This is a genomic window from Shewanella sp. Isolate8, from assembly GCF_022398495.1.
Lineage (GTDB): Bacteria > Pseudomonadota > Gammaproteobacteria > Enterobacterales > Shewanellaceae > Shewanella > Shewanella aquimarina.
Genome location: NZ_JAKEVI010000001.1, coordinates 1,555,232 through 1,670,574 on the forward strand (window position 1 = coordinate 1,555,232; position 115,343 = coordinate 1,670,574).

At 52.2% G+C, this 115,343-nt stretch carries 95 protein-coding genes and 1 tRNA gene (2 of these 96 running past the window's edge); 49 read left to right on the forward strand and 47 right to left on the reverse strand.

What is annotated here, in order from left to right; genetic code table 11:
• From L1D43_RS06885 to L1D43_RS06905, 5 genes are all read left to right on the forward strand, one after another.
• A protein-coding gene (locus L1D43_RS06885) for an EAL domain-containing protein (RefSeq protein WP_239850439.1) crosses the window boundary here: on the forward strand, positions 1 to 141 show its final stretch. Its footprint begins 2,232 nt before the window's first position; the window shows 141 of its 2,373 coding nt (coding positions 2,233-2,373); its start codon lies off the left edge, out of view; it ends in the stop codon at positions 139 to 141.
• 163 nt (positions 142 to 304) lie between these two features.
• On the forward strand, positions 305 to 1,390 hold the full coding sequence (locus L1D43_RS06890; protein ID WP_239850440.1) for an efflux RND transporter periplasmic adaptor subunit: 1,086 nt from the start codon (positions 305 to 307) through the stop codon (positions 1,388 to 1,390).
• Complete coding sequence (locus tag L1D43_RS06895; RefSeq protein WP_239850441.1) at positions 1,387 to 4,515, forward strand: efflux RND transporter permease subunit; 3,129 nt, start codon at positions 1,387 to 1,389, stop codon at positions 4,513 to 4,515. Before L1D43_RS06890 ends, L1D43_RS06895 begins: the two co-directional genes overlap by 4 nt.
• A 353-nt stretch (positions 4,516 to 4,868) precedes the next feature.
• Positions 4,869 to 5,186 (forward strand): hypothetical protein, encoded by a 318-nt coding sequence (locus L1D43_RS06900; RefSeq protein WP_239850442.1) that lies wholly within the window; start codon positions 4,869 to 4,871, stop codon positions 5,184 to 5,186.
• 445 nt (positions 5,187 to 5,631) lie between these two features.
• Complete coding sequence (locus L1D43_RS06905; protein ID WP_239850443.1) at positions 5,632 to 7,002, forward strand: hypothetical protein; 1,371 nt, start codon at positions 5,632 to 5,634, stop codon at positions 7,000 to 7,002.
• Positions 7,003 to 7,162: 160 nt separating this feature from the next.
• Here the strand turns inward: L1D43_RS06905 and L1D43_RS06910 are convergent, their stop codons facing one another.
• From L1D43_RS06910 to L1D43_RS06975, 14 genes are all read right to left on the reverse strand, one after another.
• The gene (locus L1D43_RS06910; protein WP_239850444.1) at positions 7,163 to 7,417 is read right to left on the reverse strand and encodes a DUF2897 family protein; all 255 of its coding nucleotides are present in this window, start codon (positions 7,415 to 7,417) and stop codon (positions 7,163 to 7,165) included.
• 62 nt (positions 7,418 to 7,479) lie between these two features.
• Positions 7,480 to 8,217: an 8-amino-3,8-dideoxy-manno-octulosonate cytidylyltransferase KdsB gene (gene kdsB / locus L1D43_RS06915; protein WP_239850445.1), complete on the reverse strand. Its 738-nt coding sequence runs from the start codon at positions 8,215 to 8,217 to the stop codon at positions 7,480 to 7,482.
• Positions 8,218 to 8,301: 84 nt separating this feature from the next.
• Positions 8,302 to 9,372, reverse strand: coding sequence for a 3-deoxy-alpha-D-manno-octulosonate 8-oxidase KdnB (kdnB, locus tag L1D43_RS06920; protein ID WP_239850446.1), 1,071 nt, complete (start codon positions 9,370 to 9,372; stop codon positions 8,302 to 8,304).
• Between the two features lie 88 nt (positions 9,373 to 9,460).
• The gene (kdnA, locus tag L1D43_RS06925; protein ID WP_239850447.1) at positions 9,461 to 10,648 is read right to left on the reverse strand and encodes an 8-amino-3,8-dideoxy-alpha-D-manno-octulosonate transaminase KdnA; all 1,188 of its coding nucleotides are present in this window, start codon (positions 10,646 to 10,648) and stop codon (positions 9,461 to 9,463) included.
• Between the two features lie 219 nt (positions 10,649 to 10,867).
• Positions 10,868 to 11,479: a carbonate dehydratase gene (gene can, locus L1D43_RS06930; protein ID WP_239850448.1), complete on the reverse strand. Its 612-nt coding sequence runs from the start codon at positions 11,477 to 11,479 to the stop codon at positions 10,868 to 10,870.
• Between the two features lie 105 nt (positions 11,480 to 11,584).
• Positions 11,585 to 12,418 carry an alpha/beta fold hydrolase gene (locus tag L1D43_RS06935; RefSeq protein WP_239850449.1) on the reverse strand — a complete coding sequence of 278 codons (834 nt, stop codon included), beginning with the start codon at positions 12,416 to 12,418 and terminating at the stop codon, positions 11,585 to 11,587.
• 6 nt (positions 12,419 to 12,424) lie between these two features.
• The gene (locus L1D43_RS06940) at positions 12,425 to 13,123 is read right to left on the reverse strand and encodes a M15 family metallopeptidase (protein WP_239850450.1); all 699 of its coding nucleotides are present in this window, start codon (positions 13,121 to 13,123) and stop codon (positions 12,425 to 12,427) included.
• Positions 13,117 to 14,247, reverse strand: a complete 1,131-nt coding sequence (dapE, locus tag L1D43_RS06945; RefSeq protein WP_239850451.1) for a succinyl-diaminopimelate desuccinylase — start codon at positions 14,245 to 14,247, stop codon at positions 13,117 to 13,119. Before dapE ends, L1D43_RS06940 begins: the two co-directional genes overlap by 7 nt.
• Complete coding sequence (locus L1D43_RS06950; RefSeq protein ID WP_239850452.1) at positions 14,244 to 14,603, reverse strand: ArsC family reductase; 360 nt, start codon at positions 14,601 to 14,603, stop codon at positions 14,244 to 14,246. The genes dapE and L1D43_RS06950 overlap by 4 nt, the downstream gene beginning before the upstream one ends.
• Before the next feature lie 262 nt (positions 14,604 to 14,865).
• Positions 14,866 to 15,375, reverse strand: a complete 510-nt coding sequence (crr, locus tag L1D43_RS06955; RefSeq protein ID WP_041511344.1) for a PTS glucose transporter subunit IIA — start codon at positions 15,373 to 15,375, stop codon at positions 14,866 to 14,868.
• Between the two features lie 66 nt (positions 15,376 to 15,441).
• Positions 15,442 to 17,148 (reverse strand): phosphoenolpyruvate--protein phosphotransferase, encoded by a 1,707-nt coding sequence (gene ptsP / locus L1D43_RS06960; protein WP_239850453.1) that lies wholly within the window; start codon positions 17,146 to 17,148, stop codon positions 15,442 to 15,444.
• A gap of 11 nt (positions 17,149 to 17,159) precedes the next feature.
• A complete protein-coding gene (locus tag L1D43_RS06965) occupies positions 17,160 to 17,417 on the reverse strand; it encodes an HPr family phosphocarrier protein (protein ID WP_011865664.1) in 258 nt (85 codons plus the stop codon).
• A 32-nt stretch (positions 17,418 to 17,449) separates the two neighbouring features.
• On the reverse strand, positions 17,450 to 17,842 hold the full coding sequence (locus L1D43_RS06970) for an ACT domain-containing protein (protein WP_011865665.1): 393 nt from the start codon (positions 17,840 to 17,842) through the stop codon (positions 17,450 to 17,452).
• Positions 17,843 to 18,043: 201 nt separating this feature from the next.
• Positions 18,044 to 19,681: a methyl-accepting chemotaxis protein gene (locus L1D43_RS06975; RefSeq protein WP_239850454.1), complete on the reverse strand. Its 1,638-nt coding sequence runs from the start codon at positions 19,679 to 19,681 to the stop codon at positions 18,044 to 18,046.
• Positions 19,682 to 20,060: 379 nt separating this feature from the next.
• Here L1D43_RS06975 and L1D43_RS06980 point away from each other — a divergent pair, with 379 nt between their 5' ends.
• Complete coding sequence (locus L1D43_RS06980) at positions 20,061 to 20,753, forward strand: DUF3334 family protein (RefSeq protein WP_041511341.1); 693 nt, start codon at positions 20,061 to 20,063, stop codon at positions 20,751 to 20,753.
• A 64-nt stretch (positions 20,754 to 20,817) separates the two neighbouring features.
• Positions 20,818 to 21,846 (forward strand): LacI family DNA-binding transcriptional regulator, encoded by a 1,029-nt coding sequence (locus tag L1D43_RS06985; RefSeq protein WP_239850455.1) that lies wholly within the window; start codon positions 20,818 to 20,820, stop codon positions 21,844 to 21,846.
• Here L1D43_RS06985 and L1D43_RS06990 read toward each other — a convergent pair.
• The 6 genes from L1D43_RS06990 to L1D43_RS07015 all read right to left on the reverse strand — a co-directional run bounded on the left by L1D43_RS06990 (position 21,843) and on the right by L1D43_RS07015 (position 34,044).
• On the reverse strand, positions 21,843 to 22,457 hold the full coding sequence (locus L1D43_RS06990) for a 3'-5' exonuclease (protein ID WP_239850456.1): 615 nt from the start codon (positions 22,455 to 22,457) through the stop codon (positions 21,843 to 21,845). The two genes, L1D43_RS06985 and L1D43_RS06990, sit on opposite strands and share 4 nt — an antisense overlap.
• Before the next feature lie 95 nt (positions 22,458 to 22,552).
• Positions 22,553 to 24,637, reverse strand: coding sequence for an elongation factor G (gene fusA, locus L1D43_RS06995; RefSeq protein WP_041511338.1), 2,085 nt, complete (start codon positions 24,635 to 24,637; stop codon positions 22,553 to 22,555).
• 588 nt (positions 24,638 to 25,225) lie between these two features.
• Positions 25,226 to 27,730: a glycoside hydrolase family 15 protein gene (locus L1D43_RS07000; protein WP_239850457.1), complete on the reverse strand. Its 2,505-nt coding sequence runs from the start codon at positions 27,728 to 27,730 to the stop codon at positions 25,226 to 25,228.
• A gap of 104 nt (positions 27,731 to 27,834) precedes the next feature.
• The gene (locus L1D43_RS07005; protein ID WP_239850458.1) at positions 27,835 to 29,379 is read right to left on the reverse strand and encodes an MFS transporter; all 1,545 of its coding nucleotides are present in this window, start codon (positions 29,377 to 29,379) and stop codon (positions 27,835 to 27,837) included.
• A gap of 890 nt (positions 29,380 to 30,269) precedes the next feature.
• Positions 30,270 to 31,733 (reverse strand): M28 family metallopeptidase, encoded by a 1,464-nt coding sequence (locus L1D43_RS07010; protein WP_239850459.1) that lies wholly within the window; start codon positions 31,731 to 31,733, stop codon positions 30,270 to 30,272.
• Positions 31,734 to 32,040: 307 nt separating this feature from the next.
• The gene (locus L1D43_RS07015; protein WP_239851073.1) at positions 32,041 to 34,044 is read right to left on the reverse strand and encodes a glycoside hydrolase family 97 protein; all 2,004 of its coding nucleotides are present in this window, start codon (positions 34,042 to 34,044) and stop codon (positions 32,041 to 32,043) included.
• A gap of 475 nt (positions 34,045 to 34,519) precedes the next feature.
• On the opposite strand from L1D43_RS07015, the gene L1D43_RS07020 reads away from it, so the two are divergent.
• The 5 genes from L1D43_RS07020 (at position 34,520) to L1D43_RS07040 (ending at position 37,475) form a co-directional block, all read left to right on the forward strand.
• Entirely contained in the window at positions 34,520 to 34,924 is a 405-nt protein-coding gene (locus L1D43_RS07020) for a GFA family protein (RefSeq protein ID WP_239850460.1), read from the forward strand.
• An 85-nt stretch (positions 34,925 to 35,009) separates the two neighbouring features.
• A complete protein-coding gene (locus tag L1D43_RS07025) occupies positions 35,010 to 36,107 on the forward strand; it encodes a nitronate monooxygenase (protein WP_239850461.1) in 1,098 nt (365 codons plus the stop codon).
• A 5-nt stretch (positions 36,108 to 36,112) separates the two neighbouring features.
• On the forward strand, positions 36,113 to 36,571 hold the full coding sequence (locus L1D43_RS07030) for a GNAT family N-acetyltransferase (RefSeq protein ID WP_239850462.1): 459 nt from the start codon (positions 36,113 to 36,115) through the stop codon (positions 36,569 to 36,571).
• Positions 36,572 to 36,621: 50 nt separating this feature from the next.
• A complete protein-coding gene (locus tag L1D43_RS07035) occupies positions 36,622 to 37,047 on the forward strand; it encodes a hypothetical protein (RefSeq protein ID WP_239850463.1) in 426 nt (141 codons plus the stop codon).
• Positions 37,044 to 37,475 carry a DUF3465 domain-containing protein gene (locus tag L1D43_RS07040; RefSeq protein WP_345773698.1) on the forward strand — a complete coding sequence of 144 codons (432 nt, stop codon included), beginning with the start codon at positions 37,044 to 37,046 and terminating at the stop codon, positions 37,473 to 37,475. The genes L1D43_RS07035 and L1D43_RS07040 overlap by 4 nt, the downstream gene beginning before the upstream one ends.
• A 1-nt stretch (position 37,476) precedes the next feature.
• Here the strand turns inward: L1D43_RS07040 and L1D43_RS07045 are convergent, their stop codons facing one another.
• Positions 37,477 to 38,763: an HD domain-containing phosphohydrolase gene (locus L1D43_RS07045; RefSeq protein ID WP_239850464.1), complete on the reverse strand. Its 1,287-nt coding sequence runs from the start codon at positions 38,761 to 38,763 to the stop codon at positions 37,477 to 37,479.
• A gap of 466 nt (positions 38,764 to 39,229) precedes the next feature.
• On the opposite strand from L1D43_RS07045, the gene L1D43_RS07050 reads away from it, so the two are divergent.
• From L1D43_RS07050 to L1D43_RS07065, 4 genes are all read left to right on the forward strand, one after another.
• Positions 39,230 to 40,696: a DEAD/DEAH box helicase gene (locus L1D43_RS07050; RefSeq protein WP_239850465.1), complete on the forward strand. Its 1,467-nt coding sequence runs from the start codon at positions 39,230 to 39,232 to the stop codon at positions 40,694 to 40,696.
• 903 nt (positions 40,697 to 41,599) lie between these two features.
• A complete protein-coding gene (locus tag L1D43_RS07055) occupies positions 41,600 to 42,346 on the forward strand; it encodes a hypothetical protein (protein WP_239850466.1) in 747 nt (248 codons plus the stop codon).
• Positions 42,347 to 42,446: 100 nt separating this feature from the next.
• Positions 42,447 to 43,337: a hypothetical protein gene (locus tag L1D43_RS07060; protein ID WP_239850467.1), complete on the forward strand. Its 891-nt coding sequence runs from the start codon at positions 42,447 to 42,449 to the stop codon at positions 43,335 to 43,337.
• A gap of 50 nt (positions 43,338 to 43,387) precedes the next feature.
• On the forward strand, positions 43,388 to 43,765 hold the full coding sequence (locus L1D43_RS07065; protein WP_239850468.1) for a hypothetical protein: 378 nt from the start codon (positions 43,388 to 43,390) through the stop codon (positions 43,763 to 43,765).
• A gap of 136 nt (positions 43,766 to 43,901) precedes the next feature.
• Here L1D43_RS07065 and L1D43_RS07070 read toward each other — a convergent pair whose 3' ends face one another.
• The 4 genes from L1D43_RS07070 to L1D43_RS07085 form a co-directional block, all read right to left on the reverse strand.
• Positions 43,902 to 45,764, reverse strand: coding sequence for an alpha-amylase family protein (locus L1D43_RS07070; RefSeq protein WP_239851077.1), 1,863 nt, complete (start codon positions 45,762 to 45,764; stop codon positions 43,902 to 43,904).
• A gap of 140 nt (positions 45,765 to 45,904) precedes the next feature.
• Entirely contained in the window at positions 45,905 to 47,869 is a 1,965-nt protein-coding gene (locus tag L1D43_RS07075; RefSeq protein WP_239850469.1) for a glycoside hydrolase family 13 protein, read from the reverse strand.
• Positions 47,870 to 47,883: 14 nt separating this feature from the next.
• Positions 47,884 to 49,386 (reverse strand): tryptophan halogenase family protein, encoded by a 1,503-nt coding sequence (locus L1D43_RS07080; RefSeq protein ID WP_239850470.1) that lies wholly within the window; start codon positions 49,384 to 49,386, stop codon positions 47,884 to 47,886.
• 139 nt (positions 49,387 to 49,525) lie between these two features.
• Positions 49,526 to 52,255, reverse strand: a complete 2,730-nt coding sequence (locus tag L1D43_RS07085) for a TonB-dependent receptor (protein WP_239850471.1) — start codon at positions 52,253 to 52,255, stop codon at positions 49,526 to 49,528.
• Between the two features lie 486 nt (positions 52,256 to 52,741).
• Here L1D43_RS07085 and L1D43_RS07090 point away from each other — a divergent pair, with 486 nt between their 5' ends.
• From L1D43_RS07090 to L1D43_RS07105, 4 genes are all read left to right on the forward strand, one after another.
• Positions 52,742 to 54,367, forward strand: a complete 1,626-nt coding sequence (locus L1D43_RS07090) for an alpha-amylase family glycosyl hydrolase (protein WP_239850472.1) — start codon at positions 52,742 to 52,744, stop codon at positions 54,365 to 54,367.
• Between the two features lie 123 nt (positions 54,368 to 54,490).
• On the forward strand, positions 54,491 to 55,756 hold the full coding sequence (locus tag L1D43_RS07095; RefSeq protein ID WP_239850473.1) for a sugar MFS transporter: 1,266 nt from the start codon (positions 54,491 to 54,493) through the stop codon (positions 55,754 to 55,756).
• Positions 55,757 to 55,915: 159 nt separating this feature from the next.
• A complete protein-coding gene (locus L1D43_RS07100) occupies positions 55,916 to 57,136 on the forward strand; it encodes an RsmB/NOP family class I SAM-dependent RNA methyltransferase (protein ID WP_239850474.1) in 1,221 nt (406 codons plus the stop codon).
• 162 nt (positions 57,137 to 57,298) lie between these two features.
• Positions 57,299 to 60,772: a DEAD/DEAH box helicase gene (locus L1D43_RS07105; protein ID WP_239850475.1), complete on the forward strand. Its 3,474-nt coding sequence runs from the start codon at positions 57,299 to 57,301 to the stop codon at positions 60,770 to 60,772.
• A gap of 35 nt (positions 60,773 to 60,807) precedes the next feature.
• Here the strand turns inward: L1D43_RS07105 and L1D43_RS07110 are convergent, their stop codons facing one another.
• Positions 60,808 to 61,227 (reverse strand): secondary thiamine-phosphate synthase enzyme YjbQ, encoded by a 420-nt coding sequence (locus tag L1D43_RS07110; RefSeq protein ID WP_041511324.1) that lies wholly within the window; start codon positions 61,225 to 61,227, stop codon positions 60,808 to 60,810.
• A gap of 302 nt (positions 61,228 to 61,529) precedes the next feature.
• Here L1D43_RS07110 and L1D43_RS07115 point away from each other — a divergent pair, with 302 nt between their 5' ends.
• The 7 genes from L1D43_RS07115 to L1D43_RS07145 all read left to right on the forward strand — a co-directional run bounded on the left by L1D43_RS07115 (position 61,530) and on the right by L1D43_RS07145 (position 68,769).
• The gene (locus L1D43_RS07115) at positions 61,530 to 63,431 is read left to right on the forward strand and encodes a VRR-NUC domain-containing protein (RefSeq protein WP_239850476.1); all 1,902 of its coding nucleotides are present in this window, start codon (positions 61,530 to 61,532) and stop codon (positions 63,429 to 63,431) included.
• Between the two features lie 210 nt (positions 63,432 to 63,641).
• Positions 63,642 to 64,211, forward strand: a complete 570-nt coding sequence (locus L1D43_RS07120) for a TlpA disulfide reductase family protein (protein ID WP_239850477.1) — start codon at positions 63,642 to 63,644, stop codon at positions 64,209 to 64,211.
• Positions 64,201 to 64,419 (forward strand): DUF4266 domain-containing protein, encoded by a 219-nt coding sequence (locus tag L1D43_RS07125; RefSeq protein ID WP_239850478.1) that lies wholly within the window; start codon positions 64,201 to 64,203, stop codon positions 64,417 to 64,419. The genes L1D43_RS07120 and L1D43_RS07125 overlap by 11 nt, the downstream gene beginning before the upstream one ends.
• 46 nt (positions 64,420 to 64,465) lie before the next feature.
• On the forward strand, positions 64,466 to 65,917 hold the full coding sequence (locus L1D43_RS07130) for a DUF3570 domain-containing protein (RefSeq protein WP_239851079.1): 1,452 nt from the start codon (positions 64,466 to 64,468) through the stop codon (positions 65,915 to 65,917).
• Positions 65,918 to 65,922: 5 nt separating this feature from the next.
• Positions 65,923 to 66,942 carry an FAD:protein FMN transferase gene (locus L1D43_RS07135; protein WP_239851084.1) on the forward strand — a complete coding sequence of 340 codons (1,020 nt, stop codon included), beginning with the start codon at positions 65,923 to 65,925 and terminating at the stop codon, positions 66,940 to 66,942.
• Positions 66,943 to 67,164: 222 nt separating this feature from the next.
• Positions 67,165 to 67,974 carry a hypothetical protein gene (locus tag L1D43_RS07140; RefSeq protein WP_239850479.1) on the forward strand — a complete coding sequence of 270 codons (810 nt, stop codon included), beginning with the start codon at positions 67,165 to 67,167 and terminating at the stop codon, positions 67,972 to 67,974.
• Positions 67,975 to 68,043: 69 nt separating this feature from the next.
• A complete protein-coding gene (locus L1D43_RS07145) occupies positions 68,044 to 68,769 on the forward strand; it encodes a DUF2971 domain-containing protein (RefSeq protein WP_239850480.1) in 726 nt (241 codons plus the stop codon).
• 130 nt (positions 68,770 to 68,899) lie between these two features.
• Here the strand turns inward: L1D43_RS07145 and asnS are convergent, their stop codons facing one another.
• Positions 68,900 to 70,300 (reverse strand): asparagine--tRNA ligase, encoded by a 1,401-nt coding sequence (asnS, locus tag L1D43_RS07150; RefSeq protein WP_239850481.1) that lies wholly within the window; start codon positions 70,298 to 70,300, stop codon positions 68,900 to 68,902.
• 246 nt (positions 70,301 to 70,546) lie between these two features.
• On the opposite strand from asnS, the gene L1D43_RS07155 reads away from it, so the two are divergent.
• A complete protein-coding gene (locus L1D43_RS07155; RefSeq protein ID WP_011865699.1) occupies positions 70,547 to 70,882 on the forward strand; it encodes a hypothetical protein in 336 nt (111 codons plus the stop codon).
• Positions 70,883 to 71,064: 182 nt separating this feature from the next.
• Here the strand turns inward: L1D43_RS07155 and L1D43_RS07160 are convergent, their stop codons facing one another.
• Complete coding sequence (locus L1D43_RS07160) at positions 71,065 to 71,646, reverse strand: CoA pyrophosphatase (RefSeq protein ID WP_239850482.1); 582 nt, start codon at positions 71,644 to 71,646, stop codon at positions 71,065 to 71,067.
• 34 nt (positions 71,647 to 71,680) lie between these two features.
• The gene (gene pabB, locus L1D43_RS07165) at positions 71,681 to 73,114 is read right to left on the reverse strand and encodes an aminodeoxychorismate synthase component I (RefSeq protein ID WP_239850483.1); all 1,434 of its coding nucleotides are present in this window, start codon (positions 73,112 to 73,114) and stop codon (positions 71,681 to 71,683) included.
• A gap of 127 nt (positions 73,115 to 73,241) precedes the next feature.
• Between pabB and L1D43_RS07170 the strand changes: the two genes are divergently transcribed.
• Entirely contained in the window at positions 73,242 to 74,765 is a 1,524-nt protein-coding gene (locus tag L1D43_RS07170; protein WP_239850484.1) for a fumarate hydratase, read from the forward strand.
• A 176-nt stretch (positions 74,766 to 74,941) separates the two neighbouring features.
• Positions 74,942 to 76,987 carry a S9 family peptidase gene (locus tag L1D43_RS07175; protein WP_239850485.1) on the forward strand — a complete coding sequence of 682 codons (2,046 nt, stop codon included), beginning with the start codon at positions 74,942 to 74,944 and terminating at the stop codon, positions 76,985 to 76,987.
• 189 nt (positions 76,988 to 77,176) lie between these two features.
• On the opposite strand, the gene L1D43_RS07180 is transcribed toward L1D43_RS07175, so the two are convergent.
• Positions 77,177 to 77,590 carry a GNAT family N-acetyltransferase gene (locus tag L1D43_RS07180; protein ID WP_239850486.1) on the reverse strand — a complete coding sequence of 138 codons (414 nt, stop codon included), beginning with the start codon at positions 77,588 to 77,590 and terminating at the stop codon, positions 77,177 to 77,179.
• A 280-nt stretch (positions 77,591 to 77,870) separates the two neighbouring features.
• On the opposite strand from L1D43_RS07180, the gene L1D43_RS07185 reads away from it, so the two are divergent.
• Positions 77,871 to 78,299, forward strand: a complete 429-nt coding sequence (locus tag L1D43_RS07185; protein WP_239850487.1) for a GFA family protein — start codon at positions 77,871 to 77,873, stop codon at positions 78,297 to 78,299.
• Between the two features lie 93 nt (positions 78,300 to 78,392).
• Here L1D43_RS07185 and L1D43_RS07190 read toward each other — a convergent pair whose 3' ends face one another.
• From L1D43_RS07190 to adhE, 3 genes are all read right to left on the reverse strand, one after another.
• Positions 78,393 to 79,019 carry a hypothetical protein gene (locus L1D43_RS07190; protein ID WP_239850488.1) on the reverse strand — a complete coding sequence of 209 codons (627 nt, stop codon included), beginning with the start codon at positions 79,017 to 79,019 and terminating at the stop codon, positions 78,393 to 78,395.
• A 501-nt stretch (positions 79,020 to 79,520) separates the two neighbouring features.
• Positions 79,521 to 80,171, reverse strand: a complete 651-nt coding sequence (locus L1D43_RS07195; RefSeq protein WP_239850489.1) for a 2OG-Fe(II) oxygenase — start codon at positions 80,169 to 80,171, stop codon at positions 79,521 to 79,523.
• Positions 80,172 to 80,378: 207 nt separating this feature from the next.
• On the reverse strand, positions 80,379 to 82,997 hold the full coding sequence (adhE, locus tag L1D43_RS07200) for a bifunctional acetaldehyde-CoA/alcohol dehydrogenase (RefSeq protein ID WP_239850490.1): 2,619 nt from the start codon (positions 82,995 to 82,997) through the stop codon (positions 80,379 to 80,381).
• A 320-nt stretch (positions 82,998 to 83,317) separates the two neighbouring features.
• Here adhE and L1D43_RS07205 point away from each other — a divergent pair, with 320 nt between their 5' ends.
• Entirely contained in the window at positions 83,318 to 83,953 is a 636-nt protein-coding gene (locus L1D43_RS07205) for a YchE family NAAT transporter (protein WP_041511309.1), read from the forward strand.
• A 79-nt stretch (positions 83,954 to 84,032) separates the two neighbouring features.
• On the opposite strand, the gene L1D43_RS07210 is transcribed toward L1D43_RS07205, so the two are convergent.
• The 9 genes from L1D43_RS07210 to L1D43_RS07250 form a co-directional block, all read right to left on the reverse strand.
• The gene (locus L1D43_RS07210) at positions 84,033 to 85,358 is read right to left on the reverse strand and encodes an anti-phage deoxyguanosine triphosphatase (RefSeq protein ID WP_239850491.1); all 1,326 of its coding nucleotides are present in this window, start codon (positions 85,356 to 85,358) and stop codon (positions 84,033 to 84,035) included.
• 28 nt (positions 85,359 to 85,386) lie between these two features.
• On the reverse strand, positions 85,387 to 85,974 hold the full coding sequence (gene yfbR, locus L1D43_RS07215) for a 5'-deoxynucleotidase (RefSeq protein WP_239850492.1): 588 nt from the start codon (positions 85,972 to 85,974) through the stop codon (positions 85,387 to 85,389).
• A 294-nt stretch (positions 85,975 to 86,268) separates the two neighbouring features.
• Entirely contained in the window at positions 86,269 to 87,483 is a 1,215-nt protein-coding gene (locus L1D43_RS07220; protein WP_239850493.1) for a pyridoxal phosphate-dependent aminotransferase, read from the reverse strand.
• Between the two features lie 278 nt (positions 87,484 to 87,761).
• Positions 87,762 to 88,322: an elongation factor P gene (gene efp / locus L1D43_RS07225; RefSeq protein WP_041511305.1), complete on the reverse strand. Its 561-nt coding sequence runs from the start codon at positions 88,320 to 88,322 to the stop codon at positions 87,762 to 87,764.
• A gap of 47 nt (positions 88,323 to 88,369) precedes the next feature.
• Positions 88,370 to 89,539 carry an elongation factor P maturation arginine rhamnosyltransferase EarP gene (gene earP, locus L1D43_RS07230; protein WP_239850494.1) on the reverse strand — a complete coding sequence of 390 codons (1,170 nt, stop codon included), beginning with the start codon at positions 89,537 to 89,539 and terminating at the stop codon, positions 88,370 to 88,372.
• A gap of 107 nt (positions 89,540 to 89,646) precedes the next feature.
• A complete protein-coding gene (gene fldA / locus L1D43_RS07235) occupies positions 89,647 to 90,174 on the reverse strand; it encodes a flavodoxin FldA (protein WP_011865715.1) in 528 nt (175 codons plus the stop codon).
• A gap of 50 nt (positions 90,175 to 90,224) precedes the next feature.
• Entirely contained in the window at positions 90,225 to 90,497 is a 273-nt protein-coding gene (ybfE, locus tag L1D43_RS07240) for a LexA regulated protein (RefSeq protein ID WP_041511303.1), read from the reverse strand.
• Between the two features lie 11 nt (positions 90,498 to 90,508).
• Entirely contained in the window at positions 90,509 to 90,730 is a 222-nt protein-coding gene (locus L1D43_RS07245) for a DUF2788 domain-containing protein (RefSeq protein ID WP_011865717.1), read from the reverse strand.
• Positions 90,731 to 90,811: 81 nt separating this feature from the next.
• Positions 90,812 to 91,570 (reverse strand): alpha/beta fold hydrolase, encoded by a 759-nt coding sequence (locus L1D43_RS07250; protein ID WP_239850495.1) that lies wholly within the window; start codon positions 91,568 to 91,570, stop codon positions 90,812 to 90,814.
• Between the two features lie 284 nt (positions 91,571 to 91,854).
• Here L1D43_RS07250 and seqA point away from each other — a divergent pair, with 284 nt between their 5' ends.
• Together seqA and pgm are read left to right on the forward strand one after the other, a co-directional pair.
• Complete coding sequence (gene seqA, locus L1D43_RS07255) at positions 91,855 to 92,385, forward strand: replication initiation negative regulator SeqA (protein ID WP_239850496.1); 531 nt, start codon at positions 91,855 to 91,857, stop codon at positions 92,383 to 92,385.
• A gap of 44 nt (positions 92,386 to 92,429) precedes the next feature.
• The gene (gene pgm / locus L1D43_RS07260; RefSeq protein WP_239850497.1) at positions 92,430 to 94,085 is read left to right on the forward strand and encodes a phosphoglucomutase (alpha-D-glucose-1,6-bisphosphate-dependent); all 1,656 of its coding nucleotides are present in this window, start codon (positions 92,430 to 92,432) and stop codon (positions 94,083 to 94,085) included.
• A 144-nt stretch (positions 94,086 to 94,229) separates the two neighbouring features.
• Here pgm and msrA read toward each other — a convergent pair whose 3' ends face one another.
• Positions 94,230 to 94,709 (reverse strand): peptide-methionine (S)-S-oxide reductase MsrA, encoded by a 480-nt coding sequence (gene msrA, locus L1D43_RS07265; RefSeq protein ID WP_239850498.1) that lies wholly within the window; start codon positions 94,707 to 94,709, stop codon positions 94,230 to 94,232.
• Positions 94,710 to 95,001: 292 nt separating this feature from the next.
• Between msrA and astE the strand changes: the two genes are divergently transcribed.
• From astE to L1D43_RS07310, 9 genes are all read left to right on the forward strand, one after another.
• Positions 95,002 to 96,045, forward strand: coding sequence for a succinylglutamate desuccinylase (astE, locus tag L1D43_RS07270; RefSeq protein WP_239851086.1), 1,044 nt, complete (start codon positions 95,002 to 95,004; stop codon positions 96,043 to 96,045).
• 183 nt (positions 96,046 to 96,228) lie between these two features.
• Positions 96,229 to 97,407 (forward strand): thiamine pyrophosphate-dependent dehydrogenase E1 component subunit alpha, encoded by a 1,179-nt coding sequence (locus L1D43_RS07275; protein ID WP_239850499.1) that lies wholly within the window; start codon positions 96,229 to 96,231, stop codon positions 97,405 to 97,407.
• 3 nt (positions 97,408 to 97,410) lie between these two features.
• The gene (locus L1D43_RS07280; protein WP_239850500.1) at positions 97,411 to 98,388 is read left to right on the forward strand and encodes a transketolase C-terminal domain-containing protein; all 978 of its coding nucleotides are present in this window, start codon (positions 97,411 to 97,413) and stop codon (positions 98,386 to 98,388) included.
• Positions 98,389 to 98,399: 11 nt separating this feature from the next.
• Positions 98,400 to 99,962 (forward strand): dihydrolipoyllysine-residue acetyltransferase, encoded by a 1,563-nt coding sequence (locus tag L1D43_RS07285; RefSeq protein ID WP_239850501.1) that lies wholly within the window; start codon positions 98,400 to 98,402, stop codon positions 99,960 to 99,962.
• 118 nt (positions 99,963 to 100,080) lie between these two features.
• Positions 100,081 to 101,148, forward strand: a complete 1,068-nt coding sequence (gene nadA, locus L1D43_RS07290) for a quinolinate synthase NadA (protein WP_239850502.1) — start codon at positions 100,081 to 100,083, stop codon at positions 101,146 to 101,148.
• 310 nt (positions 101,149 to 101,458) lie between these two features.
• A complete protein-coding gene (locus L1D43_RS07295; protein WP_239850503.1) occupies positions 101,459 to 103,447 on the forward strand; it encodes a methyl-accepting chemotaxis protein in 1,989 nt (662 codons plus the stop codon).
• Between the two features lie 135 nt (positions 103,448 to 103,582).
• Positions 103,583 to 103,670, forward strand: a tRNA-Ser gene (locus L1D43_RS07300).
• A gap of 259 nt (positions 103,671 to 103,929) precedes the next feature.
• Entirely contained in the window at positions 103,930 to 104,121 is a 192-nt protein-coding gene (locus L1D43_RS07305; RefSeq protein ID WP_033540539.1) for a ribbon-helix-helix domain-containing protein, read from the forward strand.
• A 162-nt stretch (positions 104,122 to 104,283) separates the two neighbouring features.
• Positions 104,284 to 104,628: a zinc ribbon domain-containing protein YjdM gene (locus L1D43_RS07310; RefSeq protein ID WP_011865729.1), complete on the forward strand. Its 345-nt coding sequence runs from the start codon at positions 104,284 to 104,286 to the stop codon at positions 104,626 to 104,628.
• A 288-nt stretch (positions 104,629 to 104,916) separates the two neighbouring features.
• On the opposite strand, the gene cls is transcribed toward L1D43_RS07310, so the two are convergent.
• Positions 104,917 to 106,386, reverse strand: a complete 1,470-nt coding sequence (gene cls / locus L1D43_RS07315) for a cardiolipin synthase (protein ID WP_239850504.1) — start codon at positions 106,384 to 106,386, stop codon at positions 104,917 to 104,919.
• 163 nt (positions 106,387 to 106,549) lie between these two features.
• Here cls and L1D43_RS07320 point away from each other — a divergent pair, with 163 nt between their 5' ends.
• Positions 106,550 to 107,428 carry an endonuclease/exonuclease/phosphatase family protein gene (locus L1D43_RS07320; RefSeq protein ID WP_239850505.1) on the forward strand — a complete coding sequence of 293 codons (879 nt, stop codon included), beginning with the start codon at positions 106,550 to 106,552 and terminating at the stop codon, positions 107,426 to 107,428.
• A gap of 223 nt (positions 107,429 to 107,651) precedes the next feature.
• Here L1D43_RS07320 and L1D43_RS07325 read toward each other — a convergent pair whose 3' ends face one another.
• Complete coding sequence (locus tag L1D43_RS07325) at positions 107,652 to 108,461, reverse strand: transporter substrate-binding domain-containing protein (RefSeq protein WP_239850506.1); 810 nt, start codon at positions 108,459 to 108,461, stop codon at positions 107,652 to 107,654.
• Between the two features lie 345 nt (positions 108,462 to 108,806).
• Here L1D43_RS07325 and L1D43_RS07330 point away from each other — a divergent pair, with 345 nt between their 5' ends.
• From L1D43_RS07330 to L1D43_RS07350, 5 genes are all read left to right on the forward strand, one after another.
• Entirely contained in the window at positions 108,807 to 110,585 is a 1,779-nt protein-coding gene (locus tag L1D43_RS07330) for a DUF885 domain-containing protein (RefSeq protein ID WP_239850507.1), read from the forward strand.
• Between the two features lie 163 nt (positions 110,586 to 110,748).
• Entirely contained in the window at positions 110,749 to 111,429 is a 681-nt protein-coding gene (locus L1D43_RS07335) for a response regulator transcription factor (protein ID WP_239850508.1), read from the forward strand.
• Positions 111,430 to 111,930: 501 nt separating this feature from the next.
• On the forward strand, positions 111,931 to 113,058 hold the full coding sequence (locus L1D43_RS07340) for a M14-type cytosolic carboxypeptidase (protein ID WP_239850509.1): 1,128 nt from the start codon (positions 111,931 to 111,933) through the stop codon (positions 113,056 to 113,058).
• 8 nt (positions 113,059 to 113,066) lie between these two features.
• Positions 113,067 to 113,384, forward strand: coding sequence for a hypothetical protein (locus tag L1D43_RS07345; protein WP_041511287.1), 318 nt, complete (start codon positions 113,067 to 113,069; stop codon positions 113,382 to 113,384).
• Positions 113,381 to 113,662 (forward strand): DUF1315 family protein, encoded by a 282-nt coding sequence (locus L1D43_RS07350; RefSeq protein WP_041511286.1) that lies wholly within the window; start codon positions 113,381 to 113,383, stop codon positions 113,660 to 113,662. Before L1D43_RS07345 ends, L1D43_RS07350 begins: the two co-directional genes overlap by 4 nt.
• An 85-nt stretch (positions 113,663 to 113,747) precedes the next feature.
• Here L1D43_RS07350 and ansA read toward each other — a convergent pair whose 3' ends face one another.
• Positions 113,748 to 114,761 carry an asparaginase gene (gene ansA / locus L1D43_RS07355; RefSeq protein ID WP_041511285.1) on the reverse strand — a complete coding sequence of 338 codons (1,014 nt, stop codon included), beginning with the start codon at positions 114,759 to 114,761 and terminating at the stop codon, positions 113,748 to 113,750.
• Between the two features lie 107 nt (positions 114,762 to 114,868).
• Positions 114,869 to 115,343, reverse strand: the 3' portion of a protein-coding gene (sppA, locus tag L1D43_RS07360; RefSeq protein WP_239850510.1) for a signal peptide peptidase SppA. 1,367 nt of this gene lie beyond the right edge of the window; the window shows 475 of its 1,842 coding nt (coding positions 1,368-1,842); the start codon falls outside the window, past its right edge; the stop codon is at positions 114,869 to 114,871.

Below are 115,343 nucleotides of genomic sequence, written 5' to 3' on the forward strand. Positions count from 1 at the left end.
GCTCAGGGGATAGAAACCCGCGAGCAATATCAGACGTTACTGTTGTTTGGTTGTGACTATGGTCAGGGGGAGTTTATGAATCCCTCCGTTAGCGAGGAAAAGCTGCTGCTTATGCTGACTCAGTCGCCCTTCTTTAGATGATCAAGCGTATCATTTAGCGATTGATACTATACTCTTTTGTGCCTCATGGCGGGCAAAAATGTAAATGGTGTATTAAGTTTGTAAGCAAAGGTAAAACGCCTTGAAGCACCTACATTCCAAGGTAAACTACCGATAACATAATGCGCATTCTTTCGGAAGATTGATGAAAAAAACGATAATAATCTCAATGCTTTTAGCGGCAGGCGCCGCCACCTACTATTTCACTCAGCAAACCGAAACGCCTAAGGGGCCGCGCGGGCGACCCACGCCGAATGTGGTGGTGGCAAAGGCCGAAATGCAGCCTATTCGCGACGAAGTTGAGGCCTTGGGTACAGGTAAGGCAAACGAATCTATCACTGTGACCCCCAAGGTTACCGACATGGTAACCGAGATTAATTTCAGCGACGGTCAGATGGTGGAGAAGGGCCGGCTTCTGGTACGTTTGCAAGACAGAGAACAGATCGCCCGTGTGACAGTGGCCCGGGTTAAGATGAAAGATCATCAGCGCGAACTGGCGCGGATCAGCTCCCTGGTGACCAGCCAGACGGTCGCTGCATTGGAGCGTGACAGGCTGCAGACCCTTATCGATACCGCCAAGGCCGAGTTAGAACAGGCCGAATCCTCCCTCAAAGACAGACGCATCTTGGCGCCGTTTTCGGGACGCCTGGGTCTGCGTCAGGTGAGTCAGGGGAGCCTGGTGACCCCAGGCACTGTTATCACCACCTTAGATGATATCTCCACCATCAAACTGGATTTCTCAGTGCCGGAGCGCTTCCTGCAGTCTTTGGCTATTGGTAAGTCGGTCGAGGCCAGTGCCGTGGCCTTCGAAGGCGAGTTGTTTACCGGTAAGGTGGTGTCTGTCGATAGCCGGGTCAATCCGACGACTCGCGCCGTGACGGTCAGGGCCGAGATCCCCAACAAGGGGCTGCGCCTGCTGCCCGGTATGTTGATGAAGGTGAAGCTGATCAAGCAGAGCCGCGAAGCGCTTATCATTCCAGAAGCGGCGATTATTCCTATTCAGAAAGATCACTTCGTTTATCTGGTGAACGAAGAAAACGTGGTCGAGCGTCGTCAGGTGCAACTAGGCCTACGTAAGCGCGGCTGGGTAGAGATAGTCGGCGGCGTCGAGGTGGGCGAGCAGGTGATGGTGCGTGGCATCCTCAAGGTGCGCCCAGGAGATACGGTTAAGGTGCAGTACAGTGAACACTTTAGTTTCAACCAACAAGCTAAGGTGGAGCCGCTAGCATGATCTTGACGGATTTGTCGGTAAAACGACCGGTTTTTGCGTCCGTCATCAGCATACTCCTGATCGCCTTCGGTCTGGTCTCCTTCGAAAAGCTGCCCTTGCGCGAGTATCCCAATATCGATCCGCCTATCGTCTCGGTGCAGACCAGCTACCGCGGCGCCAGTGCGGCTGTGGTGGAGAGTCGTATCACTCAGCTGGTGGAAGACAGGATCAGTGGCGTGGAGGGGATACGTAACATCAACTCCTCCAGCAGCGATGGTCGCTCATCTGTGACGCTAGAGTTTGACGTCGGCCGGGATATCGAGGCGGCGGCCAACGATGTGCGCGACCGCATCTCGGGTTTGCTCAATAACCTGCCGGAAGAGGCCGATCCCCCAGAGGTTCAGAAGGCCAATGGCGGTGATGAGGTAATCATGTGGCTCAACTTGGTCTCGGATCAGATGAATACCTTGCAGCTCACCGACTATGCCCGCCGCTATCTGGTGGATCGCTTCTCGGTGATCGACGGCGTGGCCAATATTCGTATCGGTGGGGGTAAGGTGTACGCCATGCGGGTGTGGATCGACCGTCAGGCCCTGGCGGCCCGAGATCTGACGGTGTCGGATATCGAGTCTGTGCTGCGCTCGGAGAACGTCGAGCTACCGGCAGGTTCGGTGGAATCCCAAGATAGACACTTTACCGTGCGCCTGGAGCGCACCTTCAAGACGGCGGAAGATTTCAATAATCTGGTGCTGGCCGAAGGGGAAGATGGTTATCTCATCAAACTCGGCGACGTGGCTAAGGTAGAGATAGGCTCGGAAGAGGAGCGCATCACCTTCCGCGGTAACCGTGAGGCCATGATTGGCCTTGGGATCTCCAAGCAGTCTACCTCTAACACCCTAGAGGTGGCTCGCGCCGCCAACGCCCTAGTGGACAAGATCAATCCGACACTGCCTGCGGGCATGGAGATCAAACGCTCCTACGATAGCTCTGTGTTTATCGAGGCCTCCATCAAGGAGGTGTACCAGACCCTGTTTATCGCCATGTTCCTGGTAATTGTGGTGATCTATCTCTTCCTTGGCAGCGTGCGCGCCATGCTGATCCCGGCGTTGACCGTGCCTGTGTCCTTGATGGCAACCTTTATCGTGCTCTACGCCCTGGGTTACACCATTAACCTGCTGACCCTGCTGGCGATGATCCTGGCCATCGGTATGGTGGTGGATGACGCCATCGTGGTGCTGGAAAACATCCACAGACGCATCGAGGAGGGCGACTCACCACTGAAGGCGGCTTTTCTCGGTTCACGCGAGGTAGCCTTTGCCGTGGTCGCCACCACCCTGGTCTTGGTGGCTGTGTTTATGCCGATCACCTTCCTTGAAGGGGATCTGGGTAAGCTGTTTAAGGAGTTTGCGGTGGCCATGAGTGCGGCGGTGATCTTCTCGAGCCTGGTGGCCCTGACCTTGAGCCCCATGATGTGCTCTAAGCTGCTTAAGCCTGCCGGGCAAGATCCTTGGCTGGTGCGCAAGATAGATGCGGGCATGAACTGGTTGTCTGCGGGTTACCGTACTACGCTCAAGCGCGCCATGACCCATCCCTTTATCGTCAGCTCCCTGGTGGTTATCGCCTTAGGGCTTAGCGGCTATCTGATGACCAAGGTACCTCAGGAGTTTGCGCCAAGAGAGGATAGGGGCTCTATGTTCCTGATCGTCAACGGTCCTCAGGGGGCGAGTTTCGAATATATCACCCCCTATATGGATGAGATCGAGGAGCGTCTGATGCCGCTGGTCGAAAGCGGTGACATCAAACGCTTGCTGATCCGTGCGCCTCGCGGCTTTGGACGCAACGCTAACTTCTCCAACGGCATGGCGATTATCGTGCTGGAAGACTGGGCGACCCGTCGTAGTGCCTTCGAGATCATAGGTGACATTCGTGCCCGTCTGTCGGATCTCGCCGGTGTGCGCGCTTTTCCCGTGATGCGTCAGGCCTTCGGTCGCGGCGTGGGTAAGCCGGTGCAGTTCGTGCTGGGCGGCCCAAGCTATGAAGAACTCGCCAAGTGGCGCGACATATTGCTGGAGAAGGCCAAGGAGAATCCGAATCTGGTGGGCCTTGATCATGACTACAAGGAAACCAAGCCGCAGCTGAGGGTGGTGATCGATAAGGACAGGGCGGCGGATCTCGGCGTCTCTATCTCCCATATCGGCCGCACTCTGGAGTCTATGTTGGGTTCGCGTCTGGTGACCACCTTTATGCGCGACGGTGAAGAATATGACGTGATCATCGAGGGTAACCGGGATAATCAGAATACCGCCAGCGATCTGAGTAACATCTATGTGCGCTCGGATAGAAGCCGCGAGCTTATCCCCCTAGCTAACTTAGTGTCGGTGGAGGAGTTTGCCGACGCCAGTCAGCTAAACCGCTACAACCGTATGCGCGCCATCACCATAGAGGCCAACCTAGCCGATGGTTATAGCCTGGGTGAGGCGCTCGATTACCTCAACGATCTGGCCTACACCTATCTGCCGGCCGAGGCGGTGATCAGCTACAAGGGGCAATCGCTGGATTATCAGGAATCGGGTAACTCCATGTATTTCGTCTTCCTGTTGGCGCTAGGCATCGTCTTCTTGGTGCTTGCGGCGCAGTTCGAGAGCTATATTCACCCTATGGTGATCATGCTGACCGTACCTCTGGCCACCCTGGGCGCCCTAATCGGCCTCTGGCTGACAGGCCAGAGCCTGAACATCTACAGCCAGATCGGTATCATCATGCTGGTGGGACTCGCGGCCAAGAACGGTATCTTGATCGTCGAGTTTGCCAATCAGCTGCGTGATAAAGGCATTGCGTTCGATACGGCGATCATCCAAGCGGCCAGCCAGCGTCTTCGCCCCATCTTGATGACGGGGATCACCACGGCGGCTGGAGCCATACCACTGGTGATGGCTCAAGGGGCGGGCGCCGAGACGCGTTTCGTCATAGGCGTGGTGGTATTGTCGGGTATTATTCTGGCGACCTTCTTTACCCTGCTGGTGATCCCGGTTGCCTATGGCTTGATCGCGCGAAATACAGGTTCGCCAGAAGAGATCAGCCAACGTCTCGAGGCTGAACTTGCACTAGATACACATCATGAGTCAGGCTTACGAAATGCCGATTAGCGCCCAGATTAGCGCTTGGTATTAGGACTGAGTAATAGTTCTTAGTATTAGTTCTTAGTATTAGGACTTAGTATTAGTGTTTAGTATTAGCAAATAGTACGAGTGATGAGTAAGTTCAAAGGCCAATCTTTTTTGATTGGCCTTTTTTATGCCTGCCAAGTCACAAATAGGCAGTGGTAAAGGGGAAGCCTGGGGGCTAGAGAAAATCACTGTCTGTGTCATCCTAGCTTGCCATACAGCTAGTGCCACAAAACCGATTGCACACTAACGTCTCATTAACAAGAAGGGGCGAATATAGTAGAGTGAAACCAACAATTAGATGCAACACTTAGATGCAACAGGGAGTAATGCAGATGACATTATCTATCGAGACTGCGCAGCGTCAGCCCAAATCGGCACCGGCCACGCTGCAGAAGAATGCCATTCGAGTCGATGGACGACTCACCATGAGCCGCGAAGCGCTGGATTTTAAATCTGTCAGCTCAGACTGCCTCTACGGCCCATACCACCTGCCTTTAAATGAGATAGTGAAGGTGGAGACCTGCTGGGGCAAGGGGGCAGGGATTCTGCCTATCACGCCCGATGGGATCCAGGTGAGCCTCAGCAATGGTGAACGTTATCAGTTTATCGTCGCCGATCCCGAGGACTGGGTGCAGCGCCTCTCATCTTAACTTTCATTTTAACTCTTAGCTTAACTCTCATTGTAAGAATGCCTGCTTAAGTTTATATCGAGAAAAGGCTAGCCCTCATCTGGGCTGGCTTTTTTATTTTCCACATGCGTCGTATTTGCCCTTATGGCTATGGGGCAAGCGAGCATTTATATTGCTGCCGTACAACTGATGCGGTTAAGCTGCTGAGAAAGAGACTTAGCTAAGACTGATACAGCCAATCCGATACAGCCCATCAATCACAGCCCATCAATTACAACTAACTAAACGCAGCTAATCCAACGAGACTTATTCCGACGAGACTTAATCCGACAAGGGCTTAATCAGGCTCGTTTAAACCATACACTCGGCGAGCTTTCCTTTTCAGTCTATTACCCTGGTTGACATTTCTTGACGCAAAAAGTTTGTCATAGGTAAGGCCTTTGTAATTAATCTGTTAAGGAAATTTATGTTGATTAAAAAATGCAATCTAAAGTTGGCACTTTTCGCGGGTTTGGCCCTGGTTATCACCGGTTGTGGCTCAGATGAGTCGAGTGAAAATAAGGCTGCCTATATCCAGTTTTATAATGCATCGCCAAATAGCGTGGCGAGCCATTTGGTACTCGATGAATATGCCTATACTGCAGTTTCTTATAGTGATGCCTTGCCTCGCTATGAATATCCAACAGGGGAAACCGACGCTAGCATTCGTGGCTATGACGCCAACGGTGACAGTGTCGAGCTTCATGAATTCACACTCGATCTTAAGGAAGGTGACAACCGCCTTTTGGTGCTTGTCGGCGATTACGAGAAGAGTGAATACCTGGACATTCGATATGAGCGAGATGAGATGGATGAGGCCAACGGCGATCTCGACAGTGACGAAAGCAAGATGCAGGTCTTGGCTATACACGCTGCCATGGGCGAGGGCGCCTATGATCTCTATCTGGCCAAGGCGAGTGAAAGTTTTAACGAGGCGCAGCTGCTGGGCAACTTAAGTTATATGCAACATACCCAGGCCCTGATGCTAGATACTGGAGAGTACTTGCTGTACCTGACTGAACCTGGTCAGGCGGAACCTGTATTTCGTACGGGTACGTTGATATTGACCAGTGAAACGGTCAACAAACTAGTCATTCATAACAGTTTCGGCCCTGGAGAGCCTAAGTTGATCGTCGATAATGTCGATTCGACAGGGACGCCGGTTGCCTATGTCAACCAAGATGCCGATGCCGAATTTAGGGTCTATAACGCGTTAAACCAAGACAGCGCCCTCGATCTGCAGCTGAGTAGCGATGCCGAGAGTGTTCTCTTACCTGGGCTCTCGCACCATGCGCTGAGTGATTTCAAGGCGATAGATTACAATGATTATGGGGTGAGTGTTTTCTCGAGTGACACCAATGAGCTGCTGGCTAACAACCTCTTGGTGACATTTAATCAGGATGAGAGTAAGACACTGGTGATCTTTGACAATGCCGTCGGGCAGACCCTGGGGATGACCATTGCCCACGATCACAGGCCAAATGCCTTCGAGCATACCCTGTCGGTAGCAAATCTTATCGACAGCTTTGACAGCCTAGATCTCTACTTCGTGCGCCCAGGTGAGACGATTGACACGGCTGTCTATAAGCTGACTTACTTGAGCTTTACCGAGCTGGCGCAAATCAACCTGCCGAGCGGGGACTATGATATCAGCTTGGTCCATAAGGAAGAGAATGGCACTCTGACCTTAGTATATCAATCGGGCGCTATGGCGATCGATCAAACCGGCAACTACACCTTGGTGTTGAGTCGTGATGACACCCAGCCCTTGGGACACAGGGCAAAACTGTTTCAGTGATTGAAGGCCCTTATAAGCAGAGGGGCCTTCACATAGAAAAGGCTTACCTAGGTAAGCCTTTGTCTTGTTGTAGCTTTTGATAGCAGTTTTTACTCGCAGCTCTTATCAGCAGCTCTTATCAGCGAATGACGGCGAAAGCTAAGTTGGCGCCAGAGAGCGCTTAATCCTTGTCTTTGGCTGCGTCGTCAGTCTTGCTCGCCTGCTTATCACCTATGGGCGTATCGAGTTTGCGAGTCTCATCATCTTTGCCTGCATCTTGATCTGCCTCACCGCGCGCAGTTTTCGCATCGGGTTTTTGATGCGGCTTACCAAATTGGGTCATCTTAAACTTGCTGCTGTACTTAAGCACCGCCAGGTTGCTGGCGATCACCCCAAGCACCAAGATAATGATGAGCCAGACTTCAAGACTCGACATCCGCTCTCTCCCTCGCTTTCAATTCTTATCCGCTAGATTTGGATTGGCTAGCTCAGTACCGGCTAGTCGACTGCCAGACGGGCTTCGCAGATACGAATATCTTCCGGCGTATCCACCTCGGGCGAGTCGAAGGCGCTGATGGCGACTTTGATCTTATGGCCATGCTCCAGTGCGCGCAGCTGCTCCAGCTTCTCGAGATCTTCTAAACGGCCCAGTGGCAGCTTATTGAAGGTGCGGACAAACTCGCGTGTGTAGGCATAGACGCCCAGGTGTTTGTAAACCGGGTAGTCGTTTGTGTCGCGGCCGAAGGGGATACGGGCGCGCGAGAAATACAGCGCATTATACTGGTTGTCGAACACCATCTTGACGTGCTTGGGATCGTCAAGCTCATGCTCTTCGGTGATCTCATAACCTAGGGTGGCCATACCGAATTCACCTGGGTGGCGCTCAAACAGGGTAATGATCTGTTCGATAGAGATAGGATCGATCAGCGGCTGATCGCCCTGTAGGTTGATCACCAGATCTTCGTCTGCAAGACCGAGTTGAGTGATAGCATCCTCGATTCTGTCGGTGCCGGAGGCCGCCTTCTCATCTGTCATCACCACCTTGCCACCAAAGGCTTCTACCGCCTCCTTGATGCGCAGATCGTCGGTGGCCACATAGATGGCGGTTAAACCTTTTGCCAGCGCCGCACGCTCGTAAACATGCTGGATCATCGGCTTACCGTTAATCGGCGCCAGTGGCTTGCCCGGAAAACGGCTCGAGCCATAGCGTGCTGGGATTAACAGAGTCACATTCATTTGGATATACCTATCAGTTACAGTGTGCCGCAGTGCATAAGAGAAGGGGCTCACTCGGAGCCCCTTACACCTTGAGCTTACAGGTTAGATTCGACGGAACAGTTTAGTCAACATTTCGTCGGTGACTTTCTCTTCCCAACCTTCGCCATAGACGTTGGCCCATAGTGGTCCCATGCTCTTGGTGACGGCGACCATCTTAGCGATGGTTTCATCTGGCAAGTCTTTACAGATGTTCTTCGGCAGGGTGATGTTGTGCTTGTCCATCATCTGACGGAACTCGTCCACACCCTCAGGGTAGAACTCTTCCAGTACGTCGAACGCCAGGCAGTTACCGATACCATGGTGGTAACCCAGCACGTAGCCAAGGCCGTATGAAACGGCGTGACAGGCACCTACCTGGCTATAGGCGATGCTCATGCCGCCCATGTAAGAGGCCATCATCAGCTTGTCGTCTTTCTCTGGGTGATCGTCTAAGAAGACTTCACGGCACAGGTCCATCGACTTCTCGGCGAACGCCTTGGCAAACTCGTTCAAGAAGGTGCCTTGTAGTGACTCGACACAGTGGATGTAGCAATCCATACCCGTGTAGAACCACTGATCTGTCGGCACGCCGTCGATGAGCTCTGAGTCCATGATGATCTGGTCAAATACTGTGTAGTCAGAGTTCAGACCTAGCTTACGTACCGGGCCGCAAAGTACGGCGGTGCGTGATGCTTCGGCGCCGGTACCTGACACAGTAGGGATACCGATATGGTGAACCGCAGGGTTTTTGATCAGATCCCAACCCTGATACATGGCGCTGCCACCTGGGTTGGTAAGCATGAGTGAAACGGCCTTGGCCAGATCCATCGTTGAACCACCGCCCAGACCGATAACGCTAACGGGCAGCTTGCTGTTAAAGGCTTGCACCTGCTCGGTGAGATCATCAACCTGCTTGGTGGTAGGCTCTTCGTCCACGTTAACGTAGATCACGAGATCCTGTGGCTTAGCGGGTACGCGCTGGGCGAGGGGCTTGTCCTGATGAACATCATCGATCAGGAAGACCACGAAATCTTCGCCTTGCTTACGCTCTTCCTCGAGTACGGTATCGAGCTGCGCGAATGAACCACGACCAAAGATCATTTTTGGTACGCATTTGAAATTTTTAAAACTCATTACAGCATTCTCCATTGAGACATCTAGTGTAAAAAGTAACGTCGCAGGCCAAACAAGGCGCTGCGACCGGGAATTTGAGAGACGAGAGTTAAGCGGCAAAGGCACGCTTGATGTTCTCGATGCGCTGGGCGATCTCTTCTTCAGTCCATGAGAGCTTGATCAGCATCGAAATGGTGCGGCTCATGATGGCGTCAGACTTAGGCACAGACACCTGAGTATAGTCAGGTTTGTCTTCAATTAATGTGATCGGCAGGGCGGCTGGTGATTTAAGCTCTTGAATGTGCTTCCAGTTTGACAGGTAGTGCCAGTTGTTTACATACCAGTAGAAGCAGCCATCGACGCCGTTTTCGGCCAGTTTCTTGTTGATCTCCAGAGTACGCTCCTCGGTAGGTAGCATGAAGCTTAGGAAACCGGCTGAGTCGCCTTCAGGATCTGGGATCTCACGGAAGCTCACCTCTGGCAGCTCTGCCATGGCGTCTTTCAGCAGCTTCTTGTTCTTGCGCTGAATGTCGATGATGGTATCTAGCTTGCGAAGCTGCGCCAGACCCAGCGCCGAGTTCATCTCAGAGATGCGGAAGTTCAGGCCCATGATAGGGTGGCTTTCTGCGCCGCGATCGTTTCCGACATGGTCATGGCCATGGTCAGAGAACATATGGGCGTGGTTATAGATGGTCTCATCATTAGTGATCACCGCGCCGCCTTCGCCACAGGTGATGGTCTTAACAGAGTCAAATGAGTAGCAGCCTACATGGCCGATAGTCCCCAGGGCTTGACCCTTGTAGCTACCGCCGATGGCCTGACAGGCATCTTCCAGTAGCACTAGGTTGTGCTTTTCACAGACTGCCTTGATCTCATCCATCTTAGCCATAGAGCCACACATGTGGACTAGGTTAACGGCCTTGGTGCGTGGCGTGATAGCCGCTTCAATGCCTTCCGGTGACAGACATAGTGTCTCGTCGATTTCGGCAAATACCGGTACGGCGCCAGCCATAAACACGGCTTCGACAGAGGCCACGAAGGTAAATGGAGGAACTATCACTTCGTCGCCTGCGCCAATGCCAGCGGCGGCTAGCGCGGTTTGCAGTGCAGCGGTACCGCTCGAGAGCAGGTGGGCGTGTTTGACATTCATCTTCTCACAGAGCAGTTGCTCCATCTCACGCGTCTTCCAGCGGTCATTACGCATGTGATCAAAGTTGTAACGGAAGGTAAAACCGTTTTCCATTACGTCAGCAACTTCCTGTTTCTCTTCAGGACCAAATAATTCAAAACCAGGCATGGAATAGTTCCTTAGCATTCGCTGCGCCCGCGGCGCGAAAAATAAATCAATGCGAATTATAAACGCGATGGGTGGAAAACTGCGATGTTTATTAAGGAATATTTACTGAAATAGGAGGCTTTTTTTTGCTTTTACACGAGGGGGCCTGGCGATAGCGCATGATTTGACCATCATGCGCGCTGTGGCCTGCCTTAAAGGAGGAGGTGATGTGTCTGGGAGCTATCTGCTGCGAAAGGTATCTATGTCTACGGTAACGTCGAGATCCGACAGCAGGCCGTTGTCGACGCTGTAGATCCAGCCGTGTACCGCCACCTTATGGCCGCGTTCCCAGGCATCTTGCACTATGGTGGTACTGGCAACATTGCCCACCTGCTCGATGACGTTGAGCTCACACAGGCGATCGAAGCGGGTCTTCTCATCAAGTTCGGCGAGTTCTTTGGCGTGCAGACGATGGATGTCGCGAATATGCCCCAGCCAGTTGTCGATCAGTCCCAGGCGCTCCTTACCCATGGAGGCCTTGATACCGCCGCAGCCGTAATGGCCCACCACCATGATATGTTTCACCTTGAGCACCTCGACGGCATATTGCAGCACTGAGAGGCAGTTGAGATCCGTATGGATCACCATGTTGGCGATGTTCCTGTGTACGAATACCTCGCCGGGCATGAGATCGATGATCTGGTTCGACGGTACCCGGCTGTCCGAGCAGCCAATCCACAAATACTCGGGATTTTGCTGTTGGGCCAGTTGCTCGAAGAACTTAGGGTTCTCTTCCAGGATGCGGTTGGCCCAGCGGCGGTTGTTGTCGAACAAAGGTTTAAGTAGTTTCATTTAGTTAACATCATGTCGATGAAGAAGATTTTGCTGGGCAGCATTCTAGCATCAAAGATTTGCCCTGCTGGTCTACTCAGTCTAGGCTAGCGTTTTTTTGCTGGCTTAGTTCAAATGTTTGGCGAAAAAATCACTCAGGTGCTGATTGATCCACTCACTCTGTTCCAGGGTTGAGATATGGCCCGCCTCCGGAATATGCAAAAACTCGCTGCCGTCGATAGCATCATGCATCAGATAGCCTTCCAGCACAGGTCTGGGCTTGTCCTGGGTGCCTGTCATGATCAGCGTCGGCAGGGTAAACTGCGCGGCATCTTCCATGATGTCCCGGCGCCCGAAGATGATGCGGCCGAGGCGAGAGATGCTCTCCAGCCGCTCTGGCGCCAGCTTCGCGAGCGAGGCCTTAAAGGCGGCGATGAGGTCAGGTTGTTTCTGTTCGACCTCATCGGCAAAAAATAGCGGCGCTATCTGGTCGATCAGTGGTGGCGGCAACTGCCCGGCAGCCATCATGGCATCGAGCATGGCGTAGTATTTGGCGCGGCTGACTTCGGGTTCGAAGCCGAGGAAACAGCCCATCATCACCAGCGTTTTCACGCGGCGCGGCGCAAGCAAGGTTAACTCTGCGCCCCACATGCCGCCAACAGATAACCCAAGTATTGAGAATTCATCCACTTCCAGGCTGTCCATCAGCGCCAGATAATGCTCGGCGAGATGCTTAAGTGAACGGCAATCGCTTGGTAGCAGATCTGACAGACCATGGCCCCAGAGATCCGGCACTATGCAGCGATAATGCTGGCTGAGGTGGTCGATTTGCGGCGCCCACATGGCGCTGTCCCAGAGATAGCTGTGGCCGAGCAGTAACACAGGGCCCTGGCCGACATCCAGATAGCTCATCTGGTGGCCGTTGAGATTGAAACTGTGACGAAAATTGTCGAGGTTCATGTGAGATCACTCATTGATAATTGGGTTAACCGGCCCGTTGGGCGAAGGAGCAACGAAGTAGACATAGCGTGATACCAGCTCCTCCAGTCGGGCGAGAATTGGGTCCTTAAGCGCGATATCCGCCTGCTCGAGCCGAGTCTCTAATGCATGGATATCGAAGCTGGCCAGATGGCTATCGGCCAGTGGGTAATAACTCAGGTGCCAAGGCTCTGGGCTGACGCCGCTGAGACCTGCCTGATAGGGAAAGTAGAAACCAAAGTCAGCCGCGTGTGCCACTAGCCACTGATGCAGCCCGTGACAGGGACCTCCTACCTGATACTCGCTGTCGATAAGCTCGAGGGATGCTCGGCTGATGGCGTTTGCGTCGAACAGATCCAGATCTGTGCCCCAATGATGGCGTGACATGCCGGGCAATGCCGACCAGCGCAGTATGGCATCTAGCAGCTCATTCTCACTTAACGTCTCGATGTCCATTGGCCGAGACGCTGCGTCCAATACCGGCCGCTTACCGCTCGCCTTGGCATTCCATATCCCGAGCTGGCGATTGAAATCACGATAACTGGAGCAGATGGCAATGTTAATTCCATCGCTGGCGGCGGCGCCTTGCATCTTGGTAAGCTGCGCGGCGCTCTCGGGGGCCAGCCTGTGGCCCTGGTGATCTACGAGTGTTGGCTCATCAAAACCATAGATTGCCGGTTCTAGCACAGGAGCTTTTCCAGGATACGTTCATACACCTTGGCGAGCTGCTCGATATCCTCGACCTTGACGCACTCATTGACCTTGTGAATGGTGGCGTTAACCGGGCCAAGCTCGATCACCTGGGCGCCAGTCGGGGCGATGAAACGGCCATCCGAGGTGCCGCCAGAGGTTTGCGGGTCTGTCTCTGTGCCGGTGATTTCATGGATCGCCTCGCGGGTGGCATCCAGCAGCGGGCCTGCATCGGTGAGAAACGGCAGGCCGTTGAAGATCCAGCTGATCTCATAGTCGAGCCCGTGGGCGTCAAGAATATTGAGTACCCGCTGAATTAAGATCTCGGCGGTAACTTCGGTGGAATAACGGAAGTTAAACATCACCTCCAGGCTGCCCGGGATCACGTTTGAGGCGCCCGTGCCGCCATTGATATTGGCGATTTGAAAACTGGTCGGCGGGAAGAATTCGTTGCCGTTATCCCACTTCATGCGTGCCAGCTCATCGAGCGCAGGCGCCGCCTTGTGGATGGGGTTATCGGCCAGATGCGGGTAGGCGACATGGCCCTGAATGCCCTTGACGGTGAGGTTACCCGTGAGGCTGCCCCGGCGACCGTTCTTGACGATATCCCCTAGCTTATGGGTAGAGGAGGGCTCGCCAACTAGTGACCAGGTGATCTTCTCGTTGCGGGCCTCAAGGGTGTCGATCACCCGGGTAGTGCCGTTGATGAAGGGGCCTTCTTCGTCGCTGGTGATCAGAAAGGCGATAGAGCCCTTATGATCTGGATGCTTGTCGACGAATCGCTCGGTGGCGACCACCATGGCTGCGAGTGACCCCTTCATGTCGGCGGCGCCACGGCCGTGAAGATAGCCGTCGATCACCACAGGCTCGAAGGGTGGTGTGTGCCAACGGTTAAGATCGCCAACCGGCACCACATCTGTATGGCCGGCAAAGCAGAATAGCGGACCTTCTGAGCCGCGCCGCGCCCACATGTTGGTGGTATCTTCAAATACCATAGATTCGATATTAAACCCCTTGGCCTTGAGGCGATCGGCCATCAGCGGCTGACAACCTTCGTCTAGCGGGGTGACCGAGGCTCTGGCAATCAGATCCTGTGCCAGTGTGAGGACTTCCTGGCTCATCGGCTGAAGATCTCCTCGTATTGAGCGGGCTTGAAGCCAACGCTTACCTGCCCTTGATGATCCAGCACGGGACGTTTGATCAGGGTGGGATAGGCGAGCATGAGGGCGATCGCCTTATCCTTGCCGATATCGGCCTTTTCGTCATCGCTCAGGTTGCGAAAACTGGTGCTGCGTTTATTAAACAGGCTTTCCCAGCCGACTTGCTCGACCCAGGCGTTAAGGTGTTCCTCGGTGAGGCCGTCGACGCGAAAGTCATGAAAGGTCACTGCTTGTTGGTTGGCGTCTAGCCACTTGAGCGCTTTCTTGACTGTGTCGCAATTCTTAATACCGTATAGGGTCAAAATTTGATTCTCCATGTGGGGCAAAGGCCGTTTAGCGAAACGTGAGTGCTTCTGTAAACTAGGGCTTTTGTAATACTTTAGCCGCTTCGCTGGCGACCACTTCTACTTGCCGCTCATTGTGGCACCGAGTCGAGTTCGCCTCAAGGGTTAAGCGCGGGGCAAGTGTCTGTTTGAAAAAAAATCATTCAGCTGATGGTGGTTCTTAGGCTAAGGGTTAACGAGTTGCTGAAGTGAGTTAAGGGAACCCGGCACTGAATGCACCGGGTGATAGTGCGCGTTAGAGCTGAACCGAGAAGATCACGTCTTTGCCGGCTTCGATACTGCCGTGGCGCTTGTCGAGCCCCTGAATATCTTCCATGTTGGCCAGCACCACGGGGGTGAGCAGGCTCTCTACATGCTCCTTGAGATAGTCGAGATCGAACTCGAGTATGGGGTCGCCGGCCTTGACCTGCTGGCCCTCTTCGGCCAGGCGGGTGAAGCCGTTGCCCCTGAGCTCGACCGTACCGACACCGAAATGCACGAACAGCTCGAGGCCTTGAGGCGACTCTATGCTAAAGGCGTGGTTGGTTTCGAAGATCTTGCCTATGGTGCCATCGACCGGCGCCACTATCTGCTTTCCTTTTGGGGCTATCGCGATGCCGTCGCCGACTATCTTCTCGGCAAAGACCACATCCGGCACTTTCTCGATTGCCACGATCTCGCCCGACACTGGCGCATAAACATCAATGCCGCCCGTGATGGGTGGCTGACCAGAAATTAAACGTCTTATGCGGCTCAAAAATCCCATTAATTTGCCCCTGTGTTAGCACGCTGATGTGTCGTGATGAATTATGCCTAGCATACTCAAAAATTATCAAGAGTGACAGTGTGTTAATAATTGATTTAACGCATCGATGCGTGAAACTTGCAAGGCTTTGCGCGCAAGTTCGACACAATCTGGGTAAGACCAACGACTGAGGGCCTGTTTCACCTCGAGGAGCGAGGCCAGGTTGACGCTAAATTCTTCCAGTCCGAGTCCAATCAACAAGGCGGCGGCATTGGGGGTGCTGGCCAGTTCGCCGCACATGGAGACCCGCACCTTGGCGGCCTTGGCCTTCTCTATGATCTGAGCAATCAGGCGGATGATCACCGGCGAGAGCACAGGGTATTGATCGATCAGCAGTGGATTGGCGCGATCCGCGGCCATGGTATATTGGGTCAGATCGTTAGTGCCTATGCTGACAAAGTCCAGCAGGGGCAGCATGGAGTCGAGGTTAAACACCGCCGCCGGGGTTTCAACCACTATGCCAAGCTCAAGTTCGCCAAAGCCTTTCTCGGCCTCGACCAGCTCCTGCTTGCAGCTTTCCAGCAACGCTAGCACGGCTTCGAGTTCCTCAACCTGATTGACCATGGGGAACATGAGGCGGATGGGACCATGGTTGGCGGCCCTGAGGATCGCCCTGAGCTGGGCACCAAACAGCTCTGGGTGGGCGAGTGTGTATCTCACCCCTCTGAGCCCAAGCGCCGGATTTTCCTCCACGTCCATGGCGAGGCTAGGCACTTCCTTGTCGGCGCCAAGATCCATGCTGCGAATGGTGAGAGGCTTGCCATCTAACAGCTGCAGGGCATCACAGTAGAGTTGATATTGACGGTTTTCGTCCGGCAGTTCATGGTTGTTCATGAACAAGAATTCGGTGCGAAACAGGCCAACCCCCTCGGCGCCCACGTCGGCCAGATGATTGATTTCGCTGATGCAGCCCACGTTGGCCAGCAGGGGAATGGTGCGGCCATCCTTTGTTTGGGTCACTTTGCCCTTCAAGGCCTGCAGTGCCGACTTGCGCTCGTCTGCCTGCTGTTTCTGGGCGTTGAGATCGCTTACTTGCGCCGCATCAGGCTCAACATAGAGCTCACCATTGATGGCATCCACGGCTAGCGTCATGCCATCTGATACCTCCAGGGTATGCCAGGGGCAGCTCATCAGGGTGGGAATGCCGGCGCTGCGGGCCAGAATCGCCGTATGGCTGGTTACGCCGCCGGTTTGCAGTACCAAGGCGCTGACGCGCTCCAGGGGCAGGGTGGCGAACTCAGCCGGGGTGATATCCTTGGCCAGTACGATGGCGTTTTCCGGTAGGCGGCTGAGGTTATCGCAGTGGCCGGTGAGCAGGGTACGGATCAGCCGCTGGCCCAGGCTTAATACATCTTCGGCGCGCCGGGCCAGGTAAGGCGAGTCGGCCTCTTGCATCGCCTGTGCCTGTTTGGCGAAGCTGTGCTCCACCGCCAGTGCCGCGGAAAATTGGCGCTTGCCTATGGTGTCGCTGAGTTCGGCCAGTAGCTCCTCATCTTCTAACAGCAGGAGATCGGCCTCGATCAGCTGATAGTTGTCGGAGTCGGGGTGGAGCTTGGCGGCGCAGGCCTGGCTTTGTTTGATGAGGGTCTTGAGGGCGCGATTGAGTCTTTGTTGCTCGCGGGCGAGTTGGGCTGGTGGCAGGAGATGATAGTCGAGTTTACTTTCGTAGGTGCGTAGTACTTTTGCCTGTCCGAAGGCGATGCCCGCCGCTACCGCTATGCCTCTAATCGTCATCCTGACTCCTGTTAACTTAAGGTGATAAGCAGCTCGGCGACGGTATCCACCGCCGGTTTTGCCTGCTCGCCATCGGCGCTGACCTTGACCTCGACGCCTTTATACAGGCCCAAGGTCTGCAGCTTGAACAGGCTCTTGGCACTGGCCTGTTTGCCCTGACATTCCACTATGATGTCACAATCATAGGCCTTGGCTGCCTTAACAAGCAGGGCCGCAGGCCGGGTATGAATGCCGTGTTCGGCCATGATGGTGACTGTCTTTTGGTACATAACACTCGCTCTTTGGAAATGACGCTCTGGCGCTAGGCCTGATAATGAATGATCTGATAGTTGGTCTTCTTCAGCGCCTGTATCGCTTGCTGCAGCTTATCCTTCTTCACCAGAATATAATCGGTATCGAAGGTTGAGATGGCGAAGATGCTTATCTTGGCTTCGGCGAGGGTGCCTGAGACGCTGGCGAGGATCCCCGTCATGGAGAAGCCCAGGGGACCGACGACCTCGAGGCAGCGCCAGTCGCTCTCCTCTTCGAGGCTGTCGAGTTGCAGTTCGGCGGGCACCACCACTGAGAGTTCATCTTTGGTCTTGCCGATAAAAAACATGGGCTGACGAAACACCTCGGGCACTAATTCACTGTCTGGGCTGAAGCTGTGAATACTGTATAGCTGAGGATGAACCGCTAACGTCATTCGGGCCATGGTTATGTGATCCCACCGATGCAGAAAAATGTGATGTCGTTAAGCTTATCACAGTTTTAATATCAGCTGTCGAGCTTTGGCGGGGGATTTTTCAATGTGCTTGTAGGGGGGGACTCGCTCTTGTCTTGCTTTGTGAGCGTTAATAAGAAGGGAGCCAATTGGCTCCCTGTCTGTTTCGCTATCTATTTGAATATCTGTATTTTATACCTTGAACTGGCCTAATATCTTGGCGCTGGTCTGACTTATCTGACGCAGCGACTCGGCGGCCATACGATTACTCTCATTGGCCTTAACCGACACCTCGGAGAGTTCGGTGATGCTACAGATGTTACGGTTGATCTCCTCGGTAACCAGAGACTGCTCCTCGGTGGCGCTGGCCAGCTGGGTATTCATGTCGCTGATATGAGCGATCAGCTCCAAGATAGTATTGAGTGAATCACCCACGGCCTGGGCCTGTTGCTGCAGCTCTACCGACTGACTCTGGGTATCGCTGTTGCTGTGCATCACATTGGTCACGCCATTTTGAATGTCTGTGATGATCTTCTGGATCTCATTGGTGGAGTCCTGGGTGCGGTTAGCCAGGGCTCTGACCTCGTCGGCTACAACGGCGAAACCACGGCCATGAGCGCCGGCGCGGGCGGCCTCGATGGCGGCATTAAGCGCAAGCAGGTTGGTTTGATCGGCGATACCGCGGATCACATCCAGGATGCTGCCAATCTGTTCGGAGGAGACCCCAAGATGTTGGGTGATGCTCTCGGCGTTTTTCAGTTCCTGCACCAACTTATGGGTGTTCTCTACCGTGCTATCCATCTGCTGCTTGCTATCCTGGGCCTGCTGCTTGACGCTATTGGCCGCATCTGCCGCCTGCTGGGTGCTACTGGCCATCTCATGGGTGGTCGATAGCATCTGATTGATGGCGGTGGCGACGCTGCTGGTTTCCTGGTGCAGATGATCTACGCTGGCGTTGGACTCGGCGACGGCATTGAACAGGCGATCGGCATCCTGGTTAAGATCTTGTCCCACCGGCTGGAGATCGGCAACCATCTTGTTGATCTTACCAACGAAGTTGTTAAAGGCGATGGCGAGGGCCACCACTTCATCTTTACCTTTAGTCGGTAGACGTTTGGTGAGATCGCCTTCGCCTTCGGCAATATCTTTCATCGCATCGATCGCCTGGTTGAGGGGCGAACTGATGGAGTGATTGAGGACTAAGAAGAAGGCGAAGATAGGCACTGAAATAAGCAACATGATCCCCAGGTAGTTGTACATCACGCTGATGGTGGTGTCGTTGACGTCACTCATGTAAGAGGTGGTCACCAGCGTCCACTGCCAGGCCGGGAAGGTGCGGGCTTCCATTAAGGCTTCTTCACGCTCGCCGGTAACTGGATTTCTCATCTCCATGCGTGCCTTGGCAACACCGGACGCCGCTGCATTATCGAGCAACTTGTCCAGGCCGTTGCCGCCCATTTGACTGGTCAGGGCTGAGGGCTTGATGCCAAGCTTATCCGGGGCGGCGCCGTTGGCCAGTAGTGTGTGGTCTTGGTCAAACAGCAGGAAGAAGCCACTCTCGCCATATTGGATCTGATTGACCAGATTTGCTGCCTCTCGTTTGGCGTCTTCCGGCGTCAATTTATTCTGCTGGGTCTGGCGATAGTGTGTGTCGACGACGCTGAGGAGGGTGGATAACTGCGCATCGTTTTGTAGCCACTTCTGCTTAATCAGGTTGTTGCGCTGCTCGTTGATCGAAAAACTGGCGAAGACAAAGGTGCCGATGGCGGCAAGCACCAGCATAAAGATGAGGCGTTGAAGAATGGTAAACCTTCTGAGGATCGCAAGCATGATATGTCCTTAATAGCCCGGTTAAATGCCGCTAATATACAGGCTAACGTGTTGCCTGAGAATGCGGTTATAACGAATAGTCAATCGATTGACTGTTTATTGTTAATTAATTGAACTGGCTCACGTTAGCGATGGATCGTTTTGGCATTTTTACGCAATCGAACAATGAATCTTTTATGTACTGTGAGGCGCTTAACTGCGTCTTACTCAAGGTTTTGATAGGTGAGGTGAGCGTGATGAGCACTGAGTTTGCTAAGGTCAATTTTGCTCGAGAATTAGCCTCTGAATGAGAATTAACTAATCCCCTGTTTTGATTTTGATTTTTATCGAAATAGCGCGCAGAATGGAGTATGACTCTTTTTTGACATGTGATGAGACTATGACCTCGCAAGTGATCAGTTCCGACGATATTCTTCTTAAACTCTGCCATTCGGTGTGCCATGTGCTCTCAAGCACCACGGCCAGTCAGGTGAGCCACGCGGCCATGGTGCAAAGTATCACCAAGACCTGCCTCAAGCCAGATCTGGGCTGTTTCTCCATCTTTGATGGCGGATTTTCGGGCTTGGTGGTGATCAATTTCTCGGCGCCGGCGGCGGTGGAAATTTATCAGGCCTATATGAAGCAGATGGGCATGCCCGAATCTGAGCTGGCCTTCTCCCATACCTCGGATGAGGTGGGGGACGTGATGGGTGAGTTGATGAATCAAATCCTGGGTGATTTTATCGTCAAGGTAAACAAGGAGCTGCAGACCTCTATTAATCAGAGTCAGCCTAAGATGCTGACTATTAATAAGGAACTGACCATCTCCATCGACACCAACTTAGATGAGGCGGTGGCGCGCCGTGTCGCCTTCAAGACTGCCAGAAACCATATCTTCTATCTCGAATACGCCATGGATAAGACGGAGTTTATCAAGTTGGCAGAGTTCGAACACGAAGAAGACGATCCCGATGCCCTGCTAGCTCAGCACGGCCAGGGCAGTCAGGCGGCGGACCCATCCTGGTCTGCGGCGGTTAATAGTGCCGTCGTGGTAGATGATTCAGATGATCTGATGAAGGAGCTTGGGATATAATCGTGTTCCTTAAGGGGCGGGCGCTGGCTCGCCCTGTTCGTGTATAACAAGGTCGCCCATAATTATGACAACGAAAGCTACCTCTATTGATATAGCCTACCGCGCCGGGGTGTCGCAATCCACGGTATCACGCGCGCTGCGAAACAGTCCGCTCGTAAATGAAGAGACGCGCTTGAGAGTACAGGCCATTGCCAAGGAACTTAATTACAAGGTCGATAAGAACGCCAGCAACCTGCGCACCCAAAGCAGTCTGACTCTGGCGCTGTTATTGTGTGAAGATCCCACCAATGACGATTCGTTGATCAACCCCTTCTTCCTCTCCATGCTAGGCTCTATCACCCGAGCAACGGCGCAGCAGGGCTACGATCTCCTGGTCTCCTTTCAGCAGCTCAGCAGCGACTGGCACGCCGACTATGAAGACAGTAATAAGGCCGATGGCATTATTCTGCTCGGTTATGGCGACTACATGGATTACGAGGAGAAGTTGAATAAGCTGGCGGCGCAGAATACCCACCTGGTGATCTGGGGGCCGGCGCAGCACAAATCTTCTGTGCTCTCTATTGGCTGTGACAATCGTCAGGGGGGCGTGCTTGCCACAGAACATCTACTGGCTAAGGGGCGCCGTCATATCGCGTTTCTCGGCGATGCCTCCAGCCATAGCCCGGAATTTCAGGCGCGCTACCTGGGCCATCAACAGGCGCTTAAGGCGGCGGGCGTACCCTTGCAGAAGGGACTGCAGGTGGATGCCATCAGCACGGAAAGCTCGGGGTTTGAGGCGGCCAGCCAACTGCTGGCGCAGAAACGCCCCTTCGATGCCATCTTTGCCGCGAGCGATCTCATTGCCATCGGCGCCATGCGGGCGCTAAAAGAGCAGGGGATCAAGGTCCCCGAGGATGTGGCCATCGTCGGTTATGACGACATTCCCGTGGCGAGTTTTGCCAACCCGCCGCTGACGACCATCAAGCAAAATACTAAGCTCGCCGGCGAGATCTTGGTAGAGAGTCTGCTGAAACAGATCAAGGGGCAGGAGGTGAGTAATCAGTTGATCCCCACCAGCCTGATAGAGCGCGAATCCTGCGGCAAGAAACTTTAGGCCATCTGTTTTTTCATAAACCTTTCTAACTGATGCTTGGGCTGACGTTGCAGCTTGAGCATCAACTCAAAACTGGGGGCGGGACAGGCCCATCTTTGCGTGACGGCGGCGGTGAGCTCGAGCCAGAGCGACGCCGTCACCTCGGCATCATTGAGTGCCCGGTGAAATACCCCATCGTTTTCGATCGCGAGATAACTGACTAAGGTGCCCAGCTGATGATTGGGCGCGTCCTGAAACAGGCGCCTCGCCAGCAATAGCGAACAGGCAAATGGTTGGGATTGCGAGACATGGATGCGTGCAAGCTCGGCGGCCAAAAACTTCTGATCGAAACTGGCATTGTGAGCCACTAACTGACAACCATCGATAAAGGCGGCGAAATCTGTCATGACGGTCTCGCAGCTTGGCGCCAGCCTGAGCATCTCATTGGTGATCCCCGTGTAGCCAGCAATGAAACTGTTGACGGCGAAGCCTGGATTCATCAGCTGCTGAAACCTATCGACCACCACGCCTTGCTTGAGTTTTACCGCACCTATCTCAATGGCGCGATCGCCCTGTGCGGGGGAGAGGCCTGTGGTTTCAAAATCCAATACCACTATGGCATCTTGGGACATAAGGACTCCTGTGAGGGAAATTCGGCCAAAGAAAAAACCCTAACAACATACATTGTTAGGGTTTTTAGTAAAGAAACTTTCGTTAAGAAGTCAGATTACTTCTTAGCTTCTCTTTCTTTAACTTCAGCGATAACTTTCTCAGATACGCTGTTAGGACATGCTGAGTAGTGTGAGAACTCCATAGAGAACTGACCACGACCAGAAGTCATTGTACGTAGAGAACCGATGTAACCGAACATTTCTGAAAGCGGTACGTCAGCCTTGATACGAACACCAGTCACACCAGCTTGCTGATCTTTGATCATGCCGCGACGACGGTTAAGGTCACCAATTACGTCACCTACGTTGTCTTCTGGGCTGAATACGTCAACCTTCATGATAGGCTCAAGAAGTTGCGCGCCAGCTTTTGGCATAGATTGACGGAAAGCGCCTTTAGCTGCGATTTCGAACGCGATAGCTGACGAGTCAACTGCGTGGAAAGCACCGTCAGTCAGTTCTAGTTCAACGTCTAGTACTGGGAAGCCAGCAACGGTACCAGTCTGCATCATGCTCTCGAAACCTTTCTCAACAGCAGGCCAGAACTCTTTAGGTACGTTACCACCAACAACTGAAGAGCTGAAGGTAAAGCCAGAGTTTTGCTCACCAGGACGGATGATGTAGTCGATCTTACCGAACTGACCAGAACCACCAGACTGCTTCTTGTGAGTGTAGCTATCAGCAACTTCTTGAGTGATAGTTTCACGGTATGCAACTTGTGGCTCACCAACGATTAGGTCAACGCCGTAAGTACGCTTCAGGATGTCTACCTTAATGTCTAGGTGAAGTTCACCCATACCCTTAAGGATGGTTTCGCCTGAATCTTCGTCAGTTTCAACGCGGAATGATGGATCTTCTGCGATCATCTTACCGATAGCGATACCCATCTTCTCGCTGCCGCCCTTGTCTTTTGGTGCAACGGCGATAGAGATAACTGGCTCAGGGAACACCATGGCTTCAAGCGTACATGGGTGCTTAACATCACACAGAGTGTGACCAGTTTGAACGTTCTTCATACCCACGATAGCGATGATGTCACCAGCTTGTGCGGTTTCAAGTTCGTTACGCTCGTCAGCCTGCATTTCACACATACGACCGATACGCTCAGTCTTACCTGTAGCAGAGTTCAGGATGGTGTCACCCTTGTTGATGCGGCCTGAGTAGATACGTACGAAGGTCAGGGCACCGAAACGGTCATCCATGATCTTGAACGCAAGTGCTTTCAGAGGTGCATCGGCGTCAACGATAGCGTGTTCGCCAGTTTCGTTACCTTCTTCGTCAGTCAGAGGCTGTGGATCAACTTCTTGTGGAGCAGGTAGGTAATCAACTACCGCGTCTAGAAGAAGCTGCATACCTTTGTTCTTGAACGCAGAACCACAGTATGTTGGGAAGAAGTGCATGGTGCGAGTACCTTCACGGATACAACGCTTGATGTCTTCCATAGATGGCTCTTCACCTTCCATGTAAGCTTCCATCAGATCGTCGTCCATCTCAACGGCAGACTCGATCAGTTGTTCACGGTATTCTTCAACCATGTCAACCATGTCAGCTGGTACATCTTCGATGCTGTAGTTTTCAGCTTGTCCAGTTTCGTCCCAAACCCATGCTTTACGGGTTAGTAGATCGACAACGCCCTTGAACTCATCTTCGATACCGATAGGCAGTACCATAACGAGTGGGTTAGCCGCAAGAACGTCTTTAGTTTGCTTAACAACGCGCAAGAAGTCTGCACCCATACGGTCCAGCTTGTTTACGAAGATGATACGCGCAACTTCAGATTCGTTTGCATAACGCCAGTTGGTTTCTGATTGTGGCTCAACACCACCAGAACCACAGAATACACCGATACCACCGTCTAGTACTTTTAGAGAACGATAAACTTCAACTGTGAAGTCAACGTGGCCAGGGGTGTCGATGACGTTGAAACGGTGATCGTTCCAGAAGCAACTTACAGCAGCAGACTGAATGGTAATACCACGCTCAGCTTCCTGTTCCATGAAGTCGGTTGTAGATTCACCATCATGAACTTCACCCAGCTTATGAATCTTGCCGGTTAGCTTTAGGATACGCTCTGTTGTGGTGGTCTTACCCGCATCAACGTGAGCGAAGATACCAATGTTTCTGTACTTTGATAAATCAGTCATTTTTCTACTCTATTGGAGTTACGTTCTAAAATTCGGGGGGAAGTATATCAATACTTTTCAAATTTTTTTATTCATTTTTATCAATTTTGCTGAAATATCATCTTTATCGGGAGAAATTCCCCACTCTGTCTTCCCTAATATAGGGGGCAAACCCATAGCCGGTGCGGATTTCGCTCATAAAAAGAACATGATGTTATAACCCGAAAATTCGTTATATCTTTTTATATGGGGATGTGTTGGGCTACCACAGGCATGTTACAGCCATTGTGGGCGAGGCGTGTTTCAGGCCAGATCCTATGGTAATGGATTAAGCTTGATAAGCGTTTCTTTCGGCGGTCATTGTTGGCGGTGATTGTTGAGTAAGGGCAAATTTAGCGAGCAGCAAGCAGCGAACAGGTTGTCGCTGAAATGTAGTAGGGAGCGGCCGATGAGGAGGGACTAATGAGGACTTGTATCTAAATTCAATATCATGTGTCCATGTTCACTCTCTAACGCCCATTAAAAAGCCAGTCACTAGGACTGGCTTTTTATTGCGGCTTTAAGCCCTGTTGGGTATTTTGCTCTTAACGGGGTTATCTAATAAGCGCGTTATTCATTAAGGGCTTTGGTGACATCCTCATAGCTATCCCATACCTTAGCCTCTGTGACAGAGCGAACCATCTTCACATATTCTGCATGGGTCCAGGCAAGTGGGGTCGCCGAGTTTGTCCCTTGTCCAAGCTGATAGTTAAAGCGGGTCTTGTTACCCACGCCATCCCACACCTGCTCTGGGAGCATCAGGCCGTCGTTGGCGAAGGCTTCCATTCCCTTAACATAGGTTTGTACCAATTGTGCCTTGCTCGTCTCATCTAGGGTGCCGTTGGCGATCGCCTTGGCTAACTCGAAATGGGCGCGCTCTCCGGTAAAGAAGGGCCAGACTCTGCCACGTTGTCCCGGAGTGTTGCTGCCATGCTCGGCATAGTTGGCGCCGGTGGCGGTATCTTCGCCATAGCCGTCATTACCGTAGCGCCTAAAGCCGGGGAATTGTGTGCCATCTTTGGCGGTAAATTCATACCTGACCCTGAGATTATCCTCGAGCGCCGTGTTATCGATATGCTTGAGGGTGTCGTTGATGGTCTTGTCGTTGGCGCTCCTCACGCCGTAACGCACCAGCTCCAGGAAGCCGCCGTCTAACACCTCACGCTGATCTAAGCCTGCGCGGCCATTATTATCGGCAAGCTTATCATCGCTGTCGGGCGTGCCATTGGGGGCAAGACGCAGGTAGTAGGGGGCTTGTGTTCCATCGGCTGCGCTCAGCAGCCCCTTGTGGGTCACCACGAGTGAGTCGAGCTTTTCAGCCATGGTCTTGGCATTGGCCAGATATTTTTCGCTCGACGCTAAGTCGCCCGCCTGTTTGGCGATATCGCTGGCGGTGATAAGGCCCGTGATGACTGCGGCTGCGGTAGAAGGCGAGTAGCCCTCTTGCTCTTCCCAGCGCTCCTGTTGTGTCTTCAGCGGCGTGATTTGGGTGTGGTTCCAGTCGAGATTGACCTCTCCGCCGCTCACCAGGAAGTCGGCCGCGGGTTTAAGCATGGTCTGATACCAGTGTTCAATCTCAGTATCGCTCAATACGCCTGCCTGCCAGAGCTTCCAGCCGAGCATGATAGGCATAGCGGTCTGATCCAGCTGTACGCCGACCCATTCAATCTGTCCATCCACATGGGTTTTTTGCAGGAACCATCCCGGGACTCCGCTGTATCCTGGCGTTGCTGCCGTTACCTGAACCTTTTTGAGGTACTCGAAGGCGACCTTAGGGGTTTGTGTGTCGCCCATGGCCAGAAATGCCATGGCACACTGGTAAAAATCTCGCGGCCACACCGCCTTGTAACCGGTCGAGCCTTTGATGGCCGACACGCTGTCGCCCCAGGGATTTGAGAGTGAGGCGATGAGAGCGCCGGCGTGGGTCTTATCTTCCTGGGCCTTGAGCACCATGGCGCTGGTATAGAGGAGCTTACCCTCATCGGCGGTATTGGCCGTCATGGCATTGAGACTTGAGAGCGACTGCAGATAGTCCTGCCAGCCGATGGCATCACCTTCACCGTTATAGGCGGCGAGCACCTTGTCATAACCGGCGGTAAGCGTGTCTTTGGCATTTTGCTCGCTGTTGGCCTTATCTGCGCCGAAGCCAAATACCAAGGTAGTGCTAAGACTTGGACGGTTAGCATCGCCCACTTCCAGAGTAGGCAGCGCTGCCGTCATGGCGACATTACCTAGGCTCTTCTTATCAGCGCTGGTGCTGGCGTAATGCCAGTTCAGCTCGCCGTTGGCCTTAAGATCGGTCAGGCCATCAGACTCGCCGACAAAGCCCACGCTACTTGCTGTAAAGGGAATGTCACCGCGCACTGTCAGCACGCTGGAATCTTTATCGCCCGTGTAGGCGTAGAGGCTGTTGCCATCTTGGCTCACGCTGGCGATATCGTTGGCGCCGCTGTTGTCGATATGGGGATTGACGTAGAGGTAGGGGGTGATCCCCGGCTCGAAGGCGGTAAAGAACACCTGCATCACTAGGCTGTCGCGATTGGGATCGGTAAAGAAGTGCTTCTCTATCTGATATTTACCCTCGATATCTTTATTTATCACCTTGTAGGCGAGGGACAATGGTCGCCCAGCGTCATCCTTATGCAGGTAATCTATGCTGGTGACGGTATTGTCTTTCTCGGTATCGACGAAGCCATTGCCGCTGATGATGAACTGCGCCTCTTTGAGCTGGGCGTTATGGATTAGCCCGTACATGGTCTCGGTGAGGATCCCCTGCGCCAGCGAGAACCATACCCGGCTAACGGGATTGGCCTGGTTGCTCAGGTATTGGGCCGCACCTTGTTCGTTGGTCACATAGGGCTCGAAAGAGGTGCCAATACCCGTCTTGCCGGAAAAGGCCCAGGTGGGCGAGGCGCCGGGGGCACCAGGGGCAATGGTTATCTGTTGCGCTGCTATGCTGGCGGTTTGTGCTGGCGCTGTGTCCATGTCGCTCTTGGCGCCGCCACAGGCGCTAAGCAGGGCGCCCAGGGAGAGGGCAAGTAGTGAGCGCGTAAAAGGTACTGGCTTAGACGTCATGTTAAGGCTCTCATTAATTATTTGCTTATTATTCGTTTATAAGGGGGTCGTTTAAGTCTGTGTATTGTCGCAGGGGCTAGCGCCGTCTCTAGCCCAGTTACTAGTTAGTCTTGCTCGTTTCGATTGCTGACAAACAGCACGCTGATCCCTGCCAAGATCATAAAGCTGCCACCCAGGATCAGGGCGAAGATCGGCTTGCCATCGAAGAAGGCATTGAGCAACACACCCAGTACGCTGGCGGCCAACAACTGGGGGATCACGATGAAGAAGTTAAAGATCCCCATGTAGACGCCCATCTTGGCCGCAGGCAAGGCGTTAGAGAGCAGGGCATAGGGGATAGATAGGATAGAGGCCCAGGCGATACCCACTCCAATCATGGGCAGCCATAACAGGTTCGGGTCTTGAATAAAGTAAAAGCTGATCAAGCCAATGCCGCCGCAGCATAGGTTGATCAGGTGAGTGACCTTGAGACCAACCGCCATGGCCAGCAGGGGGATGAATATCGCCGCCACGGCGGCAAAGCCATTGTAGGAGGCGAACAGCATACCCACCCAGTCGGCACCATCGTTATAGGCCTTTGAGAGTACATCCTGGGTGCCATAGTGATGATCTGTGACCGCCGCCGTGGTGTAGATCCACATAGAGAAGAGGGCGAACCAGGAGAAGAACTGCACCACGGCCAGCTGGCGCATCGCCTTCGGCATATGGAATAGGGCATCGACCACACTAAACACCATGCCTTGCTGATGACGCGTTTCGCCGCGGATCTGTTTTAAGGTCTTGGCGCAGAACCACTGCAGCGGACCGAAGGCAAACACGCCTACGGCCAACAGGTAAAGCTGTTTGTCGAGTGACTGCAGGTAGATGATCGCGATTAACAGGGCGCCGATAAGGCCCCAGGTGATGGCGCCTTTCTGATAGGCCTGCCAGCTGCGATCATGATGCAGTGTCACATGCTCGCTGCTTTCCTGCTCGAAGCGCGAAAGCTCCTCGGGAGAGTATTCTTTGCTGGTAAACACTGTCCAGCTAACGGCAAGCAGCAGCACGGCGCCGCCGAAATAGAAGGCGTAGCGCACCGAATCGGCGATCTCGCCTTCTGGCGCCGTATTGGCGACATCGAAATAGTTGGTGAGCAGATAAGGCAAGGCCGAGGCGACCACGGCGCCGACGCCGATGAAGAAGCTCTGCATGGCATAGCCCAGCGGACGCTGCTTACTCGGCAGGTTGTCGCCGACAAAGGCGCGAAACGGCTCCATGGCAATATTGATCGAGGCGTCCATGATCCACAGCATACCGGCCGCGACCCAGAGCACAGGCGAGTGCGGCATGATAAAGATAGCCAGTGTGGTAAAGATAGCGCCAATGAGAAAGTAGGGGCGGCGACGACCGAGTCGGCCCCAGGTGTTATCACTCATGTAGCCGATGATAGGCTGCACCAGCAGTCCCGTGAGCGGCGCCGCTATCCAGAGAATAGGGATGTCATCGATCGCTGCGCCTAAGGTCTGGAAGATACGGCTGACATTGGCATTTTGCAGGGCAAAGCCAAACTGGATCCCCAGAAAACCAAAACACATGTTGAAGATCTGCCAGAAGCTTAAAGCGGGCTTGACGTTTGGGGTGCCTTGGGCGGATAGGGTGTTGTGTGACATCCGATGTTTCTCTTTATCATTATTTGTTATCGTCGCGCGGGGCTAAAGGGGCGCGATCACTATTTTATGGAAGTCGGTCGAGTGAAAAAAGGGGCGAATACACGCTTCCCTCAAACGGGTATTCGCCAAAAGCTAGGGTTCTACTTCTCTAGGCTTAAGCCCTGATGAGTAGATAGAGACTCTAGTGCTCGCCTTTCATGCCTTCAGTGCCTGATAAGGTGAGCATCGACCTGGCCAATTTCATAGGAGTTACACATGAAATTAAACACCAAGGCATGTTAACCCTGAGCCGAAACAGGCGACAACCGATTACATACGTATTCATCATCGGGCGTTAACCTTTGTGTAGCCTGCTGTTAACCTGATTGGCTTTGCTGTTCTATGGGCTATTTTCATTTAAAACAGCGCCTTAAATGGTGACCGTTCTGGCTTGAGGTTTTCAATTGTTGGCGTTTGTAACAATGAGCAAGATGCCCTAGGTCGTAGGCTTTTTAGGCGTTAAATGGAAAAAAGGCACCTGTCGTCACTCGTGCAATTAGCCGGGCAATTAGCTGGGCAATAAGATGGGAAAACAGGTGAGCAACCAGCAGGGAAAGGGGAGGCGACTCAAGCGATGTGCGCCGTATATCAGGTTAAAATTAGAGTTTTCGATGAAATGTTTTGTTGAGAGCTTTACCAAATGAAATCAGTGTCAGCGAAAGATGTGACACACTTAGGTGTGCTATAAGATGCTGTTTAACTATTGTTTATGGATATTTTTCTGAGCGATTGGTTTGCATTTTTTAGATTCGCTAACAATATTCAGGCCGCGAAGGCGGCCTGGGTTGATATGCGAGTCACATTTACGTTCAAATAAATTAACTCATAATGGTGAGCATCTGGCTCGTTAACTAGTGCTGTTTTGCAGCCTTGGCGGCTGAGTCTAACGTCCCACGGAAGAAGCTGCCCGCCGCGCCAGGGAACACTACCGGGCTGGTGTTGCCGTTATAGCCCACGGCAGCGACGCCATACAGATAGTTGTCGATCACCATGTTGCGCAGGGTGAAGCTGTTGACCTTGCCGACATATCGGCTGTGGGTCCACTCCGGCTCTGTGGTCTTGCGCCAATAGACGCGATAACCTGCCACCTCTGCCGTGGCATCTGCCAGCCAGTTTAGCTGAGTATCGGCCGATACCTGCCCCGAGATGCTTACCTGAGTGGGCGGCGCGGGGGCCCAGGCCATGGAGGCCAGGCTGATGGCGTTGAGGGCCGTTAGTTTGGCGGCGAAGGCTTCATCGACACCTTCTATCACGTCGCCATAGGCGATGCCGTTTTCGATGCGAATATCCTGATGCTGGCGATTGTAGTTCTCGTTGGTCTCCATCACTCGCACCGCAGGAAAGCCAGCCTTGTTAAACGGTAGGTGATGGCCACCGCGACCGAAACGATCGAGACGATAGATGAGCTGCACGTCCAGGTTGGTCATGTACTGGTCGGCGAGCCGCTTGATGTGTCTGGCCAGATTGCGCGAGGCAGAATCATTCTCGCCACCGCTGAAGTAGCGCTCCTTGGCCTCGGCTGGCGTCTCGGCGATACGCACGCCCTCTGAGAACACCCGCACCGTATGGTTGCTCACCACGCCGTTGATCCCCTGGATGTTGCCGATCATGTCGTTATTGAGTACGGCCTCGACCTGCCAGCCCTGCTTCTTGGCAAAACTGGCCAGTCCTGCGCCGCCATAGAGGCCTTGCTCCTCGCCCGATAGGGCCGCGTAGACTATGGTGCCGCCAAATTGATACTGGCTCAGGATACGGGCGGCTTCCAATGCACCAGCCACGCCCGAGGCGTTATCGTTGGCGCCGGGAGAAAATGAGTTAGCATCCATGACGTCGCTGACCCGAGAGTCGATATCGCCGCTCATCATCACCACACGGTTGGGATCTAAGGTGCCGCGCTGAATGGCGATGATATTCACGACTCTGGTCGGCTCGGGAATGCGCTTACCCGACACTGTGTCACCCACCTCTATCACCTCAAGGCATCCTCCGCAGGCAGCAGAGATGCGTTCAAACTCGGCCTTAATCCAATTTCTGGCTGCGCCTATGCCGCGCTGCTTATCTGTCTGGCTCGATAGGGTATGGCGGGTGCCGAAGTCAACCAGGGTCTGTATATCGCGCAAAATGCGCGCTGGCTGGGGGGCATCGGCTATCTCATACAGGCGAAGATCTTCTGCTGAGGGCGCGGTATAGGGGTTATGTGCCTCTGCTCCCGTGGCTGCATGGACCTTGGTTGCAAGGCCAGTCGTGGCATGAAGTGTAGCGGCGCACAGAGCCGTTAGCAGCAGTGTCTTGCCGATAAATGGTTTGATTGTCATGTTCTGCTCTTCATTCTTGTTATTGTTTGGTGCTTTTTTGCGCATAAAAGTGATGCACAAACTACCTTAGCAGAATAACCCTGAAGCTTGGGGGAGGGAGCGCGGCTTTAGTCGTAGAAATGTGGGGGAAATCGCCGGAAAAAGGTAAACAAATGTTGCAGATGATTGGCCTTGGCCCGATATGGCAGACAACGCAGGAGAGGGCGAAGGGCATTGCCAGAATAAGAAGAGGATGCAAGCCTGCCTGTACAGACTTGCATCCTCTAAAGTGGTTTAAGCGCTAGATCTTTAGTGTTACACCTGAGGCCTAGAGCGCTTTGAAGCGGATGGCAACACCGCCGCTGCTGGCAAGTTTTAACGTCAGCTGCTGCTTGCTATTCACCTTTTGGGTCTCAATCACATAGTCATAGGGGTTGGTACGCCAATCGGCCTTGTCGCCGTCGCGGTAGATCTGCGCTTCATAGTGCAGCTCTGGGTCGAGGAAGTCGAGATCTATACTGATCTCGCGAGGCTCATCGTCTGTGGTGGCGCCCAGGTACCAGTCCTTACCCTGGCTCTTACCGCCGCGCTCCTGACGGGCAAAGGCTACGTATTCACCTACCTCGCCGGCCAGGGCGATACTCTGGGCCCAGTCGGTGGGCACGTCCTGAATAAACCTAAAGGCATCGGGGTGCTGCTTATAGTTGCGGGGCAGATCGGCGGCCATCTGAATCGGACTGTAGAGCACCACATAGAGGGCTAACTGCTTTGTCAGCGTGGTCTGTACCCGATTGACTGCGTCTAGGCCCTTGGGAGCCAGATCGAAGATCCCCGGGGTGAAATCCATGGGGCCAGCCAGCATGCGGGTGTAGGCCAGAGTAGTGGTGTGCGACGGATTGTTAGGCGGCGTGCCCCAGGCATTAAACTCCTGACCGCGCGCGCCTTCGCGGCTTATCCAGTTGGGATAGGTACGACGCAGGCCGGTATCTTTAATCGGCTCATGGGTGTTGATGCTGATGTGGCGCTTGGCGGCCTCGGTGACGCTGTGCAGGTATTCGTTCACCATAAACTGGCCGTCATGCCATTCGTGACGCACTATGCCTTGCTCGTCGACACGTTTGATGTCGCCGCCGTCGGCCACATAGCCGGTTTTCACCTGAGTGACCCCATATTTCTCATAGAGATCATAGGCATCGCTCATCTGATTGCGGTAGTTTCTGACAGAGCCAGAGGTCTCGTGGTGGCCGATCAGGCGTACCCCCTTGCTGGCACCATAGGCCGAGATCTCGGGCAGATCGAAGTCGGGATAGGCCTGGGTGAAACTGAAGACATCGCCGTTATGGAACCAGCTGCCGTCCCAGCCGACGTTCCAGCCTTCCACCAGCACACCGGCGAAGCCGTTATCGGCGGCAAAATCCATGTAGCGCTTGGTCTCGGAGGTGGTGGCGCCGTGCTTATCACCTGATCCCCAGGTGTTCTCGTTGAGGTGCATGCCCCACCAGATCCCGACATATTTGCCTGGCTCGACCCAATTCACATCACCCAGCTTGTTTGGCTCGTTAAGATTTAGGATGAGATCTGAGTTCAGCAGGCCGGTAGCCTTGTCGGCGATCTGAATCGTGCGCCATGGCGTGCTAAAGCCCGCCCTTGTCTTGACGCGGATCCCGTCAGACCAGGGTGTGAGATCTGCGCGTAATGTGCCGTCTCTGCGCTGATCCAGCGTCATGGCAGCGTAATCCACCAGCGCCGCCTCGTGAATGCTCATGTGAACGCCGTCCCCCAGGGTGAAGGTAAAGGGGGTGTGAACCCTGTCCACCTGCTTGAGTGGCGTCTTCTGATACAGGTATTCGTAGCGGTTCCAGCCACGTGCCGGGATCCACCAGGCGGTGACTTTCTCTGGCTGATGCAGGCTAAATTCGGTGAGTTCGGCGGTGATGTTTAGCTTGTCCAGTGTGCCTTGCTTCGGCACTCGGTAACGGAAACCTAAGCCGTCATCGAATACCTTAAATTCGACGACTAGGCTGTACTGGCCATTGCTGAGGGTGGCAGACAGACCATTATGCTTGTCGGTCACCCATTCGCGCTCGCCCCAAGGCTGTTGCCAGCGTTCATCGATCTGGCTGCGCTTGATATCTTTGATGGTAAAGTCATTGCCAAACTCCCCGAGAGACTCAAATACCAAGCCGAGTTTAGAAGGTGCGAGCACCTTCTTGCCATGAAAGCTAACGCTATATTCAGGCGTCTGGTTATCGTCGCTGAGGCTGATCTCTATCTGCTTGTCCGGCGAGGCCAGAGAGACAGTCTTAGCCAGGCTAGTGCCGGGCAGCATCATGCCTGTTGCCGCGATGGCAAGGGTAAGGGCCGACAAAGCCGTGGCTGGTCGTGATGGTGCGTTGCTGCGCGCGCTGGCTGCAGGGCGCTCCGATGGTATCTGTGTGCAAGACATTCCGTGTACCTTTTATTGTCGTTTTTTATTTAGGGTGAGGGGAGTTACTGCCTGCCATGTTAGAAGGGAAGGCTTGAGCGGAGCAATCGACTGCATACGTATTCACCGGGAGTGCTCCCTGCGATCCCCGAAACCTTAACGAAGAAGCCCTATGTCACGAGTTGGGTACAAGGAGGGGATTTGGCTGCTTGGCGTAGTCTGTTACCAGGGAGATACGCCAGCGTGTTAGGTGAGCATTTCGTGCTTTGCCACATTTAGTTACGCAATTTAACGATTTAGTGCGGAAATTTATACTGAATTGATGCCGCAAGTTATGGCAGCATAAGCGCTTGTTGTCATTGTGAGTTGGATCAGTAAACCCATGTATCAAGGAAGTTGTCTATGTGGTGGCATTAAAGTCGCCATCAGCGGACCCATAAGTCAGATCATTCATTGCCACTGTTCCCTGTGTCGTAAATCGAGCGGTACGGCATTTGCCACCAATGGTTTTGTCGAATTGGTGGACTTCAATCTATCGGATGAGGCAAATTTCCTTTCAAATTATGAATTTTCGCCGGGAAAACGGCGTTATTTTTGTCGTCGTTGCGCCTCGCCCATCTATAGCGCCAACGACCAGGACAGCAAGCGAATTCGCCTGCGACTCGGTATCTTAGACTCGGCGATCAACGAACGCCCCATCTCCCACAATTTTGTCACCTCCAAGGCCAATTGGGAGGAGATGGATGCCAAGTTACCTTGGTATGAGGGCCATGAGCCCGGCAGGTAATTTTTGAGCCAGGTAGGCCATTCTTATATCTACTAAGGGCATTTACTAAGGTCATCTACTAAGCGCATTCACTAAGGATAAGGTGATGGGTAACAAGCATTTTAAGGCCCTGTTGGGCACTGAGCTGCCAATCATTCAGGCGCCTATGGCAGGCGTGCAAGACAGCAAACTAGCCATTGCCGTGGCGAAGGTTGGTGGGCTAGGTTCCATCCCCTGTGGCATGTTGAGTAAAGCGCAGATCATAGATGAGATTAAGGCGTTCAGGGCGGCTACTAACGCGCCGCTCAATCTTAATTTCTTCTGTCATCAACTTCCCCCATTTGATCCCAAGGCACAGGCGCACTGGCATGAGGCACTTATTCCTTATTTCGATGAGCTTGGGATAGAGGTCGATCTCGGCCAAGGCGGCGCCAGTCGTATGCCCTTTAATCATGCGATCGCCGATGAGATAGCGCCCTATAAACCCGAGGTGATAAGTTTTCATTTCGGCTTACCCGATACCGAGCTGCTGGCGCGAGTTAAATCCTGGGGCAGCAAGGTGATCGCCAGCGCCACCACCTTAGCCGAGGCTGAGTATCTCACCGCGCGAGGCGTCGATGGCATAATCGCCCAGGGTATAGAGGCGGGCGGTCACAGAGGCATGTTTCTCAGTGAGGATCTCAACACCCAGCTTGAGATGGCAAGCCTGCTCACACAAATAGCCAAAGGTGTCGACCTGCCCGTGATTGCCGCCGGCGGCATAGGCGATAGCCATGCGGTAAAAGCCGCCATGGAACAAGGCGCCTGCGCTGTACAGGTGGGCAGCGCCTATCTCTTGTGTGATGAGGCCAATACCTCAAGCCTGCAAAGAGCGGCAATCGAGCACGCGGCCAAGGCGGATGTATCAAGAGCTCATGGGGCTGGAGACTGCACCGCCTTGACCAATATCTTCTCTGGTAGGCCTGCAAGAGGCATAGTGAACCGCGCCATGACAGAGTTAGGGTCGATGAATCCTCGGGCACCGGCCTTTCCCTACGCCACAAACTTGATGGCGCAACTGCGAAAGGCGAGCGAGGCCCTCGGCAGGAGTGATTTCTCACCGCTTTGGTGTGGCGCAAATATCACAGCCTGCAGAAAGATCTCTGCCGCCGAGATGACTTTGGCGCTAATGGAAAGTGCGCCGCATGATAATAAATATGAGTAGAAGCTATGCAGATAATTAGTAATCGGAACCAGTTAACCATTAGTCAGGCAGAGGGCGAGAACAGCGAACTCGTCGATGCCCTAGTCGATGGGGTGCGCCAGTTTAATTTCGATAAGATGGGCCTGGAGACGAGTGAGCCGCTCACCGTACTGGCCCATAATGACTTGGGTAAGCTAATTGGTGGCGTCTATGGGCGAACCATCTATAAAAATTTTCTTATTCATGTGGTCTGGGTGGATGAAACCGCCCGCGGCACAGGTCTTGGGCGTGAGTTGATGTTAGCTGCTGAGCAGTTAGCCATCGGTCGTGGCTGCCTGCAGGCCCAGGTGGATACCCTAGATTTTCAGGCGCCGGATTTTTACCAGAAGCTGGGATTTACCCTAGCAGGGACCGTGCCTGCGTTCGAGGGCAGCCCGGCGCGCTACTTTTTAATGAAGCGCTATTGTGATAGTGTGGTTCGTTAATCTTTTCAACAATAAAATCATTGCATTAACCTATTATTCAAGGATGAAAAATGTCTAAAAAATTGATTACCAAGGTCATATTAACTCTGGCACTAACGGCCTGTGGTGCCACCCAAGCGCCCTCAAGTGAATCCAATTCTGGTGATAGCGCCGTACTCAATAACCTGCTTGAAGTCAGTTTTGGGGACTTAGGTAACTATTGGCAGGCCAAACCGGTAAATCCTGTTATGTTAAAGTCGCGCCCCAAGTGGATCCCTAAGGGGGCCGGCAAGTTTAGCTATTTTGTGGTTATCGATAGTCAGGGCAATGAGGTGAGTAAGACATTGGTAGGCTCCACGCCCGAAGGTTGGATGACTCAGGCTAAGCTAGATAAGATGCCAAAGGCAAGCTATGTCGCTAGCGAGACTAACCCTGAACATAAGCCCGTCAAAGTTTTGATGACGGCTGAAGTCATTCGTATGGCGGGCAAGAGATGAAGTTGATGACATTGAAAGATAAAGGCTTATTGTTTGTCGGCAGAGTGCTTGCCGCGCTTGTATTGGCGTTGAGTGTAACGCTTTCGGTATCGGCGAATGATGCGCAGCTCAGTCAGGCGTTTGAACAAAAGCAAAGTGGGCTGCAGATCCAGGGAGAAGGGAAAGTGATACGCCTGCTCGGTGACGACACCAAGGGGAGTCGTCATCAGCGTTTCATTGTGCGCCTGGCCAGCGGCCAGACCCTCTTGGTGGCCCATAATATCGACCTTGCGCCGCGTATCGCTGATCTTAAGGTCGGCGACAGGGTTGGCTTCTTCGGTGAGTATGAGTGGAATAATCGCGGCGGCGTGATCCATTGGACACACAAGGATCCTAATGGTCATCACCCGGCGGGTTGGTTAAGCCATGATGGGCAAAAATACCAATAACCTACTGGCTGGTTTCTAATTCTGAGTTAGTCAACGCGGCGGGCTGCCCCTTCAGTGGTTGTTTGAGTGGTTGTTCGAACAGGGACGCGCGCGACAACAGTTCGAATCTGTTGTTAATGGCCATGAAGCTGTCGACCAGCTTAGGGTCGAAGTGGGTTCCCTTATCTTGGCAGATTAAGTCCATCGCCTCTTGGTGACTAAAGGGGCGTTTATAGCAGCGCGGCGAGGTGAGGGCGTCATACACATCTACCAAGGCGACGATGCGGGCAGAAAGTGGAATCGCTTCGCCTTTTAACCCTGCCGGATAGCCGCTGCCATCCCACCATTCATGGTGACCTCCCGCAATGTCTCGTCCCATCTTGATAAAGGCGCATTCGGGGGCATAGCTGAGCAGGCTCTCCAGTACCTGGGCGCCGATTACGGGATGGGCCTTTATCTGTTCAAACTCCTCAGGGGTAAGCCTGCCTGGTTTCAACAAGATGGCATCGGCAATCCCCACCTTGCCAATGTCGTGCAAAATGGATGACAGGGTGATCTCCTGAATGAAATCATCGGTTAACTCAGTTGGCGCATCTTTATCCGTCTGACGCTGGGTGGCCAGCATCTTGGCATAGTGCTGCATGCGGATAAGGTGGGCGCCGGTTTCGTTGTCACGGTATTCTGCCAGCTTTGCCAGCCCCATCACGGTCGCCCTTCGGGATGCCGTGGTCGAGCGCAGCGAATGGGTCAACTTACCCAGCAGGAAGGCGGCAGATTGAGTGACCATGGCGTTGGTGACGATGAAGTTTATCGCCACTACTGACCAGATAAAGCCGTTATAACCTTGGGTCTCGGGCCATTGAAACCACTGGTTATGGTAGGCGACGCCGATGGAGGTGAGAGCGGCTGCGTTGAGCAGTTGGGCGCATAGACTGGCCTTTTTACCAATTAATATGCTGGTGAGCGGCGGAAACACGAACAGCCAGAAGAAGCCGGCACCGGTTGGCCCTATGGTAATGAGAAAAGCCACGCCGATGGCGAAAAACATCAAACAACCGATACAGTAGCGCAGGCTCTGCCTGAGTCCCCGGGCTAGTAAGATGTAGAGCAGGAGAAGATAGGCTAGCGTATCGAAGGCGGCCATGCCGATCAGCCCCATCTGAATACAGAGATAAACGCTGGTGATGTACACAGGCACACACAAGATGGCGAGCAGGCCAAATAGGCGCTTGAAGATCAGTTCTCGCCAGATAGGTAAGGTGTCGTGATGATCATGGGGGGTCGATGGGGCGAAATAGAGATCACTCATTGTCAATCCTTTGCGCTGCCAGAGCGGAAATTTACTGGCACAGCTTCTCTGGCGAGATCCTAACTAGTGTGCATCAGTTTGTGTTAAAACGCTGTGCCAAGCAAACTTTATGAGTTAGTCATGCCGGCGCATATTTTTCACCACTCCTTCATTATTACTCATAACACTGCTCGCGGGCTAATTTACCTTTCGCTAAATCATTTCTTTTGTATGAAAATGTGAATAAGACGTCGTTATGACATAGGATTGCCTAGCTTGTGATGTTAGGGGACTAACTTAGCTCCTTGTTTCTACTTTCTTGTTCCTGCTTTCTTAATCCGTCCCTGGTTTACTTTGACTAATCTGCGCTAGTCTTAGCAGGTGGCTCTGTTATACTAGCGCGCTTCGTTTTACCAGCCGATTGATTGGCTGACGATTTTTGCCGTTTCTGCCCTAATTTTCGCCTTTTGGCACTAAGAGAGAATTCATGACTTTTGCAAATCTTGGCCTACCCACAGCCCTGTTGGCTAACCTTGAACAACTCGGTTATCACAAGCCAACGCCGATCCAACAAGAAGCCATTCCCTTAGCGCTTAAGGGCAAGAACCTGATCGCGGCGGCGCAAACCGGCAGTGGTAAGACGGCGACTTTCGTGTTGCCTATGCTGGCTAAATTGATGCAGGGCCAGACTCAGCGCAAGAAGCGGGCGAGGGCGATCATTCTGGCGCCTACCCGAGAGCTGGTATTGCAGGTAAACGATCGCATCTGCCAGTACGGTAAAGGCGTGGGGCTAGCGTCTATGGCCGTCTATGGTGGGGTAGATGTGCAGGCGCAGAAGCAGCAATTGATCCAGGGCGTCGATATCGTGGTGGCCACGCCGGGTCGCCTGCGGGATCTCTATACCCAGAGGGCCATTCGCTTCGATGAGGTGGAACTCCTGGTGCTCGATGAAGCCGATCGTATGCTCGATATGGGCTTTATCGAGGATATCACCAAGATCTTAGACACACTGCCGGAAGACAGGCAGAACCTGCTGTTTTCCGCCACCTTGTCTCGCCCGGTTCGTGAGCTGGCCAAACAGGCAGTACCTAAGGCGATCCATCTGTCGGTGACTAAGAATGAGGAGAGCACGCCGGATATCGAGCAGTGGATCACCACGGTGGATAAGGATAAGAAGTCGGCGCTACTCAGCCATCTCATCAAAGAAAATGCCTGGCAACAGGCGCTTATCTTCATCGAGACCAAACATGGCGCCGCTAAGCTGGTGAGTCAACTCGAGAAGCGGGGCATTGAGGCCGAGTGTATTCACAGCGGTCGTACCCAGGCGGTGCGTGAGCAGATCCTGGCGGATTTCAAGGCGGGCAAGATAGCCTATCTTATCTCCACGGGGATCTCGGCGCGGGGGATTGATATCGATAACCTGCCACTGGTGATCAATTATGATCTGCCGTTTCCCGCCGACGAATATGTGCATCGCATTGGGCGTACCGGCCGCGCCGGAGCCAAGGGCGAGGCGATCTCATTGGTATCCAAGGACGACTTTAAGAATCTCTGCATGATCGAGAGCCGTCTCGATCACCTGCTTGAGCGCCGCGAGATCGAAGGCTTCGCGCTGAGAAAGCCTGTACCTGTCTCGATTCTCAACTATGTGCCCAAGGCTAAACGTGAGCAGGCGCAGGGTGAGAAGGGCAGCGAAGCGTCGGCTAGCCAAGTTGAGAAGGGTTCTAAGGATGCTAAGGATAGGCGCAGAGAAGATAAGCCTAGAGGACAATCCAAGCCTCAAGGTAAGGCATCCCCTTATAAAGGTAACTCTACTGGCAAGAAGGATAGGATTGCTAAAGCTAAATCAGCAGCGCCTGGTGATCGCGGTGGGAAAGATCAAAGCTCGGAGCGCAAGGTTGAACAAAAGCCAGCCTTTAATCCCTGGGCCGAAAGTCGGCCGGGTAAGAAATAAGATTTAACGAGAGCCCTCAGATTGAGGGCTTTTTTGTGGCTGGTGGTTTTGTTCTTTTGGTGTTCGAGGATTCTCGATTTTCAGCTTGTGGTGTTTGACCGATTGCTTGTTGGGAAATGTTTGAAGGTCGTACCTTCATGGCAACCTAACGCCTGCCCGGCGAGGGTTGTGCAGATACCCTTGTGAGACGCCGCAAGTACGCTCCCTGTAGGCTCTACCGTGACATCCCTGTCACGGAAGCTCACAAGTGTATCTACACTCGATATCTAACGTCTCTTCGATTTGGCGTTATCTGGTGTTCGAGGATTCTCGATTTTCAGCTTGTAGTGTTTGCCGAATGTTTGTTGGGAAATGATTGAAGGTCGTACCTTCATGGCAACCTAACGCCTGCCCGGCGGGGGAATGTGCAAGCACTCTTTTGGCACGCCGACTTTTTGTCAAAGAGAGTTATCCCTGGAGGCTTCACGGCGGCACTGACCTACATGGATGTAGGGAATGCCAAAAGATGTAGGGAACATATTTGGCCATGCCGCCGAGAGCCAAAAGTGTGCTTACACCCGTATCTCAACGCTTCTTCGATTAGAACTGATCTGGTTTGAATAGATTCAACTCTTTATTTTTTAGAGAGAAATCTTTGATTAAATGTGACCTGGCATGTTGTATAGCCCCGACAAGATAGATTAAAGTATCACCAATTAAGGACAGAGCTAGGCCAACTCGAATCAAGCATCGACTACGCCATTCAGGGAATGAAAAAGCCAACCACATGCGCCAATCACCTCCTTTAGAAGATTACTCTGGCCCCACTTATTTACATGCTTGGTCTCCTACCTTACAAGGTAGCGTACCTTGCAAGGTCTCACTAATAAGTTGTTATGTTTCTACAAGTAAATCCGAGTAAATATGTATCAAGAAGAAGTAGTGATAGAAGTTTTTGAATGGTATCAAAATATTGAAAAAAGACTGGTTGAGATCACCAGTATTATACCTTTTTCAAGCGAGTCTGATTTAAAAAAGATTTATTCTCCTCGACTTGTACCAATTATGGTGGAAACCTGCTCAGTCATTGATACTCTTTTCAGAGATTTAATGCCAGAAGAATTTCAGAGACCAGGTCCAAAAGGTCGAAGAATGACTCGTAACGGAGCAAATATTTATGACTACTACCGTGAGCTAGAAAGTAACTTGCAATTGGGAGCCTCGAAATCACTTTTGCTTCAGGGGAAACCTGTAGTCCTTTGCCCATTTAAAAAGTGGAGTGATCAATCAACCTCTCCGCTGGACTGGTGGAGAGTTTATAATCGGCTGAAGCATGACCGAATTAAATGCAGCAAGGAAGCTAGCTTATTTCACTGTATTGATGCGCTCTGTGCTCTGAAGCAATTGATGACGAAAATCCCCTCATTAATGGAGTTGTCATTGCGGTTTGGTTGGGTACAAACCGGAGGTTATAATCCAACTATCACAATCAAAGAAATTACTGAAATCAACGCGTCAAAATATGTCGCGTATTCAGCATTTTTTGCAACTTTTTTAAGCCCGGTTTCTTGGGAAGGTCCAGATGAAATTCGACCAGTAAACCTCAGAAATAATGAGAAACTAATTGCTCATCTTGGCCGATTAGCAACTAAAATCGAACACGAAACATAACAAACAAATATTAACGCCAGCAAACAGCGCTGGCTGCGACGTCAACCCGCTGCGCGGCTTTCCGCGCTAAGTTTGCGCGTTAAATTTTATGGGAGGCTTTATGCATCACGATACAATGCAGTATAAGAAAATATTTGATTCAATGTCTCCTGAACATATTGAGGAAATGAATCAACGCCAAGAAGAAGAGCATATCAAGCAAGCTCATGCTTTTAAAATTGGCTATGAGCAAGATATTTGCTATCTGTGCGGAAAACCCTTTAAAACTATAAGCAAAAGTGAACCTTGCTTACACTGGTTATTGCGGCAATGCAAATTCAAAAAGAAAGACTTTCCATTGGTATACAAGAAGTATGGGTATGGAAACATTGCTGCATTTCTACGCTGGTGTGCAAACCAAGAACGGTTTCATTCAAACATTAATGATCTCGAAGAAGAAAAGGCAGACAGAAAAGTTATCTCATACACAATAAAGTGGAAAAATATTGAATGGACATTTGATTGTTCAAAAAATGACTATGCTGGTCATGCAAGTACATCAATAGATTATCCCCATTACCATTTTCAAATGAGAATTGATGGGCGGCAGTTTATTAATTTTAACGACTTCCATGTGCCGTTTCACGATCAGGACTTGTTTGTTCTTAGTTTGAGTCAAGAACAATGTGAGTGGTTTCATCATAACTTTGGCAGTATTGGTTCAGGCATGGAAGAAGCTTTAAGTTTAGACCCCGAAGTAGCACTCGAGCACATGAGTAGCGCTGATGAAGATGATGCGACATATCATCTATCAACGGTCATAGAAGCAATCGACCAACCAATTCCAGGTGAATTGATTGATGAAATCCGCGAAGAATCAGAGAAAACTGGTCAGCCAATGAGCTACATAGCAAAAAAGAAATTAGCTGGTATAGCAAATGTCCGTACAGTGATAACGCCCTCAGAATCAATTCCAGACATTGCATCTCGTACTGAACATAAACGTAGGTAAAATTTAACAAAGCTTGCTAGTTAGTGTGAAACGTGAAAAAAGGATTTTAAATGAAAGTCTTGTCTATGTTTTTACTTGTCATTCTTATGTCTGGGTGTACTTCAAAACCACAAGTTGATGATCAACCTTCCCAAAAGATCACAATAACGGGTACTAGAATAGAGCGGTCCGAAACGTCGCCAGGACCAAAACTGACGATGAGATTAAACAAGCAAAATGGGTCTAGTAACTTTATGCAGGCTTTAGCTGGGTTGCAGAGTCTCCCGCAACCCAAAGACATAGGTGACTGCAAAGGCTTACTGTCGGCTTTAACTGAAAGCAACTTAGCAATACTTATAGTGGACAAAAATAATGTCGTTTTAGAGAGTGAACATGGTCTTTATCAATATTCTTTTGATGACAATAGTTGCCCGAGCGACGAAAAATAGCAATCCAATCAAAACACAAGCTCTGCTTCAAGGCACATCTCTACATCAATCAACAAGCGCAAAAAAAGCGAGCAGTTTGAGTATGCGGGGGTTGTACTCAATAGCTACTCGCTTTGATATCTTGAAGTGACAGGGCTTATTTCTCTCCTACAACAAGCACCTTTGACTCAAGTGGGGCCAGGTTGAGTGTGACTTGGCCCTCCTTCGTCGTTAGTGTCAATGGCGCTGTTGGCTCTTTATCACTTAGCATCTCTTTTAGCGGGTAGGTGCCTGGTGCGAGTTGCCAGCGTTTGATTAAGGCTGGTGGTAGCTCTAGGGTGAGGTGCTTAGTCTTATCTTTGGAGAAGTTGCTGACGATGATGACCTTCTGCTTGGCGTCGAAGCGGCTGAAGGCAAATAGGTCTGCATCATATCCCTTGTCTTGATCGATATTCGCCCTGTGTAGATCGCCATATTCACCGCTTAGTGCGCTGAGGCTGTGGCTGAGGTTTAACAGCTTAGCGTAGTAAGCTCGCAGACTCAGCTCCTCTTTTGAAGACTGACCGCCGTCAAATTTACCCAGGTTCATAAAGCGCTGGTGGGCCGGTACGCCAACATAGTCGAAGATGCTGGTGCGGCTCGGCTTACCAAAGCCTGCCTCTTCGCTGCCATCTTCGCCGACCTCCTGACCGAAATAGAGCAGGGTGGGCGCCTGACTTAGAGTGGTGGAGATCACCATGGCGGGCAGGGCGCTTTGAGGGTCTCCGGCAAATTCAGGGCTGGCGATGCGCTGCTCGTCGTGATTTTCGAGAAAATGCAGCATATGCTCGGCGATATCTTCGACGCTATTGCGATCGCGTTCGATCGCTTGTGTCCCCGCCTTACCCTGGATAATAGCCTTGAGGCTGTCGTAGAGTCCCACCTTGTCGTAGAGGTAGTCCATCTTGCCAAGGTTAATGTAGTCACGGTAGCGACTTGGGGTATAGACCTCGGCGAGCAGCAGGGCATCTGGATTCGTCTGTTTGATATTGCTGTTTAAGTAACTCCAGAAGGCGACGGGCACCATCTCGGCCATGTCATAGCGAAAACCGTCTACGCCCTTGGCGAGCCAGTACTGGGCAATCTGGTTGAACTTATGCCAGGAACTGGGAATGTTTTCCTTGGGCACCTGTTGCCAGAAGGCGTAATGCTCAGCAACAGATTTGGTGTCAAAGCCTTTAGGCAACTGCGGATGATCTATGCTGCCATCTGGCTTGATGCCATAGTTGATCTTGACTGTCTCATACCAGTCGTTCTGATCTGGCTTTGCCGCGCGGGCGCCATTACCCGTCCATTTGGCGGGAAACTCCTCGAACTTGCCATCGACTAGGGGATGGGCCTCGCCACCGAGGGGCTTAAGGTCCTGGCTAAGATCTGGTACCTCGAAGGGGGTGCCCACCACATAGTAGAAGTCGTTGTCTCTGGCGTAGGCTAGCCGAGTGTTGTCATCAGCGCCGAAGTCGCTCACCCCTTGCGGGGCCGAAAGCGAGTGATAGCCGCGCGCCACATGGTTGGGGACTATGTCTATCACGACCTTCATCCCCGCGGCATGGGTACGGGCGATCAGCGCCTCGAACTCCTCAAGGCGCTTGGCGGGATCGTTTGCCAGATCCGGGTTGACGTTATAGTAATCTTTCACCGCATAGGGGGAGCCGGCACGGCCCTTGACCACATCGGGATCGTCCAATCCTATGTCATAGGTCTGATAGTCGCCCACCAGCGCGTGGTGAGGAACCCCGGTATACCAGATATGGCTGACGCCGAGCGACTTGATGCTTTCGAGCGCCTTGGGCGTAAAATCGTTGAACTTACCTACGCCATTTTGCGCCTTGGTGCCCCAGGGGATATTGGCGGTCTGGGTGTTACCAAACAGGCGGGTGAATACCTGATAGATAACGGGTTTATCCACGCTGGTAACCTGTGCTTGGCTCACTTTGCTTGCGGCATCTTCATGCTGGTTCGCGCTGGAGCGAATCTCCATCTGCGGCAAGGCGATAGCCTGCGCCGATAGCAGCAGGGTAAAACCGCTAATGGCGGCTAAGCGAACCATGGGGTTTAAGGTCTTAAGCCCCTGACGGGCTGGGCGAGCGCCCATAGGTCTTACTGATTTTGCTTTTAGCATCAATTGGCTTCCTCGATGGCGAGCAGGGTAACGCCTTGCTCCTTGAGGGAGAGGGAATCATCAAGTATCACGCCTTCGCCAGTTATCACATTGCGCGCCTTGCGGACATTGCCCAGCAGGTCGCGATAGCGCTCGAGTGACAGTTCGACCGGCTTGTCGTTCTTGTTGAAGATGGTCATGAGACGTGCCTTGTCGCCGCAATCTTGCTGGCTACAGCGCATCTGCACGTAAACGCCATCTTTAGGCACATAGTGGCGAAGGCCGCCGTTGTGGATATAGCGCGCCGTCTTACGGAAGTTGAGCAGGGTACGGGTAAAGCTCAGCATGGATGCTTGATCCGCATTTAGTCCCTTGTTATCAAAAACGGAGATGGCGTCACCCTCCCATCCGCCAGGGAAATCAGAGCGAGTAATGCCGTCATTACGATCTTTGGTTGGACTTTGCATCAAAATTTCTGAGCCATAGAAGATCTGCGGTATGCGGTTACTGGTCAGCACATAGGCCAGCGCCATCTTAGTCAGCGCCAGGTTGTCACCCAGCAGGCTGTAGATCCTGTTGGTGTCGTGGTTGCCCTCGAAAAGCACCAGTTGTGTCGGGTCGGCATAGACCATGTCATTACCCAAAAACTCGAAGAGGCGGATTAGCCCATCACTCCAGCTCTCTTTCTCACTCAGCGCCTTCAACAGGGTTTCATAGAGGGGGAAATCCATCAGGCTCGGCAGCGCCGATCGGTAACCATCCTTGTTTACCTTGTCTTTCTGCCAGTAGGCGACGGTGATGGGGTTACCTGTCCACTCCTCACCAACGATATTGAACTTAGGGTATTCGGCCATGATGGCCTTGGTCCAATCGACCAGGAAGTCCTTATCGGCATAGGAGTAGGTGTCTTCACGAATGCCACTGAGGTGCGCATATTCGACCCACCAGATGCTGTTTTGGATCAGGTAGTTGGCAAGCTGTGGCTGCTGTTGGTTTAGATCCGGCATCGACTCGACAAACCAGCCATGACTGAAGTCTTGCTTGTCTTGCTCGGTAGCATAGGGGTCTTGCATCGTGGTGCGTCTGTGGCTGGTAAAGATAGGCTTAGGGGACTGATCTTTTTCGGTTGCCGGAGCAAGGTTTAGCCAGTCCTGGCTCGGTAGATCCTGCATCCACCAGTGGTTGGCACCGATATGATTGACCACCACATCGGCGATGATGCCAATGCCATGCTCCTTGGCCTTCACGGCAAGCTGACGGTAATCCTGGTTGCTGCCAAATCGGGGATCGATACGGTAATGGTCGGTAACCGAGTAGCCGTGATAGGAGTACTCGGCCATATTGTTTTCGGTGAGCGGGTTGATCCACAGCTGAGTCACGCCGAGATCGGCCAGATAGTCCAGACTGTTGATGATCCCCTGAATATCACCGCCATGGCGACCGCCGGGATTGCTGCGGTCGGCTTGCTCTAGCATGTCGCTCTGGTTGTCGTTACCGGGATCGCCGTTGGCGAAGCGATCCGGCGTGATGAGATAGATGACATCCTGGTTGCCAAAGCCCTGGCGCGCCGCGCTGCCGTTATCGCGCTTGAGTAGCTCATAGCTAACATGCATCGTCTCACGACCGGTTTGCTTGAAAGTAAGCTCAAAGGTCTGCGCCTTGGCGCCTTGGGTGTCCAGGTTCACAAACAGGTAGTTGGGGTTCTCAGTGGTCTCAACGCCTTTAAGGGTCACGCCGTTAGCCTTAATGCTGACCTTGGCCTTGGCGATATCTTTGCCGTGAACCATGAGCTGCAGCTGGCTGTGGTGCATGCCCGCCCACCAGTTTAGCGGCTCGATACGTAGAGATGCATTGTCGTTGGTGGCCTGGGCCTGAGCCGAAAAAGTGGTGCCGCCCAGTGCTATGACAGCACCTAAAGCACCTAAAGCACCTAACGCACCGAAAGTACCTAAGGCTATGCTTCGAGAGAGGTAAGAGCGTTTCATCTGGTTATCCTTTTTTACTCTGACTGCGCGGCGCAGTGTTGTTTGAGGTAGTCATCATGACTCGCCATGGCGTCAGTCGTCTTGGTGATGATTCTATTTAGATTATGGAGTAGTTCTGTGGTTTGCTCTGTTGTCAGTGCGCTAGCGAGGGGATGGGCACTCGCAGGCATGAGTCCTTGCCCCAGCATCACCTGGGTCCAGGCATTTTCGCTAAAGAGGGATTCCTGGGGGCAATCTATCACGCCCGAGGCGGAGAATAATGCCATCTTGGCAGTTAAGGTATCAGGTACCGACATCTCGCGGCAATGTTGCCAGAATTCGTCATTATCTCTCTGATTTAATTTGTAATGTAAGATAATGAAGTCTCGGATCTGTTCAAACTCTTCAGCCGATTGGCGGTTATATTCGTCCCTTAGTGCATCCATATTCAGCGGGTTAGGGAAAAGCTTTAACAGGCGTATGATACCGCTTTGAATGAGATGCAGACTGGTGGACTCCAGAGGTTCTAAGAAGCCGCTTGAGAGTCCCAGTGAGACACAGTTTTTATGCCACTGGTTGGCGACGCGTCCCGGGATGAACTGAATCTTTCTCGGCTCGCCAATGGGGGCGCTGTCTACATGCTTTTCCAGCAGTGATAAGGCCTCATCGTCACTCATGTATTGGCTCGAGTAGACGATGCCATTACCGGTTCTGTTTTGCAGCGGGATCTGCCAGCACCAGCCGGCCTTGTGGGCGCTGGCCCGGGTATAGGGCCGCCTTGGCCGAGTTGCCATCGTCGGCATGGCGATGGCGCGGTCACACAGGAGCCATTGGCGGTAATCCAGGTACTCGACGTTAAGCGCCTGTTTGATGAGGAGGCCGTGAAATCCCGAACAATCCAGATAGAGATCGCCGCGGATCCTCTCGCCGTTTTCGAGTTCGAGACAGTCAATATCACCGCTGTCGCCATCCAATAGGACTCGGGTTATCTTGCCTTCTTTACGGTTAACGCCGTTTTGCTGGCTGTAGTGTGCCAGCTGCTTACCATAGAGGCCTGCATCGAAATGGTAAGCATGATTGATCCCAGGAAGATCTGTGCCAGGAAGTTGAGCTAAGGGTTGAAACCGATTGGCCTTAGCGGCCTGATAGTTAAGGGAGTATCGCCAATAGTCACTTGCCGACTCCGGCTTCGACTTTAGCCAGAGGTGGCGAAAGGGGGTGAGCGCAAGATCTTTGCCCTGAGTGCCGAAGGCGTGCATGTACGCCTGATCCTGTTTGAGCCAATGCTCAAATTCGATCCCCAGCTTGTAGGTGCCCTGAGTCGCCCTAAGAAAGTCGTGTTCGTTAATGCCTAATGCGCGGTTGAAGAGCTGCAGAGGGGGGATGCTGGCTTCCCCAACACCGACGGTGGCGATTTGATCTGACTCGACCAGGGTGATCTTAAGTTGCCGGCCCATCATGCGACTAAGCATGGCCGCCGCCATCCAACCTGCGCTGCCGCCACCTACGATGACCAGGTGTTTAATCTCTGATGTCATGGCTCGCTCCTTAACTTACAGCTTAAAAACTTATGCCTTAAAAACTTGCGCTTTAAAAACTAGGATCTAAAAATAATAGCCACCTTAAAAAAAAGCCCCCGTAACTGGGTTACAGAGGCTAATTTACAGGCGTGTTAGCTTAGAACTTGTAGTTCAAACCTAACATATAGTTGCGACCATAGTTTTGGAAGTCGCGTACTTCGCGTTTGTCATCACCAAAGTAAGAGGTGAATGGCTCGTTGGTCAGGTTGTTTACCTGGAAGAGCACCGACAGACCGTAAAGGGCGTCAATTCCACTCTCAGAGAAGTCATAACCAATCTGCGCGTCGACAACCGTCTCCGCCTTGATGTTCACGTTTTCACGCTGCAGGCTGATCTTGGTGACTTCACCCAGGAAGTCGCTACGGTAGCGAGAGCTGACGCGAGCACTGAAGCCTGCGTTTTCGTAGTAAACCGTGGCGTTAAAGGTCTTCTCAGACAGACCCGGTAGCGTTGTTGGCTCGCTGTCTGGCGTTTCTTTCACTTCGCTATCGTTGTAGGTACCGCTTAGGATGGTACCGAAACCTTCCAAGCTGTCGGCGAATAGACCGAAATCCAGTGATAGTGAGGCTTCGATACCCTGTACGTAACCGCCTTGACCATTCTGTGGCTGAGTCACGTTACCGATAGGATTACCAGGTTGCTCAGGGAACAGCTCACCAAAGTTGAAGTTGGATTGCTGATCATAGATATAGTTTTCCAGATCCTTGTAGAACACAGCTAGGGCGAAGTAGCCTTGATCGCTGAAGTAGTTCTCGTAGCTGATATCGTACTGACGGGCCAACCATGGACGCAGATAAGGGTTACCTGCACCACCGGACCAGTTAACACCATCTGTTGGATTGGCGTTATAGCTGAAGTTAACGTTGGCGTTCATCTTATCCATGCGTGCACGGGTAAGGGTACGTGCAGCGGCGACACGAACCATTTGATTTTCGGCGACTTCAAAGCCAAGGTTGATGCTAGGCAGCCATTCTGTATATGTGTCACCGGCAGTGATAGGGGTTTTGACTACCGAGCCACTGTCGACTGTTGCGACCGTGCCATCAGAGCTTTGGTCTGTGTGCACAGCCTGCAGGCCGATGTTACCCGTGACAGGGATATCATAAAGATCTGTCTCAAGGTTCACCTTAACGAATGCCGTAGTCACCTCTTCAGATACATCCCATGAGTTGGTGGCGCGGCTCAGATCGACCGAATCTGCGTTGGTTTCTATATAGTTACCATCGTTGTAGAAGGCGAGTGAGTCGTAGCTCAGCATGTCGCCCATACCGAAGAAGTCCAGTGACGTTGGGTCTAACAGGTACTTTTCTGGCACGGTCAGCATATCTGGGTAGCCTTTAAGTGTCAGATAGTAGCCGTTGTCGCGCTTGCTCTTTTCACGGTCGGTGCGATTCACACCAAATTGGATGCTGCTGATAGCGCCGTCATCGAAGATATACTCAGCCGCAAGGCGCAGTGACTTAAGCTCATCTTCAATCTCTGGCTTGTTGATGAAGCCGTCTTGGCTGCTAGGGCCCATTGGATCGCCCCAGCTAAAGGCGCCGCCTAGCTTGATCAGATCGGGATCTGCGTAGTCCAGGTTATGGGTGAAGTCGTATCCGCCCTGGCCGTCATATTCGAAACCTAAGCTGTCGGTGGCACCGTTGCCGTTACCGCGGCCAGTACCGGCATAACTTTCCATACCAAGGTCGGTACGGCTCGCCTTTGAAAGGGCGACATCGGCTTCGATATTCCAGTTATCGTTGATGGCATATTTGTTGTTCCAACCAATCGACAGTGATTCGGCGTCACGCACGTTGATGTCGTTACGTACGATAACGGCAGCGTCGTTGATCACCCCTTTGGTTACCAGACCGTCTTGGGTTTCCAGGGCAGTGATGCCTGAGTTTGCCCAGCCGCCACCCCATTGACCTGGGATCTCGATGCCGCGAAGACGCTGTTCATCTTTAAACTTGGTGTAGTAGAGGTCGATAACAGACTTAAAGCTGTCGTTTGGCTGATACTCGAACACAGCTAGTACGCCGTCGCGCTCAAGTTCGCTCGAACGAACGAATGGCTTGGCACCACCGAGTACTTTTGGATTATTAGCATCATAGTCTAGCTCGGGATAACCCCAGGCTTGCCAGCGCTCTTCCTGGTTAGGCGACTGCATACGGGCGTAACCCAGTGCAATACCTATGGTTTCATCGGCGAATTGGTCGATGTATGAGATGCTGCTGCGATATCCCTTGTCGGTTGAGTCGCTGTTAAGTGCACCAAGATCGTTCATTTCACCGCGAAGTGAGACGGCAACTGTCTGTTCACCATGAATTAGGGGGCTAATGGTCTGCATATCGACGGTACCGCCGATGGCTTGTGCCATCACAGAGGCATCCGGCGTCTTGTAAACCACAACGCGGTTTAGCAGCTCAGAAGGGTATTGGTCGAACTCAACACCACGGTTGTCGTTCACCGAGGCCTGTTCGCGGCCGTTTAAGGTGGCGGTCGTAAAGTCTGGGCCCAGACCGCGAATCGAAATCACGTTCGCGCGGCCATCGAGACGCTGCGCGGCAACACCCGGCAGGCGAGCTAACGACTCGGCGATACTCACGTCTGGCAACTTACCTATGTCTTCGGCCGAAATGGCTTCGACCACAGATGATGAGGACATCTTGAGTGATTGAGACTCTTGCAAGCTGCGACGGATCCCGGTGACTTCAATCACTTCGATCGACTGCTGGGCTTGCGCTTGGTCTTCTGTCTCTACCGCGTCTGCTGCAAAACCCTGCACACTGACACCGGCGGTAAGCAGGGCTAGCGTGAGTAGGTTAGGTTTAAATTGAAACATCCATCTTCCCCTTTTTTCACTCTATTCATTCTGTATTACTTCTTGTGTGTGAAATTAAGGGGGGACCCTTGTTCACAGCTATATAGGTGAATGAGAGTGCTTGTTATTGTACTTGTTTCTAAGTTGTTATGTAGCAGACCCGATACTACTCTCGCATTCGTCGCGGTCACAATATTATGCATACGTATTCAAAAGTGACCCAAGCCTCATAAAGGCCGCCATTTGGGGTGCGCAAGGTCACAAAATAGCCTGTCAAAATCAGATTAACTATATGTTTTTATTTGTCTTTACCCTAGGTGCCTAGAAGGTGCTTCACGCCTGTCTGTTTTGCATACGTATGCAGTGGTGTTGAACCCGATTTCCCGGATGACGTATGCTCGTTTCATTCTAATAACAATTGTTCGTCGACAACGATTGGGTAACAGGTATGCAACCCGAAGGCAGGCAGCTGCCTTTAATATAGTCGTTGGTGACATAGGGGCGATAATGAACCAACTCTACTGGTGGCGCGGCGCCGTCATCTATCAGATCTATCCTCGCAGCTTAATGGATTCCAATGGCGACGGTGTCGGGGACCTACAGGGTATCATCAGTAAACTCGATTATATTGCGAGCCTGAATGTCGATGCCATCTGGATCTCGCCTTTCTTCAAGTCACCGATGAAAGACTTCGGTTATGACATCAGTGATTACCTGGCTATCGATCCCCTGTTTGGCACCATGGATGACTTCGACGAGCTGATCGACAAGGCCCATCGTCTGGGGATCAAGGTGATTATCGATCAGGTATTGAGTCATACCTCAGATCAACACGCCTGGTTTAGCGAGAGTCGTCAGAGCCGCGACAATGCCAAGCAAGACTGGTATGTGTGGGCGGATCCTAAGCCCGACGGGACGGCGCCGAACAACTGGCTGGCGATCTTCGGTGGCTGCGCCTGGGAATGGGAGCCACGTCGTCAACAATATTATCTGCACAACTTCTTAACCAGTCAGCCGGATCTCAACTTCCACAACCCTGATGTGCGCCGCGCGGTACTGCAGAACGTCAAGTTCTGGCTCGATAAGGGAGTGGATGGCTTTCGCCTGGATGCGATCACCTTCTGTTATCACGACGAGCAGCTCAGAGACAATCCGGCCAAGCCCGCAGACAAGCGTCAGGGTAGGGGCTTTAGCGAAGATAACCCTTACGCCTACCAGTATCACTACTTCAATAACACCCGCCCACAGACCGTAGGTTTTATCGAGGAGTTGCGCGCGCTGATCGACCAGTATCCCGGCGTGGTTACCCTGGGCGAGGTCTCATCGGAAGACTCGCTGGCCACCATGGCCGAATATACCCAGGGTGAGGATCGCCTGCATATGGCCTACAGCTTCGAGCTGCTCACCGATGACTTTAGCCCGGCTTATATTCGCCAAACTGTCGAGGCCCTTGAGCAGAGCATAGGTGATGGCTGGCCCTGCTGGGCGATAGGTAATCACGACGTGCAGCGTGTCGCGACGCGTTGGGGACGAGAAGCCTTTAATAGCGATATGGCCAAGATGCTCAATGCTTTGCTCTGTTCACTAAGGGGCAGCGTCTGTAGCTATCAGGGAGAAGAGCTGGGTCTTGGCGAGGTAGAGATCGCCTATGAACAGCTACAAGACCCCTTTGGTATCACCTTCTGGCCCATGTTCAAGGGCCGTGACGGTTGCCGAACGCCTATGCCTTGGCGTCATGACGCTAACCATGGCGGCTTCAGTGACAATACGCCTTGGTTACCGGTACCGGCAGAGCACAAGGCGATGGCGGTCGATGTTCAAGAGGCCGATCCCGCATCGATTCTGAACCACTACCGTCATATGCTGGCTTGGCGTAAGCAGCACCCCGTGTTGATCTCGGGTGATATCAAATTTATTGAATCAACTGACGCACTCTTGGTGTTTGAACGACGCCTAGGTGAACAAAGCTTATTAGTGGCCTTTAACCTGAGCGGCGAGCCACAAAGCTACAGCATTGCAGGCGAGGGGGCAACCAGCTTGACGCCGTTGGCCGGACACGGTTTGCCTAAGGCTGAGCTGTCGGGTGATTCGATACAATTTGCTCCCTTTGGCTGTTTCTACGCCGTTAACTAGAGGCTTGGCTATCTAGGTCTCCAGAAATCAGGGCTCAAAAGAATCTATTTCGTGAAAATTTTTAACAGCACAATCAGTTAACAGCACAATCAGAAAGATAAAATAACAAAAGAGAACTTAACCATGGCAATGATGCAACAAAGTAGCACGGCTACCGGGGTCGGTGGCGAGCAGGAGAACTATCGTTTCGCGCTAGTCTCCCTGACTTCGCTGTTTTTCATGTGGGGCTTTATCACCTGTCTTAACGACATATTGATCCCCCACCTCAAGGCGGCGTTTTCGCTCAACTATGCCGAGGCGATGCTGATCCAGTTCTGCTTCTTCGGCGCCTACTTCCTGGTTTCTATGCCGGCCGGTAAGCTGGTGAGAGCCCTTGGCTATCAGAAAGGGATAGTGACAGGCTTGCTGATCGCGGCGCTGGGCTGCGCGCTCTTCTATCCTGCGGCGGCGCTGGCGACTTACGGGCTCTTCTTGGGCGCCTTGTTCGTGTTGGCCTCGGGGATCACCATACTCCAGGTGGCCGCGAACCCCTATGTTAACGCCCTGGGCAGCGTCGAAACCGCCTCTAGCCGTCTAAACCTGACCCAGGCCTTTAACGCCTTGGGCACCACGGTTGCGCCTTACTTTGGCGCTGTGCTAATTCTCTCGGTTGCCGTTGAAGCCAGCGAGACCCTGACCCAGGCACAGGCCGAGGCGGAAGTGGTTAAGCTGCCTTATCTGATCCTCGCCAGTGCCCTTGGTATTCTGGCGTTGGTCTTTGCCAAGCTGGATCTGCCGCAGATCAAAGAGCATTGTCAAAGCGGTGAGCAAGGCGAGCTGGTGCATAATGGCAAGACCAGCGCGCTGCAGTCTGTTCACCTGGTACTGGGCGCCGTGGGTATCTTCGTCTACGTGGGCGCCGAGGTCTCTATCGGTAGCTTCCTGGTTAACTTCCTGGCCCAGGATGACATTGCCGGACTCAGTGAGGCCAGCGCCGCGAGTTACATCACCTATTACTGGGGCGGTGCCATGGTGGGTCGCTTCATCGGTAGCGCCGTGATGCAGAAGGTGCCTGCCGGTACCGTACTTGGTTTCAACGCCCTGATGGCGGCGCTCTTGGTTGCGCTCGCCATGACCAGTACCGGTAACGTCGCCATGTGGGCAATTCTGGCGGTCGGCCTGTTTAACTCCATCATGTTCCCAACCATCTTCAGTCTGGCACTTAGGGATCTTGGCCCTCACACCTCACAAGGTTCTGGTGTGCTCTGCTTGGCCATCGTGGGCGGCGCGATCCTGCCGCTGCTGCAGGGTGTGCTTGCCGATAATATCGGTATCCAGCAGGCCTTCTTCCTGCCGATCATCTGTTACCTGTTTATTATGTTCTATGGCGTGAAAGGGTCTAAGCTTTAAGGCCTATTGCGTTTACAGTAATGCGATTAGTAAGAGGCAAGCAGCAATGCTTGCCTTTTTTATTGCCAGAATGGCCGCTAGCGCTTGCCTAATAGGGGCTTAACTCCTATGATCGCCAGCGATTTTTATTATCTAGGCTCTGCTACTTTAGGCTCTACTATGTTAAATGCGTCGCTATCTCCAAGTTCAACCGAATTAGTTATCAATGTGCTGGCCATGGTGCTGGAAGAGGGCAAACCGCTGGACAGAGCCTATTCCCATCACTTCTCTGGACTAAAGTTAGCACCGTCCGAGCAGGCACGCATCACCTATGTGACCGGCGATCTGCTGCGCCGTCTCAACTTCTACTGTCATCTGGCCGATATCTCAACCGATGAGATAACTCGTATGGGATCACGCCTGCTCAACGCCTGGCACATGGCTAACGAGCTGCCTATTCCTAAGTTGCAGTACACCCTGGCGATCGAAGAAGCCGATTTTAACCAGCGTTTAGCCGATGCCAAGCAGCAGGAAGCCCTGTTCGATGGCTGCCCCGAATGGCTCGATAACTTGGGCCAGCAGCAGTTGGGCGATGACTGGGCCAAGGAGCGTGCCGCGCTGGCACAGGCACCTAAGCGCTATCTGCGCGTCAATCCGCTCAAGACAGATCGTGAGGATCTGGCTAAGCGCCTGGCAAAGGAAGGGGTCGAGACTCGTGAGGTGCCGGGTGTGCCGAGCGCGCTCGAGGTTATCTCTGATTCGGCGCTGTTTCGCACCGAGAGTTTTAAGCAGGGGCTGTTTGAGCAGCAGGACGCAGGTTCTCAGCATGTCGCGGCGGCGGTAGGCGCAGAGCCCGGCATGCGAGTCATCGATGCCTGCGCCGGCGCAGGTGGTAAGACGCTAGCCATTGCGGCGCAGATGCAGGGTAAGGGACGCCTGTTGGCCATGGACGTTGAGCAGTGGAAACTGGACAACTTGAAGCAGCGAGCGCGCCGCGCCGGTGCCCATAACGTCGAGACCCGCATCATTGCCAGCAGCAAGACCATCAAGCGTCTTAAACTGAGCGCCGACAGGGTGCTGTTGGACGTGCCTTGTTCCGGCCTTGGGGTCCTCAAGCGTAATCCCGATGCCAAGTGGCGTGACACGCCGGAGCGCCTGCCGGTATTGGTCGAGCTGCAAAAGGAGATCCTGCAGAGCTATAGCCGCATGGTGAAGGTCGACGGCATCTTGATCTACGCCACTTGCTCTATCATGCCACAGGAGAATCGCCAGCAGGTCGATGCCTTCCTGGCTGCCAATCCGCACTTTAGCTTCATCGACGATGAAACAGTTAGCGTGGCCGACAGCGGCTTCGACGGCTTCTACTTGGCGCGTATGAAACGCACCGCGATCTCTGCTTAATCTGCATTCAGTGATCTAGGTCACAGGTGTCGGCTCAGGGCGTGGGTAACTGCGCAGTAAGCCGACACTTGCCTCCTTTCGGGCTACAACAGGCCCAACAAATAGTGATATCATCTCTCCTTTCAATCGCTGATCTTGGTCTATCTGCTTTTTTCTCGGACGATGTTATTACAAACGGCTGTACAAGAGTTTTCACATCAAGAAAGGTTTTCTGCGCTGCAAGCCCTGTTGGACGGTCGGCTGCTGGAGTGCCAGCGCCGCGCCCATATTATTCGTGGTGTCTTCGCGGGCGAGCCTAAGTTATCTTGCCAAGTCTCCCTTAACGATCAGGGTAAGGTGAGCGGTCGTTGTGACTGCGGTCAGCCACGCTGTCTGCATCAGGCGGCCTTGGTCATTGAGCAGGCGGCTCATAGCGCAGTTGAAGAGCAGGGACGTTCCAGACGCTCAGATACGGCGATTCGCCTGTTTCGCAGCGATCTCAAGGAGCGTTTCGATCCTTTCCCCACCATGGCGCGCCATCGCATCCTCTACCTGTTAGCACTGAGCGAGACAGGTTTGCAGCTCAAGGTGTTAAAAGGCTATCTCAACAAGAATGGCCGCTATCAGCTCAAGGGACCTTTAGGCTTCGACTTGCTGCAGAGCCAGCCTGTGCCCAAGTATGTCAGTCAGACAGATCTCAAGTTACTGCACCTACTCAGAGAGGTTGCGGGCGAGGTAACGGGTGAGACTTTTAGCTCCGAAACTAGCCCTAGCATTAGCCCTGACATTAGCCCCGAAACCAGCAGTGAAAATTTGCGTGCCGATAGCACTCAATCACAGCTACCCGAGTACCTAAGCCCTGCGGTGTCACGCCTGGATGCTCTGGCAGAGCAACAACAGGTGTCGCAGGCAGGAGCCTCGCTTGAGCAGGCGATCCTTATCGATCTCAAGTGTTCGCTCGCTAATGACGCCTTTGGCTCACAGCCTCTTTCTAGTGAACATTTAGCCGTACTCGACAGTGATTTTTATCGCCTGCTGTTTGCCAGCGGTCGCTGTTTCTTTGGCAAGGTGGCGGGGGAGCCGGTGCGTTTGGCGACTCACTATGATGAAGACTACCTGGATGAAAGCTTCATGCTGCCCCTTTGCCCCGGTGTCTGGCTAGATACCTGCTCGGGCACGGGGATAATCGATAAACGCGGTGACGTGCGGGTGAATCAAACCCTGTTAGAAGGCGCGGATCTGGACGGCGACTGGCTGCCAAGGCTAGAGATCGCCCGCGAGAGCCTGGAGCAACACTGGCACGAGCCTATGTTGTCGCCCATAGATGTCGCGAAATTTTCTATGGTTCATCGCGGTCGGCGTTATGACTTCGAGTCGCTGAGCTATCTCGGCGCGGGCCATAAGGCCTTCATGGCGCAATTTGCCAAATGCCAGCTGTTGCTCAATCCCTTGCCGCTACTCACCAGTCAATTCGAGCCAGCCGTGACTGAATCACTCGGCGAGGGCCTGCGTCTGGTACCGGGGGAGGCGAGTGAGCATGTGGTGTTGCTGCGCACGCTCTCGCTCAAGGGCTGGCAGATTGAACTGGTGGCCAAACAGCGTTTCGTTCAGGTGGCGGCTAATGCCTGGTATGGCGAGGTGAACAGCGCCGACAAGGATTGGTTCGAGCTTAGCCTGGGTGTCGAGGTTGAGGGTAAACGGGTTAATCTATTGCCTCTGCTGGTTAACCTGATTCGACAGGGCAAGTTAAGCCGGGATTTCACGACTAGCCCAGATCTAAACATCAGCCCGGCGCTAAACACCAGTGCTGCGCTTTCTGATAAACAGGGGAGCGAGCAGCCGCTACAGGAGGTGGCGCTGGAGCTAGAATCTGGCGCGATCCTGACCCTGCCGGCGGGCCGTGTCCAGCGCATACTTGCTGTGCTCGACGAGCTCTTTGCGCAGCAGCCGCTAAACGATCAGGAGAAGCTGGTGCTGGCACGGCATCACCTCGGGCGCATCCCGCTGCTCGATGATGCCTTGAGTCAATCTGAGCAGGCGCTGACCTGGTCGGGTGAAGCTAAGCTGAGGCAACATGCTAAGGCGCTCGGGCGTTATCTCAATGAGCAGCAGAGCAGGCGCGCAGATAGGCTAGGCACCATAGACTTTGTCGCACCCGATCGGCTCAACGCCGAGCTGCGCCCCTATCAGATAGAGGGGGTCGCCTGGCTACAATTTATCAAGCAACATGGTTTTGGCGCCATTCTGGCAGACGACATGGGCCTGGGTAAGACGCTGCAGACCCTTTGTAGCATCCTCTTGGATAAACAGGCAGGTGTGTGTAAGGCGCCCGTGCTGGTTGTTGCACCCACCAGTTTGCTCAGCAACTGGCAGCGGGAGATCGCCCAGTTTACGCCTAGCCTGACTAGTTTCGTCTGGAGCGGCCGTGCCCGCCATGATAACGAGCAGGCGCTGACCCATGTCGATGTGCTGATCACCAGCTATGGGATCCTAGCACAAGACGCCGAGCGGCTGACCAAGCTTAACTGGCATCAGGTGATTTTGGATGAGGCGCAGACCATCAAGAACAGTCGCAGCCGCATCACTAAGCTGGTGAACCGGCTGCAGACCCAGCATCGTCTCTGTCTCACGGGCACGCCGATGGAAAATCATCTTGGAGAGCTCTGGTCGCTGTTTCATTTCCTGATGCCGGGCTTTCTCGGCACGGCCACTCAATTTCAACGCCAGTTTAAACAGCCAATAGAGAAAGATCATTGCGACACCAGCCGCCAACGACTGGCTCAGCGTCTGGCGCCCTTTATGCTCAGGCGCACCAAGCGTCAGGTGGCGACCGAACTGCCGACCAAGACGGTGATCAACACCCTGATTGAGCTGAGCCAGAGTCAGTCGGATCTCTATGAGACCATACGCCTGACGGTAGCGGAGCAGGTGCAACTGGCGCTGCGGCAAACCGGCGCCAAGGCCAACCGCCTGATGATCAGCAATGCACTACTTAAGCTTCGCCAGGTCTGCTGTCATCCGTCGATGCTCAATCTGGCTCAGGCAGGCGAGCGCGCGCATCTTGCTGAGGCAAGCTCTGGCGGTGAAACAAGTCGAATGAATGCGGCCTACGATGGTGGCCAGGATGAGCTTAACGCCGAGTCTTCCAAGCTTGCCTGGCTGGAGAACAAGTTGCCGAGCATGATAGAAGATGGCCGCAACATACTGATCTTCTCATCATTTACCAGCATGCTGGATTTGATCGCCGAGCAGCTGGATCGCCAGCAGATAGGCTATGAGATGCTAACCGGGCGCAGTCGCCATAGGGATCGCATCATAGAGCGTTTTCGTCGCGGCGAGGTCAATGTGTTCCTCATCAGCCTCAAGGCTGGCGGCTCGGGACTAAACCTGACCGAGGCGGATGTGGTGATCCATGTGGATCCTTGGTGGAATCCGGCCGCCGAAGAGCAGGCCAGCGACAGGGCCTATCGCATCGGCCAGGATAAGCCGGTATTCGTTTATAAGCTTATCTGTCAGAACACGGTCGAGGAGCGCATTCAGCAGTTGCAGCAGAGCAAACAGGCTCTGGCCCAAAGCATGTATCAGACCGAGAGCCTCACGGCCGCGGAGATGGATAAGGATGATTGGCTGGCCCTGCTTCAACCCATCACAGAGTAGCCAATCGCAAATTGATAGAGGCCTCTTGCCCTAGATTATTCGCCCTGGATGGTGAGTAACAGGGTACGGCCCCCGGCGCGGTTGCGTGCCTCGCACAGGTAGATCCCTTGCCAGGTGCCTAGATTGAACTCGCCGTCGGTGATAGGTAGGGTAAGTTCCGCCCCCAGAATCGACGACTTCAGATGGGCCGGCATGTCGTCGTCCCCCTCATAGGTATGGGTGTAATAGGGCTCATTCTCCGGCACTAGACGGTTAAAGAAGCGCTCGAAGTCCTCCCGTACGCTAGGGTCGGCATTTTCGTTGAGGGTGAGTCCGGCCGAGGTATGCTGTAACAGTAGATGGGCGAGACCTATCTTAATCTTGCTAAGCTCTGGGGCGGCGCGATAGATCTCTTCGGTGATCAGGTGATACCCGCGTTGTTTCGGGGGCAGATTTATCTCGACTTGAATCCACATGATGATTTTTCCTACGCTGTTTTATCGCCAAATGTCGGCACTTTTTGTTATTTTGCTAAGAGTGCGCCAACTCCCTAAGCTTGTAAAGCCTGCCGTAGTGTCTGTTTTATAGGATTTGCCACTTAGTGTTTAAAGCGGCGATGATGAATAGAAAAATACAGGGATAGAAAACGTTAATGGTTAAGCAAAGACTGGAGCCAGTAGAGGGGCATACACAAGGTAAAGCTGTGAAACCAGCGCCGCTATTGTCAGCGTCGCTAACCTCGTCATCGTCGCCAGCGCCGTCAAAGCAAGCTTCCAAGATGCAACCTGAATTGCCAGTTTATTACTACCTTAATAATTTCAACACCATGCTCCAAGGTGTTCAGCACCGCTATGGCGATCTCCTCGATGAAGTCGAGCTTGGCTTCATCAACACTTTTTCGGCGTTAGGAGAGGATGCTCAGTGTCTGCTGGTGAGACTCATCTCGCGTAAGGGCCCCTGGTTCTGCCTGACTCAGCTTAGCTACATTGAAATCACAGATATCCCGGCGGCCATCTCGGAGCTGCACGCTCGCAAACTGATCGACTATGAACAGCCCGATACGAGCTGGCTAATGCAAAAGAGCACCAAGGCGGCGCTTATTAAGGCCTTGGTAGCGCAAGACTCCAGTCAATCAGAGCCTGTCAATCCAGAGGCTTCGAAACTCGATTCTACGGCGATTAAGCGGCTGAAGAAGAGCGAGCTTATCGAGTATGCCCAAGGCACGGGCCTATTGACGCGACTGCTTGCCGGTTTGGCACCTGAGCGGCATTGGTTCTGTCTGAGTCCCAAGGCCGTCTATCGACGCTTCGAGTTACTCTATTTTGAACGTATGAGTCAGTCCCTGAGTCAGTTTATCTTGGCCGATCTTGGTATTCATAATTTTGAAGGTTACTCGACGAGTATCGCCAGTCGCAGCTTCAATACGCGAGCGGAGATAGAAGGCTTGTATACGTTGTCTAGGCTATACCAGGAGTTTGAAGAGGGTGCGCTGAGCGGTAAGCACTGTGATATTGGTATCGAAAAATTTGATTCATTTTGTCAAAGACTCACCGAGCTGCCTGATTTCGCCAAAGAAGCTGGGAATGAAAAGCTACAGCGCATGACCCAGGGGCTCTGGTTAATGGCGGCGCGCCAATTAGAGCGTTTGGGTCATTTTGAGCGCGCCTTAGCTCTGTATGGAAACACCGAGAGACCGCCGAGCCGGGAGCGCCGGGCTCGCTGCCTGAATAAGCTCGGCCGTGATGATGAGGCGTTAGGGCTAGTTGAGCTGATGTTAGCGGAACCTTTGGAGGAGAGTGAACGTCTGGTCGCCAGGCGTTTGCAGAAAAGCCTTCATCGCAGCCTGGGACGGGAGGTGCCCAAGCCTTGGCAAGGGGAGTTTGATACCTTCAAACTTGAGTGTCAGCGCACAGTAAATGATGAGAGCCCAGAAGGCGAAGAGTCAAACGCCCTGCGCGTCGAGCAATGCGCCGCCAGACACTTGAGCACTGTGCAGGGGGATAAGCTGCGGCTTTGTGTCGAGGTAGAAAATCGCCTCTTCTGTAGCCTGTTTGGCCTAGCCTTCTGGGACATCATCTTCGCCGGTGTCGGCGGCGCCTTCGCTAATCCCTATCAGAGCAGGCCGAGCGACATGTACCAGAGTGAGTTCTACCCAAGGCGCAAACAAGCGATAGCGTCGAGACTCGAGGCATTGGCCTCGGGTGATACTAAGATGATTATGGAGCATTTTCTTCAAAAACGCGGCGTCACTAACGACTGGGTACACTGGCCCCTGTTTGAGAAGCAAAGCCTAGATCTGCTTGAGCTTGATCTACTTGGGCTCGATCTTACGAATAGTCGAGAAAACGATGAGATACCGCTTCTCCTGCAACTGGCACTACAGGCATTCAGCGGCGCCTTTCTGGCGAAACTATTTCGACATATGCTGTTCGATCTTCGCTATTACCGCGCGGGCTTTCCCGATCTTATCTGTTTTCATCTAACTGCTGAGCATCTAACTAATGAGCATCAAGCAACCGATGACGGGGCACCGAACCTCATTGATAGCAGAGTCACAGCAGAGCTTATCGAGGTGAAGGGCCCGGGAGATGCCCTAAGAGATAATCAGACAGTCTGGCTGGACTGGTTTAACCGAAACGGCGTTAAGGCCAGCGTCTGCTATCTCTCGTGGCTCAACTAACATTGAGTAGCCTAGACTAAAAAAGGGTGTTCGCTCAGGCGTTTTCATAATGCATACTCTTTCTTGCTAAGTCGTGATAACAGAATCTTTCTCTGTCCTAATACCATGATTTTTTGCTAACCTCGTTAATAAGATAGGAGACTTTTGATAGTAAAGTCCGCCCGGTACAAGCTATAGAGAAAGTGTTTAACCAGCAGTGAAGGATCAATGATGTCACGAGAACAGAAGATGCAAGGCGTTCTGCCGTCGGTAGAGGGGAGAACGAGATCCCCCATGATGGCCAAGCTTCTTTGGTTATCGATGGCAATGCTCGTTTGTCTGTCTATGGTGCTGCCGAGTCACGCTGCGCCGCGCTTGGATTTGAGCGCCAAGACACAAAGCGGCGAGCTGGTGTCACTCCAGGCCTATAAGGGTAAGGTGGTCTATGTGGATTTTTGGGCCTCCTGGTGCGCACCCTGTCGCGACTCTTTTCCCTGGATGGAGCTAATGCATCAGCGTTACGGCGATAAGGGGCTGGCGATCGTCGCGATCAATCTCGATGAAGAGAGTGAGATGGCAGGGCCATTTCTGGCCAACTTCAAAACCAGCTTCGATATCCTCTACGATCCCAAGGGGGAGGTGGCCGGTCACTTTAATCTGCAGGGGATGCCCAGCAGTTATCTGTTTGATGCCGATGGAAATCTGGTCAGCGAGCATCTGGGCTTCTTTAAGTCGAAGCAAGTTGCCGTCGAGCAGGAGATACAATCTTTGTTGAAGAAGAGGTCAGCCGATGCGAACTGATTTAACGCTGCTGATCATATTGGTAGGGCTGCTGTCTGGCTGCGCCAATCTCGGCGTAAAGCCCTGGGAGCGAGGGCAGTTTGCCCGGGAGGATATGCAGCTAGAGGCCGATGAGATGGATATGGCGATAGAAGATCATATCTATTTTAGTAAGGAGGGCACCAGCGGCGGCCGTACCCTTGCCGGCGGTGGTTGTGGTTGTAACTAGGTTGTTTTAAGAGCTAACCGGGAATAAGGAAGATCGCTTGAGCGACATGAAGGACAGGCCGACACCGAATCAACTCGGGACAGTAGAAAGCGCTTTGCTAAAAAGTGAATCGCTAAAAAGCGCCTCGGTAACAAGTGCCTCGCTAGAAAGCGAGTCTGTGATGGCGTCTCTGCTGATGGCCAGTAGCCTGTTACTCGGTGTCGGCGCGGCGGTAACCAGTGACAATGCACTTGCAGGCGAACAAGCCGCCGAGACGCGCGATAATACCGCTGAGCAAGAGGAACATGCGAACGATCCGCTCGCTGGCGCGACCATAGATGCGGCCCTGGTCTACTATCAGGAGCAGGACAGAGTCACGGCGGCAGAAGGGATCATCAACTATCGTCAGGCGCTGGATGACGCCAATATTATTCGCGGCAAAATAGCACTGGACGCCCTAACTGGCGCCTCGGCCAATGGCGCCGTGATCCAGGCAAGCCCCCAAAGCTTTACCCGGCCTTCGGGCACCGGCGTCTATCAGGCGAGAGCCGGAGAACTGCCGCTTGATGACACCTTCAAAGACACCCGCTTGCAGCTAAGCTCCAACTGGCAGCATCTCTTCTCTGCCAAGTGGCAGGCCAGTCTCGGCGGGTATCTCTCTCGCGAGTATGATTACACCTCACTCGGTGTCAATGCTGGGCTCCAGCACTCCTTCAATCAGAGCAATACACAGGTGTTTGCCGGCGCGGCCTACTATTTCGATATCGTCAATCCAGTGGGGGGACGGCCCGTTGGGATGAGTGAGATGGTGTTTCGTAAAGACTTTGCCAGCGAGGCCGAGTTCAGGCAGGCGTTCGATGACACCCGTTTTTATGACAGCGCCCTCAAGCGCACCTTAGATCTTAATGTCGGCATCACACAAACCCTGAATCGTCGCTGGCAGGCGCAGCTGAGTTATGGCCTCTCGGCCGTCAATGGCTATCTGAGCGATGCCTACAAGGTGGTTAGCCGGGTCGATAGTAGAGGGCAGGCCCTTGGCTATCACTATGAGCAGCGCCCCGACGAGCGACTCAAGTACAACCTCTATCTCATGACCAAGGGCGCCTTGGATAGCGGCACACTGACCTTTTCCTATCGTTACAGTAATGATGACTGGTCGCTGCAGGCCCATACCTTTGATGCCCGTTATCGCTACAACCTCAGCGGCGCCGCCTATTGGCAATGGCAGTTTAGGGTTTATTTGCAGGATGCGGCAGAGTTTTATCACCTCTATCTCACTGAGGGGGAGCCCTTGCCTGAGTTTGCCTCGGCGGATCATCGTCTGGGTAAGATGCAGACCTATACGATAGGCGTCAAATATGGCCAGAGGCTAGAGCGGGGCATGCTGGCCAGTGTGCGTTTGGCCTACTATCAGCAGCGCCCACAAAACCCGGGTGTCGAGCTGCCAGGTGAGCTCGCCAGTTTCGATCAGTTCCCGCGCCTCGATGCGATCGTGTTGCAATTTGGAATGCGATTTTGATCGCAATGGAGGAAGGTCTCAAACTGTCGCCGCTTGCTGATCTAGACAATCAGCTGGCGGCGATCTCGGATGAAAGCCAATACGATCGCTATAACCTTAAGGGTCTCAAAGGCGAGTTTATGGCCATGGCTAGCCGCTGTGAATTTCTCGCGCGCCCTAAGCAAGCAGATAGCAAGGCGCAAGGAGACAAGGCTAAAGGTAACAGGACTCAAGGTAACAAGATTGGCCGAGAGCGAATAACTCAGGCCTTTGAGCGCGCCATGGCCGAGGTTAAGCGCATCGAGGCTAAGTACAACCGCTTCAGCGAGAGTAGCGTATTAACTCAAATCAATCGCGGCGCCGGAGACTGGCAAGCGATCGACGAGGAAACCCTTGGGCTACTCAGGTTTGCCGAGCATTGTTATCAGTTAAGCCAGGGCTGTTTTGATGTAACCGCAGAGCCCCTATTGGCCCTCTGGCCATTCGGCGTTGGGGAAAATGAAACTCCGCCGAGTGATAGCCAGATAGAGGCGGCGCTTGAATGTGTCGGCTTCGAGCGGCTGATTATCGAGGAGCGGTGCCTCTTTCTACCCGATGGCATGGGGATAGATCTTGGCGGGATCGCCAAGGAGTACGCCGCCGACAAAGCCATGGCTATCATGACCAGCGCGCTGCCTGATCACGACCTGTTAGTGAATCTAGGCGGCGATATGCTTGCCTCGCCAGGCTGCGAGCGGCCCTGGCAGATAGGGATTGAAGATCCCCACAAGCTAGATACCCCCGCACGTGTGGTGACGCTGAAATCTGGCGCGCTGGCCACCAGTGGACACTCCCGGCGTTATCTACTGCACCAAGGTAAACGCTATGGCCATATCATAGACCCAGGCACTGGGTACCCCATCAAAGGTGCACCGCTATCGGTCAGTGTGTTTGCTCCTCAGTGTGTCGTCGCCGGCATGCTGGCGACCCTGGCCATGTTACAGGGGGAGGGAGCCGAAGACTTTCTATCTCGTCAGGGCGTCGTTCATCACATCATCCGTGGCTAGCTTTCAGGTATTTAAGGTGAGGCACCGAGTCAATATTCATGCACACTTCGCCCATTCTGGTGCTCGTTTATCCTGCATGACTCTGCTAGAGTGGTTATAAATCAATGACTTTAGTTTAGTAAGTCATCAATTATAGCTTCATTAAATATGCATGCGCGTTTTGCCAAATAGATGCGTAGGCGCGCTAATAAAATGTCAGGCTCAAGGTTACAGGGAGGAGCTATGTTTGAGAAAAACTATAAGCTCTTGGTCCAAGAAGGGCACCTCACAATGTCTAGCTTGCTAGGCGGTTTGAATTCTATACGTAATGCAAATATCGATGATGCTCATCGAGGGCTATTTTACTCAGGACTATTTGAACTGGCGACCGGGTTTGAAAGGCTTATGAAGATAGTTTTGTTACTTGATCATAAGATAAATAATCATTTTAAAAACCCAACAAATAACCAGCTCAAAGATTATGGTCACAACATCTTGGAGCTATACTCGAGCTGCCATAATTTGGCAAAATCATATGGGCTTGAGTCAAAAATGGAGCCAAATGAAGTTCAAAATGAAATGCTAGCCGTATTATCTAAATTTGCCAAAGGCTCAAGGTACTACAATCTTGATGAGTTGACATCGAATAACAAGAATGAAGATCCCATTAATCTATGGCTATCTGTCATTCAGTATCACATATGGGGGCTTAGGAGCGATGTTCGTGAGAAGATACAAATGGAAGCCCTTAGTATTAACAATGTCGATCAGTGGCAACAAAACATTAATGGTGAGTGGATAACTAGTTGTGAATTTTACTATCTACTTAAGGCTACTGAAAAAGCTAGCTATCATGTGATTTGGTCAATAATTAGCTTACTAAGACCTTTCTATTCATTGCTCAGAGAGCAGGTATATACACTTCACGAAATGTATAGTGACAGCACTTCAGGCGACAAGGAAGAGATACCTTATTTGTACGAATTCTTTGTTTTCTTCCTCAAAAGTAAGCATTCCGTACTTCGTAAAAAACAGTGGGCATTGGGGGCGTGAGCCTACCAATCGCCGCTTAAGTTTTGCTGGTTTTTATGTGGGTGTTAAGAGCCTTTTTCTGGATATCGTATGGTTAAACAACAGGTTTTTTACAAATATAAATCTCTTGATAATTTTGAATTTTTACTCGACTTAATTCTCAGGGAAAGGTTATATGCCGCTCAACATCATGAGTTAAATGATCCGATGGAGGGGGTTGTTAAGATTGACGGAACAATACCAAAGGATAAAGAACAAGAGTGGGATGAACTAATTAAAACTTTTCGTATAGTCTGCTTTAGTCGGGATAAAGATCATCCTTTAATGTGGTCTCATTATGCAAATGGAGCAAGAGGCTGTGTTGTTGAGTTTCAGTTAATGGATGACCAACAAGCACATAGAGTTTCATACCTCAAAAAGCCAGTTATTAATGAGCGCCATATTTCTAGAGAAAAGGCAGAAGAAATCCTCGTACATAAAGATAAACCATGGAAATATGAATCAGAGAGTCGCTGTTTACTTGGGGAGAATGAAATATTTCTACCTATTTACATAAAGTCTGTGACATTTGGAAGCAGAGCAGAAAAGTCTAAGGTAGATATGTTGCTACACATTTTGTCGCTTTGTAAGCCTGACTTGAAAGTCCATGTTATGGGTGAACAAGGTCTAGTCGATGACATAAAAGTCTCTATTGGAAATAAGCGAATCTTCTTGTGCGACAGAGTTAGGACTCAAGATTACTGTCCTCAATGTACAGAGATTAAAAGAAGCCAAGAAGACTATGTTTTAAAGCATCGAGGGTGGAAAGGCTCTTAAAAATCACATTAATTCGCTCACAGCAACATCTGAGTGCCTTAGCCCATAGAAATTTCTATCTCAAACTTACGCCAATAAAAAACGCCCCGTAGGGCGTTTTTTGCAGAACTTGCTAAGAACTTAGCCGACTTTAGAAGTTAGCCGACTTAGGCGCGCGTGGGAATGGGATCACGTCGCGGATGTTCGATACGCCTGTCACGTAAGAGACTAGACGCTCGAAGCCCAGACCGAAGCCTGAGTGTGGCACTGTGCCGTAGCGGCGCAGGTCACGATACCACCAGTAATCTTCCTTGCTCAGACCCATCTCGTCCAGACGGGTATCTAGCACGTCCAGACGCTCTTCACGCTGGGCACCACCGATGATCTCACCGATACCCGGTGCCAGTACGTCCATGGCCGCTACTGTCTTGCCATCTTCGTTGAGGCGCATGTAGAAGGCTTTGATATCTTTTGGATAGTTCTTCACGACCACAGGTGCCTTAAAGTGCTCTTCCGCCAGGTAGCGCTCATGCTCAGACTGCAGATCGATACCCCATTCGACGTCAAATTCGAACTTCTTGCCACAGGCCTTGAGGATCTCGATGGCGTCGGTGTAATCCACCTGAGCGAAATCGCTGTTGACGAAGTTTTCAAGGCGCTCGATAACCGTCTTGTCGACGCGCTGGGCGAAGAACTCGAGATCGTCACGGCGCTCGTTAAGCACGGCGCGGAAACAGTACTTCAGCATACGCTCGGCCAGACCGGCAACATCGTTCAGATCGGCGAAGGCCACTTCCGGCTCAACCATCCAGAACTCAGCCAGATGGCGGCTGGTGTTTGAGTTTTCGGCGCGGAAGGTCGGGCCGAAGGTATAGATCTTAGATAGTGCACAGGCGTAGGTTTCGCCGTTCAGCTGACCCGATACCGTCAGGAAAGATTCCTTACCGAAGAAGTCTTCGCTGAAATCGACCTTGCCATCGTCGGTGCGTGGCAGGTTTTCCAGATCCAATGTCGAGACGCGGAACATCTCACCGGCACCTTCACAGTCAGAAGCGGTGATCAGCGGGGTAGAGACCCAGATGAAGCCTTCTTCGTTGTAGAAGTTGTGGATCGCGTGAGACAGACAGTTACGTACGCGAGCGACCGCGCCGATGATGTTAGTACGAGGACGCAGGTGAGCCAGTTCGCGCAGATACTCGATAGAGTGACGCTTGGCCGCCATTGGATAGGTATCAGGATCTTCAACCCAACCTGTGACTTCAACCTTAGTCACCTGCATCTCAAACGCCTGGCCTTTACCTGGGCTTTCAACCAGTTCACCCGTCATCACGACAGAGCAACCGGCCGTGAGGCGTAAGATTTCGTCGTTATAATTGTCTAAGCTATTTGGCACAACGCCCTGAATGGGATCAAAACAGGAACCATCATATACGGCAAGAAAAGAGATGCCGGCCTTGGAATCTCGGCGAGTTCTTACCCAACCGCGTACGGTAACTTGCGAACCAACCGCAAAATCACCCTTAAATACAGAAGCGACAGATGCAATGCTCATTGTTGCTTAGTTCTCCAACGAAACGTTTTATTAAAAATTTTGGAGGTTTATATTACCTTGCTGGTGGCTTTTCTCAAGGGAAAAACAGCAGATAGATTGGCCTAAAGGCAAATAAAATGGGCATTTCAGCCAAGGCAGGCGTAGGCGCCATGAAAAAGCGGCCTTAATCTGCTGTTTATCCGTGAATGGTGTTAGGCTGGAAAGCTTGTTATGCTTAAAATATGGCCAGTTAATTCAGTGGGCTAAATGAAAAAAGTCAAAATTTTCCAGATTTTTTTAGGCACCTTGTCGATCTTAGGTTGGTCCTTGGCCGTGTACGCATTACTGCTATTTGGTGAGGCCAGACCGGATCGCGCCGTGGGCTACTTTCTCAGTAAAGGGGCTAGCGTGCGCCTTACCTGGGATCCCACCATCACCCTGAGGCTGGAGTATGTGATCTGGAGCTGCGCCGCCATCAGTTTGATCAACCTGGCCTTTAACTTCTATGTGGCCCACCACAGCCGCATGGGCTACTGGTTTAATATCCCGTTGCTCTTGCTAACCTCCACCGCGGCAGGTCTCTATCTTAAGTTTTTTGTCTAGTTCTTCGTCTAGGGCTTCAGCACATTTACTTTCGCTGTATTCACTGTATTCACTGTATTCACTGTATTCACTGTATTCATTGTTTGCTGGCGTATATACGCCAAGAGGCTTTCGTAGAGTGGGCTAGCTAGGGCTTAGCTCTTATTTGGAGTGGGCTTAGCTTTTTTTTGGAACGATCGGGTTTAGATCGATTGTTCATTGCCTATCTGGCGGCAGAGCCTGTCTATCATGGCGGCGGTGGCGCCCCAGATAAAATAATCGCCATAAGGGATGAAGTAGACGGGGTAATTCACGCCGCGGCGGGAAAACTGTTTCTGAATGCGATTGGCGGGATCTAGAAGGAAGCTTAAGGGCACGCTGAACAGCTCATCCACCTCGCCGGGATCTAACACAGGCTCGAAGGCTTCTCTTACCACACCTATGATGGGCGCGATGGCAAAGCCGGTGAAAGTGTTAAACATGGGGTATTGGCCCAGCACCTCGACATTGTCTCGCGGTAGGGCGATCTCCTCAAACGCCTCTCGCAGGGCGGTGTCGGCGTAACTGGCATCGCTCTCTTCGACCTTGCCGCCGGGGAAACTTATCTGTCCCGGATGGGCCCTGAGGTGAGTGGGCCGGCGAGTGAGCAACAGTTCCAGCTGACCACTAGCTTCTATCAGGGGAACGAGCACGGCGGCCTGTCGCAATGTGCGATGGATCTGCGGCCCTGTATCTGTGGGCAGTTGGTGCAGAGCGTAGCGCCGTTTAAACTCGTCCAGTGTCATATTTGCTCGTTAGTTACTCAGTATGGGGAACTTGTCAGTGACTCAGTATGGGGAGGATCTTACTCACCTTATCATAACTCTCCTGATATTCGGCATCGACCTGCGAGTCGGCCACAATGCCGCCACCCGCCCAGCAGTAGAGACGAGGTGGCTCGGCCACCAGGGTACGTATGGTGATGCTGGTGTCCATCTGCCTGTCTTGGCTGATATAGCCGATGGAGCCACAGTAGAGGCTGCGGCGCGACGGCTCCAGCTCTTCGATGATCTCCATGGCGCGGATCTTCGGCGCGCCAGTAATGGAGCCACCGGGAAACGCGGCTCTTAATAGATCGCAGGGGCTGTTGGGGGTAGCCAGCTTGGCAGTCACTGTGCTCACCAGATGGTGCACCGCCGGGAAGCTCTCGATGGCAAACAAGTGAGGCACCCGTACGCTGCCAGGGCTGGCCACCTTGCCGATATCGTTTCGCAGCAGATCCACGATCATCAGGTTTTCGGCGCGATCTTTCTCAGATGCCGCCAGGGCTTGGGCGGCGGCCTTATCGGCCTGGGCGTCGCTGGATCTCGCCATGGTGCCCTTGATCGGCTTGGTCTCTATGGCATCGCCCTTAAGCTTGATGAAGCGCTCGGGCGAGATGGAGAGGATGGCGTGATTTTCCAGGCGGATAAAGGCGGAGAAGGGCGCCTTGTTGCTAGCTCTGAGTTTCAGGTAGGCTTGCCACTCATCGCCGCGATACTCGGCCTCGAAGCGTTGAGTCAGGTTGATCTGATAGCAATCGCCGCTGTGCAGGTACTCCTGAACCCGATCAAACTTGTCTCTGTATTCGTCTTTAGTGATCTGTGGCTGCCAGTCACGGCTCAGGGCAAACTTCTCACCCTTGGCTTGTTCGCTTGACCGTGAATCTAGCCTCGCCTCTAAGTCGGCTAGCCGTTCTTTAAGCGCCTTTTTACCTCGATAGTGCGCCAGAGACCAGGTCTGACTCTGGTAGCAAAACAGCAGCGCCCAGTCATAGAGGCCGACATTCATCTCGGGAAGCGCGATATCCTTGGCCGTGGTGGCGGGGAGCTTCTCGATGCGTCTGCCCAGATCATAGCTAAAGGTGCCCAGTGCGCCGCCGCTGAAGGGCAGCTCACAGGCATGCTGAGTCGGGAAATAGCTGGCTATTGCCGCCTGAAGTATCGAAAAGGGAGCGTCCTGGCTAGTTTCATCACTGTTTTTAGGGTTGTTTTTCCCAGTAGCGGTCGCCGCAGTGGGACGCAGATGCCTGGTTTGGGTCACGCCATCCTGGCTGGTGATGGTGGCCAGAGGATCGAAGCTGATGATGTCGTACCGGGCGTCAATATGATTGGCGCCGGCGGAGTCCAGCAGTATGGCCCAGGGCAGGTGAGCGAAGCAGTCAAATACCTCAATGGTGGAGAGTTGCCAGTCTAACTTTTGCACTGCAACGCCTTGAGTCGACGAAAAATCCATCGATAACCCTTATCTAAAATGTGATGTTCCCCTAAAAGTCGCGAAAGAGTATCATATTGTGAACGGATTCAAAAAAAATACGCGACCCTGCAAAAGGGCGGTGAATAACCAAAACGTGAGTAAGGAAATGTCTGTGACTATAGAACAGCCCATCATCAAGCAAGCGGACCTCATCGAGAGTGTCGCCGACGCACTACAATATATCTCCTATTACCACTCTAAAGATTTCGTTGACGCCATGGCCGAGGCCTATGAGCGCGAAGAGAGTGCGGCGGCAAAAGATGCTATCGCGCAGATCTTGATCAACTCTCGTATGTCCGCCGAAGGCAAGCGCCCGCTGTGCCAAGACACAGGTATCGTGACCTGTTTCGTTAAGATCGGTATGGGCGTCAAGTGGGACAAGACAGACATGACAGTGCAGCAGATGGTGGATGAAGGGGTAAGACGCGCCTACACCAACCCAGATAACCCGCTGCGCGCCTCTATCGTTGCCGATCCTGCCGGTGGCCGTAAGAACACTAAAGACAACACTCCATCTGTGGTACACGTCGAGATGGTGCCGGGTAACCATGTTGAAGTCGCCATCGCCGCCAAGGGCGGTGGATCGGAAAACAAGTCTAAGATGGTGATGCTTAACCCATCAGACGATATCGCCGAGTGGGTCGAGAAGACACTACCGACTATGGGCGCCGGCTGGTGTCCACCAGGTATGCTGGGTATAGGTATCGGCGGCACCGCCGAGAAGGCGGCCGTGATGGCCAAAGAGGCCCTGATGGATCCTGTCGACATTCACGAACTACATGCTAAGGGCGCCGAAACCGCCGAAGAGAAGTTGCGTCTGGATATCTTCGAGCGCGCTAACAAGCTAGGCATAGGTGCCCAGGGCCTTGGTGGCCTGACTACCGTGCTGGATATCAAGATCAAATCGGCGCCAACCCACGCAGCCTCTAAGCCTGTGGTGATGATCCCTAACTGCGCGGCGACCCGCCACGTGCACTTCCACCTAGATGGTTCAGGCCCAGCCGAGCTGGAGACGCCTAAGCTGGAAGATTGGCCAGAGATCACCCGCGAAGCGGGCGAGGGCGTACGCCGCGTGGATCTTAATACCGTTACCCAAGCTGACATCGAGCAGTGGAAGAGCGGTGACGTGTTGCTGTTAAACGGTAAGATGTTGACCGGTCGTGACGCGGCGCACAAGCGCATTCAAACCCTTATCGAGAGTGGTGAAGGCCTGCCAGAAGGGGTCGATTTCACCGGTAAGTTTATCTACTATGTTGGCCCAGTCGATCCTGTGGGTGATGAAGTGGTTGGCCCAGCGGGTCCAACGACGGCGACCCGTATGGATAAGTTCACCGATCTGATGCTGGATAAGACAGGTCTGATGGGTATGATAGGTAAGGCTGAGCGTGGCCCGGCTACCGTCGAGTCTATCAAGAAGCACAAGGCGGTTTACCTTATGGCCGTGGGCGGCGCCGCTTACCTGGTGTCTAAGGCGATCAAGAAGTCACGGGTCGTGGCCTTCGAAGACTTAGGTATGGAAGCCATCTACGAGTTCGACGTGACCGATATGCCGGTGACCGTTGCCGTAGACAGCGAAGGGGTCAATGCTCACGAAACCGGCCCTGCCACCTGGCGTGTCAAACTTGCCTAACCCAGAGTAAAGCATGAAGAAGTGGGTGGGTTTTAGGTGAGTCAGACGACTTGCTTAACCCCCCATTTTTGTTTAGTGTCTGTTGCGTATTTTGGCGACACTTTTTGGCTTTAGGCGCCTTTTCTTAGCATTAAGCATTGTCGCCTTGCCGTTCAACCATAAAGATGACTATAACAATGAAAAAAACTGCAATCATACTTGCCTTGGCGACAGCCGGTCTGGTGTCTGGTGCTCACGCCGCAGCACCAGAGCCTTTTAAGGTACAACACCTCGTTAAAATGAATAAGCTGCATTCCAGTGCTCTGTCTAATGACGGCACTAAAATCGTGTATGCAGTTAAAAAATTTGATGATAAGGGTGAGGCACAATCTGACCTTTATCTTCAGTCGCTGACCGATGGCAAGGTAAAACGCCTGACCTCGGCCAAAGGCACTGAGCATAGCGTTGCCTTTAGCGCAGACGATAAGAAGATCTACTTCCTGGCGGCGCGCGATGGCAGCTCACAGCTGTATGAGCTGGCACTCGATGGCGGCGAAGCGGTTAAGATCTCTAATCTGCCGCTGGACGTTGAAGGCTTTAAGCTGTCTCAAGATGGCGCTCAGGTCGTGATGAACATGCGCGTCTACCCTGAGTGTGACACCTTGCAGTGCACCGCCGACAAGCGTGAGCAGGAAGCCGAGAGTAAATCTACCGGCCGCGAATACAAGCAGCTGATGGTACGTCACTGGGATACCTGGGGCGATCACAGCCGTAGCCACCTGTTTGTGGCAAAACTTGATGGCAAGATGATCGACACTGCCGTGGATGTGACTAAAGGCCTGGATACCGAAACTCCGCCGCTGCCATTTTCTGGCATGGAAGAGGTGACCTTTACCCCAGACGGTAAGTATGTGGTCTACAGCGCCAAGGCGCCGAGCAAGTCACAGGCTTGGGAAACCAACTACGACCTGTGGCAGGTCTCCGTCCTGGGCGGTGAGGCGAAAAACCTGACTGAGAGCAACAAGGCGTGGGACGCCCAGCCAACCTTCTCTGCCGACGGCCGTTACCTGGCGTATCTTGCCATGAGCAAGCCTGGCTTCGAGGCGGATCGTTACCGCGTCATGCTGCGTGACACTGTGACCGGCCAAGAGAAAGAAGTGGCGCCGCTGTGGGATCGCAGCCCAAGCTCGCTGACCTTCGGTGCAGATAACCGCACTATATATGTGACGGCGCAGGATCTGGGCCAGGTGAGCATCTTCGAGGTCAACACTCAGTTTGGTGACGTGAAGACGCTGCACAACGACGGCAGCAATAGCATCCTGGGTGTGACCGGCGACAAGATCGTCTTCAACCACAAGAGTCTGGTTGAGCCGGGCGATCTCTATACCATGTCTCTCGACGGTCAGAATGTAAATCGCCTGACCGAAGTGAACAAGGATAACCTAGCCAAGATCAAGTTTGGTGAGTTTGAACAGTTCAGCTTCAAGGGCTGGAACAACGAAGAGGTCTATGGTTACTGGATCAAGCCTGCTAACTACAAGCAAGGTAAGAAGTATCCTGTTGCCTTCTTGGTACACGGTGGCCCACAAGGCTCATTCGGTAACTCATTCAGCAGCCGCTGGAACGCGCAGCTATGGGCGGGTGCCGGTTACGGCGTGGTGATGATCGATTTCCACGGTTCTACCGGTTATGGTCAGGCCTTTACCGACTCTATCTCTAAGGACTGGGGCGGCAAGCCGCTGGAAGATCTGCAGAAAGGTTTGGCTGCGGTGACGGCTCAGCAGAAGTGGCTAGATGGCGATCGCGCCTGCGCCCTGGGTGGTTCATACGGCGGCTACATGATGAACTGGATCCAAGGTAACTGGAACGACGGCTTCAAGTGTCTGGTTAACCACGCGGGTCTGTTCGACATGCGCTCTATGTACTATGTGACCGAAGAGCTGTGGTTCCCTGAGTATGAATTCGGTGGCACCTACCAGGACAACAAGGAACTGTTCGAGAAGTTTAACCCGGTTAACTATGTCGATAACTGGCAGACGCCTATGCTGGTGATCCATGGTGAGAAAGACTTCCGTGTGCCTTACGGACAGGGCCTGGCGGCGTTCAGCTTCATGCAGCGCAAAGGGATCCCATCTGAATTGCTTATCTACCCAGATGAGAACCATTGGATCCTTAACCCAGACAACCTAGAGCAATGGTACGCCAACGTACTGGGCTGGATGGATCGCTGGACCAAGAAGTAAACCGAGATAGACGTTCGCAAGATGCGGGTGATAATTTAGTCACCCGATCATAGAAAATAAAAAGCCAGAACTCAGTTCTGGCTTTTTTGTGGGCGTTTTTTGTATGCGATTAGCTTGCCCTAGTCTAGTTCACATGCGCTTCTAGAGAAAAGCGGGTAGGGTGAGCAATCGTTTGCCTGTATCGCGCTCTCATTCAACAAATTTGCACATGCCTAGTCCGAGAGGTTCCCCTGTTCTGGGGCTGTAGCCAAATCGAGAGTAAAACGCCTCCTTACCGCAGGCAGCCAACAGCCCAATGGTGGCGCCGGGCAGGGCGGTATCTGCAAGAAAACTCTCTATCTCTTGCATAATTGATCTGCCTACACCTTGGTTTTGATACTCGGGTGAGATCACTATGTCTTGCAGATAAAAATACATAGCGCCATCGCCCACAATACGGCCGTAACCCACAAGCTTTGAATCGATATGGGCGCAAACGTGAAAAAGCGAGTTATTCAGGCTTTGTTGAACCAGTCCAGGCTCGGGGTTCGTCCAGCCAACTGCAGTTCGCAAAGTCATGAACTCTTCGAGATCAGGTGCCTGGTTGCTTATTCTCACTTCCATCTTTCTCCTTATGGTGTTTCCTCATCTTGCTAAAGATTTATCTGGTTGATTCATTTTATGATATTTTGTCAAACGCATTTGTAATGGGTATTTAATAGACTTAGCCCCACGACAACTAATAGCCAGTGAACATCTAATTTTCAAAGACAGTCGCGTACGATGCAGATATATACATCATCTGGGAGGCGAATCGCTTTTGCACGTTCCATTCGAACAATCAAAACAGTGGGCCTGCAGATTTCTTTTAATAGTACACCTAGTGTCAGGAGAGTTAGTCAAGATGAAAGGTAAATGTCTGTGTGGAGGTGTCGAATTTTATATAAGCGGACCTCTTCCTCATTTCTATCAGTGCCATTGTTCTTTATGTCGAAAGTTGTCTGCTTCCTCGTCAGATACCGCCACATTTCTTAATAAAGCGCAATTTACATGGATTAAAGGTGAGTCCCTTGTTAATTCATACATCACTGAAACCGGTTATCGTTCCGATTTCTGTAGCAAGTGCGGCAGTACAGTCCCTCACCTGATGAGTAATAAAAAGCAGTATTGGATCCCAGCCGGATTACTCGATGATGCTAAAGATAGCCGTGTCGTTGCGCATCTTTTTGTTGAGTCTAAAGCCAATTGGGACATTATTGGTGACAGCGGAGCACAATTTGAAGAGATGCCCGACATGGAAACCCTTAATAACGCATTGCAAAGATCAAATTGACGATCACTATCGGTACGTAATTCCTTAGGAAGCCCCTGTTAATTTGAGCGATTTATCTCCATTGGCCGCAACTTCCGATAAGCCCTGAAAAGTCTATGTCGCTTTCCAAAGCGGTCGGTCGAGATACGCAGCCAACAGTTTAGCGCTGGCTTCTATCTCTAACTCGCTGCCGTGATCCATCACATTGGCTCGCTCACCATTGCGAAAGACCAGATTAAGCTCATAGCTGCGGTACGATCGATTGTTAGAACGTATAGATTCACTGATGAGCTGCAACGCATGGATGTCGCTGAGTCGTCCCTGACGACTGGCATCACCTCTTTTAGAGCCATCGTAGCTTTTGCCGCAAAAATAGGTGCCTAAGGTTTTATCGAAGGTCATGTGCTTCTTGCTGGACAGCATCAAGAGACTAACCCCGATGAATAGGGCGCCGAGTATCGCCATGGCGCTGCCACCACCAGATTCGCCTTCGAGAAACAGGGTGGGACTGACGATGAAAAATATTCCTAAACCGGGTAGCAAAAACATCGAATATAAAATGAGGGCCGTTACGGAGTGCTTAATGACAATTCGGCCTTTGGTCTCGACCATATCTTGTGTCTTAAAGTTTGCGCCGCCAGATTTCAGCGGATCCCAGCTGGTCTTTTCGGCAACGGGGTCATCCGTATCAGCTAATTTCAATTCGAACTTGTTGATTCTTATGTCCTTAATGGCGCTCATGGGCGTTTCCTTCTATGGCATTACTCCATAAGGGAAAGAGTGTAATGCTATGGGAGTATTGAGTTTGAATCTCAGTGACGGCTTCAGTTATGACTTGTCATCTTCTATGCGGTTAGCGGCTTCTCAAGTGATAGTCATTACAAGCGACGATCATCACAAGCAACAAGCTTCACACTCATAGCGAGTAAGCAAAGGATCCTTTTCATGTGGCATCCCTATCATCTATCACCTCCTAAGAAGTGCGCACCTTGCTCGGCTGACCTAGCTAGCTTTGTTAGCAATTTTTAGTGGGGATAATTCATTTTTACAATAACTTATCACCGTCTTTGGCTGGTTGCCAATAGGTTGACATGGGGAGAAGATGGAAGATTTGCTGAGCGAGACTGCAGGTGGGCTGCTTGTTGTGAATTAGAGTACGAGATTCGATGCCGCTCGGCGCCCAATTTCCTTATACTTATATCTAAAGGGAATTCAGGCGCTGTAGCCTAGATACTGTAATGCTTAGTGCCCCGGCATGCCGTCGTTGATGCGATACCAGGAGGTGAGGCTGTATCTGTCGTGATGGGACAGTGACACCTCATGGGGAAAGAGTTCGCTTAAGAAGATCACCATGGTGCCGGATCTGGGCTCGACCAGCTGGAAGGGGGTCGTTTCGTCACCTTGGTACATGAGTAATTCACCGCCATGGCTGGGTTGCCAGTCGGGGTTGAGGTAGAGAATGCTGGTGAGCTTGCGGTTGGTCTGGCCCCGAAAGGCATCCAGGTGTCGCTTATAGAAGGCGCCTGGGGCGTAGTAGGCCAGCATGGCTTCTTGATCGAACAGGCCCAGATAGAGATAACGGTTCACCGCCAGGCGCAGTTGCTCTGACCAGGTGAAATAGTCCCGGGTAAAGTCCATCGACTCGTTGAGCCAGCAGATCTTGTCGCGGCGTATGGTCTCGACAACCTGTTGGTCTTGGGCACGGCCGATTGCCGCGGCCTTAAAGTCTTCCTCGGCAAGCTCTGTGATCCCATCGAGTAGCTGCTGCAGCATGCTAGGTGGGAAGACATTATGCAGCACCGCATAGCCAAGGGTGGCAAGCTGGTCGCATATGTCGGCAAACAGCATATCGTCGAGTGCTGGAGCGGATGTTAGTTCTAATTTTGCGGTCAATGGCTTAGGTTTTTATAGAGGCGGTGAAGCCTTATAGTCCTAAGCGATGAGCCTGGCTAACTAATAATTTTTGTGGTTAGGATAAAAAGCTTTTTATTTAGTTTTTATCTAATAATAACAATTATCTATATTTCTATTTGGACTAAGTATGAAATAAAAAAAGGTGCCACATGGGCACCTTTTAAGCTTAGCTAACGCCATTGCGCCTTATACAGGATCTTGGTACTTCTTACCGTAGAAGCTGGCGGTCAGAATCGCTTTTAGCTCGGCGATCAATGGGTATCTTGGGTTGGCACCGGTACACTGGTCGTCGAAGGCGTCTTCTGCCAGCTCATCGAGTTTAGCGAAGAAGTCGGCTTCGTTGACGCCTGCTTCTTGGATCGAAGCCGGAATGCCAATCGTCTTCTTGAGTTCATCGATTTTTTCGAGCAACGCTTCCACTTTTTCTTCATCGCTAATGCCTTCGCCTGTCGCGCCTTTTAATTTTAGATGTTCGGCTATCTTTGCGTAACGACAAAGGGCCTTGGGTCGGTCGTACTGGCTGAAAGCGGCCTGCTTGGTAGGCATATCGGTCGCGTTAAAGCGGATCACGTTACTGATAAGCAGGGCGTTCGCCAGGCCGTGGGCCAGGTGGAACTCTGCGCCTAGCTTGTGGGCCATGGAGTGACAGATACCCAGGAAGGCGTTGGCGAAGGCGATACCGGCGATGGTTGCGCCGTTATGGACCTTCTCACGGGCAACAGGAGCCTGAGCGCCCAGTGCGTAGGAGTCTGGTAGGTATTTCACCAGCAGATCCAGCGCCTGCAGTGCCTGACCGTCGCTGTATTCATTGGCCATCACGCTGACATAGGCTTCCAGTGCGTGGGTGATCGCATCGATACCACCGAAGGCGGTGAGTGACTTTGGCATGTCCATGACCAGGTTAGGGTCGACGATCGCCATGTTAGGTGTCAGCTCATAGTCGGCAATTGGGTATTTCATGCCGGTTTGCTCGTCGGTGACCACAGCAAATGGCGTGACCTCTGAACCTGTACCCGAAGTGGTCGGGATAGCGACCATCTTGGCCTTCCTGCCCAGTTTAGGGAACTTGTAGATACGCTTACGAATATCCATGAAGCGCAGCGCCAGGTCGGCAAAGTCTACATCAGGGTGTTCGTACATGACCCAGATGATCTTGGCTGCATCCATAGGTGAACCACCGCCCAGGGCGACGATCACATCGGGTTGGAAGCTCTTGGCCACGCTGGCGCCTTGATTAACGATGGCCAACGTAGGATCTGCTTCTACCTCATAGAAGACTTCGGTTTCTAAGCCCTGAGACTTCAATATCTTGATGGTCTCATCGCAGTAGCCGTTATTAAACAGATACTTGTCTGTCACGATCAGCGCGCGTTTCTTATCGCTTAATTCTTCGAGAGCGATGGGCAAGCTGCCGCGGCGGAAATAGATAGAGGAGGGGAGTTTATGCCACAACATATTTTCGGCTCGCTTGGCGACAGTTTTTTTGTTGATAAGGTGGCTAGGGCCAACGTTTTCTGAAATAGAGTTACCGCCCCATGAGCCACAGCCCAGAGTAAGCGAAGGCGCTAACTTAAAGTTGTAGAGATCGCCGATGCCGCCCTGAGAAGCCGGGGTGTTGATCAGAATACGGGCCGTCTTCATGCGATAGCCGAAGGTTTTCACTCGCTCTGTTTGGGTGTCTTGGTCGGTATAGAGGCCAGAGGTGTGGCCGATGCCGCCCAATGTGACTAAGGCTTCTGCCTTGTTGAGTGCGTCATCGAAGTCGCTCGCACGGTACATGGCCAGCAGCGGAGAGAGCTTCTCGTGGGCGAAGGCCTCGGCTTCGCTGACTTCGGTAGCCTGACCGATCAACACCTTAGTGGTGTTTGGTACCTTGATGTTGGCCATGGCGGCTATGGTCGCCGCACTCTGACCAACGATGTCGGCGTTGAGGGCACCATTTTTCAGGATCACCTTCTGCATCGCCTTGGCTTCTTTGGCCGAGAGGATATAGCCACCGTGGCTGGCAAAACGCTCTTTAACTGCGTCATAGACGGCATCGACCACGACGACGGCTTGTTCAGACGCGCACACTACGCCGTTATCGAATGTCTTGGACATCAGGATAGAACTGACCGCGCGTTTGATGTCGGCGGTTTCGTCGATAACGATCGGGGTGTTACCGGCGCCGACACCGATCGCAGGCTTACCTGAGGAGTAGGCGGCCTTCACCATGCCAGGGCCACCCGTGGCCAGAATCAGGTTGATCTTCTCATGGGTCATCAGCTGATTAGACAGGGCAACGCTGGGCTCGTCGATCCAGCCGATGATATCTTTTGGTGCGCCGGCTTCAACTGCGGCTTCTAGTACCAGGCGGGCGGCCGTAGTGGTCGATACTTTGGCTCTTGGGTGCGGTGAGAAGATGATACCGTTACGTGTCTTGAGGCTAATAAGCGCCTTGAAGATGGCAGTAGAAGTCGGGTTGGTGGTAGGCACAATACCGCAGATGAGGCCCACTGGCTCGGCGATGGTGATGGTGCCGAAGGTGGGATCTTCCTCTAGGATGCCGCAGGTCTTGTCATCTTTATACTTGTTGTAGATGTATTCGGATGCAAAGTGGTTCTTGATCACCTTATCTTCTAGCACACCCATGCCGGTTTCGTTTGCCGCCATCTTGGCAAGCGAGATACGGGCATCGGCCGCGGCAAGGGCGGCGGCGCGGAAGATCTTGTCGACCTGCTCCTGACTAAAGTTGGCAAATTGTGCCTGGGCCTTGGCGACCCGTTCGACCAGTTGGTCGAGTTCCTGTTGGTTGCTAACAGTCATAATGAGATCCTTTGAAAAAAATTTAGCGAAAATCGGTTTTGGCTAAATTCTCTTGATGAAACAAAATTACACTCTTGGCGGGGTGATAACCGTGATCGACGCCGCAAAACCTCCTGTTAATGTAATAAAATGACATTGTGAGTACAATGTGAAGGTCCTCACTGGCATAATTCTAGTCGGGTAAAAATAGAATATTTAAGTCAAAGTTGTGAATTGTGATAGAAAATCTCGTTTTTCCAGGCGTGAGCAATACTGTACAGTATGCGTTTTTCAACCATACTGCTTTTTAACCGACTATAACGTCACTTGAGGAGATGACATTGGATTTAACACTCTATGTTAAATTTTTTCTTGGTTTGGTAGCCATAATTAACCCCATAGGTTTGCTGCCCGTGTTTGTGAGTCTGACCAGTCACCAGACGGAAGCGGAGCGTAACCATACGGGCAAGGTCGCTAACTTTGCGGTGGTCGTGATCCTCCTGGTCACCATCATTGCCGGCCAGCATATCCTCAATATGTTTAGTATCTCACTGTCGGCGTTTAGAATTGCCGGCGGTACCCTGATCGCGATCATTGCCATGTCAATGCTACAAGGTAAGCTGGGCGAGGTAAAACGCAACCAGGAAGAAGATAGGGAGGCGTCAGGCATGGAGTCGGTTGCCGTAGTGCCCCTGGCTTTGCCACTGATGGCCGGTCCCGGCGCGATCAGTTCTGTCATAGTGTCGGCGGCTCAACACAACACCTTCAGCGATCTTATCGGTATGTCGATCACTGTGGTGATCTTCGGCCTCACCAGCTTTACGCTGTTCCGTATGGCGCCGGTGATCTTTAAGTTACTGGGCAAGACGGGCATTAACGTGATCACCCGTCTCATGGGTCTATTAATGCTCTCTATCGGTATCGAGGTGATGGCGGCCGGGTTTAAGGGCTTGTTCCCAAGTTTGATAGGTGGCTAATCGTTAGGGCCTATTGATATTACTGCAGATAAAAAAACGCGCCTAGAGCGCGTTTTTTTATGCCTAGGTGTTGGATTCTCTACTGCAGATCGATCAGGGACCCAGCGCGGGCACTAAAGAGATGTTGGTGCAGGCGGGCGGCAAACTCATCTGTCATCCCCGAGATATAGTCGGCGATCACCCGGTTGCAGTTACCCTCTAGCGCCGCCATCTGCTGCCAGCGCTCCTGGGTATTGAGCGGTAGCAGGCGCTCGGGATCCGAGGCGAAGGCCTCAAACAGCTCCATGACGATCTGCTGCCCCTTGTACTCCAGCATCTGGATCTCTGGCTTACGGATCACTCTTTTGTAAACAAACTGCTTGAGTACATGCAGCGCCTCGGCAAATGGGGCTTCTAGGCGGGCATTGTATCTTAGCAGGGGCTCGTTAAATTCCGGGTTTTCATCGATAAGGATAGCGGTGACAAAGCCGTTCACTAAGGTCCCTATGGCATCCTTGCGCAGATGATTTTCCAGCGCAAACAACTTGTCGCCGATATTGGCAAACTCTTTCGCTATCCAGTTATCTTCACTCTGACTCAGCACACTGGCTACATCCTGTTGCCACATGGCCTGGGTGACTATGCCCATGACGATGGCATCTTCGAGATCGTGGATCGCGTAGGCGGTATCGTCGGCCAACTCCATGATGGAGCAGTCGAGCGACTTATATCGGGTGCGCTTGTGTTGATCTTTTTCTCCGGGCGCTGCAGAGACGAATCGCTCTCTGTCTTGGGTCGATAACGGCTCGAGTACCCAGTCGAGCACAGGCTTGTCCTCAAAGAAGATCCCTTTAACCGGGCGCCATTGGCTGGGCTTAAGCTGGCGGTAGCTGTCGACTTCGGGCCTGGTTTGAGATTGATACAGCTCGGCGTGGCTCGCAGGATACTTGAGGATCCCCAGCAAGGTGCGCCGGGTGAGGTTCATGCCGAAGTGCTCGGTATAAGGCTCTAGCGCCGTGAGGATCCTGAAGGTCTGGCCGTTGCCCTCGAATCCCCCGTCGCTGCGCATCATATAGTTGAGCGCGACCTCACCGCCATGGCCGAAAGGGGGATGGCCTATGTCGTGGGCCAGGCAGAGGGATTCTATCAGGCTCATGGAGTCGAGCAGATGATGCAGATCTGGGTATTTCTGTTTGAGCTGGGCGCAGATCCCTGTGCCTATCTGTGATACCTCTAGCGAGTGAGTGAGACGGGTGCGGTAGAAATCGTTCATACCCACCCCCAGCACCTGGGTCTTGGCCTGCAGGCGCCTGAAGGCAGCCGAGTGCAGAATGCGGGCGCGATCGCGCTGATAGGGGCTGCGGTGGTCGTTGCGCCTGAGTTTCTCTTCGCCCAAGCGTCTTTCATGCCAGATGGCTGATGTCATATGCTTTCCTCTTTGGCAGCCTTAGCCGCTATAGCAGGCGATTGATCTCATCGAGATTGAGCTCGAAGCTGGGAATAAAGGTGTCGATAAAATATTTTACCGCCGGATCCGGGTTCTTGCTTAGGGATTCGGTGAGGCGTCGCTTGGCGGTGTTGAATTCATGATTGCCAGCGGTCTGCTCCTCCAGGCATTTGAGGTAGGCGCACAGGGTATCGGCAGATTTTACCAATTGTTTGTACTCTTCATCGGCCTGCTCGCTTAGCAAGAGATCTTGGTAATCTTCCTGAAACTCCTCCGGCACCATCTCAAGTAGCCTGCGTTCGGCAATCGCCTCTATCTTCTTGTACTCGGCCTCGATCTCCTTATTGAAATATTTGACCGGGGTGGGCAGATCGCCGGTAAGGATCTCGCTGGCATCATGAAAAATCGCCAGGGTGGCGGCGCGCTCTGGGCTGAGCTGCTTATTGAATTTCTTGTTGGCTATGATGGCTAAGGCGTGGGCCACCATGGCGACCTGAAGCGAATGTTCCTGTACGTTTTCCGGGCGGACGTTATACATGAGCGGCCAGCGTTGGATCAACTTCATCCTGGCCAGGTGGGCGAACAAATGACTCATACTGCTATCCCTGTTGCTAAGTTGCATTAACAGTAACACAGGGCAAGTAAATAGAAACAGGGCCTTATACCATTCGTAATAAAAACCTGATCATTTTAGCTTGTTAAAACGCTTGATAACGGCGTTAGGATTTTTAATCCTGGAATTACTAAATCTGGAATAACTACTTATCTAAAAATCCTGCCTTGTTCTCAGCTGTTTTTCCTGCGCTATATCAGCTCAATGATTTATTGTGATTGGTATTAAGAATAAAAAAGCGACCCTGAGATCGCTTTTCTGTTGGCTTGAATGAACTTATTGGCTGTAAGTTGAGAGGAAGTCGCCAAATTCCACCAGTGCCTTATTCAGATCCTCCTTGTGAGGGAGGAAGACGACCCTGAGGTGATCGGGCTCTGGCCAGTTAAAGGCGGTGCCTTGTACCAAGAGAATTTTCTTCTCTTTGAGTAGATCCAGCACCAGGCGCTCGTCGTCTCTTAGGTTGAATATCTTGGCGTCCAGTTTCGGAAAGGCGTACAGGGCGCCCTTAGGTTTCTTACAGCTCACCCCGGGGATCTGGTTGAGCAGTTCATAGCAGGTGTCACGCTGCAGCGTAAGCCGGCCTTCGGGCGCCACCAATTCGTTGATGCTTTGATAGCCGCCCAGCGCCGTCTGAATGGCGTGCTGATTGGGCACGTTTGAGCACAGGCGCATGGAGGCCAACATGTCTAGGCCTTCGATATAACTCTTGGCGGCCTTGAGATTACCCGAGAGCATCATCCAGCCGACACGAAAGCCCGCGGCGCGGTATGACTTGGAGAGACCATTGAAGGTGACGGTGAGAATGTCGTCCGACAGGGTCGCCGCCGGAATATGCACGGCGCCATCGTAGAGGATCTTGTCGTAGATCTCATCGGCAAACAAGATGATGTCGTGCTGACGGCACAGCTCGATGATCTCCAGCAGTAACTCGCGGGAGTAGACGGCGCCCGTTGGGTTGTTGGGGTTGATCAGCACTATGCCGCGGGTTCGGCTATTTATCTTGGCTTTGATGTCGTCGAGATCGGGAAACCAGTCGGACTCCTCGTCGCAACGATAGTGCTGCGCCTTGCCGCCGGAGAGGTGAACGGCGGCTGTCCACAGGGGATAATCGGGGGAGGGCACCAGCACCTCGTCGTCACTGTTCAGCAGGCCCTGCATCGCCATGACGATGAGTTCAGATACACCATTGCCTATGTAGATATCTTCGATATCGACGCCAAACAGCCCCAGGCTCTGGTAGTGCTGGACAATCGCCTTGCGCGCCGAGAACAGGCCCTTGGACTCGCTGTAGCCCTGGGCGCTGGGCAGGTTTAGGATCACGTCGCGTACTATCTCTTCCGGGGCCTCGAAACCGAAGGGGGCCGGGTTACCAATATTGAGTTTAAGGATGCGATGGCCTTCGTCTTCCAGGCGTCTGGCTTCCTTATGGACAGGCCCGCGTATGTCGTAACAGACGGTGTCGAGTTTATTGGACTTAATGATAGGGCGCATCGAAACCTCGTGATAGCCGGTAAAGAAAAAAGCTGATTGTGTCAAAGCTCGTAAGTTATCGAACAATAACGAAAAAAAGTATTGTTTAAAAGGGGCTTTGCCGCAATTTGGCAATTATTTTCAGAGGAAAATGCTGAAAGGCTTATTTGTTAAAAATAAAATTAGTGATTACTGCTGCCGTGACAATTAATTTCAGGTAGTTAAACTGGGTTGGTTGGCTTTAGGTACAAAAAAGCCAGCGAAAAACGCTGGCTTTCATCATTGGGTAAACGGCTTGTTTAAGCGCGCTTCTTGAACTCGTGTGTGCGAGTATCGATTTCGATCATGTCGCCAGTTTTCACGAAGTCTGCAACGCTAAGGGTTGCGCCACCAGCGATAGTTGCTGGCTTCATGACCTTACCTGAGGTGTCGCCACGTGCTGAAGGCTCTGTGTAGGTCACTTCACGTACAACAGTTGTTGGTAGTTCAACAGAGATTGCCTTGCCTTCATAGAAGGTTACCTGGCACTGCTCTTCCATGCCGTCAACGATATAGGCAGCTGCGTCGCCCAGGTTGTCAGCTTCAACGTCATACTGGTTGTACTCTGCATCCATGAAGACATACATAGGATCGGCAAAGTAAGAATAGGTACAATCAAGACGGTCTAGAATGATATCTTCCATCTTGTCTTCACCCTTGAAGGTGGTCTCAGTCGATGAGTCTTGAAGAAGGTTCTTCAGCTTCATCTTAACGATAGCCGCGTTACGGCCAGAACGAGTTGTTTCAGTCTTTTGAACAACCCATGGGCTGCCATCTAACATGATCACGTTACCAGGACGGATTTCATGAGCAGTTTTCATTTCTCTATTTCCTATATTTTAGGGTGTTTCTATTTCAACGCAGTATCTTAGCTATTTTTAACGAATTGAACTAGTCGTGTTGCAAGATCTGCATCATTTATTGCTTCATCCGGCCATTTTTGCGCGTGTTGCGTCAGGGCCGCATGTGCGATAATGACTTGTTGCCACAGGGGAAGCAGGGCTTCCTGGCTACCTTGGTTAAAGCCAATATTGAGTGCTTTCCAGGCGTCGGCAACTTCTGGCGCCAGATTATGACAATAAAGTGCCATAAAGGCTTCTAATTTTATCAGGTGATAGTCTTCTTCCTGAGGATAGATGTGCCAGATAAAGGGCTTAGCCGCCCATTGGGCCCGCAGGAAGGAGTCTTCACCGCGCACTATATTAACATCGCAGCTCCAAAGCAGCCTGTCGTACCCTTGCTGATCTGTCATAGGCAGAAGATGAATGGTTAGCTTGCCATGGCAAAAACGCTGACCCGGTGCTAAGTCCTGTTGTGGGTCTATGAAGGCGCCTAGACTATTTAGGCTGCGGCCAATAGGAACCAGCAGATGTACCTGCTGTTTGCCTTGACTCCAATGTAGGCAAAGTGCCTCTAGGCTCGCGGTTTCATAGCTAAACAGGCTGACCACAGTATCGTCGGCTGCAATGCCACTGAGGCCAAGCTGGGTAAAATAGTTAAGTCGCTGCTGTGTCTCTTGCCAATGCTGTCGTGTCGCCTGCAGGTCCGATTCGCAGATGAGGCCGCCTGTCTTGTCGGTAAAGCCCGGGAAATAAAACTGCTTCTTCAGGCCGCTGCGCTGCAGGGAGGGCAGGCCGTGGCAGCCCTCGACCCAATCTTCGGCGCTGAGATACTCAAGGTTTAGCCATACGGGCACCTTGTCACCGACTTGATGTGCCTTGGTTATTTTGCCTAGCACTTCTGGCGGCAGTTCACAGGCGAAGGCCTCGATAAGCACCTCTCCGGGAAGATAGTCCTGGCTGAGGGGCAGATCCCAGTGCTTGATGCAGACGCCCTCGAAGGTCTGGCTCGGGCATTTGGGATCCAACGCTGGCAGGATATGGCCAAAGCTTGCCAGATCGTCGACCCAGAGATTGACCGCTAGCCCATATTCTTTTGCCAGCTGTTTGGCAAGGCGCCAGGTGACGCCGATATCGCCATAGTTATCGACGACGGCGCAGAAGATGTCCCAGTGAGGCGTGTGAGTATGACTGTGCATGGGGGAAGATTAGGTTGAACTGTCTCTGTGTGGGTGATTCAAGGTATCGGCTTCAGGGCTAAAAAAAGCGGCTGTTCGCCGCTTTTTATGCTGATGTGGCCGAAAGATTAGTCTTCCAGCTCTGCTAGGCACATCTCTTCGTAGATCTGTTTAACCCAGGCATCGACACGCTCTTCGGTCAGCTCGGGTTGACGATCTTCGTCGATACCCAGACCCACGAAGTGTTTGTCATCGGCCATGCCTTTAGAGGCCTCAAAGTCATAGCCGTCGGTCGGCCAGTGACCGATAACCACGGCGCCGCGCGCTTCGACGATCTCGTTAACCATGCCCATGGCATCGAGGAAATACTCGGCGTAATCTTCCTGATCACCACAACCAAAGATAGCGACCAGCTTACCGTCGAAATCGATCTGTTCTAATTCAGGGAAGAAATCGTCCCAATCACATTGGGCTTCACCGTAATACCAGGTCGGGATACCGAATAGCAGCAGATCATATTCTGCAATCTGTTCTTTGGTACTCTTAGCGATATCCTTGACGTCGACCATCTTCTTGCCCAGTTTCTTCTGGATCATCTTGGCGACGGCTTCGGTATTACCTGTATCACTGCCGAAAAAAAGACCTACAGTTGCCATTGTCTTTCCTTTATCTAGTTCACTGACGTTTGTTTCAACACCACTTAAGATCAGGGTCTTACCTGCTTAAGCAATATCGATTCGATTAATTGGCTGCGGCTGATGTTACTGGCCAAAGCCTTTTCATTCAAGGCGTCGTATAAATCTTGTGACACCTTTAACTCTATTCGTTTTAATCCAGCGGCTCTGTCGCGCTGGATCTGATTTCGCTTGTTGACCTTTAATTGTTGCTCCCGGGGAAGGGGATTGCTGCGAGGACGTCCTCGGCGCTTCTCGGTTGCAAACAGGTCTATCGTTGTTCTGTCTGAAGATTCTTTTGCCATCGAATGTTCATTTAACCTATGCCAGAGCTCTCCCAGGAGAGTTGGATCAAGCCCTTAGCTATAAACCCGGCACAGCCGAGAAATAATACTAACCAAACAATATAGCGGCCAAATTTAGGGACATTTCCCTGCTTGAGCACGTCATGTATTGCCATACCAATAAAGAAAAATATCGCTGCAAAGAACAGGTTTAAGCCAACTGCCTCTATCTGTTCCATATACTGAGATAACATGCTGCGTTCCCTCAGGCTAAAAAAAGAGGCGCGAATATACCATAGTTAAGCAACGTCTGCTACACGCTTTACAGACAAGATTCAGTCATTTTGCGCGATAAACTCGGCGACGATGCGATTGAAAATCGCCGGTTTTTGTGCGTGTAACCAATGACCTGTGCCGGCCAGTGATTTGGCCTGGATCTTTGGAAACTGAGACACAAATGCTCCGCGATGGGCCGCCGTCACATAGTCTGAATCGGCGCCGCGGATGCACAGGCTTGGGCCCATGTATTGTTTGTCTGCCAGTGGCCAGCCGATAAGATGCTCATAGCTGGATTTTAGCCCGGCCAGGTTCATCTTCCAGGCGAAACCCTGATCATCTTTGGTGAGGTTTTTCAGAAGAAACATCGCCGTACCTTCGTCGATACCTGCACCGAGCAGTTGTTTTTGCGCATCGGCCCGGTTTGTCAGTGCGCTAAGGTCTAGGTTACCGAGGCCGGCAAATACCTTTTGATGTCTTGGCTGATAGGCAACGGGAGCTATATCTGCCGCGACCAGACTCTTGACACGATCGCCATAAAGCAGCGCCGTGGCCATGGCGATCTTACCGCCCATGGAGTGGCCGACCAGGTGCGCCGAGTCCAGCTCGAGTTCATCCATGAGCTCAATGACTGCGTCTGCCAGCATGGCATAATCCATGTTGGGCCAGTGTGGGCTCAGGCCATGGTTAGGTACGTCGATACGGATCACCTGATGATCATCGAGTGCATTGCCTAGGGTCTTTAAGTTATCCAGGTTGCCAAATAGGCCGTGGATCAAAATCACCGGGCTACCTTGTCCCGATTGGGTGTAGTTCAAGCTGCTCATGGAAAGTTTAGGTTGAGAGAATTGGCCAAATTGTGCCTGTAAATCGGCTTAAAAGACAGCATTAAGCGCGATCGCGCCATTCTCTGACGGGTTTTTGCGCACTTGAGGCGTAATTTATTGATCTTGTAACCAAGTTGTGGATTTTTAATGCGATCGCTCTTTATTCCGGTGGGAAAGATAGCATACACTTGAACGGATCTGGCATCAGTTGCTGCGGATCGCATTCGCAATAACAATAACCTATTTACCTTTACCGCCTAAGGAAGATTCTAGTCATGAAATATATTGAGATTGATGAAGAGCTATATCGCCATATTGCCAGCAAGACAGAGCGCATAGGAGAGAGTGCTTCAGAGATCCTGCGACGATTACTCGGCCTAGACGTAGAGACGGTTGCCATGGTGCAGCCTGCGCAGATCAGCCAGCCTGGCCTAGATAAAGAGGTAGCACAAGAACAAAAGGTGGCGAGTCTCGATGCCGACACTCTGATCGACAAGGCGGCACTGGCACAGCAGAAAGGCGCCGTCGGTCGCTTCCTGTTTACCTTAGAGGCTATCTACAAGGCCACGCCAAATCAATTCGATCAGGTGTTACAGATCCAGGGGCGCGATCGTCTCTATTTCGCCACCTCAAAAGAGTCATTGCTCAAGGCCAGTAAGTCGGCCAACCCGAAAGAGATAGGTAACAGCGGCTTCTGGGTGACCACCAATAACAATACGGCCAAGAAGCGCACCATCCTAAGCGAAGTGTTGGGGCAGTTTGGCGTGCAAGAAAAACAGATTGAATCCATAATCGGTCATATTTAGTCGGCATACTGAGGTTCAATCTACCCATCACTTAGGAGTAAATTTTGGCGCTACACGAGCGAGCAGGTTTAGCTGCACAACAAAGGGACTTGGTTAATATTCCTAAACTGATGAGCCATTATTATCGGCTCTCACCGGATGTGACCAATGATGCGCAGAAGGTTACCTTCGGCACCTCGGGTCACAGAGGCTGTGCCTTCAGTAAGAGTTTCAACGAGAAACATATCCTGGCTATCGTTCAGGCCGTAGTGGATCACCGCATTGAGGCGGGGGTAAAAGGCCCCATGATAGTGGGCATAGATACCCATGCACTGTCTCAGGCGGCCTATGTCACGGCGCTTGAGGTGTTAACCGCCAATGGCGTTCAGGTGATTGTCGCCAAGAATGATGAATATACGCCGACTCCAGTGGTGTCACATGCCATCATCGCCGCTAATCGCGGCCAGGGCGCATCGCTTACCGACGGCCTTATCATCACGCCATCGCATAATCCACCCCAAGATGGTGGCATCAAATACAATCCGCCCCATGGTGGCCCCGCCGAAGGCGGCATTACGGCCTGGGTCGAGCAGCGTGCAAACGATTATCTGGCCAAGCAGCTCGAAGGGGTGAAACGCCTCAATTACTCGGTTGCACTGAAAACAGGGCTGATCGTCGAGCGGGATCTGATGGCTGAGTATGTCGTCGATCTAGAGCAGGTGATCGACATGCGGGCCATTAAGCAGGCTGGCATTCGCATCGGAGTCGATCCCCTAGGTGGTTCAGGGATCCACTATTGGGCCAAGATTGCCGAGCAATACGGGCTGGATATCACATTAGTAAACGATCGTATCGATCCCGCCTTTAGTTTTATGCCGCTGGATAAGGATGGCAAGATCCGTATGGACTGTTCATCCCCCTATGCCATGGCGGGTCTGCTGGCGCACCAGGATGCCTTCGATATCTGTGTCGGCAACGATCCCGATTACGACAGGCACGGCATCGTCTGTCCGGACACAGGCCTGATGAACCCAAACCATTACCTGGCGGTTGCCATCGAATATCTGCTGTCCTATCGCCCGCAGTGGTCAGCCGATCTTAAGATAGGCAAGACACTGGTCTCCAGCGCCATGATAGACAAGGTATGCCGTGAGCAGTCGCGCAGTCTTTGTGAGGTACCGGTAGGCTTTAAATGGTTCGTCGATGGCCTGGCCGATGCCAGCTTCGCCTTCGGCGGTGAAGAGAGTGCTGGCGCCGCCTTCCTACGTCGTGATGGTGGCAGTTGGTGTACCGATAAAGATGGTTTTATCCTGGCGCTGCTGGCGGCAGAGATACTGGCGGTTACCGGCAAGACGCCGGCCAAGCTCTATGCCGAGATGGTCGAGCGTCACGGCGAGAGTTTCTACAAGCGCATCGACTCGCCGGTCAACCCTAAACGTAAGGCTAAGTTTAACCAGCTGGTGAGCGAGCCGCTTAATGTCAGCGATCTTGGCTGCGAAACCATGGCGGGGGATACCATCCTAGAGGTGCTCACCCATGCACCGGGCAATGGTGCGGCTATCGGCGGCATTAAGGTGGTTACCGAAAATGCCTGGTTTGCGGCGCGGCCATCGGGGACCGAGGCGCTATTTAAGCTCTATGGCGAGAGTTTTGTTAGCCAGGCGCATCTCGAGCAAGTGCTCGAACAGGCCCAGCAGATGATAGAGCGGCTGTTGGCTTAATCGAAGTCGGCCAACTCGCTCTGGTCTAAACCTTAGTCGGTTACTCCATAGCAGCTTAATACTTAGGCAAAATAAAAAAGCCAGTGAATCACTGGCTTTTTTTGTGGGCGTAACTTGCATCGAGCTGCTTGGAATAACCAAGCGCTAGTAGGTGAGGTGACAGCTAGGCAAGTTGTTCTTTTCCAGATAGTTTTGATGATACTCTTCGGCCTTATGGAAGGTCAGCACTGGGACTATTTCGGTCACTATGGGTCTTATTCCCCACTTACCGCTGCGGGCAAGGGCCAATTTCGATGCCTCTGCCTCGGCTTTTTGCTGCTTATCGTGGAAGAAGATGGCGCTGCGATACTGACTGCCGATATCCCCCCCCTGCATGTTGAGCATAGTCGGGTTGTGGTTGCTCCAGAACACCGCCAGCAGATCTTCGAAACTCACCTTAGACTTGTCATACTCGACCTGTACCACCTCTGCGTGCCCGGTTGTGCCAGTTTTAACCTCTTTATAAGTGGTCGCCTTGTCATCGCCGCCCATATAGCCGCAGGTGGCAGAGGTCACACCGTCTATCTGCTTGAAAAAATACTCTACACCCCAGAAACAGCCTGCGCCAAATGTTGCTAATGCCATGGTTGACCTCGTATCGATTGAGCCTATCAATGTTTATCTCTTGTTATTAATTGTTCCGGTTTGCCAAACGCTACTTGGATGTTTAGACGTCCAGATGGCTTTATTTTGTATTATCTGATTAACGAATGCAATAGAGAAATTATGCGTCGATTGACTGGCCCGCGTGGCCGTGGGTTCGCTTAAATGATACTATGCTGGCCAATTGATAATAATGCTAATAAATCCAAGGAGTCGCCCCGCAAGCTTGCCTAGGCAAGTGCGCCGGTTTGGCGATGGAATGAAGGAGTTTTCTGTGCAAGACACCCTGATGTTGTCGAAAGATTTTTTGCAATTGACCTTAGACAATCCTGTTAGCCTTGCGGCGCCGTTCGAATTTAACCTAGGGCAGCACACTCAGGTTTCCGTGTGGGATACCGGCGTGATCGCCTTTGAGCCTTTGTCTAAGACAGATGCCCAAGCCAAGAGCATAGTGCTCTCCTCAGCGGTACACGGTAACGAGACGGCGCCCATCGAGTTATGCAATCAGCTGATCACTGCGCTGTTGTCCGAGACCCTTATTGCGGCTCATCGCGTGCTGTTTTTAATCGGTAACCCGCCGGCCATCCTCAATGGCACCCGTTTCGTCGAGGAAAACCTCAATCGTCTGTTTAGCGGTGCCCACTCACGAGGCGAAGGCCTGATCAACGCCGAGCGTCTACGTGCCCAGAAGCTGGAGCAGTATGTGGATCGCTTCTTTAACGCCGCGCCTCAAGGGGGCGATCGCTTCCATTACGACCTGCATACCGCGATTCGCGCCTCCAAGCATGAGAAGTTTGCCATCTATCCTTATCCTCATGGCGAGCCCTATAGCGGTGAGCAGATCATGTTCCTGGCTGCCTGCGGCATCAAGACAGTGCTGTTCCACCACGAACCTACGACCACCTTTAGTTACTTCTCGGCCCACGGTTATCAGGCACACGCCTTTACCATAGAGCTGGGCAAGGTGATGCCTATGGGGCAGAACGATATGACTCGCTTTATCGCGGTCAAGGAGATGCTGACTCGTCTGGTAAGCGGCCGCGATCTCGAGCTCGGTGAGTTTGACCCGAGTCAGGTGAATCTGTATCAGGTAAATCGTTCCATCAACAAGCAGTTTGACGACTTTAGCTTTACCTTTGCCGATGACGTAGAGAATTTCACCGCGTTTCCAAAGGGTTATATATTGGCTAAGGATGGCGGGACTGAGATAAAGGTCGAGGCCGAATCTGAGTCTATCGTATTTCCCAACGCCAATGTGCCGGTTGGGCAGCGTACTGTGCTGTGTTTAGTGCCTGCCAAAGATTATCGCGTGGTCTAGTATCCGGCTTGTAAAGCTAGCGATACATGGGCGGGGACAGCTAGTTGTCGGCCGCGCCTCGCGATAGCTTGCTAGGTAGTTTACGTTAACGTAACTTTAAGGCCGCGTCATAATAGAGAATAGTGAACAATTTAGGATGTTCGCAGTCAGATAACAAGAAAACTCAGCTGATAAGAGAATAGTATGAGCAACGCAACGAGCAATACAGAGACTGTCCATCGCGTCAGTTTTCTCGATAAGGATTCATTATCGATCCCGATCCTGAAGATCCTTCAAGCCGACGGTACCACCTTTGAAAATGCTGTGTTACCCGTGATCGATCAGGATTTGGCTGCCAAAATTTATGATACTTGTGTGTTCACACGAGTACTCGACGAGCGCATGTTAGCCGCTCAGCGTCAGGGACGGATCAGCTTCTACATGACCTGTACCGGTGAAGAAGCCGCCGTCGTCGGCAGTGTCGCCGCCCTGGACCAAGACGATGTGATTCTAGCTCAGTACCGTGAGCACGCGGCGATCCGCTATCGTGGCTTCACCACTGAGCAATTCATGAATCAGATGTTCAGTAACGAGAAAGATCTGGGTAAAGGCCGTCAGATGCCGATCCACTATGGCTGTGAGGCGCTGAATTACCAGACCATCTCATCGCCACTGGCCACGCAGATCCCACAGGCCACAGGTGTCGGCTATAGCCTTAAGATGCAGGGTAAACGTAACGTTGCCATCTGCTATTTCGGTGAAGGCGCCGCCTCTGAAGGCGATTTCCACGCTGGCCTGAACATGGCGGCGGTGCTGAACTCGCCAACCATCTTCTTCTGTCGTAACAATGGCTACGCCATCTCAACCCCGACCAACGAGCAATTTGCCGGTAACGGCATCGCCAGTCGTGGTGTGGGCTATGGCATGCACACCATTCGCGTGGATGGTAACGATATGTTAGCCGTGATGGCGGCTACGCAGCAGGCGAGAGCCTATGCGCTTGAGCACAACAAGCCTGTGCTGATTGAAGCCATGACCTATCGTCTCGGCGCTCACTCCTCTTCAGACGACCCATCTGGTTACCGTTCTAAAGACGAAGAGGCCAAGTGGCAGCAGCACGACCCGGTTAAGCGTTTTAAGCTGTGGCTGATCAATAAGGGATGGCTCGCCGAAAACGATGATGCGGCCCTGTATGAGAAGTACCGTGAAGAGGTATTGGCTGCGGTGAAGGTCGCCGAGAAGCTACCGGCACCTAAGATCGACGAGATCATCGAAGATGTCTTCGACGAACCGACGCCGAGACTCAAGCAGCAACTGACCGAGCTTAAGCAGCACATCAAGAAATATCCTGATTCCTATCCACGCAGCGCAGGGAGAGATTAAATCGTGGCCAAGATTAATATGTTACAAGCCATCAACGATGCCTTGACCATTGCGATGGAAACCGACGACAAGGCGGTGATCTTCGGCGAAGACGTGGGACATTTTGGTGGGGTATTTCGCGCCACCTCTGGCCTGCAGGATAAGTTTGGTCGCGACCGTTGTTTCAACACGCCGCTGACCGAACAGGGGATTGCGGGTTTTGCCAATGGTCTGGCATCAAATGGCATGACGGCCATTGCCGAGATCCAGTTTGCCGACTATATCTTCCCGGCGTTCGATCAGATAGTGAACGAGTCAGCCAAGTTCAGATACCGCAGTGGTAACGAGTTTGAAGTAGGCGGTATTACCTATCGTACTCCTTATGGCGGCGGCATCGCCGGTGGTCACTACCACTCGCAGTCGCCCGAGGCCTATTTCACGCAGACGCCTGGTCTGAAGGTAGTGGTTCCTCGTAACGCCTATCAGGCAAAGGGCCTGTTACTTGCCTCGATTCGCGACAAGAACCCTGTGGTCTTCTTCGAGCCTAAGCGTCTCTACCGCGCCAGCGTGGGCGAGGTGCCAGATGAAGCCTATGAGATCGAGCTAGGCAAGGCCGAGGTGGTTCAGCAAGGCACAGACATTACCGTGCTGGCCTGGGGCGCTCAGATGGAGATCATCGAAGAGGCGGCTAAGATGGCGGCCAAGAAGGGGATCTCTTGTGAGGTGATCGATCTGCGTACCCTGGCGCCTTGGGACGTCGATACGGTCGCGGCCTCGGTCAAGAAGACAGGTCGTTTGGTCATCAACCACGAGGCTCCACTGACGGGTGGTTTTGCCGGCGAGATAGCCGCAACCATTCAGCAGGAATGTTTCCTCTATCTAGAATCGCCAATTAGCCGAGTGTGTGGTTTGGATACCCCATATCCACTGATCCACGAGAAAGAATATATGCCTGATGCGCTCAAGACCTTTGAAGCGATCAAAGCATCGATGAAATACTAGGAGCCCCAGGCATGATTAAAGATTTTATTTTGCCCGATATCGGTGAGGGCGTGGTGGAATGTGAGCTGGTCGAGTGGTTGGTTGCCGAAGGCGATACCGTCACAGAAGATCAACCCATTGCCGATGTGATGACTGACAAGGCACTGGTGCAGATCCCGGCCGTGCACGGCGGCGTCATCAAAAAACTTCATTACAAGAAGGGCGACATAGCCATCGTTCACGAGCCACTCTACTCGGTGGAAATTGACGGTGAAGTTGCAGATGAAGTCGCGGCCGATCCGGCAGTTGATACACAAGCCGTTCAATCTGATTCACAGCAAGCGACCGGCGGTAAACGCGTCGAAGAGTTTTTGCTGCCGGATATCGGTGAAGGGATTGTCGAGTGCGAACTGGTTGAGTGGTTGGTACAGGAAGGCGACATGGTGGTCGAAGACCAGCCTATCGCCGATGTGATGACCGACAAGGCCTTGGTGCAGATCCCGGCCATCAAGAGCGGTAAGGTGGTTAAGCTGCATTACCGTAAAGGCCAACTGGCTCAGGTGCACACGCCGCTTTTCTCTATCGAGGTAGAGGGCGAAGAGGGGACTTTAGCTGCGCCTGTTGCCGATACGGTAACTGCTGCTAGTGAGAGCCAAGATGTTGAGCTGCACGCCCCGGCCGGTAACGGTAAGGCGTTGGCGAGTCCTGCTGTGCGTCGTTTGGCGCGCAGCTATGATATCGATCTCAGCCTAGTGCCTGGCTCTGGCAAACATGGCCGTGTTTATAAGGAAGATGTCGAGCGCTTCCGTAGCGGTGAAGCCGTGAAGGCCAAGGCGGCTAAAGTGCAGGATCAGAGCGAACAGACTGTGGCTGCTGTGGCACCATCAGCCGGCGATCGCGTCGAGCCAATCCGCGGCGTCAAGGCGGTAATGGCTAAGATGATGACAGAATCTGTCTCGACCATTCCGCATTTCACCTACTGTGAAGAGCTGGATTTGACAGAGCTGGTCGCACTGCGCGAGTCGATGAAGGCGCGTTATTCAAGTGATGATCTTAAGCTGACCATGATGCCATTTTTCATGAAGGCGATGTCTCTGGCGCTGACTCAGTTCCCCGGCATCAACAGCCGCGTGAACGAGGATTGCAGCGAGCAGACCTTCCTGGCATCACACAACATAGGCATGGCGGTAGACTCGAAAGTCGGTCTATTGGTACCCAACGTGAAGGATGTACAGCAAAAATCTATCCTTGAGGTTGCGGCCGAGATCACTCGCCTGACCAAAGACGCCCGTAGCGGCCGTGTTAGCCCGAGCGATCTGAAGGGCGGCAGCATCTCCATCTCTAATATTGGCTCCTTGGGTGGTACGGTTGCGACGCCTATCATCAACAAGCCAGAGGTAGCCATCGTCGCCCTAGGTAAGTTGCAGACGCTACCACGCTTCAACGATAAGGGTGAGGTCGAGGCGCGTAAGATCATGCAGGTTAGCTGGTCTGGCGATCACAGGGTGATAGACGGCGGTACCATCGCGCGCTTCTGTAACCTGTGGAAGCAGTATCTCGAGTCGCCACAAGAGATGTTGCTGGCAATGCACTAATTTATGCATTATGTATCTAAGAAGGGCGCCTTTTGGCGCTCTTTTTTTTCGCCGCAGTTAATCTTTGGCGTGAGATTAAGTATAATGCCGCTAATTAGTCCCACTCTTTGGTTTGAGCATGAGTCAAGTAGCACCAAGCATCGAAAATATTCAGTATCCGTTTCCAGCAAAGCCGGTTCCCCTAAGTGATAGCGAGAAGCAGGCCTATAAGGCGCGCATCAAGCAGCTATTAAAGGAGAAAGAGGCTGTCTTGGTGGCCCACTACTACACAGACCCTGAGATCCAGGCGCTGGCCGAAGAGACCGGCGGCTGTGTTTCAGATTCACTGGAGATGGCCCGTTTTGGTCGTGATCATCCTGCCAAGACCTTGATCGTGGCCGGCGTTAAGTTTATGGGCGAGACCTCTAAGATCTTAAGCCCGGAAAAAACCGTATTGATGCCGACGCTGGATGCCACCTGTTCGCTAGACGTAGGCTGTCCTATCGACACCTTTAGCGCCTTCTGTGATGCCCATCCAGATCATACCGTCGTGGTATATGCCAACACCTCGGCCGCCGTTAAGGCGCGCGCCGACTGGGTAGTGACCTCGAGCATCGCCCTGGAGATCGTCGAGCATCTCGACAGTCAGGATAAGAAGATCATCTGGGGACCGGACCGTCACCTGGGGAGCTATATCGCCAAGCAGACCGGCGCCGATATGCTGATGTGGCAGGGCGAGTGTATCGTTCATGATGAGTTTAAGGCAAAGGCGCTACTTCAGTTAAAAGAGCAGTATCCCAATGCGGCTGTGTTGGTTCATCCCGAATCGCCGGCCAGCGTAGTCGAGATGGCCGATGCCGTTGGTTCGACCAGCCAGCTCATTAAGGCGGCGCAAACTCTAGATAACGACACCTTTATCGTGGCAACCGACAAAGGGATCTTCTACAAGATGCAGCAGGCAGCACCCAATAAGACCCTGATCGAAGCCCCCACAGGCGGTAACGGCGCGACCTGTCGTAGCTGTGCCCACTGTCCTTGGATGGCGATGAATGGCCTTAAGGCCATTGAGGCCGCACTGGTTAACGATGGCTCAGAACAACATGAGATCTTCGTCGATGAGTCCCTCAGAGACAGGGCTCTGGTGCCACTGGATCGCATGCTGGATTTTGCCAAGACACTGAACATGCAGGTGAAAGGTAACGCTTAGGCTGTTAGCTTAAGGGCGCCTTTGATTGTCAAAAAAGCGCATTTAAGGCGCTTTTTTGCTGCCTATTGGTTGGTGACTGGCTAACCATACTAGACTTTATGGGCATTGTGAGGCCGTTTAAGGCATGGTAAAAAATGATAAGTGTCATCTTATTTGTGCCTTTAGTGCATGTTTTTAGATGACTTTTATTTTAACGTCAGATTTTTATGCTAGTGTTAATACGGTAATGGATAAGGCTTTTGTCTGTGCCGGATCTGTAAAGTGACGCAATGCCACTCTATCAACCCGCCGTGGTTAGGGATAACGCAAGATGAATATGCAATGGATCAGTGATCTCAATATAAGAAACAAACTTTTGCTGGTGATAGTGCCGCCCATTTTGGGGGCAACCTTCTTTGGTCTGTTTGTGGTCTATGGTCAATATCAGCTGCATCAAGGCCTGAGTCAGGTCGAGACCCTGTCCGAGTTGGCGGTCGTGAACAGCGATTTTGTTCATGAACTGCAAAAAGAGCGGGGCATGAGCGCCGGATTTCTGGGCTCTAAGGGCAAGAACTTTGGCGATAAATTGCCAAAGCAGCGACAGCTGAGTGATGAGCAGCTCAATAACTTCAAAGCCTTTATAAGTAGTCATGAGCTACCTAAGTCATTTGCTCAGCAGATGAGCCAGGTGAATCAAATGATTAACCAGCTCAGCGATATGCGCCGCAAGGTAGATAGTTTAACCATTTCTGTGCCCGAAGAGGTAGCCTATTACACCAAACTCAATGGGTTACTCTTGGCGATCGTGGATCAGACCAGTCAACAAGGGGCTAGCCGTCAGATCGCGGTCGCTTCGGCCAGCTTTGCCGCCTTTTTGCAGATGAAGGAGCGTGCCGGTATCGAGCGGGCGGTGCTCAGCTCAACCTTCGGTAACAGTGTCTTCAAACCCGGCATGTTCCTCAAGTTTGTCAATTTGGTCTCGGAGCAGAACACCTATCAGGAGCGCTTCTTAGCCTTGGCCAGCGACAAGGTGAGTGCGGACTATGGACAAGTCGCGTCATCACCAGCCTTCATGTCGGTGACGGCACTGCGCGACAAGGCGATGAGCCAGGATCCCGCGGCGTTGAGCGCTCAGAGCTCCACAGATTGGTTTGCCAAGTCTACCGCCCGCATTAATGCCCTGCGACAGTTTGAACGCCAATTGTCTCAACAACTTTTGAGTGACACCCGCGGTGCGCTTGCCAACGCCAAGTCGCTGATGGTGAGTGTTATCGCCTTGATGTTGGTTTCGGGTGTCATGGTGATCTTCCTGTCGGTGTTTATTGGCCGCTATCTGCATGGCTCCCTCAGACACCTGTATCACAAGGTGACAGAGTCCCAGAAACATTATGACCTCAGTGTACGAGTCGAGCTTTCGGGTGAAGATGAGATAGGTCAACTCGGCTCGGCCTTTAATCATATGATGGCCGACTTCGAGAAGGTGATCAGCATGGTGAGAACTAATACTCAGGGACTGCTCACCGCCTCCCAGGAGATGGAGGGCTGCGCGCGTACCATGCGTGAAGATGTCGCACTTGGCCATAGTGAAGTGGATCAGGTTGCCTCGGCGATGACAGAGATGAGCGCAACGGTGCAAGAGATAGCGCAAAACGCGGTACAGGCCTCAGAAGCCTCGGCGCAGGCGAACAAGGAAGCCCAGGAGGGCAGTAAAGAGGTAGGGCGCACAGCAGAATCGATCAACGAGCTGGCACAGGAGATTGCCGATGCGGCGCAGGCGATCAATAACCTAGACGAAGATATCAAAGGGATCGTCGATGTGCTTGGGGTGATCAGTGGTATCGCCGAGCAGACGAATTTGCTGGCCCTCAATGCCGCTATCGAGGCTGCCCGTGCTGGCGAGATGGGACGTGGATTTGCCGTGGTCGCCGACGAGGTACGTAGCCTGGCGCAAAGGGCACAAACCTCCACCGAAGATATTCGCAGCATGACAGAGCGGCTAGAGCGGGGGGCTAAGATTGCGGTTAAGGCGATGGAGAGTGGACGCAGCAAGGCGGAGATCAGTGTAGTCGAGTCCAAGCGTGCCGGTGAGGAACTGGTGCGCATCGTTAGTGAGGTAAGCGTGATAGACAGCATGAACGAGCAGATCGCGGCGGCGACCCATGAGCAATCGGCGGTGTCCGAAGAGGTAAACCAAAACGCCATGAAGATCAGCGACATCTACCGCAATACCCATGAGGTTTCCGATCGACTCAGTGAGTTGAATGAGTCGTTGCTTAATGACGTGAGCGCCATGTCTGAGCTGGTGAGCAAGTTCAAATAGGGTGGATATGCAGCGAATTGGCGATCTATTACGCAAATGCCTGAGCAGACAGTTTTTTAGCTTGACCCTGTTTAGTGATTTGCGTAAAGTACCGCTCCGTTGATGTGATTCCTATTGGAGATTGCACAACGCTTCGGTGAGTTGTCCGAGTGGCTGAAGGAGCACGCCTGGAAAGTGTGTATACGGCAACGTATCGAGAGTTCGAATCTCTCACTCACCGCCAAATTCACTAAGAAAGACGCCTCAGGGCGTCTTTTTTTATGCCTGTCTTAAACCTCTGTTCTCTATCTACCTCATTTTCCTGCAGTTAAAACCAGGCAGTCGAACAAGCTATTAAAGGCTGTGTAAGCAGATTGTAGTACCCGTCGCATGATGTGAACGCTCCGATTAAGGCCTTAAGAAAGGGATGCGCCTGGCTATAGGCAGACAAGGGGATAAAGATTATAATCAAATGATAATGTTTTTAGTGCGAGGACTAGCCCATGGAAAATAAGACGGCACGTTTCACCGTGTTACTCGACCCCAGTAAGAAACAGGCGTTTGAACAACTTTGTGCTTCACAGGATCTTACTCCATCTCAGGTGGTGAGACAGCTGATCCGTGGCTATTTGGAACAACATGGCGTGAGCTATGGTCAGGCCGAACCAACCAAGAATCCTAAGGTTAAAGTCTAGCTAAGGGAGTGGCGAATCGGTTTAGCCGATTCTTAGCTGGCCTGGATATGATAATTTTATTATAATGCGATTATCATTGTGAGCAGTGCTAAGCGTACAGGTGGCGAGTGAGCGACCCGATACCCAGACTGATCCTTACCTTTTAATGAAAGAGAAAGAGTTATGAGCGATACAATTCCACCATGCCCAAAATGTGAGTCACCTTATGCCTATGAAGATGGCTCATTGTTGATCTGTCCAGAATGTGCTCATGAATGGAATCCTAACGAAGTAGCGGTCGATCCCGATGCGATCATCCTTAAGGATGCGGTAGGTAACCTGCTAGAAGAGGGTGACAAGGTTACCCTGATTAAAGATCTAAAGGTGAAGGGCACTTCACTGACCCTTAAAGTGGGCACCAAGGCGGTAATCAACCGTTTTGTCGATGCCGACCACGATATCGACTGTAAGGTTGATGGCCATGGTCAGATGATGCTGAAATCTAAGTTCGTGAAGAAGCAGAGCTAAGGATTAGACTTTCTCTTAGTCTTAGTCTTAGTCTTAGTCTTAGTCCCAGTCTCAGGCTTGGACCTATGCGTTAATAAAAGACCTGCCTCTGGCAGGTCTTTTTTGTCTCTCGTGCTAATTCGTTTTGTGTAAGAGAAGGTCTTTGCAAGAGCCGTTTTGTGTATGCAAGAGCCGTTTTGTGTATGAGTTATTTTTCTATGACCACGCGGCCTTTAGAGTCCTCATGGCTTACCGCTTGCCACCTCTGTTTCTTGCCTCGAATGGTTCATTCCAGCTTTCTTTAGCGCATTAGAGTAAGGGGCTAAAGAGATAGAAGAGGTGTTCTATCACCCTCTGGTACAAAGGCCTGCGCTGCCAACGCTTGTATTCGAGTTGCTCGGCGTTGTCGATATAGCCCTGCTGCAGCGCCCTTAAGGACTCGGCAAAAACCTTATCGTCCACCGCCAGGGTAAGTTCGAAGTTGAGCCATAGGCTGCGCATGTCCATGTTGACCGTGCCGATAAGGCAATGCTCATCGTCGATCAGCACAGATTTAGTATGCAGCAGACCTCCCCTAAATCTGTGGATCTTGACGCCAGCCTTAAGCAGCTCCGCAAAGAAGGAGCGACTGGCCCACTTGACCATAGTGGAATCGTTTTTCTGTGGAATGATGATGTTAACATCGACGCCGCGCGCGGCCGCCGTGATCAGTGCATCCAGCAGGTTTTCGCTGGGGACAAAATAGGGCGTGGTGATCACTATCTTACGACAAGCCTGGTAGAGGCTCTGCAGCAACACTTGGTGGATCACCTCTTCGGGCATGCCCGGCCCAGAGGGGATCACCTGTACCAGAGAGTCCTGTACTAGGGAGTCGTCCTCTGTGGGCGCTTGAGGAAGGCCTGGCGGCTCGGGTAAGCATCGTTCGCTGGTTTCCACTTCCCAGTCCCATGCGGCAACTGTGTTTAGTAAGGGCACGGCCGGGCCGATTAAGCGCACCATGACATCTATCCATTGGCCGACGCCTTCGCTCTGCTTAAAGTATTTGGGATCCACCAGGTTCATCGAGCCTGTATAGGCGATTTGATTATCGATAACGACTATCTTGCGATGCAGGCGTAGATCCAGCCGTCTAAAAAACATCCTTAAGGGGCTGACACTCAGCGCCTGGGAGATCTCTACGCCAGCGGCGCGCATCTGTGTTGGCCACGGAGAGTTAAAAAAGGTGCGACTACCGGCGGCGTCTAGCAGGATCTTCACCGCAACGCCGCGCTCGGAGGCATTTATTACCGCTCTGGCAACGTCATCGGCCAAGCCTCCTGGATGCCAGATGTAAAACGCCATGACGACACTCTCACGCGCCGCGTCGATATCTTGGGTAATAGAGTTGAGTATGCCTGAGGGCGTATGCTGCAAACACAGATGATTGCCGCTCAGAGAGGGGATACCCAGCTGAGTATCGCATAGCTGGCTTATGGCTCTGGCGTGATCGCTTTGACGCTCTGGCGTGTGCTGAGGGTGTTGATACAGCGCGGCGAACCATTGACCATAGGGCTTAAACATTGCCTTGGAGCGACTGGCTCGGGTTTGCCCTAGGTGCAATTCGCCAAAGAGAATGTAGGCGATAATCCCCACCAGGGGAAGAAAGTAGATCACCAGTATCCAAGAGAAGGAGACTCCTATGGTGCGGCGTTTAACCACCAGGCGCAGCGCGATGGCGCCGAGTAGCAGCCAATAGATGAATACGCCTGCGATGGCGAGAATTTGATGTACATTTTCCATAATGTCAGTATGAGCCTAGATCGCACTCGCTGAGTATGATTCGATAATGACGATGAAGCTAACTATAGCGTGATCGCTATCATATAGGCTAAGCTGCTGGTACCAAAGCACTATTTTTAACTGTCTCCTTAAGGCAGTTAATATCCATGATTAGAGTAACCCTGTGAGTCAAAAGCCAGCCAAGTCGACGCGATTGTCGCGCCTGTGGTTAAAATCATTACTATTATTACTCCTATCTGCGGCTGTCTATGTGGCTGTGGCGACCTATCTTAACGGCGAGCCTGAGGTGATGATGAGTGAGATTGAGCCTGTATTTGTCTCTCAATGTGTTACCGCTCCGAGTAGCCGGGTGCTCGATAGTGAAGGGCGACTCAGGGTGGGGGTCTGGAACATCTATAAGCAGCAAAAGAAGGGCTGGCAGCAGGATCTGACCGAGCTGGCCAGACGCAGTGAGCTGATGCTGTTGCAGGAAGCCAAGTTAAACGCTGGATTCCATCAATACCTCGACGGTTCTAGCCTGCATCTGGTGATGGCCAAGGCCTTTTCCCTACTCAAATCCCCGGTAGGTGTGATGAATCTCGCTACAGAGCAGGCGCGCGATGCCTGTGCCTACCATGCCGTAGAGCCTTGGATCCGTTTCGCTAAATCGACTCTTATCTCACGCTACCCCTTATCCAACGGCCAGACCCTCTTAGTAGTCAACCTCCATGGGATCAACTTTGACTGGCAGTTAAAGAGCTATCGTGCCCAGTGGCAGCAGATCGTTCAGAAGATCAATCTGCATCAAGGTCCCGTGATATTAGGGGGCGACTTTAATACCTGGCGTGGACAGCGTATGGCCTATATTGAGCAACTGGCACATCAACTCAGGCTGAAGGAAGCCGTGTATGAGGAGGACAAGCGCCATCGGGTATTCGGCTTGCCGCTGGATCATCTCTATTATCGAGGCCTAAACCTGATGATGGCCGAGTCCTTCACCAGTGGCGCGTCGGATCACAATCCCATCTGGGCCGAATTTAAATTAAAGCCTGGCGCCCATTAGCGCTGTTCCCAAAAAGACTAACCCTAATAGCCCTTGCTCTGATCACACTCGATAATTGGGTTAGGTTTTACTTATCAGAACGACCATGGGTAACGCTAAAGCTTCTATGGCAAGGCTCGGTAAGCTTGTATGCGTAGCAGTTTTTAAATAAGCGTTTTAGGTAAGTGTTTAGATAGGTGCTTACATAAATTTCTAAATGAGTATTTGAACAAACATTTGAGTATTACTGGTAGTCGAAGCGACACGCCTGCGTATGGCGATTGAAGCGCTCGAGGAAGCCTGGATGCTTGGCCAAGAAAGTCTTGCCAAAATAGACGCCAAGGTCGATGCGCATATTGGGCCTTTTCACAAAGGCGTCCAGTGACAGTTGCGACTGGCGCACCTGGGCTTCAAATAGCAGGGCATTTTCCATCACGCCATCTATACGCTTGGCGTCCAGCAACTTAACCAGTTCGGTGATCGTCGGAAACGTTTTCACCCGCTTAAACTTATTCTTGGCCAGCCAATGGGCGCTATTGGAATGGATACGCGCGCCAAATACTGTATTGGATTTTTGCTCATTCATACTCGCCGGAATCCGATAATTCTTGTGGTAGTAAAAGTTCCATTCCTGCTGAATGAAGGTATTACTCAGTACGGCGAATTGATCGCGCCATTCGTTGCGTGAGGCGGAGAAGAAGGCGTCATATTTTCCCTGTTTGACGCTATTTTGTGCCCGGCCCCAGGGAAGGAAGATCACCCTATAGGGTTGTCCCATTTTTGCCATGACACAATCGAGAGCCGTTAGCCCGTAGCCGCTCTCATGGGCAACGCCCTGTGCGTCTCTTTCCTGGCTATGATAAGGCGCCCAATGCTGAGTGGTTATGGTGACCAGCTTAGGCTTGCTCTTTTGTGATGAATTATTTTGATCGCTCTTGGCGTTGCTATAAAAGGCAATAGAGAGAATAGTGCCTATTACAATCAGGCTCGAGCAAAATATTTTCAGCTTTGCTTGATGATGAAAAGAGCGTTTGGACTGGGCTTTGTTAACCATGGCGAACCTCGTTAGGCCTCTAAACTCAGTGTAGTGTCCACCGGCCCTCTGTCAAAAACGCTTATGCCATGTACAGCTTATGTTGGAATGGGGGCGGGCGATTGGGGAGGGCGTTAGTCGAGATGAGACGTAAATCGCACCGTCAGGCATGAGCATAGCAAACGGCTTTGTAACAAAGCTTGTCTAATCTGGTCTGCCTGCTGCAATTTGCTTGGCAACGTGATTTACTATGGGCCAACTGGGTTAAGCTCATGTATCGGCTAAGTATCTCCAATGACAGCAACAGCTAAGCATTCATCAGGAAATTTTCAGCCGTTAATAATAAGAATCAAGGGAAGAAGCATAATGAAAAAAAGCATCATCGCTGCCGCCATCGTCCTGGGGCTAGGTAGTTTAACCGCTTGTCAGACACACCAGGCAGAATCGGTAAATTCTCAAGGGGCTAGTGCACTAGAGGTACAGGCATTAAGTTTTAGCGAGTTTTCAACGCAATTTATCGATGCCTTGTGGCAACAGTCGCCTACCTGGGCGCTCTATAGTGGCTATCACAAATACGATGGTGTGCTTAAGGTGCCAAATGCTCAAAGCCGCAAAGAGAGCCTAGCCTTCGTCGATGCCCAACTTAAGCTGCTAAATGGGTTCGATATGAATAAGCTCACGCCCAGCGAGCTGATCGACTATAAGCTTATCGAGAACCTATTGAAGCAAGACCGCTGGGAGACAGAAACCTTTAAGTCGTGGCAGTGGAACCCAGCTAATTACAATGTTGCGGGCGGTTTTGCACAGCTGATCAACGAAGATTTTGCGCCGCTGGACGAGCGTCTGCGCTCATTCTTGTCTCGTATGGAAAATGTGCCTGCCTACTATGTGGCGGCAAGGGAGAATATCGATAAGCCGACCTTGGAACATACGCAATTGGCCATCATGCAAAACCGTGGTGCCTTCAGCGTGTTTTCCGACGATCTGCTAAAACAGGTCGCCGCCTCGGGTCTTAGCGATGATGAGAAGGCGCTGTTCAATTCTCGTTTCAAACTCGTAGTCGATGCCATCAACCAGCATATCGACTGGTTGACTAGCCTTGAGGCTAAGCTAACCAAAGAGGGCGCCCGTAGCTTTAGAATTGGCGAGGCGCTCTATGAGCAGAAGTTTGCCTTTGATATTCAATCAGGCATGTCTGCCAAGCAGCTGTACGAGAAGGCCCTTGCCGATAAGGCCAGAGTCCAGGGGGAGATGGCTAAGATCACCAAGCAGCTGTGGAGCAAATATTTCAATACCCAGATGCCAAGCGACACTAAGGTGGCAACCCGCCAGCTGATTGATAAGTTGTCGTCGCGTCATGTTAAACGTGAAGACTTTGTGACCGAGGTGCGCGCTCAGATCCCCGAGCTGGTAAAGTTTGTCAACGAGAAGCAGCTGGTTACCCTAGATCCTAAGAAGCCCCTGGTTGTACGTGAAACCCCAGAATATATGCGCGGGTTTGCCGGCGCCTCGATTAGTGCGCCTGGCCCCTATGAGAAGACGGGCAACACTTACTATAACGTCACGCCACTCGATGGCATGAGCGACGCTTCTGCAGAGAGTTACTTGAGAGAATACAACCATTGGATCTTGCAGGTGCTCAATATTCATGAGGCGATTCCTGGCCACTATACTCAGTTGGTCTACTCCAATGAGTCGCCGAGTCTGGTGAAGAGCCTATTTGGCAACGGCGCCATGGTCGAGGGCTGGGCCGTTTATGCCGAGCGAATGATGCTCGAAGAGGGCTATGGTAACTTCGAGGCTGAGATGTGGCTAATGTACTACAAGTGGAACCTGAGGGTCATTGCCAACACGATTCTGGATTATAGCATTCAGGTGAAGGGGATGACCGAAGAGGAGGCGATTGCGCTGATGACTGAGGAGGCGTTCCAACAACAGGCGGAAGCAGAGGGGAAATGGCGCCGCGCGACCCTGAGTCAGGTGCAGCTAACGAGCTACTATGCGGGTTATCGCGAGATCTATGATTTCCGCGAAGAACTTAAGGCTAAACAGGGCGAAGACTTTAACCTTAAAGGTTTCCACGAACAGTTCTTAAGCTATGGTAGTGCGCCGGTGAAGTACATTCGTCAGCTGATGCTCAAGTAAGATAGACAAGTGATTAAGGCCCCTAAAGGGGCCTTTTTTGTCCCTTCGTCACAGCACCTGTGAGATGTCGGTCATAGTTTTATCCTCAGGTGAGATAAAGGACTGGATTGGCTCGATGAGTTAATGTAACCTTAATGATAATAGTTATCATTAAGGTTATTAAATGGAAAGAGTGCTACTCGTTGATGATGATCCCTTTGCGCGCGAAGTCCTTTATCTTGGCTTAATGGCCAGCGGGTATCAGGTGCATTGTGCCAGTAATGGCCAGGAAGCGCTGTTGATCTTAGGTAAAATGGCGATAGATCTCATTATCTTAGATGTTGAGATGCCCCATCTGGATGGCTTTGCGTTTCTGCAGGCACGCAGCGATAATCTGCCGGTGATCCTTATCTCGGCAACCGATGAAGAGGAGAGGCGGATAAAAGGATTTCGCCTCGGCGCCGATGATTTTATCTCTAAGCCGGTCAGTGTACGCGAGCTGGTGGCACGCATCGATGCGCTACGCCGCCGCGCGGACATCACTAAGTCCCAGTTAACCGAGGTTCTGCCGTTGCCGATAAAGGCGATCTACTTTAATCAGAATGACTTTAGCATCGAGGTAGCCGAAAGACGTGTCGCCTTAACCCAGACGGAGTTTAAGCTGCTCAAGTACCTTTTCGATCGCAAGGGTGAGGTGATCACTAAACAGGAACTGCAGCGTAGTGTGTTAAAAAAAGATCTCGGACAGTTTGATCGTAATCTGGATATGCACATCAGTAACACCCGGCGCAAACTGGCCAAGATCAGCCTGCCAAAAACCATCATCAATACGGTAAGAGGCCAAGGCTACAGTTTTCTTTGCTAGGACCTGGTTATCTTTCGGGTCTAACTTGAGGTCGAGCCAAAGCCGCTGGCGTCTTGTCCTTGTGTCTATGGTTTTTTGTAACAGTGCTTAATGCTTGGTGCAAAAGTCGAGCAATGGAGCAATGGAACAGAGTGGCCTAGCTTTGGCTTGGACTCGCAGTGTCCTGGCTTAGTCTATCTCCAGCCATAAGCAGTTGGACGCATATATCGGATGGACGCATAAAGATGTTCCCCTAGCCGCCGCTATCCGCATTTGTCGACTGTTTGACTGCGTTATCCCGGGTTGCTTTGCAACAACAAAACCGCCTTGATTCTGCCTTGTATAAATCTCCTTCAAACTGCTGTAAAAACAAACGGCAAAGATCAACAGGCCCTAGTCATTTTGACAGCAAAAAATCTGGCTTTTATTTGGCGCAAGCGGTGCGAAAATGGGGCAAATTAGTTTATCCTTAGGGGATCAGCAGACCCAAGACGTCTGCCTTAACTCAATGAAGGAATGGATATGCTAATCAGTGCCAATTTTGACGGCGGTAATATTGAGGTCATCAACCAAGATGATATCAATAATGTGCAACTGGCCATTAGACCCGATGAAGGGGGCGAGTTTTTTCAGTGGTTTAACTTTCGCCTACAAGGTGAAGTTGGCCAGCGCTATACCCTGAATATAATCAACGCGGGTCAGGCTTCTTACACCAAAGGTTGGGAAGACTATCAGGCTGCGGCAACCTACGACAGACAGCAATGGTTCCGCCTGCCGACGCATTATCAAGATGGCAAACTGACCATAGAGGTAGAGTTGGATTGTGAGATGATCCAGATTGCCTACTTCGCGCCCTATAGCTATGAGCGTCATCAAGACCTGCTCAGCGCCGTACAGGTCCATCCCTTAGTCTCTATCGAGCATCTGGGTAAAACCTTAGACGATCGCGACATGACCCTGGTAAAGGTGGGTGATGAAGATGAAGAGAAAGCCAAGATCTGGATCACCGCGCGCCAGCACCCGGGTGAAACCATGGCCGAATGGCTGGTGGAAGGTTTGCTAAATAATCTTCTCGATGGCGATTGCCCAACCGCCAAGGCGCTGCTGGATAAGGCTAACTTCTATATCGTGCCAAACATGAATCCCGATGGCGGTGTACGTGGCCACCTGAGAACCAACGCTAAGGGGGTTAACCTCAACCGCGAATGGCAGAGCCCCTCGCTAGAGAAGAGCCCAGAGGTGTACCATGTGGTCAATCGGATGAAAGAAACCGGTGTCGATCTCTATTACGATGTCCATGGCGACGAAGGCCTGCCTTATGTGTTCCTCGCTGGTTGCGAAGGTGTACCGGGTTACAACCAGAAGATGGCCGATCTGCAAGCCGATTTTGTTAAGGCCCTGCTGATGGCCAGTGCCGATTTTCAAGATGAATTTGGTTACGATAAGGATGAACCGGGTCAGGCGAATCTTACCGTGGCTTCAAACTGGGTGGCGCAAACCTTCGGCTGTCTCTCTAATACCCTAGAGATGCCGTTTAAAGATAATGCCAACATGCCAGATCCTATGTCTGGCTGGTCACCTGAGCGTTGTATCTACCTTGGCGAGGCGTCACTGCTGGCGATGCTGGCCGTGGTCGATAAGCTGAGATAGGAGGGGAGATGGCCTTAGTAGAATGCCCAAGCTGTCATAAGCGCATATCGAGTTTGGCTAAGAGCTGCCCGCACTGTTCTTCCGGCCTGTCGGGAGATAATGAGTCGCTTAATCGGATCAGTCATATTAAGCGCACTAACCAGCTAATGAATCAGAGTTTTCTGGCGATGACGCTGTTTATCGCCGGTGTAGTGCTCTGGTTTTGGGGCGGCGAACCCGCCGAGGGACTCAGAGCCAATATCGCTGGCATCTGCTTCGTCTTTGGCTTTATCGGTTATCTGATAGCCAGAATCCGCATCGTGTTACATAAACGGAAGAGTATATGAGTGATATCAATAAGGTGATCGATGATATGCCCCAAGAGGTATATGAGCGATTACTCAGCGCCGTCGAACTCGGCAAGTGGGAAGATGGCACTGTGCTGTCTGATGAGCAGAGAGACTCGACCCTGCAACTTGTGATGATGTACCAGGCTCGCAGGTTAGATCAGAAGGATCACTTCACCATCAATAATCAGGGTGAATTGAACGAGCTGTCGAAGGCTGAGCTGAAACGTCAGTTTAAGGGCGAGAGTATCGCCGCCTTCAAAGAGCAAGACCTCTAAGCGCAAAAAGCCCCTTTAATAAGGGGCTTTTTAATTCATCGTCTGTTGGCTAATAAGCTGTTTAGCTTATCGCCTTTAGGCTTCGCTAGTCTTCGGTCAGCTCGCCGCAGAGATCTTGCTGCATCTGCACCCGAATATCGCTTACCGAAAGCTCGGTCGATAGCAGGTAATGCAGTTTGCTGAGCGCGGCTTCCGTCGTCATATCGAAACCACTGATCACCCCGGCCTTGGCCAGCGCATTGCCCGTGGCATAGCCACCCATGTTGACCTTACCCTGCAGACATTGGGTGAGGTTCACCAATATGATGCCGCGCTCGTTGGCTCTACGCAGACACTCGAGCAGCTCAGGATTCTGTGGTGCGTTGCCCACACCGTAGGTGAGCAAAATCAGCGCCTTGACTGGCTGCTGCAGTATGTTGTCGATGATCTCAGTGGTGATCCCGGGGTAGAGGGTGACCACGCCTATGGGCTGTGGACTGATCTTGTTGACCGTGAGGGTATTGGCCTTACTATCTGAGATGCGTCCCGCCTTGAGGCGGATCTTAATGCCCGCTTCTAACAGGATAGGGAAGTTGGGCGAGGCAAAGGCATCGAAGCCGTCCGCATGGGCCTTGGTGGTACGATTGCCACGAAACAGCTTGTTGTTAAAGAATAAACATACCTCGGCTACCGGATAGTTGGCGGCGATATAGAGGGCGTTGAGCAGATTGGTCTGTCCGTCGGAGCGCAACTGGGCGAGCGGGATCTGCGAGCCGGTGACGATCACGGGCTTGGTGAGCCCCTGAAGCATGAAGGAAAGCGCCGAGGCGGTAAAGGCCATGGTATCTGTGCCGTGCAGGATCACGAAGCCGTCATACTTGTCATAGTTCGCCTTGATATCGTCGGCGATCATCTGCCAGTCTGTCGGCGCCATGTTGGAGGAGTCGATCAGGGGACAGTATTCATGGATGACAAAATCTGGCATCTCCTGGTGAAAAAACTCTGGCATGGCCTTTACGCAGTCGGTAAGAAACCCTGGTACCGGGGCGAAACCATTGTCTGTCTTTTGCATGCCTATGGTGCCGCCTGTGTAGGCGACATAGATGGAGGGCTTTTTCATTATAGTGATAGCTTTATTGATGCAGGATTGGCGCGATTATACTTAGGATGACGCCAATAAAAAAGCCCGCATCGGCGGGCTTTATTGTGATTAAGTCGCGATAGCGACTAATAGTTACAGCTGTCGCAGTAGAGATAGAGACCCTTTGGATCGTCAAAGGCGTTAAACTCTTCGGCGACGCTGCTCACCTGACCAAGCAACTGTTCGACTAGGCTGCTCTGAGACAGGCTCTGTGGCATATAACTAACGGCCTGGGCAAACATCTCTTGAATGAACAGCTCTTGGGGAGAGAGTTCCTGCTCGATCAATTTGGTATCGAATTTCTCAAGCTTAGCAAGCTCGGCCGCCTTGGTGACGGCCTGCTCAAGATCGCCGAGTTCATCGACCAGGCCAAGGTCTAGGGCACGTTTGCCTGACCAGACACGGCCTTGGGCGATTTTGTCTACCTCTTCGGGTTTCATGCCACGCTCCTCTGAGACGAGGGAGATAAAGTCCTGATAGCCGCGCTCGATATGACGCTGGATGATCGCCTTAACCTCATCGCTGATCCCTTGGGTGCTGGAAAACGACGTCCAGCCAGAG

What these genes read in the sequence shown, in the direction of transcription:
- L1D43_RS06910 (WP_239850444.1), bottom strand. Translation starts at nt 7,417, where the DNA reads ATGTCGAGTCTTGAAGTCTGGCTCATCATTATCTTGGTGCTTGGGGTG.
- L1D43_RS06900 (WP_239850442.1), top strand. Translation starts at nt 4,869, where the DNA reads ATGACATTATCTATCGAGACTGCGCAGCGTCAGCCCAAATCGGCACCG.
- L1D43_RS06965 (WP_011865664.1), bottom strand. Translation starts at nt 17,417, where the DNA reads ATGTACCAAAAGACAGTCACCATCATGGCCGAACACGGCATTCATACC.
- L1D43_RS07175 (WP_239850485.1), top strand. Translation starts at nt 74,942, where the DNA reads ATGAAAAAAACTGCAATCATACTTGCCTTGGCGACAGCCGGTCTGGTG.
- L1D43_RS07030 (WP_239850462.1), top strand. Translation starts at nt 36,113, where the DNA reads ATGCAGATAATTAGTAATCGGAACCAGTTAACCATTAGTCAGGCAGAG.
- kdnB (WP_239850446.1), bottom strand. Translation starts at nt 9,372, where the DNA reads ATGAGTTTTAAAAATTTCAAATGCGTACCAAAAATGATCTTTGGTCGT.
- msrA (WP_239850498.1), bottom strand. Translation starts at nt 94,709, where the DNA reads ATGGCATTAGCAACATTTGGCGCAGGCTGTTTCTGGGGTGTAGAGTAT.
- L1D43_RS07335 (WP_239850508.1), top strand. Translation starts at nt 110,749, where the DNA reads ATGGAAAGAGTGCTACTCGTTGATGATGATCCCTTTGCGCGCGAAGTC.
- L1D43_RS07095 (WP_239850473.1), top strand. Translation starts at nt 54,491, where the DNA reads ATGGCAATGATGCAACAAAGTAGCACGGCTACCGGGGTCGGTGGCGAG.
- L1D43_RS06950 (WP_239850452.1), bottom strand. Translation starts at nt 14,603, where the DNA reads ATGGAGAATCAAATTTTGACCCTATACGGTATTAAGAATTGCGACACA.
- efp (WP_041511305.1), bottom strand. Translation starts at nt 88,322, where the DNA reads ATGAAAACTGCTCATGAAATCCGTCCTGGTAACGTGATCATGTTAGAT.
- L1D43_RS07305 (WP_033540539.1), top strand. Translation starts at nt 103,930, where the DNA reads ATGGAAAATAAGACGGCACGTTTCACCGTGTTACTCGACCCCAGTAAG.
- L1D43_RS07185 (WP_239850487.1), top strand. Translation starts at nt 77,871, where the DNA reads ATGAAAGGTAAATGTCTGTGTGGAGGTGTCGAATTTTATATAAGCGGA.
- L1D43_RS06990 (WP_239850456.1), bottom strand. Translation starts at nt 22,457, where the DNA reads ATGTCCCAAGATGCCATAGTGGTATTGGATTTTGAAACCACAGGCCTC.
- L1D43_RS07295 (WP_239850503.1), top strand. Translation starts at nt 101,459, where the DNA reads ATGAATATGCAATGGATCAGTGATCTCAATATAAGAAACAAACTTTTG.
- L1D43_RS07345 (WP_041511287.1), top strand. Translation starts at nt 113,067, where the DNA reads ATGGCCTTAGTAGAATGCCCAAGCTGTCATAAGCGCATATCGAGTTTG.
- L1D43_RS07000 (WP_239850457.1), bottom strand. Translation starts at nt 27,730, where the DNA reads ATGACGTCTAAGCCAGTACCTTTTACGCGCTCACTACTTGCCCTCTCC.
- L1D43_RS06935 (WP_239850449.1), bottom strand. Translation starts at nt 12,418, where the DNA reads ATGAACCTCGACAATTTTCGTCACAGTTTCAATCTCAACGGCCACCAG.
- L1D43_RS07180 (WP_239850486.1), bottom strand. Translation starts at nt 77,590, where the DNA reads ATGGAAGTGAGAATAAGCAACCAGGCACCTGATCTCGAAGAGTTCATG.
- earP (WP_239850494.1), bottom strand. Translation starts at nt 89,539, where the DNA reads ATGCACAGTCATACTCACACGCCTCACTGGGACATCTTCTGCGCCGTC.
- L1D43_RS07105 (WP_239850475.1), top strand. Translation starts at nt 57,299, where the DNA reads ATGTTATTACAAACGGCTGTACAAGAGTTTTCACATCAAGAAAGGTTT.
- L1D43_RS07130 (WP_239851079.1), top strand. Translation starts at nt 64,466, where the DNA reads ATGAAGGACAGGCCGACACCGAATCAACTCGGGACAGTAGAAAGCGCT.
- seqA (WP_239850496.1), top strand. Translation starts at nt 91,855, where the DNA reads ATGAAATATATTGAGATTGATGAAGAGCTATATCGCCATATTGCCAGC.
- L1D43_RS07040 (WP_345773698.1), top strand. Translation starts at nt 37,044, where the DNA reads ATGAAGTTGATGACATTGAAAGATAAAGGCTTATTGTTTGTCGGCAGA.
- nadA (WP_239850502.1), top strand. Translation starts at nt 100,081, where the DNA reads ATGAGTCAAGTAGCACCAAGCATCGAAAATATTCAGTATCCGTTTCCA.
- L1D43_RS07330 (WP_239850507.1), top strand. Translation starts at nt 108,807, where the DNA reads ATGAAAAAAAGCATCATCGCTGCCGCCATCGTCCTGGGGCTAGGTAGT.
- L1D43_RS07060 (WP_239850467.1), top strand. Translation starts at nt 42,447, where the DNA reads ATGCATCACGATACAATGCAGTATAAGAAAATATTTGATTCAATGTCT.
- L1D43_RS07120 (WP_239850477.1), top strand. Translation starts at nt 63,642, where the DNA reads ATGTCACGAGAACAGAAGATGCAAGGCGTTCTGCCGTCGGTAGAGGGG.
- L1D43_RS07115 (WP_239850476.1), top strand. Translation starts at nt 61,530, where the DNA reads ATGCAACCTGAATTGCCAGTTTATTACTACCTTAATAATTTCAACACC.
- L1D43_RS07145 (WP_239850480.1), top strand. Translation starts at nt 68,044, where the DNA reads ATGGTTAAACAACAGGTTTTTTACAAATATAAATCTCTTGATAATTTT.
- L1D43_RS06980 (WP_041511341.1), top strand. Translation starts at nt 20,061, where the DNA reads ATGACCTCGCAAGTGATCAGTTCCGACGATATTCTTCTTAAACTCTGC.
- L1D43_RS07085 (WP_239850471.1), bottom strand. Translation starts at nt 52,255, where the DNA reads ATGTTTCAATTTAAACCTAACCTACTCACGCTAGCCCTGCTTACCGCC.
- fusA (WP_041511338.1), bottom strand. Translation starts at nt 24,637, where the DNA reads ATGACTGATTTATCAAAGTACAGAAACATTGGTATCTTCGCTCACGTT.
- L1D43_RS07050 (WP_239850465.1), top strand. Translation starts at nt 39,230, where the DNA reads ATGACTTTTGCAAATCTTGGCCTACCCACAGCCCTGTTGGCTAACCTT.
- L1D43_RS06985 (WP_239850455.1), top strand. Translation starts at nt 20,818, where the DNA reads ATGACAACGAAAGCTACCTCTATTGATATAGCCTACCGCGCCGGGGTG.
- L1D43_RS07310 (WP_011865729.1), top strand. Translation starts at nt 104,284, where the DNA reads ATGAGCGATACAATTCCACCATGCCCAAAATGTGAGTCACCTTATGCC.
- L1D43_RS07070 (WP_239851077.1), bottom strand. Translation starts at nt 45,764, where the DNA reads ATGGAGATTCGCTCCAGCGCGAACCAGCATGAAGATGCCGCAAGCAAA.
- adhE (WP_239850490.1), bottom strand. Translation starts at nt 82,997, where the DNA reads ATGACTGTTAGCAACCAACAGGAACTCGACCAACTGGTCGAACGGGTC.
- L1D43_RS07075 (WP_239850469.1), bottom strand. Translation starts at nt 47,869, where the DNA reads ATGAAACGCTCTTACCTCTCTCGAAGCATAGCCTTAGGTACTTTCGGT.
- kdsB (WP_239850445.1), bottom strand. Translation starts at nt 8,217, where the DNA reads ATGAATGTGACTCTGTTAATCCCAGCACGCTATGGCTCGAGCCGTTTT.
- L1D43_RS07190 (WP_239850488.1), bottom strand. Translation starts at nt 79,019, where the DNA reads ATGAGCGCCATTAAGGACATAAGAATCAACAAGTTCGAATTGAAATTA.
- L1D43_RS07090 (WP_239850472.1), top strand. Translation starts at nt 52,742, where the DNA reads ATGAACCAACTCTACTGGTGGCGCGGCGCCGTCATCTATCAGATCTAT.
- L1D43_RS07100 (WP_239850474.1), top strand. Translation starts at nt 55,916, where the DNA reads ATGTTAAATGCGTCGCTATCTCCAAGTTCAACCGAATTAGTTATCAAT.
- L1D43_RS07220 (WP_239850493.1), bottom strand. Translation starts at nt 87,483, where the DNA reads ATGCGCCCTATCATTAAGTCCAATAAACTCGACACCGTCTGTTACGAC.
- L1D43_RS07350 (WP_041511286.1), top strand. Translation starts at nt 113,381, where the DNA reads ATGAGTGATATCAATAAGGTGATCGATGATATGCCCCAAGAGGTATAT.
- L1D43_RS07160 (WP_239850482.1), bottom strand. Translation starts at nt 71,646, where the DNA reads ATGACACTGGACGAGTTTAAACGGCGCTACGCTCTGCACCAACTGCCC.
- L1D43_RS07045 (WP_239850464.1), bottom strand. Translation starts at nt 38,763, where the DNA reads ATGAGTGATCTCTATTTCGCCCCATCGACCCCCCATGATCATCACGAC.
- yfbR (WP_239850492.1), bottom strand. Translation starts at nt 85,974, where the DNA reads ATGAGTCATTTGTTCGCCCACCTGGCCAGGATGAAGTTGATCCAACGC.
- L1D43_RS07340 (WP_239850509.1), top strand. Translation starts at nt 111,931, where the DNA reads ATGCTAATCAGTGCCAATTTTGACGGCGGTAATATTGAGGTCATCAAC.
- L1D43_RS07035 (WP_239850463.1), top strand. Translation starts at nt 36,622, where the DNA reads ATGTCTAAAAAATTGATTACCAAGGTCATATTAACTCTGGCACTAACG.
- L1D43_RS07080 (WP_239850470.1), bottom strand. Translation starts at nt 49,386, where the DNA reads ATGACATCAGAGATTAAACACCTGGTCATCGTAGGTGGCGGCAGCGCA.
- L1D43_RS07020 (WP_239850460.1), top strand. Translation starts at nt 34,520, where the DNA reads ATGTATCAAGGAAGTTGTCTATGTGGTGGCATTAAAGTCGCCATCAGC.
- L1D43_RS06895 (WP_239850441.1), top strand. Translation starts at nt 1,387, where the DNA reads ATGATCTTGACGGATTTGTCGGTAAAACGACCGGTTTTTGCGTCCGTC.
- ptsP (WP_239850453.1), bottom strand. Translation starts at nt 17,148, where the DNA reads ATGACGATTAGAGGCATAGCGGTAGCGGCGGGCATCGCCTTCGGACAG.
- L1D43_RS07065 (WP_239850468.1), top strand. Translation starts at nt 43,388, where the DNA reads ATGAAAGTCTTGTCTATGTTTTTACTTGTCATTCTTATGTCTGGGTGT.
- L1D43_RS07245 (WP_011865717.1), bottom strand. Translation starts at nt 90,730, where the DNA reads ATGTTATCTCAGTATATGGAACAGATAGAGGCAGTTGGCTTAAACCTG.
- can (WP_239850448.1), bottom strand. Translation starts at nt 11,479, where the DNA reads ATGAAACTACTTAAACCTTTGTTCGACAACAACCGCCGCTGGGCCAAC.
- L1D43_RS07170 (WP_239850484.1), top strand. Translation starts at nt 73,242, where the DNA reads ATGTCTGTGACTATAGAACAGCCCATCATCAAGCAAGCGGACCTCATC.
- L1D43_RS07110 (WP_041511324.1), bottom strand. Translation starts at nt 61,227, where the DNA reads ATGTGGATTCAAGTCGAGATAAATCTGCCCCCGAAACAACGCGGGTAT.
- L1D43_RS07285 (WP_239850501.1), top strand. Translation starts at nt 98,400, where the DNA reads ATGATTAAAGATTTTATTTTGCCCGATATCGGTGAGGGCGTGGTGGAA.
- L1D43_RS06975 (WP_239850454.1), bottom strand. Translation starts at nt 19,681, where the DNA reads ATGCTTGCGATCCTCAGAAGGTTTACCATTCTTCAACGCCTCATCTTT.
- ansA (WP_041511285.1), bottom strand. Translation starts at nt 114,761, where the DNA reads ATGAAAAAGCCCTCCATCTATGTCGCCTACACAGGCGGCACCATAGGC.
- fldA (WP_011865715.1), bottom strand. Translation starts at nt 90,174, where the DNA reads ATGGCAACTGTAGGTCTTTTTTTCGGCAGTGATACAGGTAATACCGAA.
- L1D43_RS07015 (WP_239851073.1), bottom strand. Translation starts at nt 34,044, where the DNA reads ATGATGCTGCCCGGCACTAGCCTGGCTAAGACTGTCTCTCTGGCCTCG.
- L1D43_RS07140 (WP_239850479.1), top strand. Translation starts at nt 67,165, where the DNA reads ATGTTTGAGAAAAACTATAAGCTCTTGGTCCAAGAAGGGCACCTCACA.
- L1D43_RS07210 (WP_239850491.1), bottom strand. Translation starts at nt 85,358, where the DNA reads ATGACATCAGCCATCTGGCATGAAAGACGCTTGGGCGAAGAGAAACTC.
- L1D43_RS07005 (WP_239850458.1), bottom strand. Translation starts at nt 29,379, where the DNA reads ATGTCACACAACACCCTATCCGCCCAAGGCACCCCAAACGTCAAGCCC.
- L1D43_RS06905 (WP_239850443.1), top strand. Translation starts at nt 5,632, where the DNA reads ATGTTGATTAAAAAATGCAATCTAAAGTTGGCACTTTTCGCGGGTTTG.
- L1D43_RS07155 (WP_011865699.1), top strand. Translation starts at nt 70,547, where the DNA reads ATGAAAAAAGTCAAAATTTTCCAGATTTTTTTAGGCACCTTGTCGATC.
- L1D43_RS07010 (WP_239850459.1), bottom strand. Translation starts at nt 31,733, where the DNA reads ATGACAATCAAACCATTTATCGGCAAGACACTGCTGCTAACGGCTCTG.
- cls (WP_239850504.1), bottom strand. Translation starts at nt 106,386, where the DNA reads ATGGAAAATGTACATCAAATTCTCGCCATCGCAGGCGTATTCATCTAT.
- L1D43_RS07055 (WP_239850466.1), top strand. Translation starts at nt 41,600, where the DNA reads ATGTATCAAGAAGAAGTAGTGATAGAAGTTTTTGAATGGTATCAAAAT.
- ybfE (WP_041511303.1), bottom strand. Translation starts at nt 90,497, where the DNA reads ATGGCAAAAGAATCTTCAGACAGAACAACGATAGACCTGTTTGCAACC.
- pabB (WP_239850483.1), bottom strand. Translation starts at nt 73,114, where the DNA reads ATGGATTTTTCGTCGACTCAAGGCGTTGCAGTGCAAAAGTTAGACTGG.
- L1D43_RS07135 (WP_239851084.1), top strand. Translation starts at nt 65,923, where the DNA reads ATGGAGGAAGGTCTCAAACTGTCGCCGCTTGCTGATCTAGACAATCAG.
- L1D43_RS07025 (WP_239850461.1), top strand. Translation starts at nt 35,010, where the DNA reads ATGGGTAACAAGCATTTTAAGGCCCTGTTGGGCACTGAGCTGCCAATC.
- dapE (WP_239850451.1), bottom strand. Translation starts at nt 14,247, where the DNA reads ATGAGCCAGGAAGTCCTCACACTGGCACAGGATCTGATTGCCAGAGCC.
- asnS (WP_239850481.1), bottom strand. Translation starts at nt 70,300, where the DNA reads ATGAGCATTGCATCTGTCGCTTCTGTATTTAAGGGTGATTTTGCGGTT.
- L1D43_RS07325 (WP_239850506.1), bottom strand. Translation starts at nt 108,461, where the DNA reads ATGGTTAACAAAGCCCAGTCCAAACGCTCTTTTCATCATCAAGCAAAG.
- L1D43_RS06890 (WP_239850440.1), top strand. Translation starts at nt 305, where the DNA reads ATGAAAAAAACGATAATAATCTCAATGCTTTTAGCGGCAGGCGCCGCC.
- L1D43_RS07275 (WP_239850499.1), top strand. Translation starts at nt 96,229, where the DNA reads ATGAGCAACGCAACGAGCAATACAGAGACTGTCCATCGCGTCAGTTTT.
- L1D43_RS07125 (WP_239850478.1), top strand. Translation starts at nt 64,201, where the DNA reads ATGCGAACTGATTTAACGCTGCTGATCATATTGGTAGGGCTGCTGTCT.
- kdnA (WP_239850447.1), bottom strand. Translation starts at nt 10,648, where the DNA reads ATGCCTGGTTTTGAATTATTTGGTCCTGAAGAGAAACAGGAAGTTGCT.
- L1D43_RS06970 (WP_011865665.1), bottom strand. Translation starts at nt 17,842, where the DNA reads ATGGCCCGAATGACGTTAGCGGTTCATCCTCAGCTATACAGTATTCAC.
- crr (WP_041511344.1), bottom strand. Translation starts at nt 15,375, where the DNA reads ATGGGATTTTTGAGCCGCATAAGACGTTTAATTTCTGGTCAGCCACCC.